Genomic DNA, 113,868 nt, shown 5'->3' on the forward strand with positions numbered 1-113,868 from the left:
CCGGTATAGATTCGGCCGTGGGTTAAAGCGAACATCGTAGCCCCCTGCAAAGATTAAAGACTTTTAACGCTTTCCGCTTCTAACTCGCGGAAATATTTGACGGTTTTGACTTTCAGCTCCATGGTGGCCGGTTCGTCGCACACCACTACCGCTTTGGCGTGCAACTGCAGACAGCTGATGGTCCACATGTGGTTGATATTGCCTTCCACTGCGGCTTCCAGCGCCTGCGCCTTGGCGTGGCCGGTGACCAGGATCATTACTTCTTCCGCGTCCAGCAGCGTGCCCACGCCGACGGTCAGCGCATATTTCGGCACCAGGCTGACGTCACCGCCGAAGAAGCGCGAGTTGGCGATGCGGGTGTCTTCGGTCAGCGTTTTGATGCGGGTGCGCGAAGCCAGGGACGAAGCCGGCTCGTTGAACGCGATATGGCCGTCGATGCCCACGCCGCCCATGAACAGGTTAATTTTGCCGTAAGACTTGATCTTCTCTTCGTACTGGCGGCACTCGGCGTCGACATCCGCGGCGTTGCCGTTCAGCAGGTTGATATTTTCGCGAGGGATATCAACGAGATCAAAGAAGTTGCGGTACATGAAGGTGTGATAGCTTTCCGGGTGTTCCTGCGGCAGGCCAACGTACTCGTCCATGTTGAAAGTCACAACATGCTTAAAGCTTACTTCACCTGCTTTGTGCATCGCAATCAGATGTTTGTAGGCTTCCAGCGGCGTGCCGCCGGTGGGCAGGCCGAGAACAAACGGGCGCTCTGCGGTTGGCTTGAATGCGTTGATGCGTTGAACGATATGACGCGCGGCCCATTTGCCGACTTGTGCGGTATCTTTCAGTGGGATAAGTCTCATCTAACACCTCTTGGGATAAGTAAACTAAAGCTATACTGTACGGGCCTGCGGGAGTCGTAAGCGTAACCCAGCTTTATGATTCTCGCGTGAATCGTCCGTCCGGTTGATTTTTTGAATGATAAAATAAGTTTTGTGTGATGGCCAGCAATCTGGGAGGTGAAGACTACTTTTTGGTGATATTTATCACAAAAAGGGAGGTTTTAATTTGCGATACAAAATAAATTTTTTACACTCGGCATGAGTGATACGTGCCAAGCGCTGTTTCTAAAAAGGTAGTGAGAGCTTCAAATAAACTACTAATAGGGTCCGTCCGCGGACAACATAGGGGGAAAAGGTGAACATTCTTAGTTATTTGCAAAAGGTGGGACGGGCGCTGATGGTGCCGGTCGCCACGCTGCCCGCCGCCGCCATCTTGATGGGCGTCGGGTACTGGATTGACCCTGTTGGTTGGGGCGGCGACAACGCGCTCGCCGCTTTCTTCATTAAATCCGGCTCCGCTATCATCGACAACATGTCGGTGCTGTTCGCTATCGGCGTGGCCTACGGCATGTCCAAAGACAAGGACGGCGCCGCCGCGTTGACCGGCTTCGTCGGCTTCCTGGTGCTGACCACCCTCTGTTCGCCGGCCGCCGTGTCGATGATTCAGAAGATCCCGCTCGATCAGGTGCCCGCCGCGTTCGGCAAGATCCAGAACCAGTTCGTCGGTATTCTGGTGGGCATCATCTCCGCCGAAGTGTACAACCGCTTCAGCGGCGTCGAGCTGCCCAAGGCGCTGTCGTTCTTCAGCGGCCGCCGTTTGGTGCCGATCCTCATTTCCTTCCTGATGATCCTGGTGGCTTTCATCCTGATGTACATTTGGCCGGTGATCTTCAACGGTCTGGTGAACTTCGGTGAACACATTCAGAAAATGGGCTCGGTCGGCGCGGGCATCTACGCCTTCTTCAACCGCCTGCTGATCCCGGTCGGCCTGCACCACGCGCTGAACTCGGTGTTCTGGTTCGACGTGGCCGGCATCAACGATATTCCTAACTTCCTTGGCGGCCAGCAGTCGATCGAAGCCGGTAAAGCGGTTGTCGGCATCACCGGCCGTTATCAGGCGGGCTTCTTCCCGATCATGATGTTCGGTCTGCCGGGGGCGGCGCTGGCCATTTACCACTGCGCGCGTCCTGAGAACAAAGCCAAAGTGGCGGGCATCATGCTGGCGGCCGCTTTCGCCGCCTTCTTTACCGGTATTACCGAACCGCTGGAATTCTCCTTCATGTTCGTGGCGCCGGTGCTGTACGTGATCCACGCCGTGCTGACCGGTATCTCGGTGTTCATCGCCGCCAGCATGCATTGGATCGCCGGTTTCGGCTTCAGCGCCGGCCTGGTGGATATGGTGCTGTCGTCTCGCAACCCGCTGGCGACCCACTGGTACATGCTGATCCCGCAAGGCCTGGTGTTCTTCGTCATCTACTACGTGGTGTTCCGCTTCACCATCAAAAAATTCAACCTGATGACCCCGGGCCGCGAGCTGGCGGTTGCCGGTGACGAAACCGACGGCTACGACGTCAACGTCGACAGCAACGCCGGTAAAGACGAGAACGAAACCACCACCCTGGCTCGTCGTTACGTCGGCGCGATCGGCGGTTCCGACAACCTGACCGGCATCGACGCCTGCATCACCCGCCTGCGTTTGAACGTGAAAGACTCCGCGCTGGTGAACGACGCATTGGCGAAACGCCTCGGCGCGTCGGGCGTTATCCGCCTGAACAAGCAGAGCGTGCAAGTGATCGTCGGCACCCGTGCCGAACTTATCGCCAGCGCAATGCGCAACGTGATTGCGGCCGGCCCTGTAGCGGCAGCGGTGGCCCCGGCGGCGGCGCCTGCCGCGGAAGCTAAACCGCAGGCGGTGCCGAACGCGCCGAAAGCCGCGTTTGAAACGCTGCTGGCGCCGGTGACCGGCGAAGTGGTGGCGCTCGAACAGGTGCCGGACGAAGCTTTCGCCAGCAAGGCGGTAGGCGACGGCCTGGCGATTCGCCCGACCGACAAGATCGTGGTGGCGCCGGCTGACGGCACCGTGGTGAAAATCTTCAATACCAACCACGCATTCTGCCTGGAAACCGACAAGGGCGCCGAGATCGTGGTGCATATGGGGATCGACACCGTCGCGCTGGAAGGCCAGGGCTTCAAACGCCTGGTGGAAGAGGGCGCGGAAGTGAAAGCCGGTCAACCGATTCTGGAACTGGATCTGGATTACCTGAATGCCAATGCGCGTTCGATGATAAGCCCGGTGGTAGTCAGCAACTCTGACGAGTACGCCGGCCTGGCGGCGCTGGCCAGCGGCTCTGTAGTCGCCGGTCAGACCAAGCTGTATGAGATCCAGAAATAAGGCTGTTTTTACCTGAGTAGTGCCTGGGGCCGAACACGCATCATGGCGGAGTTTGCCCCGACTTGGCGGGAAGAGAGCGATCTCTTCCCGCTTTTTTTATCCCGTTTCGCCCCACGGCGGTGCGCTGCGCGCCGATGGTGCAACGCGCCGCATTTTTCATGAAACAAACGGTTGTTTCCAGACGTGGCTTGTTGGATCATAGGCGGTTATGTGTAGCGCTTTGCATTGAGGAACAGTGAAATGAGTGAGGCTGAAGCCCGCCCAACCAATTTTATCCGTCAGATCGTCGATGAAGATCTGGCGTCGGGGAAACACACGTCGGTACATACCCGTTTCCCGCCGGAGCCTAACGGCTATCTGCATATCGGCCACGCCAAGTCCATCTGCCTGAACTTCGGCATCGCCAAGGACTATCAGGGCCAGTGCAACCTGCGTTTCGACGACACCAACCCGGTGAAAGAAGACATCGAGTTCGTCGAGTCTATCAAGCACGACGTGGAGTGGCTGGGCTTTGAGTGGAGCGGCAACGTTCGTTACTCCTCAGACTATTTCGATCAGCTGCACCAGTATGCGGTGGAGCTTATCAGCAAAGGGCTGGCCTACGTCGACGAACTGTCGCCGGAGCAGATCCGTGAATACCGCGGCACCCTGACTGCGCCGGGCAAAGACAGCCCGTACCGCGGTCGCAGCGTGGAAGAGAACCTGGCGCTGTTCGAGAAGATGCGCAACGGCGAATTCGCCGAAGGCGCTGCCTGCCTGCGCGCCAAGATCGATATGGCTTCGCCGTTTATCGTGATGCGCGATCCGGTGCTGTACCGCATCAAGTTCGCCGAACACCACCAGACCGGCAATAAATGGTGCATCTACCCGATGTACGATTTCACCCACTGCATTTCCGATGCGCTGGAAGGGATCACCCATTCGCTGTGCACCCTGGAATTCCAGGATAACCGCCGTTTGTATGATTGGGTGCTGGATAACATCACCATTCCTTGCCACCCGCGCCAGTACGAGTTTTCGCGTCTCAACCTCGAATACGCCATCATGTCGAAGCGCAAGCTGCATCAGCTGGTGGCCGAGAAGATCGTCGAAGGTTGGGATGATCCGCGCATGCCGACCGTCTCCGGTCTGCGCCGCCGCGGTTATACTGCCGCCTCGATCCGCGAGTTCTGCCTGCGCATCGGCGTAACCAAGCAAGACAACAACGTCGAAATGGTGGCGCTGGAATCCTGCATCCGCGACGATCTGAACGAGAACGCGCCGCGCGCCATGGCGGTGCTGGATCCGGTGAAAATCGTCATCGAGAACATGGGCGATGCGGTGGAAATGGTCAGCATGCCTAACCACCCGAACAAGCCGGAAATGGGCAACCGCGATGTGCCGTTCAGCCGTGAGATCTATATCGATCGCGCCGACTTCCGCGAAGAAGCCAACAAGCAGTACAAGCGTCTGGTGTTGGGTAAGGAAGTGCGTCTGCGCAACGCGTACGTGATCAAGGCCGAGCGCGTCGAGAAAGATGAAGCCGGCGAGATCACCACCATCTTCTGCAGCTACGATGCGGAAACGCTGAGCAAAGATCCTGCCGACGGCCGCAAGGTGAAGGGCGTGATCCACTGGGTGTCTGCGGCGCACGCGCTGCCGGCGGAAATTCGCCTGTACGATCGCCTGTTCAGCGTGCCTAACCCGGGCGCGGCGGAAGACTTCCTCTCCACCATTAACCCGGAATCGCTGGTGATCAAGCACGGTTTCGTTGAGCCGAGTCTGGCGGCCGCACAGCCGGAGAAAGCCTATCAGTTCGAGCGTGAAGGCTACTTCTGCGCCGACAGCCATTACTCTTCGGCTGAGCACCTGGTGTTTAACCGCACCGTCGGTCTGCGTGACACCTGGGCGAAAATCGAAGGCTAATCTTAATCGCCTCGAAAATTAATGTATCAGCGCGGCTCAGGCCGCGCTTTTTTTATGCCTGCTATTGAGTAAATTATCTATTCCCGCCACGTTTTTCCGGGCTGCGTTTAATTAACTGCGGTGCGTTAATCAATAAGTTTTCTTATATTGGTCTTAGTAGTCTTAATCTTTACTTATATATTCGTGATGCGAATTAATTTCATTTAGAGAGCGCTCTCAAATTTTATCTCCTGACTGACGGATTTAGTCAGGCTGAAACCATTAATCGTCTCTGGTTGACCTGGTATCCGTATTTATTCTGATTTAATTGAATTTTTTATTCGACACCTTCCATGAATGCCAGCGTAACAAATTATCACCGATATGTGCTCCTTGTCATACTTTGACAAATCTTCCGCATTTTTCATTTGATAATTCGCGTCGCGAAAAATAGTCTGTCTGTAGCAATTAGTGCTGTGGGAATAACATCTCGTCGGCAATATTTTTTACCCGTTCGGGTTTTTTATTGGCAGTCGTGCAGGGCAGTGGTGAACACAGGCGGCTGCAACTTTTAAGTTAAGTCAAAGAGGAATTTCAATATGGGTACGCACGGTGCTCAGCGTAAAACGCTGGCGCTCGCAGTCGCGGGCGCGCTGTTGGGAACAGGGTTTGCCATGGCGCCTGAGGCGAAAGCCGCAGGGTTTATCGAGGATTCCACGCTGACCGGCGGCATTTATTACTGGCAACGTGAGCGTGACCGTAAAGATCTCAATCCGGACAGCAAGGATTACAATCAATACACCACCAACCTGTCCCACTCTACCGCCAACCTGAGCCTGGATTTCGCGTCGGGCTACGCCTGGGACATGTTCGGTCTGGATGTCGGCACTTTTACCGCCATCGAACTGGCTGAATCCAGCGCCAGCGGTCACCCGAACGAAATCGCGTTCTCCTCGAAGAACCGTACCTACGACGAAGACTACTCCGGTGATAAAGGCGGTATCAGCCTGTACAAAGCCGCCGCCAAATTCAAATACGGCCCGGTCTGGGCGCGCGCCGGCTATATTCAGCCGAGCGGCCAAACCCTGCTGGCGCCGCACTGGAGCTTTATGCCGGGCACTTATCAGGGGGCTGAAGCCGGCGCCAAGTTCGACTACGGCGATGCCGGCGCGTTGAGCTTCTCCTACATGTGGGCCGACAAATACAAAGCGCCGTGGCATATCGAGATGGACGACTTCCGCCAGAACGATAAGAAAACCCGTGTCTCCTACCTGCACTCGCTGGGCGCCAAGTACGATTTCAAAAACGATCTGGTGCTGGAAGCCGCTTACGGCCAGGCCCAGGGGTACGTGAATCAGTACTTCACCAAGGCGTCTTACAAATTCGATCTGCTGGGCAACCCGCTGACCACCAGTTACCAGTTCTATGGCGCGGAAGACCGCATCAGCAACAAGAACGATCCGAACAGCATTTATGACGGCCTGGCCTGGCTGCAGGCGTTGACCTTCGGTTACACCACCGGCCAGTTCAACTGGCGTCTGGAAGGCACCATGGTCAAGGCGGAAGGCAATCAGGGCTTCTTCCTGCAACGTATGACCCCGACCTACGCCTCGTCAAACGGTCGCCTGGACGTGTGGTGGGATAACCGCTCCGACTTTAACGCCAACGGCGAAAAAGCGGTGTATGCCGGCGTGATGTATGACCTCAGCAACTGGAACCTGCCGGGCATGGCGGTCGGCGGCTCTTACGTTTACGCGTGGGACGCCAAGCCGAGCACCAACCCGATCTACGATCAGAGCCAGCGCCTGAAAGAGAGCGCCTGGAGTCTGGACGCGATGTACACCATCCAGGAAGGGCGAGCCAAGGGCACGCTGCTCAAGCTGCATTACACCCAGTATGACAACCACACCAACATTCCGAGCTGGGGCGGCGGTTACGGCAACATCTTCCAGGACGAGAAAGACGTCAAGTTCATGGTCATCGCGCCATTCACCATCTTCTGATGCGTTCCCCGGCCTTGCCGCCGGGGCAGTTAAGGGAATTCAACGATGAAAAAAATCATGCTGATGTTGGCGGCCGCTGCGGCCCTGAGCGCCTGTGCGCAACCCGCCGCGCCGCCGGAAGACGCCAGGTTGAAACAGGCTTACAGCGCCTGCATCAATACCGCGGAAGGCTCGCCGGAGCGTCTGCAGCCGTGCAAGGCGGTGCTGAATGTGCTGAAACAAGAGAAACAGCACCAGCAGTTCGCTGTGCAGGAAACGGTACGGGTGATGGATTATCAGAACTGCATTATGGCGGTTCACAGCGGCAACGGTCAGGCTTACGACGCCAAGTGCGGCAAGCTGTGGCAAGAAATTCGCGATAACAATAATTAAGAAGGACGAGAAGATGAACGCATTCAAACTGAGCGCACTGGCCGCCTTGACGGCAACGATGGGATTCCTGGGCGGCATGGGGAGCGCCATGGCCGATCAACAGCTGGTGGATCAGCTGAGCCAACTGAAGCTGAACGTGAAAATGCTGGATAACCGCGCCGGGGAAAACGGCGTGGATTGCGCGGCGCTGGGCGCCGACTGGGCCTCATGCAACCGGGTGTTGTTCACCCTGAGCAACGACGGGCAGGCGATCGACGGCAAAGACTGGATCATTTATTTCCACAGCCCGCGCCAGACTCTGCGGGTAGACAACGATCAGTTCAAGATCGCTCACCTCACCGGCGATCTGTACAAGCTGGAGCCGACCGCCAAATTCAGCAGTTTCCCGGCCGGTAAGGCGGTGGAAATCCCGGTGGTCGCCGAATACTGGCAGCTGTTCAGAAACGACTTCCTGCCCCGCTGGTATGCCACGTCCGGCGACGCCAAGCCGAAAATGCTGGCGAATACCGACACCGAAAATCTGGATCAGTTTGTGGCGCCGTTTACCGGCGATCAGTGGAAGCGCACCAAGGACGACAAAAATATTCTGATGACGCCGGCTTCGCGTTTTGTCAGCAACGCCGATCTGCAGACGCTGCCCGCCGGCGCGCTGCGCGGCCAGATCGTGCCGACGCCGATGCAGGTGAAAGTGCACGCGCAGGACGCCGATCTGCGCAAAGGGGTATCGCCGGATCTGAGCACGTTGGTCAAGCCGGCGGCGGATGTCGTCAACCAGCGCTTCGCGCTGCTGGGCGTGCCGGTTCAGGCCAACGGTTACCCGATCAAGACCGACATCCAGCCGGGCAAGTTTAAAGGCGCGATGGCGGTGCCGGGCGCTTATGAGCTGAAGATCGGCAAGAAAGAGGCGCGGGTGATCGGCTTCGATCAGGCCGGGGTGTTCTACGGGTTGCAGTCTATCCTGTCGTTAGTGCCGACCGACGGCAGCGGCAAGATCGCCACGCTCGACGCCAGCGATGCGCCGCGCTTCCAGTATCGCGGCATTTTCCTCGACGTGGCGCGCAACTTCCATAAGAAGGATGCGGTGCTGCGCCTGCTGGATCAGATGGCGGCTTACAAGCTCAACAAATTCCACTTCCACCTGAGCGATGACGAAGGTTGGCGAATCGAAATTCCCGGCTTGCCTGAGTTGACGGAAGTCGGCGGCCAGCGCTGCCACGATCTGAGCGAAACCACCTGCCTGCTGCCGCAGTACGGCCAGGGGCCGGATGTCTACGGCGGTTTCTTCACTCGTCAGGACTACATCGACATCATCAAATACGCCCAGGCGCGCCAGATTGAGGTGATCCCGGAGATCGACATGCCGGCGCACGCCCGCGCGGCGGTGGTCTCGATGGAAGCGCGCTACAAGAAACTGCATGCCGCCGGCAAAGAGCAGGAGGCCAACGAGTTCCGCCTGGTGGATCCGACCGATACCTCCAATACCACCTCCGTGCAGTTCTTTAACCGTCAGAGTTACCTGAACCCGTGCCTGGATTCCTCCCAGCGCTTTGTCGACAAGGTGATTGGCGAGATTGCCCAGATGCATAAAGAAGCCGGCCAGCCGATTAAGACCTGGCACTTTGGCGGCGACGAAGCGAAAAACATCCGCCTGGGCGCCGGCTACACCGACAAGGCGAAACCGGAACCGGGTAAAGGCATCATTGACCAGAGCAATGAAGACAAGCCGTGGGCCAAGTCTCAGGTGTGCCAGGTGATGATCAAAGAGGGCAAAGTGGCCGACATGGAGCACCTGCCGAGCTACTTCGGCCAAGAGGTCAGCAAGCTGGTGAAGGCGCACGGCATCGACAGAATGCAGGCCTGGCAAGACGGCCTGAAGGACGCCGAGAGTTCGAAGGCGTTCGCCACCTCGCGCGTGGGGGTCAACTTCTGGGACACCCTGTACTGGGGCGGTTTCGACAGCGTCAACGATTGGGCCAACAAAGGGTATGAAGTGGTGGTCTCCAACCCGGACTACGTCTATATGGACTTCCCCTACGAGGTGAACCCGGACGAGCGCGGTTACTACTGGGGCACCCGCTTCAGCGACGAGCGCAAGGTGTTCAGCTTCGCGCCGGACAACATGCCGCAGAACGCGGAAACCTCGGTTGACCGAGACGGCAACCACTTCAACGCCAAGAGCGACAAGCCGTGGCCGGGGGCATATGGACTTTCCGCTCAGCTGTGGAGCGAAACCCAGCGCACCGACCCGCAGATGGAATACATGATCTTCCCACGCGCGCTGTCGGTGGCGGAGCGCGCCTGGCATCGCGCCGGTTGGGAGCAGGACTATCGCGCCGGCCGCGAATACAAAGGCGGGGAAACCCACTTTGTCGATACCAAGACGCTGGAGAAAGATTGGCTGCGCTTCGCCAATATTCTGGGCCAGCGTGAACTGGCCAAGCTGGACAAAGGCGGCGTGGCTTATCGTCTGCCGGTGCCGGGCGCTCGCGTGGCGGGCGGCAAGCTGGAGGCGAATATCGCGCTGCCGGGGTTGGGCATCGAGTACTCCACCGACGGCGGTAAGCAGTGGCAGCGCTATGATGCCAAGGCTAAACCTGCGGTTTCCGGCGAAGTACAGGTGCGCTCGGTCAGCCCGGACGGCAAACGCTACAGCCGCGCCGAGAAGGTCTAAGAAGGGCGGTGCGGCCCGCAGTTTTGGCGGCGGGCCGCATCATAACGAAGGGGGAATGCGTTCGCCCGCGCGTGTCGGCGCAGGGCGGACGTTGTAGTGAGAGTAGTACGTGGAGTCGCAGTGCCGCTGCAATTGTGGTATTTCATGACATGATTTTCCCCGGCTGGTCCGGGGATTTTTTTGTCTGCTGCATGGCGGGCATAAAAAAACCGCCTCAAGGTGAGGCGGTTTTTCATAGCCGGTCAGGGCTTATTTCTTGTCGTGCAGCGTTTCGTCTTCGCGACAGTCACCGGTTTCACAGTGGCCGTACAGGTACAGACTGTGGTTGGTGAGCTTGATGCCGTGCTGCTTGGCGATGTCACGCTGGCGCACTTCGATGGATTCGTCGCTGAATTCGATCACTTTGCCGCAATCCAGGCAAATCAGGTGATCGTGGTGATGCTGTTGGGTCAGCTCGAACACGGACTTGCCGCCTTCGAAATTGTGACGTGTCACAATGCCCGCATCGTCAAACTGGTTCAGTACGCGATAAACCGTCGCCAGCCCGATCTCTTCGCCCATATCAATCAGTTTTTTGTACAAATCTTCCGCACTGACGTGATGGCATTCCGGATTTTGCAGTACTTCCAGGATTTTGAGTCGCGGAAGCGTGACTTTTAAGCCGGCCTTCTTCAATGCGATGTTGTTGTCGGTCATGCGAATTCAGTCCTGTTACTATGCTAATCAAGTTGAGGCGTACTCGCCTGTGGCATCGGTCGGCACAAAGAGTTAATGCGTCTCATTATAGAACCGGTTGTACTAAATGGAAACCGCCGGTTGTTAACAAAGATATAATTGCACTATTGCATGTTTTGCATGCAACGCCTTGATGGATGGGATAAACCGATATCTCAGTCTACCGTGACGGGGTGGGAAGTTACAAATCTGTAGCTTCTATCGCAGCAATCCCTGTTGCCGATGACGGCCCTGTCGGCACACTATGCACTTTACAGGGCCTTTGTTCAACCTTTCGCCAGTCCCGGCGTTTAGCCGACGATATCGGCCAGGCTCAGCTCTTCGACGATCTGTTTGACCCAGGCGTCGACACGCTCGTTGGTCAGCTCCGGCTGACGGTCTTCGTCGATCGCCAGACCGATGAAGTGGTTGTCGTCCGCCAGGCCTTTGGAGGCTTCGAAGTGGTAGCCTTTGGTCGGCCAGTGGCCCACGATGGCCGCGCCGCGCGGTTCGATGATGTCGCGGATGGTGCCCATCGCGTCACAGAAATATTCCGCGTAGTCTTCCTGGTCGCCGCAGCCGAACAGCGCCACCAGTTTGCCGTTGAAATCGACTTCTTCCAGCGTCGGGAAGAAATCGTCCCAGTCACACTGCGCTTCACCGTAGTACCAGGTCGGGATACCCAGCAGCAGGATATCGAACCCTTCCAGGTCTTCTTTGCTGCTTTTAGCGATGTCATGCACTTCAGAGACGTCGTCGCCAAACTGTTTCTGGAGAATTTTCTGGATCATTTTGGCAATGTTTTCGGTATTGCCAGTGTCGCTGCCAAAGAAAATGCCTACAGTAGCCATATCGCGTATAACCTTTAAATTCAAGTAATTGCATTACTCGATGCCAGCACTGCCGCCGCTGACGCCGATTAAAATGATGCCATGGCAAGAGCCGTTCGCCGCGGGGGGCGGGCGCCGACAGGCGCAGTCTCTTACCGGTAAATGCGTATCATGCCAGAAAGTGGCGCCGGGGTTTTATCGCATTTATGCGATGCCGGAGATGAAGAAAAGCGTGTCGATCCGGCGTTGTCCTTAACGCCGCGCCGCGCGTGCGGCCGAAGAGATCAATGTTCCGGCTGTTCTTCCGCCAGTTGCGCCAACAGCATCTGCTCGATGAGTTCGCTGCGGCTGATGTTGCGCTGTTCCGCCAGTTTGTTCAGGGCGTCCACCGCATCCGCGTTGATTTTCAGCTCTACGCGCCGCAATCCACGCACTTTATCGCGCCGTAACTGATTGCGCTTATTGATTCTAAGCTGTTCATCGCGGGAAAGCGGGTTGGTTTTCGGGCGCCCCGGACGGCGTTCATCTGCGAACAGATCCAGCGTCGTGCGATCCGTTTGTTCTTTTGCCATAGGTAGCGGTACTGCAAGGGAGTTTGCATCAAAAAGCGCTCGCACGCTTCCGGAGGCATCGGTTAACACACTTCGGGCCAATAAACCCTAACCCAAATTCACCCCCGACCCGGCGTTCGCGAACGCGCTGGCGCGGCGGCAAAATTATAGCGCGCCATATTACCCCAGCAGATGGAGCGGCGACAATGCCTAACTGCGGGCTAAACGCGCTAAGCCGTTATCTTTAGCGCGTTTTTTCGCCAGGTGAGCGTATTTTTCAGGCTTCGTCGAGGAAACGGTGGATGGCACGCAGCACCGCCTCCGGTTTTTCGGCATGCACCCAATGGCCGGTGCCGGCAACAACGTGCGCGCGGGCCTGCGGGAACTGGCGGGCGATGTCCGCACGGTAGCTGTCCTGCACGTACGGCGACAGGCCGCCGCGAATGAACAGGGTCGGGTGCGGCCAGGCCGGCACGTCCTGCCAGCCGGTGATGTCATCATAGCGCTCAATCAGCACCGGCAGGTTGAAGCGCCATTCGCCGTTATGGAAGGACTTCAGCAGGAACTGGATCACGCCTTCTTCCTGCAGGTAATCGCGCATCAGCTGGGCGGCGGCCTGGCGCTGGGTGATGCCGGCGGCGCTGACGGCCTTCAGGGCGGCGAAAATCTCGTCGTGACGTCGGGTCTGGTAATTCACCGGCGCGACGTCGATGACGATCAGCTTGGCGACGCGCTCGGGCGCGATGGCGGTCAGCGCCATCGCCGCTTTGCCGCCCATCGAATGGCCGATGACGATCGCTTTCTCAAGCCGCAGTTCGTCGAGCAGCTCCAGCAGATCCTGCGCCATCGCGGGGTAGTTCATCTCGTCGGCGCGCGGGGAGAGGCCGTGGTTGCGCAGATCGACCTTAATTACGCTGTGACGCTGATGCAGATCGCGCGCCAGCACGCCCAGGTTGTCCAGATTGCCGAACAGCCCGTGGATCAGCAGCACCGGCAGCGCGTCTGACTCGGCGGCCAGCAGTTGATAATGTAATTTCATGGCGAAGTTCATACTGAGAGAGATTCAGATTAGGGTATCATGATTGAATCGCACGATGAATCATGCGGAATTTTCGCGGCGCGGGCTTGGCAGTGCCGGCTATAGGTATTAGTCTGCATTTGCCGTCCGGAGGCACATTGTTGTGTTCGCCCCAGCGCTTTTAACCTTATAATCCCATGGCTTGAATGCAGGATCTGGCTTCAGGTTCTAAGTAGAAAAAACAGTATTGGATAAAGATGAAAACTATTGAAGTCGACGAAGAGCTTTACCGTTATATTGCCAGCCACACGCAACACATCGGTGAAAGCGCGTCCGATATTTTACGCCGCATGTTGAAATTCACCGCCGGTCAGCCGGTGCGCGCGTTGCCTGCCGCCAGTGCGTCGCCGTCCGTCGAAGCGGAAAAAGCGGCGCCGGTTCAGCGCCCGCGCGATCGCGTACGCGCCGTGCGTGAACTGCTGCTGTCGGATGAATACGCCGAGCAGAACAAAGCGGTCAACCGTTTCATGCTGGTGCTGTCCACGCTGTACACCCTCGATGCCGCCGGTTTTGCCGCCGCCACCGAGGCGTTGACCGGCCGTACCCGCACCTATTTCGCCGGCGATCAGCAGACCCTGCTGGCCAACGGCACGCATACCAAGCCGAAGCATGTGCCGGGCACCCCTTACTGGGTGATCACCAATACCAATACCGGCCGCAAACGCAGCATGATCGAACACATCATGCAGGCGATGCAGTTCCCGGCGGAACTGATCGAGAAAGTTTGCGGTACCGTCTAATTTAGCGAACAGCCCGTCATGATGGCCGTGCGCGACGTATTTGCCCGGTCACCGACAGGGATGAGGGAGATATGTCGATGGCGAATAATCCACGTGCCGGGCAGCCCGCCCGTCAAAGCGATCTGATCAACGTAGCCCAGCTGACGTCGCAGTACTATGTGCTGCAACCGGAAGCCGGCAATGCCGCACATGCGGTGAAGTTTGGCACCTCCGGCCACCGCGGCAGCGCGCAGCGCCACAGCTTCAACGAAGCGCACATCCTCGCCATCGCTCAGGCGATCGCCGAAGTTCGTCATCAGCAAGGCACTACCGGCCCGTGCTACGTGGGCAAAGACACCCATGCACTGTCCGAGCCGGCCTTCATTTCCGTGCTGGAAGTGCTGACCGCCAACGGCGTCGATGTGATCGTGCAGGAAAACAACGGCTTCACGCCAACGCCGGCGGTATCGCACGCCATTCTGTGCCACAACCGCCGCGGCGGCGCGCAGGCCGACGGCATCGTCATTACGCCGTCCCACAACCCGCCGGAAGACGGCGGCATCAAATACAATCCGCCGAACGGCGGCCCGGCTGACACCAACCTGACGTCGGTGATCGAAAAGCGCGCCAACGAACTGCTGGCGCAGCAGCTGAAAGGCGTGCAGCGTCAGTCGCTGGACAAGGCCTGGAACAGCGGCCACCTGCACGCCAAAGATTTGGTGCAGCCTTACGTCGAAGGGCTGGTGGAGGTGGTCGACATGCCGGCCATCCAACGCGCCGGCCTGAAGCTGGGCGTGGATCCGCTCGGCGGTTCCGGCATCGCCTATTGGCAGCGGGTGGCGGAACACTACAAGCTGGATCTGACGCTGGTGAACGATTCCATCGATCAGACGTTCCGCTTTATGCACCTGGATCACGACGGCATCATCCGCATGGACTGCTCGTCGGAGTCGGCGATGGCCGGCCTGCTGGCGCTGCGCGACAAATTCGATTTGGCGTTCGCCAACGATCCGGATTACGACCGCCACGGCATCGTCACGCCGAAGGGTCTGATGAACCCGAACCACTATCTGGCGGTAGCCATCAACTACCTGTTCCAGCATCGCCCGCAGTGGGGCGCCGATGTTGCGGTGGGTAAAACGCTGGTGTCCAGCGCGATGATCGATCGCGTGGTGGCCGATCTGGGCCGCAAGCTGGTGGAAGTGCCGGTCGGCTTCAAGTGGTTCGTGGACGGTCTGTTCGACGGCAGCCTGGGCTTTGGCGGCGAAGAGAGCGCCGGGGCTTCGTTCCTGCGCTTCAACGGCCAGCCGTGGTCGACCGACAAAGACGGCATCATCATGTGCCTGCTGGCGGCTGAAATCACCGCGGTAACCGGTGAGAACCCGCAGCATCACTATGACGATCTGGCCAAGCGCTTCGGCGCGCCAAGCTACAACCGCATCCAGGCGCCGGCAACCCATGCACAGAAAGCGGCGCTGTCCAAGCTGTCGCCGGAGATGGTCAAGGCCAGTACGCTGGGCGGGGACCCGATCACCGCACGTCTGACCGCAGCGCCGGGCAACGGCGCGTCGATCGGCGGCCTGAAAGTGATGACCGACAACGGTTGGTTCGCGGCTCGTCCTTCCGGCACCGAAGAGGCTTACAAGATCTACTGCGAGAGCTTCCTCGGGGCGGAGCACCGCGAGAAGATTGAGCACGAAGCGGTCGAGATCGTCAGCGAAGTGCTGGCTTCCGCCAAGTAATCACTTTTCTTGATTGATAAAAAGCGCTGTTTTTACAGCGCTTTTTTTATGGGCGCTATTTAGATATATCTTTTTCACGGCACGCACTTGCGCATTTAGATATATCGATCTAGATTAGCGCTATCGATGCTGTTTAGATATATCTAAACAACCTCGTATTGATGTTCCCAACTAAAGCGAGGTCTCACCTTATGTTTCATCGATTAGGTTTACACCGGCATCATCATCACCATGAATGCGAAGAGGGCCGTCGTCATCGCGGCGGGCGTCATCACTTCGGCGGCGAAGGCGAAGAGCACGGCCGGGGTGGGCGCGGCGGCCGGGGCGGGCGTCATCGTCTGTTCGAACACGGCGATCTGCGCCTGGTACTGCTGGCGCTGGTGGCGCGCAAGCCCAGCCACGGGTACGAATTGATCAAGGCGATCGAGGAAGCGTCATCCGGCCTGTACGTGCCGAGCCCGGGGGTGATTTACCCCACGCTGACGCTGCTGGAAGAGCAGGACTTCCTCGAACCGCTCACCACCGGCAACGGCCGCAAAAGCTACCGCATCACCGCGGCGGGCGAGGGCGAGCTGCAAAAGCATCAACAGGTGGTTGAGGTCATTCTGGCGCGTCTGGCGGGCGCCGGCCGCGAGCGTCATCGGCACGGCAACCTGGCGGAAGGCATCTACGACGCCATGAACCGTCTGCGCAGCCTGCTGCGCGGCAACGTGATGCGCGCCGATCTTACGCCGCAGCAGGTGGAGCGCATCAACGCCGCGTTGCTGACCGCCGTGGCGGCGATCGAAAGCGAAATGCAGATTCAACCTTCGCAACAGGAGAAGAACTGATGCCCGGCCACCGTTTTAACATTACCGTTGAAGCCCTGAGCGATCGCCAGGGCAATCCCGTCGAGAAAGCGCCGCTGAGTTTTGAGGTGAGCAACCACGACGATATTCTCGAGATCGTCGAGCGCATTCGGGCGCGTGACGATCTGAACTTCGGCCCCGAGCAGAGCGCGGCTTTTGCCGTGGGGTTGAAGCTGTTCTCCGAAGTGATGATCGAAAACCGCAAACACCCGGTGTTCGCTCCGCTGCGCGAGGCGTTTAAGGAGTTTATGGTCGGATTGAAGAAGGGCCCGGCGGCGTAAAGGCGCGGCAAACCGCGCCCTCCGGGGTTAAGGCATGAAGCGATAGCCGACGCCGGTTTCGGTCAGCAGGTGTTTGGGCCGGGCCGGATCGGCTTCGAGCTTCTGCCGCAAATGGCCCATGTAGATGCGCAGATAGTGGCTGTGCTCCACGTAGTTCGGCCCCCAGACGTGGCTCAACAGCTGGCGTTGGGTGATCACCTTGCCGGCGTTGGCCAGCAGCTCCGCCAACAGACGAAACTCGATCGGCGTCAGATGCAGATCTTCGTCGTTGCGTAGCACCCGGCGGTTGACCAGATCGACGGTGATTTCCGAAAAGCTCACCAGCGGGCTTTCCTGCTGGCTGGCGGAGTGGCGGCGCAGCGCGACCCGCACCCGCGCCAACAGTTCGCCGATGCCGAACGGTTTGCTGAGATAGTCGTCGGCGCCGGCGTCCAGCGCGGCGATTTTGTCCTCTTCGGCGTTGCGCGCCGACAGCACGATCACCGGAATGGCGCTCCACTGCCGCAGATCGCGGATGTAGCTCAGCCCGTCGCCATCCGGTAAGCCCAAATCCAGGATGATCAGATCCGGTTTGCGCGTACCGGCCTCAATCAGCCCGCGTTGCAGGGTTTCACTTTCAAACACCCGCAGGCCTTCGCTCTCCAGCGCGGTGCGCACGAAGCGGCGGATCTCTTTTTCATCTTCAACAATCAGAATGTTGGTTGGCGTTATGCTCACGTTTCCCCTGCGTTGATTACAGATCGAAGGCGTCGCCGTCGATCTCGGGCGGTTTTTCCAGCGGCAGCACGAAGCGGAAGCTGGCGCCGCCGTTGGCGCCGTTTTCCGCCCAGATGCGGCCGTCATGCACTTCAATAATGGCACGACAAATCGCTAACCCCAAGCCGACGCCAGGGATCGCCGACTCTTTATTGCCGCGTGAAAACTTGTCGAAAATCAGCTGCAGCTGATCGGCGGGGATGCCGGGGCCGTTATCCCAGACCTCGACTTCCAGCCACTCGGGCAGCGTGCGGGCGCGAATGCCGATGGTGGCCTCGGCGCCGGCGTATTTATTGGCGTTTTCCAACAGGTTGGTGAACACCCGTTCCAGCAGGCTGCCGTCGCAGTTGACCAGGATCTGTTCCGGCGGCAGATCGACCTCGATCGGATGCTGGCTGAGCAGCGGCTCCAGCATGTGCAGCGAAGCGCCGACGATCTCTTCCAGCGACTGCCACTCTTTACGCAGGCTGAAACCGCCGGACTGGATGCGCGCCATATCCAGCAGGTTGTTCACCAGCCGGGTGGTGCTCAGCACCTGCTGGCGGATCTGGCTGGCCTGGGTGGCGTGATTGGAACCTTCGGCCGCCAGGTCCAGCGTGAGAATTTCCGCCTGGCCGAACAACACGGTCAGCGGGGTGCGCAGATCGTGCGACAGCGCCGCCAGCAGCGAGTTGCGCAGCTGTTCGCGTTCGGCGTCCAGCTTGGCTTCTTCGGCGCTGCGCGCCAGGTGCAGCCGTTCCAGCGCGCTGGCGATCAGCACTGCGAAGGTTTGCAGCAGCCGCTGTTGTTCCGGCACCATCAGCTGGCGCAGGTTGTTGGGTTCGATCGCCAACAGGCCGAAGGTCTGTTTGGGGGTATTGAGCGGCAGCAGTTGGTAAGGCACGCCGGGCAGGGTGTCTGTGCCGGCGCCGGCCGGCAAGCCTTTATCGAAACTCCAGCGCGCGATGGCTTCGTCTACCGACAGCAGCCCGCCTTCCTCGCCGATCATTTGCTGCAGCCGGCCGTCTTCCTGCGGCAGCAGCAGCACGGTTTTCGCCTGGAAGCTGCTGGAGAGGAAATGACGGCTGGTGTTGGCGATGTCGGCCACGGTCAGCGCGCGGCTCAGCCCGCGTGACATTTCGTACAGATGGCGCGCCCGCTGCTCGCGATAGCGCGCCACCCGGGCCTGATAACGCACCCCGGCGGTCAGGTTGCCGATGATGATGCCGACGGCGAGCATCACGCCGAAGGTCAGCAGATACTGCATATCGCTGACGGCGAACGACCATTCGGGCTGAACGAAGAACAGATCGAAACTGGCGACGTTGATCACCGCCGCCAGCACCGATGGCCAGCGGCCGAAGAACAGCGCGACGATCGCCACGCCGAGCAGGTAGACCATCACCAGGTTGGCCTGATCGAAGCCCGGCAGCAGCCACTGCGAGAGCAGGGTGATCAGCGCGCACAGCGCCACCGCCACCGCGCAGCCGCGCAGCTGCATGCGCCATTTCTCATTGAAGCTGCGGCCGTCGTGCTCCTTGCCCGGCGGCGGCTGTGCGGCGTCGCTGTCCAGCGCGACGATCACCAGATCGAGATCCGGACCCAGCCGGCCGAGGCGATCGGCGAAACTGCCGCGCAGCTTCCAGCGCTGCTCGCTGCGGCGGCCGATGATGATTTTGCCGAGGTTATGCTCGCGGGCGTAGCGCAGCACTGCGCGCTCTTCGGACGGATCGGCCAGGGTGGCGGTTTCGGCGCCCAGCTCCTGCGCCAGCCGCAGCGCGCGCAGAATGGCGCGGCGCTGGTTTTCCGGCAGCCGGTGCAGCTTGGGGGTTTCCACGTAGACCGCATGCCAGTGGCAGCCGAGCCGCGCCGCCAGCCGGGCGGCGATGCGCACCAGCTTTTCGTTGCCGCTGTTGTGGCCGACGCACAGCAGAATGCTGTCGCGGGTGTGCCACACTTTCTCGCGCCCCTGGGTGTCGCGAAACTCGCGCATCTGGTCATCGACCCGATCGGCGGTGCGGCGCAGCGCCAACTCGCGCAGGGCGATCAGGTTGCCTTTACGGAAAAAATGCTCGATGGCGCGCTCGGCCTGACCGGGAATATACACTTTGCCTTCGTGCAGCCGTCGGCGCAGATCGTCCGGCGGCAGATCGACCAGCACCACTTCGCTGGCCTCGTCAAACACGTGGTCGGGCACCGTTTCGCGCACCCGCACGCCGGTCACGCCGCCCACCACGTCGTTCAGACTTTCCAAATGTTGTACGTTGACGGTAGTCAGCACGTCGATGCCGGCGTCCAGCAGCTCTTCCACATCCTGCCAGCGTTTGGGGTGGCGCGAACCGTGGGCGTTGCTGTGCGCCAGTTCGTCCATCAGGATCAGCGCCGGATGGCGCGCCAACGCGGCGTCGAGGTCGAATTCCTGCACCAGTCGCCCGCGATGCTGGATGCGCTTTTGCGGCAACAGCGCCAGGCCGTCGAGCAGGGCGGCGGTCTCGCTGCGGCCGTGGGTTTCCACCACGCCGACCAGCACATCCAGCCCCTGTGCGCGCAAACGCTGGGCCTCCTGCAGCATGGCGTAGGTTTTGCCTACGCCGGCGCAGGCGCCGAAGAATACCTTCAACCGGCCGCGCGGTTTTTCATTGGCCAGCGCCAGCAGGCTATCGGGATCGGGACGCTGCTGTTCTTCTTCGACCATGACAATTCCTTGTGTTACCAAGCAAAAAGGGGTTCGGCACGCCGAACCCTATCACTATGCTGAATACGGTGCGTTACTTCAACGCATCCAGCGCCAGGTTCAGCTTCAACACGTTGACCACCGATTCGCCCATGAAGTTGGGCGTGGCCCGATCGGTGTTGTCTTCGATCAGTTTGGCGACCTGTTCCGGCGGCAGATGACGTGCCGCCGCGACCCGCGCCAGCTGATACCGCGCCGCAGCGGTCGAGATCTGCGGATCCAGCCCGCTGCCGGAGGCGGTCAGCAGATCCACCGGGATCGGGCCGCTCATGGCCGGATTGGCCTGGCGCAGCTGCGCCGCGCGTTCGGCGATAACCTTATCCAGCGCCGGGTTGGTGGCCGCCAGGTTGCTGCCGGCGGAGGCCTGTGGATTATAGGCTGAATCGCCGGTCGCCGACGGGCGGCCCCAGAAATAGTCGGCGCGCGTGAAGTTCTGGCCAATCAGCGCGGAGCCGACCGCCTTGTCGCCCTGGTACAGCAGCGAACCGTTGGCCGCGCCCGAAAACAGCAGCTGCGCCAGCCCGGTGGTCAGCAGCGGATAGGCGATGCCGGTGAGCAGCGTCAGCAGGATCAACATCACCAGCGCAGGTCGTAAATATGTCATGTTCTTTTCCCTCAATGGTTAACCGGCGACGTGCAGCGCGACCAGGATCAGGTCGATCAGTTTGATGCCGACGAACGGCACCAGCAGACCGCCGACCCCGTACAGCCACAGGTTGCGGCGCAGCAGAGCCGCGGCGCTCATCGGTTTGTAGCTCACCCCTTTCAGCGCCAGCGGGATCAGAAACACGATCACCAGGGCGTTGAAGATCACCGCCGACATGATGGCGGAGGCGGGGGAGTGCAGGTGCATCACGTTCAGCGCGTTCAGCTGCGGATAGGTGGCCGCGAACGCCGCCGGAATGATGGCGAAGTACTTGGCCACGTCGTTGGCGATGCTGAAGGTGGTCAGCGAACCGCGCGTCATCAGCATCTGTTTGCCGATATGTACCACTTCGATCAGCTTGGTCGGGTTGGAATCCAGATCGACCATGTTGCCCGCCTCTTTGGCGGCCTGGGTGCCGGAGTTCATCGCCACCGCCACATCGGCCTGCGCCAGCGCCGGGGCGTCGTTGGTGCCGTCGCCGGTCATCGCCACCAGACGGCCTTCCGCCTGATACTGGCGGATCAGCGCCAGCTTGGCTTCCGGCGTGGCTTCCGACAGGAAGTCGTCCACCCCGGCTTCGGCGGCGATCGCCGCCGCGGTCAGCGGGTTATCGCCGGTGATCATCACCGTTTTGATGCCCATCTTGCGCAGCTCATTGAAGCGTTCTTTGATGCCGCCCTTGACGATATCCTTCAACGCCACCACGCCCAGCACCCGGGCGCCTTCCGCCACCACCAGCGGCGTGCCGCCGGTGCGCGCCACGCTTTCCACCAGATCGTCCACCGCCCGCGGGAAGTGCCCCTGATTGGTTTCGACGTGACGGCGAATGGCGTCCACCGCGCCTTTGCGGATCATGCGCTCCTGCACGTTGACGCCGCTCATGCGAGTCTGGGCGGAGAAGGGCACGAAGGTGGCGTTCAGCGCCTGCAGATCGCGCTCGCGCAGGTTAAAGCGCTGTTTGGCCAGCACCACGATGCTGCGGCCTTCCGGCGTTTCGTCCGCCAGCGAAGCCAGCTGCGCGGCGTCCGCCAGCTCTTGTTCTTTCACGCCCGGCGCCGGCAGGAACTCCGACGCCTGACGGTTGCCCAGCGTAATGGTGCCGGTTTTATCCAGCAGCAGCACGTCCACGTCGCCGGCGGCTTCCACCGCGCGGCCGCTGGTGGCGATCACGTTGGCGCCGAGCATGCGGCTCATCCCGGCCACGCCGATGGCGGACAGCAGACCGCCGATGGTGGTGGGGATCAGGCAAACCAGCAGCGCGACCAGCACGGTGATGGTGACCACGCTGCCGCTGCCGGCCGCCTCGACGCTGTATTGCGAGAACGGGAACAGGGTGGCGGTGGCCAACACGAACACGATGGTCAGCGCCACCAGCAGGATGGTCAGCGCGATTTCGTTCGGCGTTTTGCGGCGTTTAGCGCCTTCCACCATGGCGATCATGCGATCGAGGAAGGTTTCCCCCGGGTTGACGCTGCACTGCACCACCAGCCAGTCGGACAGCACGCGGGTGCCGCCGGTGACCGAGGAGAAGTCCCCGCCGGATTCGCGGATCACCGGGGCGGATTCCCCGGTGATGGCGCTTTCATCCACCGAGGCGCCGCCCTCCAGCACTTCGCCGTCGCACGGAATGGTGTCGCCGGCTTCCACCAGCACGATATCGCCTTTGCGCAGACTCTCGGCGGCCACTTTCTCCGTGGCGCCGTCGCGGCGCGGGCCGGCCAGTTTTTTCGCCCAGCTGGTTTTCTTGGTGCCTTTCAGGCTTTCCGCCTGGGCCTTGCTGCGGCCTTCGGCCAGCGCCTCTGCGAAGTTGGCGAACAGCACGGTGAACCACAACCACAGGGAGACGCTGCCGGTAAAGGCGGCGGCGCCGTCGGTTTGGCCGGCGAGGATCGCCAGCCAGATGGCGGTGGTCAGCAGGCTGCCGATATACACCACGAACATCACCGGGTTGCGCCATTGAACGCGAGGGTCCAGTTTTTTCACCGCATCGATCAGCGCGGTGCGCACCAGAGCCGGTTCAAACAGCGCGCGTTGTTTGCGAGTCATCTCTTATTCTCTCTCTGTGACGTCTGTTAGTTTGCCAACCAAAGTTGCAAATGCTCGGCCACCGGGCCCAGCGCCAGCGCCGGCACGAAGGTCAGCGCGCCCACCAGCAGCACAGTGCCGATCAGCAGGCCGATAAACAGCGGCCCATAGGTCGGCAGGGTGCCGTTGCCCGCCGGCTGGCGTGGCTTGGCGCTCAGCGAACCGGCGATCGCCAGCACCGGCAGGATCACCCCGAAGCGGCCGACGAACATGGCGAAGGCCAGCAGCAGGTTGTAGAACGGCGTATTGACGCTCAAGCCGGCGAAGGCGCTGCCGTTGTTGTTGGCGGCGGAGGACAGGGCATACAGCACTTCGCTGAAGCCGTGGGCGCCCGGATTGAGGATGCCGGCGCGGCCCGCGTCGGTGCCGATGGCCAGCGCGCTGCCCAGCAACACCAGCGTCGGCGTGACCAGGATCGCCAGCGCGGTCATCTTCATGTCGTAAACGTCGATCTTCTTGCCCAGATATTCCGGGGTGCGGCCGATCATCAGACCGGCGATAAATACGGTCAGCAGCACGAACAGCAGCATGCCGTACAGGCCGGAGCCGACGCCGCCGAACACCACTTCACCGATCTGCATCAGCCACATCGGCACCATGCCGCCCAGCGCGGTGAAGGAGTCGTGCATGGCGTTGACCGCCCCGCAGGACGCGGCGGTGGTCACCACCGAGAACAGGCTGGTGGCGAGAATGCCGAAGCGCGACTCTTTGCCTTCCATATTGATGTTGCTGTCGGCGCCCAGCGCGCTCAGGTGCGGGTTGCCCGCCAGCTCGGCGTACATCACCACCACCACCGCCACCACGAAGATCAGCGCCATCGCCCAGATCAGCGCGTGGCCCTGACGGTTTTCACCGGCCAGTTGTCCGAAAGAGAAGCACAGCGCGCAAGGGATCAGGAAGATGGCCAGCATCTGCACGAAGTTGGTCAGCACGGTCGGGTTTTCGAACGGGTGCGCCGAGTTGGCGCCGAAGAACCCCCCGCCGTTGGTGCCGAGCATCTTGATCGCTTCCTGCGAGGCGACCGGCCCCATCGGCAGCGTCTGCTGCGCGCCTTCGAGCGTGGTGACGTGCAGGTAAGGCAGGAAGTTTTGCAGCGTGCCCTGGCTGACGAAGAACAGGGCGATCAGCAGCGCGATCGGCAGCAGCACATACAGCGTGATGCGGAACAGATCGGCCCAGGCGTTGCCGACGGTCTTGCCGGCGCGGCGGGTAAAGGCGCGGATCAGCGCAAAGGCCACGGCGATGCCGGTGGAGGCGGAAACGAAGTTCTGCACCGCCAGCCCGGCCATCTGGCTGAAATAGCTGAGGGCGCTTTCACCGCTGTAGGCTTGCCAGTTGGTGTTGGTGACGAAGCTGACGGCGGTGTTGAGCGCCAGATCCCAGGAGAGGCCAGGGAAGCCTTGCGGGTTGAGCGGCAGCGAGCCCTGCGCCATCAGCAGGGCGAACAGCAGCGCCAGGCCGAGCAGGTTAAACGCCAGGATCGCCAGCGCGTACTGCCACCAATTCATCTCGGTGGGGCGGATGCCGCAGGCGCGCCAGACGCCGGCTTCCACTGCGCGCAGCGCAGGCAGCGGCTCACCTTCGATCAGGCGCGCCATAAAACCGCCCAGCGGCCGGGCCAGCAGCAGAAGCACCAGCAGAAAACTGGCGATCAGTAAAAAGGCTGAAGCCGCCATCAGAAATCCTCCGCGTTAAACAGGGCGTAGACCAGATAGGCCAACAGCAGCAGAACCAACAGCGCACCACCAATAACGCTGAAACTCACGGGACACCTCCAGAGGTGTTGTTTTTGATAGAGGCAGTGTAGGGAGCGGGGTAGAAAGAAGATGAAAAAATCGCGCGGGCGGGTGTAAAAAAAGTATAAAAATGGCTGAAATTTCAGCAAAAATTGAGCATTTCAACCAGCAGGTTGGCGGCGAGATTGCGCCTGATGAGTGAATAAGCAAGGGCAGAGGCGTGGCAGCAGGAACCGGATAATAACCACAACGTAACCAATGTTAAGTTAAAAATTAACTTGGTTGTAACAAAATTACGAATCGCCGCGGTGATTAGCGATTTTTTGTGCGATTTAGTGGTCGGATGAGTAGTAAACTTTCATCAAGTGCGCTAAAATTTTGTCCAGTTACCAAATTACCGATTGTTCATTTGATACGCCCACGCCGTTTTCCCTGACAAATCAACGGCAGGCGTTTTTAAGGAGGTTCGCATGTCTACGACCTATCACGCTTATTCACTGCATCGGATTCTCCTGCGCCGCAGCGCAGTGGTGATCGCGGGCATTTTGGCCCTGCCGGTGATGCTGTTCCGCAGCGATCGCGGGCGTTTTTACAGCTACCTGCACCGCGTCTGGTCAAAAACCAGCGATAAGCCGGTTTGGCTGCAGCAGGCGGAACTGGCGTCCTGCGACTTCTACTGAGTCACTGCCGACTCACGAACAACCCTCGCCCTGCGGCGGGGGTTTTTTTATGCCCCAAGCCCGCTGCCGTCCAGCGCAAGGTCGTATTTGGCAAGCCATTCTTCTACACTTTCCCCATCGACCAACACCACGAGAGAACGGTATGAGTGACAAGATCCCTATCGGCATCAGCGCCTGTTTACTGGGCGACGCGGTGCGTTTCGACGGTGGCCACAAGCGGCTGGCCTTCGCGGTGGAACAGTTGGCGCCCTATGTGCGCTTTGAGCCCGTTTGCCCGGAAATGGCGATCGGCCTGCCCACGCCGCGCCCGGCGCTGCGCCTGGTGAAACAGGCGCAGCCGTGGCCGGCGATGCGCTACAGCAACGACGCCGGCGTGGATCTGACCGAGGAGATGCGCAGTTTCTCCGCGCAGCGCGTGGCCGCGTTACAGCACCTGTGCGGTTACATCGTCTGCGCCAAGTCGCCGAGCTGCGGCCTGGAGCGGGTGCGGGTCTACAGCGAGAACGGCAAGGACTCGCGTAAAAACGGCGTCGGGCTGTTTACCGCCGAGCTGCTGCGCCAGATGCCGTGGCTGCCGGTGGAAGAGGATGGGCGTTTGCAGGATACGGCGCTGCGGGAAAACTTTATCGAGCGAGTGTACGCGCTGTATGAGTTGAACATGCTGTGGCGTCAGGGGCTGACCCGTGGCGGGCTGATCGCGTTTCACAGCCGCTACAAGCTGTCGCTGCTGGCGCATTCGCAGCCGGCGTACCGCGAACTGGGGCGTTTCGTCGCCGACATTCACCGCTGGGACTCGCTGGAAGACTTCGCTGTGGAGTACCGCAGCCGCCTGATGGCGCTGTTGGCGCACAAGGCGACGCGCCGCAACCATACCAACGTGCTGATGCACGTGCAGGGTTACTTCCGCCGCCAGCTCAGCGCGGCGCAGCGCCAGGAGCTGGCGCACCTGATCGACCGCTACCGGCAGGGCATGCAGCCGCTGCTGGCGCCGATCGCCTTGCTTAAGCATTACATGGCGGAATATCCCGACAGTTATTTGGCGGAACAACGCTATTTCGAACCTTATCCGGAGGCGCTGCGTTTGCGTTACGGCCATTGATTGACAAGGGAATTTTATGACCACGCATCTGGTCTGGTTGCGTAACGATCTGCGTATCACCGACAACAAAGCGCTGCACGCTGCCTGCAGCGATCCCAAAGCCCGGGTGCTGGCGGTGTTTATCGCCACCCCGCAGCAGTGGCGGGAACATGAGATGGCGCCGCGGCAGGCGGCGCTGATCCACGCCAGCCTGCGGGCGGTACAGCAGGCGCTGGCGCAAAAGGGCATTGCGCTGCATTGCCATGCCGGCACGGACTTTGCCGCGTCGATCGACTGGCTGGCGGAGTATTGCCGGCGAGAGCAGGTGGACGCGCTATTTTACAACCGCCAGTACGAACTGAATGAACGGCGACGCGATGCGCGGCTGGAGCAGCAGTTGAATGGACGGGTAACGTGCCACGGTTTTGATGACAGTCTGCTGTTGCCGCCGGGCAGCGTGCTAACCGGCGGCGGCGAGATGTACAAGGTTTATACGCCGTTTCGCAACGCCTTCATTCAGCGCCTGACTGAGTCCGACGTGAGCTGCCTGCCGGCGCCGAAGATCCGTGCCGATGGCGCGTTGCCTGCGCCTGAAGCGCCGGCGGCGTTCGATTATCCTGCGGCGGACATCGGGGATGATTATCCCGCCGGCGAGGAGGCCGCGCTGCAGCGGCTGCGCGCCTTTTGCCGTGAGCAGGTGCAGGATTACCTTCGGCAGCGCGATCTGCCCGCCATCGCCGGCACCAGCAGCCTGTCGCCCTATCTGGCGATCGGCGCGCTGTCGCCGCGCCAGTGTTTTAACCGCCTGCGCGCCGAATGCCCGCAGCTGCTGGAAGATCGCGAGAGCGGCGCTTTCGCCTGGCTGAACGAGCTGATTTGGCGCGAGTTCTACCGCCATCTGCTGGTGGCCTATCCCGAGCTGTGTCGCCATCGGCCGTTTATCGCCTGGACGGACAAGGTGAGCTGGTGCGATGACGCGGCGAAGCTGCAGGCCTGGCAGCGGGGCGAAACCGGCTATCCGATCGTTGATGCCGCCATGCGCCAACTGAATGCCACCGGCTGGATGCACAACCGGCTGCGCATGATCAGCGCCAGTTTTCTGGTGAAAGATCTGCTGATCGACTGGCGCGCCGGGGAGCGCTATTTCATGTCGCAATTGCTGGACGGGGATCTGGCGGCCAACAACGGCGGCTGGCAGTGGGCAGCCTCCACCGGCACCGACGCCGCGCCGTATTTCCGCATCTTCAACCCGACCACCCAGGGTGAACGTTTTGATCCACAAGGCACTTTCATCCGTAAATGGTTGCCGGAACTGGCGGATGTGCCCGACAATGACATCCATTACCCCCACCGCTGGGCGGAAAAGCAGCGCCGTACGCTGAACTACCCGCTGCCGATCGTCGATCACAAGCAAGCGCGTGTAGAGACGTTGGCGGCGTTCGAGGCGGCGAAACGGGGAGAGTCTTGAGGCAACTGCAAGGAGCGACGTAATGATGAAAAAGGTGCTGGCCCTGTGCCTGAGCGGCTATTCCGCGCTGGCGATCGCCGGCTTTGACGTGGTGGCGCTGGGCGTCGACGGCGGCGTCAGCGACGGCAACCTGACCTCTTATCTGATCCGCAGCGATAATCAGCCGCAGTATGTGGCGCTGGACGCCGGCTCGCTGCTGCCGGGCATCGCCAAAGGGCTGGAGAAGGGCAGTTTCCCGCAGGTGACCCCCGAGCTGGCCGCGCCTTACACGCCGCAGGGCTATGTGTTCCGGCAGTTGATCGGCGGCTATTTCATCAGCCACGGCCATCTGGACCACGTGGCGGGGCTGATCGTCGGCTCGCCCGAGGATAATAAAAAAACCGTTTACGCCCAGGCGGACACCGTGCTGACCCTGCGCAACCATTACTTCAACTGGAAGGCCTGGCCGAACTTTACCGACGCCGGCAACGGTTCGCGGCTGGGCACCTACCGGCTGCAAACGGTGCGGCCGCAGCAGCGCTTTACCCTCGGCCTGACCGGGTTGACCGGCGTGATGTACCCGCTCAGCCACGATCGCTACCCGTCGTCAATGCTGCTGATTTCCAACGGCAACGAGTTCTTCGCCTACTTCGGCGATACCGGGCCGGACAAGGTGGAGCAGTCGCGCGATCTCGATACCGTGTGGCGCGTGCTGGGGCCGCTTGTCGAGCAGAAAAAGCTCAAGGGCATGATTATCGAAACCTCTTACCCTAACGGGGTGGAGGACAAACATCTGTACGGCCATCTGACGCCGGCCTGGCTGCTGAAGGAGCTGAAGAACCTGACGCAGTACAGCGGCGGCGAAGGCTCGCTGAACGGTCTGCCGGTGGTGATCAGCCACATCAAACCGAGCCTGAAGCAGGGCGAAGACGCGCGCGCCGCCATTGCGCAGCAGCTGGCGCAGGGCAACGATCTGGGGGTGAAATTCATCCTGATGGCGCAGGGCGACCGGCAGACATTTTGACTATGAAGAGAGAAGAGAATGCGTAACCTCGATCTGGAACAACTGATCAACACGGAACTGAACGCCGCGGCGTTTCAGGACTATGCCCCCAATGGATTGCAGGTGGAAGGGCGCCCGCACGTGCAGCGCATCGTGACCGGCGTCACCGCCTGTCAGGCGCTGTTGGACGCCGCGGTGGCGCATCAGGCCGACGCGATCATCGTGCACCACGGCTATTTCTGGAAAAACGAGGCGCCGGCGGTGCGCGGCATGAAGCGCAACCGCCTGAAAACGCTGTTGACCCACGACATCAATCTGTACGGCTACCACTTGCCGCTGGACGCGCATCCGGTGCTGGGCAACAACGCGCAGCTGGCGCAGGCGCTGGGCATTCGGGTGATTGGCGACGTCGAGCCGCTGGTGCCGCACGGGGAATTCGAACAGCCGCTGACCGGCGAAGCGCTGCAACAGCGCATCGAAAGCCGACTGGGGCGCGCGGTGCTGCACTGCGGCGATAACGCGCCTGAGCATATTCGCCGAGTGGCCTGGTGCACCGGCGGCGGCCAGGGCTTTATCGACAGCGCGGCGCGCTTCGGCGTCGATGCTTTCATCAGCGGTGAAGTGTCTGAGCAGACCATTCACAGCGCGCGCGAAATGGGCGTGCATTTCTTTGCCGCCGGCCACCACGCGACCGAGCGCGGCGGCGTGAAAGCGCTGGGGGAATGGCTGGCTCAGCACCACGGTTTTGATGTGACCTTTATCGATATCCCGAATCCCGCCTGATTTTTTTCTACTTCGGATCCAGCCCGGCCTGCGCGCCGGCTGAATCCTTTTACCGCGCTATTTCCTTATTTTCCTTATGGTTGCGTTCTATTGACAGCCGGGGCTGCGTCACGCATAACTGGTATGTTTTTCAGCGCGATAATAATAAGGAGAATAAGGGTGCAACAAGCGCGTTATTACCTTTTAGGTGAAAGAGCGGTAGTGCTTGAACTGTCACCGCCGGTGACGTTGCCGAGCCAGCAGCGCATCTGGGCGCTGGCGGAAAAGCTGAATCACCATCCCGACGTGCGGGAAGTGGTGCCGGGAATGAACAACCTGACGCTGCTGTTGCATACGCCGCAGGCCGACGCCGAAGCGATGCTCGCGTTACTGCAGCAGGGGTGGGAAAGCAAAGAGCGCCTGACGCCGGAGTCGCGTCAGGTGGAGATCCCGGTTGTCTACGGCGGGGAACAGGGCCCTGATCTGGATGAGGTGGCGCGCCATACCGGCATGACGCCGCGACAGGTGGTGGAATGCCATGCGGCGGCGGCTTACGTGGTCTATTTTCTCGGCTTTCAGCCGGGCTTCTCCTATTTGGGCGGCATGCCGGAAAAACTGGCGACGCCGCGCCGCGCCGAACCGCGTCTGGCGGTGGCGGCCGGCTCCGTCGGTATCGGCGGCGGCCAGACCGGCATCTATCCGCTGGCGACGCCCGGCGGCTGGCAGCTGATCGGCCGCACGCCGCTGGCGCTGTTCAATCCGCATGAAATGCCGCCGACGCTGCTGCGCCCGGGCGATAACGTGCGCTTCGTGCCGCAGAAGGAGGGCGTATGCTGATTATTCTGCGTGCCGGCATCTATACCACGGTGCAGGATTTGGGCCGCGAGGGATTCCGCCGCCTGGGCATCAGCACCGGCGGGGCGCTGGATCAACCGGCGCTGAAGATCGCCAACCTGCTGGTGGGCAATGCGCCTGAGGCCGCCGGGCTGGAGATCACCCTTGGCCAGTTCAGCGCCGAGTTTACCCGCCCTGGCTGGATCGCCCTGACCGGCGCCGGCTGCGACGCGCAGCTGGACGGTAAGCCGCTGTGGACCGGCTGGCGCTACCCGGTGAAAAAGGGGCAGCGTCTGGTGCTGGGCACGCCGAAGCGCGGCATGCGCAGTTATCTCGCGATCGCCGGCGGTATCGCCGTGCCGGAAATGCTGGGCTCGCGCAGCACCGACATGAAAGCCGCTTTTGGCGGGTGCGAGGGGCGTAATCTGAAGGACGGCGATCGGTTGCCGCTGGGCAAATCCACCGCGCTGCCGCAAACCCGCTGTGGCGTGAAGCAGTTGCTGTTTACCAATCGCATCCGTGCGTTGCCGGGGCCGGAGTACGCCGAATTCAGCGAAGAGGCGCAAGATGCGTTTTGGCGCGCCGCCTGGCAGCTCAGCCCGCAGAGCAACCGCATGGGCTACCGTCTGCACGGCGGCACGCCGCTGGCACGCACCACCGACAGAGAGATGCTGTCGCACGGCCTGATGCCCGGCGTGGTGCAGGTGCCGCACAACGGCCAGCCGATCGTGCTGATGGCCGATGCGCAAACCACCGGCGGTTACCCGCGCATCGCCTGCGTGATCGAAGCCGATCTTTACCATTTGGCGCAGATCCGTCTCGGCGAACCGATCCATTTCGTTCTCTGTTCACTGGCCGAGGCGCAGCGCGCCAAGGCCGAGCAGGATCTTTTCCTTCGACAGATTGCCTGGGGGTTACATGCTCGTTGATTTGAACGCCGATCTCGGCGAAGGCTGCGCCAACGACCAGGCGCTGTTGCAATTGGTGAGTTCGGCCAACATCGCCTGCGGCTTCCACGCCGGCGATGCGCAGACCATGCGTCAGTCGGTGCGCTGGGCATTGCAGTACGGCGTGGCGATCGGCGCCCACCCGAGTTTTCCCGATCGGGAGAATTTCGGCCGCACTCGCATGCAGCTGCCGCCGGAAACGGTGTACGCGCAGGTGGTGTATCAGCTCGGGGCGCTGGCGGCCATCGCCCGCGCCGAGGGCGGGGTGATGGTGCACGTTAAGCCGCACGGCATGCTGTACAACCAGGCGGCGGTTGAGCCGGCGCTGGCGGAAGCCATCGCCCGGGCGGTGCAGGCGGTCGATCCGGCGCTGCGGCTGGTGGGGCTGGCCGGCAGCGAGCTGATCCGCGCCGGGCAACGGCTCGGTCTGACCACCCGGCAGGAGGTGTTCGCCGATCGCGGTTATCAGGCCGACGGCACGCTGGTGCCGCGCGGTTTGCCGGGGGCATTGATCGAGGATGACGAACAGGCGCTGGCGCAAACCCTGGAGATGGTGCGCCATCACCGGGTGCGCAGCGTCGATGGCGTTTGGACCGCCGTACAGGCGGAGACCGTCTGCCTGCACGGGGACGGCGAGCATGCGCTGGCGTATGCGCGCAAGCTGCGGGACAGTTTTGTTCAACAGGGCATCCGCGTCAGCGCAGAGCAGTAAAGCAAGACACAACATCACAAACAAAAAATTATTAGAAAATATCGAGGGAAGACTATGGAACAGGCCGTGAATCTCTGGCCACTGATCGGCATCGCCGCGATCGTGGTCGGGTTTGTATTGCGTTTCAATCCGGTGCTGGTGGTGATCGCCGCCGGCATCATCACCGGTCTGGCGGCGCTGATGCCGCTGGACGTCATTCTGGAAAAGCTCGGCGAGGGCTTTCTCAATACCCGAAACCTGCCGCTGATCCTGCTGCTGCCGCTGGCGGTGATCGGCCTGCTGGAACGTCACGGGCTGAAAGAGCGGGCGCAGGCGTGGATCGCCAAGATCAAAAGCGCCACCGCCGGCCGTTTGCTGATCGTGTACCTGTTCGTGCGCGAGATCACCGCGGCGATGGGGCTGACCAGCCTGGGCGGGCATCCGCAGATGGTGCGGCCGCTGCTGGCGCCGATGGCGGAAGGGGCGACGGAAAACCGCTACGGCGAGCTGCCGGAGCGTACCCGCCACCGCCTGCGCGCCATGTCGGCCGCTACCGACAACGTCGGGCTGTTCTTCGGCGAGGATATCTTCGTGGCCTTCGGTGCGATCATCTTCATGCATAACTTTATGCTGGAGTCCGGCGGCATTCAGACCGAGCCGCTGCATATCGCGCTGTGGGGCATTCCGACCGCCATTTTCGCTTTCCTGATCCACGCGTTCCGGCTGTATCGGATGGATAAACAGCTGAGCGCCGAGCTGGCGCAGCTGAATCAGGCGGCGCTGCAGGCGAAGGGGGAAGCGCGATGAACTTCCAGCAACAATACCTTTACTGGCTGGCCGGCGCGGTGCTGCTGATTGTGGCGGTGATGTCCTTGCGCGATCGCGCCAACCCGCGCCGCATCACCACCGGGCTGTTTTGGGGGCTGTACGGCCTGGTATTCCTGGTCGGCGACTGGACTTATCGCCTGCTGGGCGATGTACTGGGCGAGGGCAGTAACGAAAAACGCATGCTGCATATCATCGTTGGCGCGGTGGTGGTGGTGATGGCCCTGATTGCCGGCTTCGGCGGCGTGCGCCTCGGCAGCTATCACCAGCGGACGCCGCAGGAGCGCGAGGCGAGCGCCAAGCGCCTGGGCAACAAGCTGTTCATTCCCGCGCTGGCGATCCCGGTGGTGACGGTGGTCGGCGTGCTGCTGTTCAACAACGTGCCGGCGTTGCAAAACGCGGTATTCGGCAGCGGTAACCACGCGACGCTAATTACCCTGTTCTCGATGACCGTCGGCTGCCTGATCGGGTTGGCGATCGCGGTGACAATGACCCATGAGAAGGCGCTGCAGCCGATACAGGAAGCGCGGCGCCTGCTGGATTCGATCGGCTGGGCGTTCATTCTGCCGCAGATCCTCGCCACGCTGGGGCTGCTGTTTACCGTCGCCGGCGTCGGCACCGCGATCTCGCATTTGACCCAGGAATATCTGGCGGTCGATAACCGTTTTATCGCCGTGGCGGTCTACGCTATCGGTATGGCGGTGCTGACCATGGTGATGGGCAACGCCTTCGCCGCTTTCCCGATCGTTACCGCCGGCATCGGCATTCCGATCCTGGTGTTGCAGCACGGCGGCAACCCGGCGGTGATGGCGGCGATCGGCATGTTCTCCGGCTATTGCGGCACCCTGATGACGCCGATGGCGGCGAACTTCAACATTGTGCCGGCGGCGCTGCTGGAGTTGCCGGACAAGAATGCGGTGATCAAGGCGCAGGTGCCGACCGGCGTGCTGCTGCTGTTGGTTAACGTGTTCCTGCTGTATTTCCTGATGTTCCTGTAGGAGTAAGGATGCAAAAAGTATTGATTACCGGCTTCGAGCCGTTTGGCGGCGAGCGCCTCAATCCCTCCTGGGAAGTGGTGAAGCAGCTCAACGATATGGAACTGGTGGGCACGCGTATCGTGGCGCGCCAGTTGCCGTGCGTGTTCGGCGCCGCGCTGGAGGCGCTCAATGCGGCGATCGACGAGGTGCAGCCGGTGATGGTGCTGGCTATCGGCCAGGCCGGCGGCCGCACCGACATCACGATTGAACGGGTGGCGATCAACGTCGACGACGCGCGTATTCCCGACAATCAGGGGCAGCAGCCGGTGGATGAGCCGATCGTCGCCGGCGGTCCGGCGGCCTATTTCAGCACTTTGCCGATCAAAGCGATGGTGAGTTCGATGCGCGAGGCCGGCATTCCGGCCGCCGTTTCGCAGACTGCCGGCACCTACGTGTGCAACCATGTGATGTATGGGCTGCTGCACCGTTTGAGCGGCCAGCGCGAGGTGAAGGGCGGTTTTATCCATATCCCGTATCTGCCTGAGCAGGCGGCGGCGCACCCCGGCGCGCCGAGCATGGCGGCTTCGACGGTGCTGTTTGCGCTGGAGCTGGCCGTTTCCATCGCTTTGCAGGTGGAACACGATCTGAAAGTGGTGGGCGGCGCGACGCATTAATCAAGAGAATCCCCGGCGCATCGGGCTGCGCCGGGTCTACGCAAGGAGTGGTCTATGCCGGAAGGACCGGAGATCCGCCGGGCGGCGGACAAACTGGCGGCGGCGGTGATCGATCAGCCGCTGACCGCCGTCGATTTCGCTTTTCCCCAGTTGAAGCACTACCGCCAGCATTTGCTCGGCGAGCGCATCGTCGCCATCGAGCCGCGCGGCAAGGCGCTGTTGACCCACTTTTCCAATGGGCTGACGATGTACAGCCATAACCAGCTGTACGGCGTATGGAAAGTGGCGGCGGCAGGAGAGACGCCGGAGACCAAGCGCGATCTGCGGGTGCGGCTGGAAACCGCTCGCAGCGCAATATTGCTCTACAGCGCGTCCGACATCACCGTCGGGCCGCGCGAGGAGATAGAACAGCACCCGTTCCTGCAACGCATCGGCCCCGACGTGCTGGACATGTCGTTGACGGTGGATGAGGTGCAGGAGCGTTTGCTGACGCCGCGTTTTCGCCGCAGGCAGCTGGGCGGCATGCTGCTCGACCAGGCGTTTCTCGCCGGATTGGGCAATTATCTGCGCGCCGAAATTCTGTGGCAGGCCGAACTGGCGCCGCAGCACAAACCGCAGGATCTGGCGCCGGAAGCGCTTTGGCGTCTGGCGGAGGCGCTGCTGGCGGTGCCGCGTCTTTCCGCGGGCAGGCGGATGAGAACCGCCATCACGGCGCGCTGTTTCGCTTCAAGGTGTTTCATCGCAGCGGCGAGCCCTGTGAACGCTGCGGCGCGATGATTGTGCGCACCGACCTGTCGTCGCGGCCGTTTTATTGGTGCCCGGGCTGCCAGAAATAAGCAAAAAAAACGCCGCCCGAAGGGGCGGCGCTGTGCGGTTTCAGCCGGGGAAGCGGCTTACTTGGTTTTCAGCTGGGATTTGAAATCACGCTCGGCATAGCCGGTGTACAGCTGACGCGGACGGGCAATTTTGATGCCTTCGTCGTGCATTTCGTTCCAGTGCGCGATCCAGCCGATGGTGCGCGCGATGGCGAAGATCACGGTGAACATGGAAGAAGGAATGCCCATCGCCTTCAGGATGATGCCGGAGTAGAAGTCGACGTTCGGGTACAGTTTCTTCTCGATGAAGTACGGGTCGTTCAGCGCGATGTGCTCCAGCTCCATCGCCACCTGCAGCAGGTTGTCGTCCTTCTTGTTCAGCTCTTTCAGCACTTCGTGACAGGTCTCGCGCATCACGGTGGCGCGCGGATCGTAGTTCTTGTACACGCGGTGGCCGAAGCCCATCAGGCGGAAGGAGTCGTTCTTGTCCTTGGCGCGCTTGATGAATTCCGGAATGTGATCGACGGTCTTGATCTCTTCCAGCATTTTTAGCGCCGCTTCGTTGGCGCCGCCGTGCGCCGGCCCCCACAGGGAGGCGATGCCGGCCGCGATGCAGGCGAACGGGTTGGCGCCGGAAGAGCCGGCGGTGCGCACGGTCGAGGTAGAGGCGTTCTGCTCATGGTCGGCGTGCAGGATCAGGATGCGATCCATGGCGCGTTCCAATACCGGGTTCACCACGTACTCTTCGCACGGGGTGGCGAACATCATGTGCAGGAAGTTGCCGGCATAGGACAGATCGTTGCGCGGATAAACGAACGGCTGGCCCAGGGAGTATTTGTAGCACATCGCGGCCACGGTCGGCATTTTGGACAGCAGACGGAACGCGGTGATTTCACGGTGACGCTCGTTGTTGACGTCCAGCGCATCGTGGTAGAACGCCGCCAGCGCGCCGGTCACGCCGCACAGCACCGCCATCGGGTGCGAGTCGCGACGGAAGCCACGGAACAGATGGGTGATCTGGTCGTGGATCATGGTGTGACGGGTTACGGTCGTTTTGAAGGTCTCGAACTCTTCCGGCGTCGGGGTCTCGCCGTACAGCAGGATGTAGCACACTTCCAGGTAGGAAGATTCTTTCGCCAGCTGTTCGATAGGGAAGCCGCGGTGCAGCAGCACGCCTTTGTCGCCGTCGATGAAGGTAATCTTGGATTCGCAAGAAGCGGTGGAGGTAAAGCCGGGATCAAATGTGAAATAACCTTTGGAACCCAGAGCGCGGACATCGAGGACATCAGGGCCCAGTGTCGGTGTCAATACGCCCAGTTCGATCGGAGCTTCGCTGTCGTTAATGGTTAGCGTCGCTTTCTTATCAGTCATTTACTGTCTCCTTAGCGCCTTATTTTAAAAACCACTAACAACTGAAATACCTTAAATCTCTGCAGGTTGCCCGCAAAAAAATGGTGCGGACGCTAACTCTGTGAGCGACTGCGCAACTGTGCGCGGGTAGGGTACAGAGTGCTGACCAGGCGAACGAGACGGGTGACCAGTTGTTAACGATTCAGAGTAATTCGTTATAGTCTGTTAATCTTACCTATGAGCTGTTCGAAGAGATGTGAACCTATCCCAATAATCTGTTTTTATTTGCTTTATTTGCTTTTTGACGCCGGCAAAATCGAGCGGGAAACAACGGCTATTGGGATAGGTTCGTCAAATACACTGTTGCATAACTCGAACCCGGGGGGAAGTGTATCTGCTGACCCATAGCGCATCATAGGACCGTTTGTGCCCCTATATGTAATGGAAATGTTGATCTCTTGTCAAATCAGATAATTAATTTTGCACTAATTGTGAAATCCGTGATCTGAATCACTGTTCGGGGGAAATGTTATCAAAGCGGTTGTATGAGAATTGTAATCAGAATGTGATCCTCCTATACTGCCGCCAGGTCTCCGGATTACCCTGAAGTAGGAGCACCCAGCGTTATAAATGCGCGCCGTTTGAGCACAGAGGATGTTGATGTTTGAGCGCGTGACGTGTAAGGGTTTTAGGCTCTTAACGCTGTCTGATCCCCGCCCAGGCCCGGAGGAAGGAAAATAATAAGAGCTGTGTGGGCAAATACGTGAAAAAACAACGACCTGTCAACTTGGATCTGCAAACGATCCGGTTCCCCGTAACTGCGATAGCGTCTATCTTACACCGAGTCTCTGGCGTAATTACCTTCGTTGCCGTGGGTATCCTCCTCTGGCTGCTGGGCCTGTCACTCTCTTCCCAAGAGGGGTTCCTGCAGGCGGCCGCCATCATGAATAGCTTCATCGTCAAATTCATATTCTGGGGCATCCTCACGGCGCTGGCCTATCACATTTGCGGTGGCATCCGTCACTTGTTAATGGATTTTGGCTACATCGAAGAGAGTTTGGCCGCCGGTACCCGTTCCGCCCAGGTGGCGATCGGTCTGACCGTCGTGCTGTCAGTTCTGGCTGGAGTCCTCGTATGGTAAACAACGTTTCTGCATTAGGGCGCAACGGCGTGCACGATTGGCTGCTGCTGCGCGCTTCCGCTATCATCATCACCCTGTACGTCCTGTATATCCTGGGCTTCTTCGTCACGGCTCCGGAACTCACTTATGACATCTGGCGCGGTTTCTTCGCCACTTCCATTACGAAAGTGTTCACTCTGCTGACCTTGCTGTCGATTCTGGTGCACGCCTGGATCGGGCTGTGGCAGGTGCTGACGGACTACGTCAAGCCGCTGGCGGTTCGCCTGGTGTTGCAGCTGGCTGTCGTGGTCGCGTTGCTGGTCTATTTACTGTACGGAACAATCGTAGTGTGGGGTGCTTAAATGAAACTGCCAGTCAGAGAGTTTGATGCCGTCGTAATCGGCGCCGGCGGTGCGGGCATGCGTGCCGCGCTGCAAATTTCCCAAGCGGGCTCGACCTGTGCCCTGCTGTCCAAAGTTTTCCCGACCCGTTCCCATACCGTGTCTGCACAGGGCGGCATCACCGTCGCGCTCGGCAACAGCCACGAGGACAACTGGGAATGGCATATGTACGACACGGTGAAAGGTTCCGACTATATCGGTGACCAGGACGCCATCGAATATATGTGTAAAACCGGCCCGGAAGCGATTCTGGAACTGGAACACATGGGCCTGCCGTTCTCTCGTCTGGACGACGGCCGCATTTATCAGCGCCCGTTCGGCGGCCAGTCGCTGAACTTCGGCGGCGAGCAGGCGGCGCGTACCGCCGCCGCAGCCGACCGTACCGGCCACGCGCTGCTGCACACCCTGTACCAACAGAACCTGAAAAACCACACTACCATCTTCTCTGAGTGGTATGCGCTCGATCTGGTGAAAAACCAGGACGGCGCGGTGGTCGGCACCACGGCTATCTGCATCGAAACCGGTGAAGTGGTTTACTTCAAAGCCAAGGCCACCGTGCTGGCGACCGGCGGCGCAGGCCGTATTTACCAGTCCACCACCAACGCCCACATCAACACCGGCGACGGTGTCGGCATGGCGCTGCGCGCCGGCGTACCGGTGCAGGACATGGAAATGTGGCAGTTCCACCCGACCGGCATCGCCGGCGCGGGCGTGCTGGTGACCGAAGGCTGCCGCGGCGAAGGCGGTTACCTGCTGAACAAACACGGCGAGCGCTTCATGGAGCGTTATGCGCCGAACGCCAAAGATCTGGCGGGCCGCGACGTGGTTGCCCGTTCGATCATGATCGAAATCCGCGAAGGCCGCGGCTGCGACGGTCCTTGGGGCCCGCATGCCAAGCTGAAGCTGGATCACCTGGGTAAAGAGGTGCTGGAATCCCGTCTGCCGGGCATCCTGGAACTGTCCCGCACCTTCGCGCACGTCGATCCGGTGAAAGAGCCGATCCCGGTTATCCCAACCTGTCACTATATGATGGGCGGCATTCCGACCAAAGTGACCGGCCAGGCGCTGACCGTGAACGAGAAAGGCGAAGACGTGGTGATCCCGGGGCTGTTCGCCGTGGGCGAAATCGCCTGCGTATCGGTGCACGGCGCCAACCGCTTGGGCGGCAACTCGCTGCTCGACCTGGTGGTGTTCGGCCGTTCCGCCGGCATGCACCTGCAGGAATCGCTGGAAGAGCAGGGCGTGAGCCGTGACGCCAGCGACTCCGACGTGGAAGCCTCGCTGGACCGTCTGAACCGTTGGAACAACACCCGTTCCGGCGAAGACCCGGTCGAAATTCGCAAAGCGCTGCAGTCTTGCATGCAGCACAACTTCTCGGTATTCCGCGAAGGCGATGCGATGGCCAAGGGCCTGGAAGAACTGAAAGTGATCCGTGAACGTCTGAAGAACGCACGCCTGGACGATACCTCCAGCGAGTTCAACACCCAGCGCATCGAATGCCTGGAGTTGGATAACCTGATGGAGACCGCGTATTCCACCGCCGTGTCGGCCAACTTCCGTACCGAGAGCCGTGGCGCACACAGCCGCTTCGACTACCCGGAACGCGATGACGCCAACTGGCTGTGCCATTCGCTGTATCTGCCGCAATCGGAAAGCATGACGCGTCGTGAAGTGAACATGCAACCGAAGCTGCGCCCGGCATTCCCGCCGAAAGTGCGTTCTTACTAATTGCGGAGATCGACAGATGAAACTCGAATTTTCCATTTATCGCTACAATCCGGATGTCGACGACGCGCCGCACATGCAGGACTACACCCTGGAAGCGGAAGAAGGCCGTGACATGATGCTGCTGGATGCGTTGATCCAGCTGAAAGAAAAAGATCCGACCCTGTCGTTCCGTCGCTCATGCCGCGAAGGCGTGTGCGGTTCCGACGGCCTGAATATGAACGGTAAAAACGGCCTGGCGTGCATCACTCCGGTTTCGTCGCTGCGCAAAGGCAACGGCAAGATCGTGATCCGTCCGCTGCCGGGGCTGCCGGTGGTGCGCGATCTGGTGGTGGATATGGGGCAGTTCTACACCCAGTATGAAAAGATCAAGCCATACCTGCTGAACGACGGCAAGAATCCGCCGGCGCGTGAGCACCTGCAGTCGCCGGAACAGCGCGCCAAGCTGGACGGTCTGTACGAGTGCATCCTGTGCGCCTGCTGCTCGACTTCGTGCCCATCGTTCTGGTGGAACCCGGACAAGTTCATCGGGCCTGCCGGTCTGTTGGCGGCGTATCGCTTCCTGATCGACAGCCGTGACACGGAAACGCAAGAACGTTTAGATGATCTGGACGATGCTTTTAGTGTTTTCCGCTGCCATAGCATTATGAATTGTGTCAGTGTATGTCCTAAAGGCTTGAACCCGACGCGTGCGATCGGGCATATCAAGTCCATGCTGCTGCAACGCGGCGCATAAACGGAATGAGATGCTGCGCCGGGCTCTTTTCCGGCGCACATCCCATAGGGGAGGGAACCTCTAAAAACTGACCCGCGGCTGCGGCGCTATGCAGCCTGGTTCTTCCGCCGGTTTTTAGAGGTTCCTTGTAAGGGACCGCAAGGTCCATAACAGAACGTATCGGGCCGTCATGGCCGCAAGTACGTCGAGTGAACCGTTTTACGGCAAACCGTATTCATCACGGTAATTATGTTAACCACGGCGAAAACTAAAGCTTCAAAGCTTAAGGGATCATGATGCAGAACGGCGCAATGAAGGCCTGGCTGGATTCCTCCTATCTGGCGGGCGCGAACCAGTCTTACATAGAGCAGCTCTATGAAGATTTCTTAACCGATCCGGGTTCCGTTGAAGATAGCTGGCGTTCCATTTTTCAACAGCTACCAACCGCGGGTGTCAAACCCGATCAGCTCCACTCTCAAACGCGCGACTACTTCCGCCGCCTGGCGAAAGACTCCGCGCGCTACAACACCACCATCACCGATCCGGCAACCGACGCCAAACAGGTCAAGGTACTGCAGCTGATCAACGCCTTCCGCTTCCGCGGACATCAGCATGCCAACCTCGATCCGCTCGGCCTGTGGCAGCGTGAGCAAGTTCCTGACCTTGAGCCCGCTTACCACAACCTGACCGAAGCCGATTTCCAGGAAACCTTCAACGTGGGCTCTTTCGCCATCGGCAAAGAAACCATGAAGCTGGGCGATCTGTACGCCGCGCTGAAGCAGACCTATTGCGGGTCGATCGGCGCTGAATACATGCACATCACCAACACCGAAGAGAAACGCTGGATCCAGCAGCGCATCGAGTCGGTGGTGGGGCGCGCCAGCTTTACCGCCGACGAAAAACGCCGTTTCCTGAACGAGCTGACCGCTGCGGAAGGCCTGGAACGCTACCTGGGCGCCAAATTCCCGGGCGCCAAACGCTTCTCGCTGGAAGGCGGCGACGCGCTGGTGCCGATGCTGAAAGAGATGGTGCGCCACGCCGGCAAGAACGGCACGCGTGAAGTGGTGTTGGGCATGGCCCACCGCGGCCGTCTGAACGTGCTGATCAACGTGCTGGGCAAAAAGCCGGCCGACCTGTTCGACGAATTCGCCGGCAAGCATAAAGAACACCTCGGCACCGGCGACGTGAAATATCACCAGGGCTTCTCCTCCGACGTGGAAACCGAAGGCGGCATGGTTCACCTGGCGCTGGCGTTCAACCCGTCGCACCTGGAGATCGTCAGCCCGGTGGTCATGGGGTCGGTTCGCGCCCGTCGCGATCGTCTGGACGAAGCGCGCAGCAACATGGTGCTGCCGATCACCATCCATGGCGACGCCGCCATTACCGGCCAGGGCGTGGTTCAGGAAACCCTGAACATGTCTCAGGCTCGCGGCTACGAAGTGGGCGGCACCGTGCGCATCGTCATCAACAACCAGGTTGGCTTCACCACCTCCAACCCGCTGGATGCGCGCTCTACCGAATATTGCACCGACATCGCCAAAATGGTTCAGGCGCCGATCTTCCACGTTAACGCGGACGATCCGGAAGCCGTGGCCTTCGTCACTCGCCTGGCGTTGGATTTCCGTAACACCTTTAAGCGTGACGTGATGATCGATCTGGTCTGCTACCGTCGCCATGGGCACAACGAGGCCGATGAGCCGAGCGCCACCCAGCCGGTGATGTATCAGAAGATCAAGAAACACCCTACGCCGCGCAAAATCTACGCTGACATTCTGACCGAACAGAAAGTGGCCAGCCTGGAAGATGCCACGGAAATGGTCAACCTGTATCGTGATGCGCTCGACCGCGGCGATTGTGTGGTTGAAGAATGGCGTCCGATGAATCTGCACTCCTTCACCTGGTCGCCGTACCTGAACCACGAGTGGGACGAAGAGTACCCGAGCAAGGTTGAGATGAAGCGTCTGCAGGAACTGGGCCGCCGCATCAGCACCGTGCCGGAAGCGATCGAAATGCAGTCACGCGTGGCGAAAATCTACGCTGACCGCGCCGAGATGGCGGCGGGCAACAAGCCGTTCGACTGGGGCGCCGCCGAAACGCTGGCCTACGCCACCATGGCGGATGAAGGCATTCCAATCCGCATCTCCGGCGAAGACGCCGGCCGCGGCACCTTCTTCCACCGTCACGCGGTGGTGCACAACCAGAAAAACGGTTCGGTCTATGTTCCGCTGGCGAATATCCACAGCGGCCAGGGCGAATTCAAGGTCTGGGACTCCGTGCTGTCTGAAGAGGCGGTGCTGGCGTTCGAATACGGCTACGCCACGGCGGAACCGCGCACGCTGACCATCTGGGAAGCGCAGTTCGGCGACTTCGCCAACGGCGCGCAGGTTGTTATCGATCAGTTCATCAGCTCCGGCGAGCAAAAATGGGGCCGTATGTGCGGCCTGGTGATGCTGCTGCCGCACGGCTATGAAGGCCAGGGCCCAGAGCACTCCTCCGCGCGTCTGGAACGTTATCTGCAGCTGTGCGCTGAGCAGAACATGCAGGTGTGCGTCCCGTCCACGCCGGCGCAGGTTTACCACATGCTGCGTCGTCAGGCGCTGCGCGGTATGCGTCGTCCGCTGGTGGTGATGTCGCCGAAGTCGCTGCTGCGTCACCCGCTGGCGGTCTCTTCGCTGGACGAGCTGGCCAATGGCACCTTCCTGCCGGCGATCGGCGAGATCGACGATTTGGATCCGAAAGCGGTCAAGCGCGTCGTGCTGTGCTCCGGTAAGGTTTACTACGACCTGCTGGAACAGCGTCGCAAGAACGAGCAGAAAGACGTGGCCATCGTGCGCATCGAGCAGCTGTATCCGTTCCCGCATCAGGCCGTGCAGGCCGTGCTGGAGCAATACTCGCACGTGCATGACTTCGTCTGGTGTCAGGAAGAGCCGCTGAACCAGGGCGCCTGGTACTGCAGCCAACACAACTTCCGTGAAGTGGTGCCGTTCGGGGCTTCTTTACGTTACGCAGGACGTCCGGCCTCCGCCTCTCCGGCGGTGGGTTATATGTCCGTACACCAGAAGCAGCAGCAGGCTCTGGTGAATGATGCGCTGAATATTGACTAATGTTCGCTCGCTTGCCGGCCGAGGGGCCGGCAAGCAGATGATAAAAAACTTAAGGGAAAGCTAAATGAGTAGCGTAGATATTCTGGTTCCTGACCTTCCTGAATCGGTTGCCGATGCGACCGTAGCCACCTGGCACAAGAAACCGGGCGACAGCGTTCAGCGTGACGAAGTCCTGGTTGAAATCGAAACCGACAAAGTGGTGTTGGAAGTGCCGGCCAGTGAAGCGGGTATTCTCGATGCTATCGTGGAAGAAGAGGGCGCGACCGTACTGTCTCGCCAGCTGCTCGGCCGCATCCGTCCGGGCGACAGCTCCGGCAAGCCGACCGCTGAGAAGAGCCAGGAGAAAGAAGCCACGCCTGCACAGCGCGCGACCGCGAGCCTGGAAGAAGAAAGCAATGACGCGCTCAGCCCGGCGATTCGCCGCCTGATTGCTGAACACGATCTCGATGCTGGCGCCATCAAAGGCACCGGCGTGGGTGGCCGCATTACGCGTGAAGACGTGGAAGCGCACCTGGCCAAAGGCGGCGCCGCTGCCAAACCAGCCGCCGCTGAAGCCGCGCCGCAGCCTGCTCTGGCCGGCCGCAGCGAAAAACGCGTGCCGATGACCCGCCTGCGCAAACGCGTCGCCGAGCGTCTGCTGGAAGCGAAAAACAGCACCGCGATGTTGACCACCTTCAACGAAATCAACATGCAGCCGATCATGGACCTGCGCAAGCAGTACGGCGAAGCCTTCGAGAAACGCCACGGCGTGCGTCTGGGCTTCATGTCCTTCTACATCAAGGCGGTGGTTGAAGCGCTGAAGCGTTTCCCGGAAGTGAACGCGTCGATCGACGGTTCCGACGTGGTTTACCACAACTACTTCGACATCAGCATCGCGGTTTCTACTCCGCGCGGCCTGGTGACGCCGGTACTGCGCGATGTGGACGCCATGAGCATGGCTGACATCGAGAAGAAAATCAAAGAGCTGGCCGTTAAGGGCCGCGACGGCAAACTGACCGTGGAAGAGCTGACCGGCGGTAACTTCACCATTACCAACGGCGGCGTATTCGGCTCCCTGATGTCCACCCCGATCATCAACCCGCCGCAGAGCGCCATCCTGGGCATGCACGCCATCAAAGATCGCCCAATGGCGGTCAATGGTCAGGTGGTGATCCAGCCGATGATGTATCTGGCGCTGTCTTATGACCACCGCCTGATCGACGGTAAAGAATCCGTCGGTTATCTGGTGACGGTCAAAGAGATGCTGGAAGATCCGGCTCGTCTGCTGCTGGACGTCTAGTAACCCTTGCCGGGCGCGGCATGCCGCGCCCGCACTCTGTGCTATGTGGCCGGAAAACCATGCGGTTTACCGCGTAATAATGGTCCGGCTAAAAACCTTCAGAACTGAATGGATAGAACATCATGAATTTACACGAATATCAGGCAAAACAGCTGTTTGCTCGGTATGGCATGCCGGCACCAACCGGTTACGCCTGTACCACTCCGCGTGAAGCAGAAGAAGCCGCATCCAAAATCGGCTCCGGCCCGTGGGTGGTGAAATGTCAGGTTCATGCTGGCGGCCGCGGTAAAGCGGGCGGCGTTAAAGTCGTCAACAGCAAAGAAGATATCCGTGCCTTCGCGGAAGCCTGGTTGGGCAAACGTCTGGTGACTTACCAGACTGACGCGCTGGGCCAGCCGGTTAACCAGATCCTGGTAGAAGCGGCGACCGACATCGATAAAGAGCTGTACCTGGGCGCCGTTGTAGACCGCGCGACCCGTCGCATCGTATTCATGGCGTCTACCGAAGGCGGCGTGGAAATCGAGAAAGTGGCGGAAGAAACCCCGGAACTGATCCACAAAATGACCATCGATCCGCTGGCGGGTCCACAGCCTTATCAGGGCCGTGAGCTGGCCTTCAAACTGGGCCTGACCGGCAAGCAAGTCAGCCAGTTCGCCAAGATCTTCATGGGTCTGGCGACGCTGTTCCTGGAGCGCGACCTGGCGATGGTTGAGATCAACCCGCTGGTGATCACCAAGCAGGGCGATCTGGTGTGCCTGGACGGCAAACTGGGCGCCGACGGCAACGCCCTGTTCCGTCAGCCTGAACTGCGTGAAATGCGTGACCCTTCGCAGGAAGACGAGCGTGAATCCCGTGCGGCTCAGTGGGAGCTGAACTACGTTGCCCTCGACGGCAACATCGGCTGCATGGTGAACGGCGCCGGTCTGGCGATGGGCACCATGGACATCGTTAAACTGCACGGCGGCGAACCGGCCAACTTCCTGGACGTTGGCGGCGGCGCGACCAAAGAGCGCGTGACCGAAGCGTTCAAAATCATCCTGTCCGACGACAAGGTGAAAGCGGTTCTGGTTAACATCTTCGGTGGTATCGTACGTTGCGATCTGATCGCCGACGGCATCATCGGCGCAGTGGCTGAAGTGGGCGTTAACGTCCCGGTCGTGGTGCGCCTGGAAGGGAACAATGCCGAACTGGGCGCCAAGAAACTGGCGGACAGCGGCCTGAATATCATTGCTGCGACCAGCCTGACTGATGCGGCTCAGCAAGTTGTTGCAGCAGTGGAGGGTAAATAATGTCCATCTTAATCGATAAAAACACCAAAGTAATTTGCCAGGGCTTCACCGGTAGCCAGGGGACTTTCCACTCCGAACAAGCTATCGCTTACGGCACCAAAATGGTTGGCGGCGTCACCCCGGGCAAAGGCGGCACTCAGCACCTGGGTCTGCCGGTGTTTAACACCGTGCGCGAAGCGGTTGAAGCGACCGGCGCGACGGCCTCTGTCATCTACGTTCCAGCGCCGTTCTGCAAAGACTCCATTCTGGAAGCGATCGATGCCGGCATCAAATTGATCATCACCATCACCGAAGGCATCCCGACTCTGGACATGCTGACCGTGAAAGTGAAACTGGACGAAGCCGGCGTGCGCATGATCGGGCCAAACTGCCCAGGCGTGATCACCCCGGGCGAGTGCAAAATCGGCATCATGCCTGGCCACATCCACCTGCCGGGCAAAGTGGGCATCGTTTCACGCTCCGGTACCCTGACCTATGAAGCGGTGAAACAAACCACCGATGCCGGTCTGGGCCAGTCCACCTGCGTGGGCATCGGCGGCGACCCGATCCCGGGCTCCAACTTCATCGATATCCTGAAGATGTTCCAGCAGGATCCGCAGACCGAAGCGATCGTGATGATCGGTGAGATCGGCGGCAGCGCTGAAGAAGAAGCGGCAGCTTACATCAAAGAACACGTCACCAAACCGGTTGTCGGCTACATCGCCGGCGTAACCGCGCCGAAAGGCAAGCGTATGGGCCACGCGGGCGCCATCATCGCAGGCGGCAAGGGCACGGCGGACGAGAAGTTTGCTGCGCTGGAAGCGGCGGGCGTGAAAACCGTTCGCAGCCTGGCGGACATCGGCGACGCGGTAAAAGCGGTGCTGAAGCGCTAAGCATTGAGTACGAAATAACACTATCTCGACATGTTTGGCCACCCATTGGGTGGCCTTTTTTATGGGTGAAGATCAGAAATCGTTGAGCGCCTTGATCAGCGCGATCCGATCCTGCAGGCGGCGCTGCCGCACCGGATCCGCGGCGGTTTGCCACTGTTGCTCCAGCGAGGTGAGGGCGGTGCGGTAATCGTCGGCATTGTTGAACAGCGCGTCTTTGACGTTGATCGAGGCGACGTTGGTGTAGCGCCCGTCGTCGGTGGTCGGCACCTGGATAACGCCTTCATTGAGCAGCCGTTTGACGATCGCCCGCTGCGGTTCGTATCCTTCCATGCCAACCAGTTTCCAGCGCTGCGGCGGCACGCTCTGATACTGGCCGTGTTTCACTTCCGTCAGGTAGCGCAGAGTCAGGTTGCGAATGGTGCCTTCTTCTTCACCGTATTGCGCTTTGCTGTCGAACAGCACCGGGAAGGATTGCCCCTCCAGCGCGCCGCCCTTCTGCGTCAGGTGGCCCATACGGTAACTGTTCATGCCCAGGCGGATCGGCATGTCATCGGTGACCGGCGTGCCGTCTGCCAGGCGCAGACTGACGATGCGTGAACCGGCCGGTTGACGCAGATCGATAGTGTAAGTGACGCCGTCGAAGAAATCGTTGGTGGAATATTTGGACGAGCGCCGCGCCGGGTTAAAGCTGTAGGTGACGTCGCCCGGCTGCAGCTGATTGAAATAATCAGCAGACCACTCCATGTAGCGTTTAAGCGCTTTGCCGTTGAGCTGATAAACGGTGATCTCGCCGCCGGCGTATTGGTAGTTAAAGGCGATATCCTTGGCCTTGATGTCGCCGACATCCAGTTTGGCGCGATCGTTGTCGATCTGCAGGGCGATCACCTGCGCCAGCGGTGCATAGTGACGGGCGGCCTGCTGAAATAACTCACTGATGCCGGTATCCTGAACGTGTACCTGAGGAATGCCGCGGAACTCGTCGGCAGGCACCAGATCGCTGCCGCTCAGCTTCGCCACGACTCGGTTGGCGTTGGCGCGCAAAATGTCATGATACGGCTGGTAGAGAGCCTGCATGGCGCTGTCCGGCGCCAGCCCCTTGATGGAATAGGTGTAGCTGTTTTTGTCGATCAGCGTGAATTTGCCATCGCGGCGTTCAAATTGCAGGTCAATGCGTGACAGCGCGCGACCGTACTTATCCGGCTCCGTGATGATGACGCCGTTCACCACCGCTTTGTCGATTTTCACATGCATGTGGCCGGCGACGATCGCCGCCAGCTCCGGGTTGGCGTTGGCGATGTCCGCCACGCCGGTGCCGGGGCGCTGGTTCTCGTTGTCGATGCCCATATGCGCGACCAGCACGATCGCGTCGACCTGGCCGTCGATCTGCCTGATGACCTGTTTCACCGCCTGTACCGGATCGGTGAAGTTCAGCCCTTTGATGCGATCGGTGCCCTTGGCGAATTCCGCAGTCATCGGCGTGTCCATGCCGATGATGCCGATCTTCACGCCCTGGCGTTCGAGGATGGTATAGGCCGGCAGATAAGGTTTGCCGCTGTCCCAGACGATGTTGCCCGCCAGCGCCGCGCCTTTAAACTGTTTGAGCGGCGTGGCCAGCGCCGGCAGACCGAAGTCGAATTCGTGGTTGCCCATCACCCAAACGTCGTAGTCAAGCGCGTTGAGGCCCAGCATCATCGGGCTGACGGCCTCCTGTTTGAAGGTTTCGACGAAGTTGCCCTGGATGGTGTCGCCGGCGTCCACCAGAATCAGGTTGGGCTGTTCGGCGCGCACCTTTTTGACCTGGGTGGCTATCTGGCTCAGGCTGCCCGCCAGGTTTTCCGTGTCGCTGGCGTAGTCCCAGGGCACGAAAGTGCCGTGCAGATCGGAGGTGCCCAACAGGGTGATATTTACCGTTTCGGCGGCCATGGCGTTTCCCGAGAGTCCCAAGACAGAGGCAAAGATGATTTTTTTCATAAGTTATTGTCACTCAATGCAATTTTAACATAAGTGGTCATTTTGCTACAAAATCGCAACCTTTACGATCCCATTGCGAGAAATAGACTAATATTGGAGAGAGATTTGTTGTTTTGTGACTGCTATCACTGTCACGGCTTATTGGAAATAAAAGGTTAATTATGTCGCATAATAAGTGCGTAATAATACAATGGCGGCTCTTTTGAATTACATTTATTTAACACAAAAATATCATTAAAAAACAATTAAACCATTGCGCAACATGACCCTAAGAAAATTATGCGAAATGTGCTGATGAATATGGAAATAATATGCGGATAGGCTTAAATTGTCTCAGATCAAATTAGGCCGAAGTACCTCTTTCGGCTAAGATTTGACCTGTAACCAAAAGTCCAACCCACGTCACGTAAAAACCTATTTATTGTGTGGGATTGGGCGAGTATCATCCATGTTGTGATTATGGATGGTTGATCTTGTTGCATTTGTTACCCGTTGTCGGTTTTCAGTGGCGTGCTTGTCGACGGCCCGTGTGGGCTATTGGCCGAGTGTGCGGTTGAAAGCGGAGAAGCTGGATCAAATTTGTTGTGTTTAAGGGCATTCACTGCGGGGCGTTACTGGCGGCTTTGAAAGAAGCGTGCCGATAACCGCGTGTCGGAGTCTTCCTGCGAGGAGCAAGGAGTCAAGATGTTTGATATTGTCGAACTGTCGCGCTTACAGTTTGCTTTAACGGCGATGTACCATTTCTTATTTGTCCCATTAACGCTCGGTATGGCGTTCTTGCTGGCAATTATGGAAACGGTATATGTCCTGTCTGGCAAACAAATCTATAAAGACATGACCAAATTCTGGGGAAAGTTATTTGCGATTAACTTTGCTCTGGGTGTGGCCACCGGTTTGACCATGGAGTTCCAGTTCGGGACTAACTGGTCATATTTCTCTCATTACGTCGGCGATATCTTCGGGGCCCCTCTGGCTATCGAAGGTCTGATGGCGTTCTTCCTTGAATCGACGCTGGTCGGCCTGTTCTTCTTCGGCTGGGATCGTCTGAGCAAGGTGCAGCACATGGCGGTAACCTGGTTCGTGGCCCTCGGCTCCAACCTGTCCGCGCTGTGGATCCTGGTCGCCAACGGCTGGATGCAGAACCCGATCGCGTCGGATTTCAACTTCGAAACCATGCGCATGGAGATGGTCAGCTTCTCCGAGTTGGTGCTTAACCCGGTTGCGCAGGTGAAATTCGTTCACACCGTGGCTGCAGGCTACACCACCGGCGCCATGTTCGTGCTGGGCATCAGCGCTTACTACCTGCTAAAGGGCCGCGACATCGCTTTCGCCAAACGCTCCTTCGCCATCGCCGCCAGCTTCGGCATGGCAGCGGTGCTGTCGGTGATCGTGCTGGGTGACGAATCCGGTTACGAAATGGGCGACGTACAGAAAACCAAACTGGCCGCCATCGAAGCGGAGTGGGATACCCAGCCGGCGCCGGCGTCCTTCACCCTGTTCGGCATCCCCGATCAGGACAAGATGGAAAACTCCTTCTCTATTCAGATCCCGTATGCGCTTGGCCTGATCGCCACGCGTTCCACCGACACTCAGGTCACCGGCCTGAAAGATCTGCTGGCGCAACATGAAGTGCGCATCCGCAACGGCATGAAAGCCTACCAGCTGCTGGAAGAGCTGCGCGGCGGCAATACCGATCCTGCGGTGCGTGCGGAATTCAACAAAACCAAGCAAGACCTGGGCTACGGCATGCTGCTGAAGCGTTATACCCCGAACGTCAGCGACGCGACGGAAGCGCAGATCCAGCAGGCGACCAAGGACTCCATTCCACGCGTGGCGCCGCTGTACTTCGCCTTCCGCATCATGGTGGCCTGTGGCGTGCTGATGCTGCTGATTATCGGTCTGTCATTCCTGAGCGTGGTGCGCGGCCGCATCGGCCAGAAAAAATGGCTGTTGCGTGCGGCGCTGTATGGCTTGCCGCTGCCGTGGATCGCGGTGGAAGCCGGCTGGTTCGTGGCGGAATACGGCCGTCAACCGTGGGCGATTGGTGAGGTGCTGCCGACCGCAGTCGCCAACTCTTCGCTGACCGCGGGCGACATTCTGTTCTCGATGGGGCTGATTTGCGGCTTGTACACCCTGTTCCTGGTGGCTGAAATGTACCTGATGTTCAAGTTTGCGCGTCTGGGTCCAAGCAGCCTGAAAACCGGCCGCTACCACTTTGAACAACCGACTGCCGCCGTGCAGGAAGCGCGCTAAACAGGAGTCCACGTATGTTTGACTATGAAGTACTGCGATTTATCTGGTGGGTGCTGGTTGGCGTACTGCTGATCGGCTTCGCCGTCACCGACGGTTTCGACATGGGCGTCGGCATCCTGGTGCGCATCATCGGTAAAACCGATACCGAGCGCCGGGTGATGATCAACTCCATCGCCCCTCACTGGGACGGTAACCAGGTGTGGCTGATCACCGCCGGCGGCGCGCTGTTCGCCGCCTGGCCGATGGTCTACGCAGCGGCCTTCTCGGGCTTCTACGTCGCCATGATCCTGGTGCTGGCGGCGTTGTTCTTCCGCCCGGTCGGTTTTGACTACCGTTCCAAGCTGGAGAGCAGCCGCTGGCGCAACATGTGGGACTGGGGCATCTTCATCGGTTCCTTCGTGCCTGCGTTGGTGTTCGGCGTGGCGTTCGGCAACCTGCTGCAGGGCGTGCCGTTCCATGTGGACGAGTACCTGCGTCTGTTCTACACCGGCAACTTCTTCCAACTGCTGAATCCGTTCGGTCTGTTGGCAGGCGTGGTCAGTCTGACCATGCTGGTCACTCAGGGCGCGACCTACCTGCAGATGCGCACCACCGGCGAGATCCACCTGCGGTCACGCGCCGCAGCGCAGATCGCGACGCTGATCATGGCGGTATGCTTCCTGCTGGCGGGTGTGTGGCTGGTTAAAGGCATCGACGGCTACGTGATCACTTCGGCGCTGGACACCATGGCGGAATCCAACCCGCTGCGTAAAGAAGTGGCGCATCAGGCCGGCGCATGGCTGATCAACTTCAACAAGTATCCGCTGCTGTGGGCCTTGCCTGCACTGGGCGTAGTGCTGCCGTTGTTCACCATCCTGTTCTCGCGTCTGGAGAAAGGCGCGCTGGCGTTCGTCACCTCGTCGCTGACCATCGCCTGCGTCATCCTCACTGCCGGGGTCACCATGTTCCCGTTCGTGATGCCGTCCAGCACCGTGCCTAACGTCAGCCTGACCATGTGGGACGCGACGTCGAGCCTGTTGACGCTGAAAGTGATGACCGTCGTGGCGGCGATCTTCGTGCCTATCGTTTTGGCGTACACCAGCTGGTCGTACTACAAAATGTTCGGTCGTCTCGACAAGAACTACATCGAAAACAACAAGCATTCGCTGTACTAAGGATAAGGAGCTAAACCATGTGGTATTTTGCCTGGATTCTCGGAACGCTTCTTGCCTGCGCCTTCGGCATCATCACGGCGCTGGCGCTTGAGCAGAGCGAAGCGACCAAAGCTCAGCAAGACGGTAAGTAATGAGCTCGTCCGTGATTGACAAGCTGTACGCTGTCACCGACAAGGGCCCGGTTCGGGCCCTTTCCCTGGTGCTGGCGTTGATTTTGGCGGGGTGCGTGTTCTGGGATCCGACGCGTTTCGCCGCCAAAACCAGCTCGCTGGAGATTTGGGAAGGGCTGTTGCTGATTTGGGCCGTATGCGCCGGAGTGATCCACGGCTTCGGATTCCGCCCGCAGCGCAGCGTCTGGCGCGCTTTTTTCGCGCCGCTTCCCGCCATTGTGATCTTGTTCGCAGGATTACTTTACGTTTCTTTATAATCTCCCCGATGTCCCCACGTTATGGGCCCTCACGGCCCATAATTATTTTCATTCCCATCTTGTAACCCATTCCCAACCCGATCTGTCTTGCGTATAGTAGCAGCGTTAAATTGCATTGCTGGGAAGTAGAGTGAGTAATACGTTGTTTCGATGGCCGGTTCGCGTTTACTACGAGGATACCGATGCCAGTGGTGTGGTCTATCACGCCCGCTACGTCGCCTTTTTTGAAAGAGCGCGCACAGAGATGCTGCGTCAGCACAACTTTCATCAACAGCAGCTGCTCAGTGAACAAGTCGCTTTTGTCGTCCGGCGCATGACGGTGGATTATCTGGCTCCGGCTCGTCTCGACGAGCAACTGGAGGTCCAGAGTGAAATCACCTCTCTGCGCGGGGCTTCTCTCACGTTTGCTCAACGCATTGTCAATTCTGACGGGGCCCTACTGAGCCAGGCAGATGTCCTGATTGCCTGTATTGATCCACACCAAATGAAGCCAAGAGCGCTTCCTAAGTCTATTGTCGCGGAGTTTAAGCAGTGACTGACATGAACATCCTAGATTTATTCTTGAAGGCGAGCCTGCTGGTTAAGCTTATCATGTTGATTTTGATATGCTTCTCGGTAGCCTCTTGGGCGATCATCATTCAGCGCACCCGCATCCTCAATGCGGCGACGCGTGACGCCGAAGCCTTTGAAGACAAATTCTGGTCCGGTATCGAGCTTTCCCGTCTGTACCAGGAAAGTCAGGCGCGTCGCGATAGCCTGACCGGTTCCGAGCAGATCTTCCATTCCGGCTTCAAAGAGTTCGCCCGCCTGCACCGCGCCAACAACCATGCGCCGGAGTCGGTGATCGAAGGAGCGTCGCGCGCGATGCGCATTTCGATGAACCGCGAGCTGGAAACGCTGGAAACCCATATTCCGTTCCTCGGCACCGTCGGTTCGATCAGCCCGTATATCGGCCTGTTCGGCACCGTGTGGGGGATCATGCACGCCTTTATCGCGCTGGGCGCGGTGAAGCAAGCCACGCTGCAGATGGTGGCGCCGGGTATCGCCGAAGCGCTGATCGCCACCGCGATCGGTCTGTTCGCCGCTATCCCGGCGGTAATGGCCTACAACCGTCTCAACCAGCGCGTCAACAAGCTTGAGCAGAATTACGACAACTTTATGGAAGAGTTCACCGCTATTCTGCATCGTCAGGCCTTCTCCAGCGACAGCAAATAAGTAGGAGGTAGCATGGCGAGAGTACGTGGACGTAGTCGGCGCGAGCTGAAGTCCGAAATTAACATCGTTCCGCTGCTCGACGTGTTGCTGGTGCTGCTGCTGATCTTTATGGCAACCGCGCCAATCATCACGCAGAGCGTGGAGGTTGACCTGCCGGACGCCACCGATTCCAAGACGGTGTCCAGCGATGACAATCCGCCGGTGATCCTCGAGGTTTCCGGCGTAGGTCAATACACCCTGGTGGTGGATCACAACCGTATGGAGCTGCTGCCGCCTGAGCAAGTCGCGGCCGAAGCCAAGTCGCGTTTGGCGGCTAACCCGAAAACGGTCTTTTTGATCGGCGGTGCGAAGGAAGTCCCTTACGATGAGATTATCAAGGCATTGAATATTCTCCATCAGGCGGGCGTGGCTTCCGTGGGGCTGATGACCCAGCCGATCTGACCGTAAGGCCAACGGCAACCCGGTTCCTGCGCTGCGGCTCAGGAACCCCGTATAAGCAACACCAGTTTTTGGGAATCTATTTTGGTAAAGGCAACTGAGCAAAACGATAAGCTGAACCGCGCCGTTATTGTTTCGGTCGTTCTGCACTTCATACTGATTGCCCTGCTGATTTGGGGATCGCTGCAGGAAAAGGTCGACATGGGCGCCGGCGGCGGCGGCGATGGCACCGTGGTGGGCGCGGTGATGGTCGATCCCGGTGCCGTGGTGGAACAGTACAACCGCCAGCAGCAGCAGAGCAACGATGCGCAGCGTGCCGAGAAGCAGCGCCAGAAAAAAGCGGAGCAACAGGCCGAAGAGCTTCAGCAGAAGCAGGCGGAGCAACAGCAGCGCCTGAAAGAGCTGGAGAAAGAGCGTTTGGCGGCGCAGGAGAAAGCCGCGCAGGACGCCAAAGCGCAGGCTGAGCAACAGCAGAAGGCGGCGGAGCAGCAGAAACAGGCCGCCGAGCAGCAAAAAGCGGCGGAAGCCGCCGCAGCCAAGGCCAAAGAGCAACAGAAGGTCGCCGAAGCCGCCGCCGCCAAGGCGAAGGCCGAAGCGGACAAGGTCGCCAAGGCGCAGGCGGAAGCCCAGAAAAAAGCCGAAGCGGAAGCCAAGAAAGAAGCGGCAGCTGCCGCCGCCGCCAAGAAACAGGCGGAAGAGGCGAAGAAAGCCGCCGCCGCTGCGGCAGAAAAGAAAGCCGCAGAGGCCGCGGAGAAGAAAGCGGCCGCTGAAGCCGAGAAAAAAGCTGCAGCGGAAGCCGAGAAGAAGGCTGCCGCCGAGGCAGAGAAGAAAGCGGCGGCCGAGAAAGCCGCTGCCGCCAAAAAAGCCGCTGCGGACGCCAAGAAGAAGGCCGCCGCCGAGGCTGCGAAACAATCGGAGGAAGTTAGCGATCTGTTTGGCGGCCTGGCGGATGGCAAGAACGCGCCGAAAGGCGGCGGTGCCAAATCGAAGGGCGACGGTAAACCGGCCGGGCAGGGCAATGCCAAGACGGCTGGCGCCAGCGGGGCGGATATCAGCGGTTATATGGGGCAGATTCAAGGGGCGATTCAGAGCAAGTTCTATGACGCCAGTTCGTTCGCCGGCAAAACCTGCGACCTGCGTATCAAGCTGGCGCCGGACGGCCTGCTGATAAGCGTACAAGCAGCGGGGGGCGATCCTGCTCTGTGTCAAGCTGCGGTGTCTGCCGCCAAGTTGGCGCATATACCGAAGCCGCCGAGCGATGCCGTTTATCAGCACTTTAAGAATTCTATACTTGAATTCAAACCGCAATAACGGTTGATTGACTGAGTAAGATCACAGGGATGTACTAAGGTAACCAACAGGGATTATGTAGTTTTACGTAAGTTGGTTTGTTAAAATTCTGCTAATTTATCGCAGGCATCCCGCCTGGATAAGGGAGATGAGATGAAGCAGGCATTTCGAGTAGCGCTAGGTTTTTTAATTCTGTGGGCGTCCGTGTTGCACGCGGAAGTTCGCATTGAAATCACCCAAGGGGTCGACTCCGCTCGTCCGATTGGCGTGGTGCCGTTTAAATGGGCGGGCCCAGGCACGCCGCCGGAAGATATCGGCAAGATTGTCGGCGCGGATCTGCGCAACAGCGGCAAATTCAACCCGATCGACGTGGCGCGCATGCCGCAGCAACCGACCTCCGCGTCTGAAGTGACGCCGGCGGCCTGGACTGCATTGGGCATCGACGCCGTGGTTGTCGGCCAGGTTCAGCCTGGCGCCGACGGCAGCTACCTGATCTCCTACCAGTTGGTGGACACCTCGGGTTCGCCGGGCACCGTATTGGCGCAGAACCAGTATAAAGTGACCAAACAGTGGTTGCGTTATTCTGCCCATACCGCCAGCGACGAAGTGTTCGAGAAGCTGACCGGCATCAAGGGCGCGTTCCGCACCCGTATCGCCTACGTGGTGCAGACCAACGGCGGGAAATTCCCGTACGAGCTGCGCGTAGCGGATTACGACGGTTACAACCAGTTCACGGTGCACCGTTCGCCTGAGCCGCTGATGTCGCCGGCCTGGTCGCCGGACGGCAGCAAATTGGCTTATGTGACCTTCGAGAGCGGCCGCTCTGCGCTGGTGGTGCAGACCCTGGCTAACGGCGCTATCCGCCAGATCGCCTCGTTCCCGCGCCACAACGGTGCGCCGGCGTTCTCTCCGGACGGCAGCAAGCTGGCCTTCGCGCTGTCCAAGAGCGGCAGCCTGAACCTGTACGTGATGAACCTCGGCTCCGGCCAGATCACGCAGCTGACCGATGGACGCAACAACAACACCGAACCGACCTGGTTCCCGGATGGCCAGTCTCTGGCGTTTACCTCCGACCAGGGCGGGCGTCCGCAGATTTATAAAATCAGCGCCAGCGGCGGTGCCGCACAGCGTCTGACATGGGAAGGCTCTCAGAACCAGGATTCTGAAGTCAGCTCCGACGGTAAATTCCTGGTGATGGTGAGCACCAACAGTGGTGCACAACACATCGCCAAACAAGATCTTGGATCGGGCGCCGTTCAGGTTTTGACCGGCACCTTCCTGGATGAAACGCCTAGTATTGCGCCAAACGGCACCATGGTGATCTATAGCTCCACGCAAGGTATGGGCTCCGTGCTGCAGTTGGTGTCAACTGATGGGCGTTTCAAAGCGCGTCTTCCGGCAACTGATGGACAGGTCAAATTCCCTGCCTGGTCGCCGTATCTGTGATGCATGTGTAAATATGTATGGCAAACTATAAAAGGATCAAAGAAATGCAACTGAACAAAGTGCTGAAAGGGCTTCTGCTGGCACTGCCAGTTCTGGCTGTAGCAGCTTGTAGTTCTAACAAAAGCGCGAACAACGACCAATCTGGTATGGGCGCTGGCGCCGGCACTGGTATGGAAAACGGCAGCAGCAACCTGTCTTCCGAAGAACAAGCTCGTCTGCAGATGCAAGAACTGCAGAAGAACAACATCGTTTACTTCGGCCTGGACAAGTATGACGTAAGCTCCGAATTCGCTCAGATGCTGGACGCGCACGCTGCATTCCTGCGTAACAACCCGTCTTACAAAGTGACCGTTGAAGGCCACGCTGACGAACGCGGCACGCCGGAATACAACATCGCTCTGGGTGAGCGTCGTGCTAACGCCGTTAAAATGTACCTGCAGGGTAAAGGCGTTTCCGCTGACCAGATCTCTATCGTTTCTTACGGTAAAGAAAAACCAGCAGTACTGGGCCACGACGAAGCGGCTTATGCTAAAAACCGTCGTGCCGTTCTGGTTTACTAAGAGAATCGCATGAACAGTAACTTCAGACGTCACCTGTTGAGTCTGTCGTTACTGGTTGGCGTAGCGGCCCCTTGGGCCGCTACTGCCCAAGCGCCAATCAGTAATGTCGGCTCCGGCTCGGTCGAAGACCGCGTCACCTCGCTTGAGCGCATCAGCAATGCTCAAGGCCAGCTTTTAAACCAACTCCAGCAACAACTCTCTGACAATCAACGCGACATTGATTCTCTCCGTGGGCAAATCCAGGAAAGCCAGTATCAGTTGAATCAGGTCGTTGAACGCCAGAAGCAAATCTATCAACAGATGGATAGCCTCAGCCAGGGCGGCGCTCAGAGCGCCTCTGCGGCAGCGGGCGCTGCCGGCGGGGCAGCCGCAGGCGCATCTTCCGATGCGGGCAGCAGCGCGCCTGCAGCCGCTTCTGCAACGCCGAGCGGCGGTGATGAGAACAGCGACTACAACGCCGCTGTTTCTCTGGCGCTGGAAAAAAAACAGTATGACCAGGCGATTTCCGCCTTTCAGTCCTTCGTAAAACAGTACCCGAAGTCTACTTACCAGCCCAACGCCAACTATTGGCTGGGCCAGTTGTTCTACAACAAGGGTAAAAAAGACGATGCGGCCTATTATTTTGCGGTGGTGGTGAAGAATTACGCTAAATCACCGAAGGCGCCGGACGCCATGTACAAGGTGGGTATCATCATGCAGGAAAAAGGGCAGGCCGATAAAGCCAAGGCCGTGTTCCAGCAGGTGATTAAACAATACCCAACCAGTGCGGCGGCCAAGCAGGCGAAAAGTCGCGTAGGCGGTTAACGGTTAGAAAAATGAGCCCAGAAGTTAGTCGATTTGACCGATTTCTGGGCTCATTCGCGTGAAGAACAAGCAGTTGAACGCATCGGTAAAAAATTTAGGTTGCGCTGCCAAGATAAATTAGTAATATATGCCGCCGTTGCCAAGACATCTTGCAAGATGTTAAAGCGGCAGGGAAATTGGGTCGTTAGCTCAGTTGGTAGAGCAGTTGACTTTTAATCAATTGGTCGCAGGTTCGAATCCTGCACGACCCACCAATTTCTGAAGTAGCAGTAACCACAACAGTGGGTGATTAGCTCAGTTGGTAGAGCATCTCCTTTACACGGAGGGGGTCGGCGGTTCGAGCCCGTCATCACCCACCACTGTTATGGGTCGTTAGCTCAGTTGGTAGAGCAGTTGACTTTTAATCAATTGGTCGCAGGTTCGAATCCTGCACGACCCACCATTCTTTAAGAATGGCTGCGATAGAGAATCGTAAAGGATGAGAACCGTAAAGGTTCGAGTCTCGCGAAGCGAGACAACATCACTCCGGTGATGGCCCGCAAGGGCGAGGCCAAAGGCCGAGTTATCCTGCACGACCCACCATTCTTTAAGAATGGCAGCTTCAGAATCGGTTTGATGTGGCAAAGTAAAGGTCCGAGTCGAGTACCCGTCGAGTTGTCCTGAACATCCCCATCCTTGTTTTCCGCGAGTCGGTTCCAATAACCTATTCGCCATCAGCAGTAAACCACATCAGTGGGTCGTTAGCTCAGTTGGTAGAGCAGTTGACTTTTAATCAATTGGTCGCAGGTTCGAATCCTGCACGACCCACCACTCTTTAATAGAGCAAGGTGTTAAATCGTCAGGATGAGAACCGTAAAGGTTCGAGTCTCGCGAAGCGAGACAACATCACTCCGGTGGTGGCCCGAAGGGCGAGTTATCCTACACGACCCACCATTCTTTGAGTGGACAAGATGTGAAAAATAGCAGTACCACAGCAGTGGGTGATTAGCTCAGTTGGTAGAGCATCTCCTTTACACGGAGGGGGTCGGCGGTTCGAGCCCGTCATCACCCACCACACTGCGGGTCGTTAGCTCAGTTGGTAGAGCAGTTGACTTTTAATCAATTGGTCGCAGGTTCGAATCCTGCACGACCCACCAATTCAGAAAAAAGCGCCTTTTGGCGCTTTTTTCGTTTCTGTAACACCCAAACCTGACTTATCCTCTTGCCAACAGAGTTTACCGAGTTGTGCAGGATGAGAACCGTAGAGGTTCGAGCATCGCGCAGCGATACGACAACGCGCAGCGTTGCCCGCAGGGTGAGGCCACAGGCCGAATCAATCCTGCACGACCCACCCATTCAGAAAAAAGCGCCTTTTGGCGCTTTTTTCGCCTCTGCAGCACCCCAACCTGAATCCCTGCTTTCTCGTTTCAACTCTGCGCCAATCGGCATCCGGGTCTTCCCTGGGCGTTATGCGTCTTCGCCAGGCCATTATCCGCTGTGTTCTGCGCGGCTCATTCCAGTGTTTTTAATCTATTAAACACTAAGTGCGCAAATTTGAAAATATCAGCGGACTTTTCGCGCAATTTTAGGTATTTTGTTTAGTATATAAAACGAAGGGCGTTGCGGCAGGCGATATTCAAATGGCAGGCGCCCAGCCTAGCATGAGATTGCAGCGATGAGTGAAATGTTTGATGTCAACGCGGCGGTGTATCCTTTCCCGCCCAAACCGGTACCGCTGGACGTAGCGGAAAAAGCCTTTTATCGCGAAAAGATCAAAACCTTGCTCAAGCAGCGCAATGCGGTGATGGTCGCCCACTACTATACCGATCCGGAAATCCAGGCGCTGGCGGAAGAAACCGGTGGCTGCGTGGCGGATTCGCTGGAAATGGCGCGCTTCGGCAGCGCCCATCCGGCTTCCACGTTGTTGGTGGCCGGCGTGCGCTTCATGGGGGAGACCGCCAAGATCCTCAGCCCGGAAAAACAGGTGCTGATGCCGACCCTGTTTGCCGAATGTTCGCTTGACCTGGGTTGCCCGGAAGAGGAGTTCCATGCGTTTTGCGACCGCCATCCCGATCGCACCGTGGTGGTCTATGCGAACACCTCGGCGGCGGTCAAAGCGCGCGCCGACTGGGTGGTGACCTCCAGCATCGCCGTCGAACTGATCGAGCATCTGGATAGCCTGGGCGAGAAAATTATCTGGGCGCCGGATCGCCATCTCGGCAGCTACGTGCAGAAGCAGACCGGCGCCGACGTGCTGTGCTGGCAAGGCGCCTGCATTGTCCATGACGAGTTCAAGACCCAGGCACTGCGGCGCATGAAGGCGCTCTATCCGCAGGCGGCTATCCTGGTGCATCCCGAATCGCCTCAGGCGGTGGTCGAGCTGGCGGATGCGGTGGGGTCTACCAGCCAGTTGATTCAGGCGGCGAAAACATTGCCGCATCAACAGCTGATCGTTGCCACCGATCGCGGTATCTTTTACAAGATGCAGCAGGCCTGTCCGGACAAGGAGCTGTTCGAAGCGCCGACCGCCGGAGAAGGCGCGACCTGCCGCAGCTGCGCGCATTGCCCGTGGATGGCGATGAATGGCCTGAAGGCGATTGCCGAAGGTCTGGAGCAGGGGGGCGCACAGCATGAGATCCACGTGGACGCTGCGTTGCGTGAAAAGGCGCTGGTGCCGCTGAACCGCATGCTGGATTTCGCCGCTCAGCTTAAGATGCAGGTTAAAGGCAACGCTTAACCGTTTAAAAGGATGACCTCATGAGCTTCTTCAGTACCAGCAATATTCTGGTGCACATTCCGCTTGGCGCGGGCGGTTACGATCTGTCGTGGATCGAAGCCATCGGCACCCTGTTCGGATTGCTGTGCATCTGGTACGCCAGCAAGGAAAAAATCGTCAACTACCTGTTCGGTCTGATCAACGTCACGCTGTTCGCGGTGATTTTCTTCCAGATCCAGCTGTACGCCAGCCTGCTGCTGCAGCTGTTTTTCTTCGGCGCCAATATTTACGGTTGGTATGCCTGGAGCCGCCAGACGCAGGATAATCAGGCTGAGCTGCAGATCCGCTGGCTGCCGCTGCCGAAAGCGCTGGCTTGGGCGGTGGTGTGCGTCATCGGCATTGGCCTGATGACCTTTAACATCGACCGCGTGTTCGCCTGGCTGACGCAGATTGCGGTGGCGGTGATGCAAGGGCTGGGGCTGAACGTACAGATGCCGACGCTGCAGCCGGACGCCTTCCCGTTCTGGGATTCGGCGATGATGGTGCTGTCCATCGTGGCGATGATCCTGATGACGCGCAAGTACGTGGAAAACTGGCTGCTGTGGGTGGTGATCGATGTCATCAGCGTGGCGATCTTCGCTTACCAGGGCGTTTACGCGATGGCGCTGGAGTACGTCATTCTGACGTTGATCGCGCTGAACGGCTCCTGGCTGTGGATCAAGAGCGCCGGGCGCAACCATTCCAATCCGTTATCTTCCGCTCCGTAACAACGCAGAGGGCGCCGTGATGGCGCCCTCTTGGCTTAGTGGCGATGCCCCAGGTGCGAATGCGCTTCGGCATGTGAGTGTTCACTCGGCTCCGGCGCCCGATTGATACCGCAGTCCGGCGTCTCGCAGTGCCGGTACTCCATCTGAATGGTCACGTGGCCGATCTTGTAGTGTTCCAACAGATAAGCCTGGATGCGTTGCAACAGTCCATCGTGGTCATGTGGCGGGATGACCTGCGCATGCAGCGTCATCAGCTTCTGTTCGCCGATCTGCCAGACGTGTACGTGGTGGATATTGCGCACTTCCGGGATGTTCAGGCACAGGTCTTTTTGCAGCTTGGCGATGTCGACCTCCTGCGGCGTGCCTTCCAGCAATTCGTGGAAGCTCTCCTTCAGCAGCCGCCAGGCGCTGCGCAGCACCAGACAGGAGACCAGCACCGACAGGATCGGGTCAATCGGCGTCCAGCCGGTGGCGAGAATAACGATGGCCGCGACGATAGCGCCCACCGAGCCGAGCAGGTCGCCCAGCACATGCAGCGCGGCGGCGCGCACGTTGATATTTTTCTCTTCGCTGCCGCGATGCAGCAGCCAGAAGGCGAACAGGTTCGCCAGCAGCCCCGCTATGGCGATGATCAGCATCGGGGTACCCATCACCGGCTGCGGTTCGAAGAAACGCCGTATCGCCTCCCACAGGATGAATACCACGATCACCAGCAGCGCCGCGGCGTTGAGGAAGGCCGCCAGCGTGGTCAGGCGCAGGTAGCCGAAGGTGTGGCGCGCGTTGGGTTTGCGCTGGGAGAAGTGCACCGCCATCAGCGCCACCAGCAGCGCGGCGGCGTCGGTCAACATATGGCCGGCGTCGGCCAACAGCGCCAGCGAGCCGGACAACAGGCCGCCGACCACCTCGGCCACCATAAAGACGGCGGTGACTAAAAAAGCGGTCAGTAGGCGTTTACTATTACTGTCTTTCGGCAGGTGTACGTGTGGAGTGTCCGACATTATTCATCCTTATGCATAGCGAAAGAGGGGGCGGCGGCGAGCAGAGCGTCCAGCTCGGGTTCTATCTGCGCCACTAACGCCTTTAATTTAGTATAAGCGGCGGCGGCAAGCTCGCCCCGACGTGCGGTATCCACCAGCTGTTGGCACAGCCGCGCGGCTTCCGGCAGCTGCAGCATCAGCAGGCTGCCCTTGATGCGGTGTGCCGCCTGCTCCAGGCGAGGCCAGTCGTTCGCGGCGACGGCGTCCGCGAGCCGCTGCCGGTCTTGCCGTAGCGTATCGCCGAGCGTCTGCGCCAGCCGCTGCAGCATGGCGCGATCGCCGCCCGCCATTTCGGCCAGCGTTTGCCGTAGGTCAGTAAGGACTGACTTTTCTTCCTGAGCCTGCGGTTGCTGAGCCAATACCTGGCCGATCGCCGTCAGCGAAATCGGCTTGGTCAGGAAGTGATCGATCGCCACCAGCCCCGGCGGGATGCGGGTAAACTCCTGCACGTCCGCCGAACAGAGCACGATGCGGCAAGGCGGGCGCTGCAGCCGCTGTTCGTCGCGCCGGATCAGCCTGGCCAGCGTCAGGCCGTCCGGGCGCGGCATGTTATAGTCGATAAACAGCAGGTCAAACGGCTGCCGTCGCTGGGCCTTCAGCAGCGCATAGCCTTGTTCGAAGCGGGCGGGTTGCTGCCCGAAGTGGCGCAGTTGGCGTTCCAGCAGCAACAAATTGGTGGGATGATCGTCGATCAGCGCGGTACGCAAGGCGGAAGACGGCAGAGCAAAGGTGTGCTCCTCCTGCGCGCCAGCCGGCGCGTCGCCGCTCAGCTCGACCGGTATCACTACCTCGACGCGGGTGCCGACGCCCGGCTGCGAGTGCAGCTCTATGCGGCCGCCCATCTGTTCGACGATTTCTTTGCAGATAGACAGGCCCAAACCGGTGCCTTGCGCCGAGATGCGTTGCGCGCCGCGCGCGCGGTAAAACGGTTGAAACAGCTTGCCTACCTCATCGGCGGCGATGCCGCAGCCGCTGTCGTTCACCGTTAACTGCAACTCTCCCCGTCGTTCATCCTGCGTGCGCCAGCCGACCTCGACCTGAATGGTTCCGCGCGTCGTGAACTTTATCGCATTGTTTATCAGGTTGTTAGCCACCTGAAGTAAACGCTCACCATCAATGACCACCGCCTCCGGCAGCGCCGGATCTGCCGTCACCTTCAACGTCAACGGCCGTTCGCCGATAAGCGGCCGGTAAAGGGCGTCGATGCGCGCGACCCAGGGGCGCAGCGCCACCGGTTTTGGCGCCAACGTCAACGACCCGGTTTCCAGTCGGGCGTGATCCTGCAGGTCGTTGAGCAGGTTGAGCAGCGATGAGGCCGAACTGTAAATCACCGGCAGGCCTTCCGGCGCAGGTTGGCGTTTGAGTTCCAGTTCCAGCAGGCCAAGGATGGCGTGCATCGGCGTGCGCAGTTCATGGCTGACGGTGGCGAGGAATTTGCTCTTCATGCGGTTTTCCGCTTCGGCGCGGCGGCGCGCCTGCTCGAGCTCCTCGCGTTCGCGTTTTTCACGGCGCTGCAGCATGAAACGGCGCAGCGTCAGCGCCAACAGCAACACGGTGGCGGCGGCCAACAGCGCCAGCAGCCAGGTGGTCTGCGGCGGCATGCGGTTGTCGTTCACCGCGTCGATAAGGTTGCTGCGGTCGACGATCCACTCGTCGCGCAGCGATTGCAGGGTATCCGCCGGGATCTGCATCAGGTTCTTATCGAGGATCGCCAGCAGCAGCGGCTGATCGCGGCGTACGCCGAACGCTACCGGATAGGGGATGTTGTTGGCGGCGAAGGCCAGTTTGATGGCGCCGGAATAGCGCGACAGCGCCAAAAAGTTGGCGGAAATGACGTTATCCACCAGCGCATCCAACTGGCCGTTGGCCAGCGCGTCGTACATCGACTTGCTGTCGGCGAAGCTGACGGTCTGTTCCTGTTCCGGCACCAGCCCCTGCGCCAAATCGCCCTGCAGCACGCCGATGCGCTTGCCGGCCAGATCGCTCCAGGTCGAGACGCCGTTGGCATACTGGCCGACGTAAACGCCCCACAGCGAACGGTGGATCGGCATGCTGGCGCCATAGCGCGCCTTGACGCCGCGCGCCAGCGGCAGGGCGGCGCGGAAGCTGGCCTGGCCGGATTGCACCAGCTGATCGGCCTGCTCGGCGTTGCGCGCCCACAGCGGCGCGAAACGCAGCCCGGTGTTTTGCGCGATGATGTTGAGAATATCGATGGCGTAGCCGCGCGGCTGGCCGTCGGAACCGCGGTAGGCGAACGGGAAGTTGTTCTCGATGGCGGCGTAGTAAACCACGCGGTGGCTCGCCACCCAATTCTTCTCCATCGTCGTCAGATCGGCATTGCCGGTATCGAGGTAGCTGGGGATCTTTTTGCTCCAGCGGCTCTGCAGGGCATTCATCAGTTCCATCGGCGCGTCGGCGATGGCGGTGTCCAGCGTGTCTATCAGGCGCGGATCGGCGGCGGCGAACACGAAGGACAGGTTGCCCAGGTTCTCGTTGCTTTCAATTTGATAGAGCTGGCCGAGCTGCAGCTGGTCGATGATAAAGCTGGCGCTGGCCTCGTCGGCGATAAAGTAGTCGCTGCTGCCGTTGAGCAGCGAATAGACCGCCTGCAGGTTGTTGTCGTAGCGCTGGATCTGCGACGCCACCGCCTGCAGGGCGCCGCCGGACTGCATGTCGGTCAGCGCGCCGATCGCGACGCGGGCGTTGGCGGAATTGAGCATCACCGGCCTATCGTTGCTGCGATCGCGCAATACGCGCAGGTTGCTGATGTAGTAAGGCTGGGAGATCTCCAGCCCGTGCAGCGCTTCGCTCTGCGGGATGCCGTACAGCAGGTCGACCTTGCCGTCGTGCAGCGCCTGTTCCAGCTGGGTCAGATCGGCGAAGCCGTAAATGGCGAAGCGGATGCCGGTCACCTGCTGGATATAGCCGAGGTAGTCGGCGTTCAGCCCATACAGATCGTCGTCCACGATGATGTTGTACGGGCTGGTGTTCTCACTGATGATACCGACGCGCAGCGTGCGATCGCGCCAGGGATTTTTCTCGCCGACGATCAGCATATTCTCGGGGGTATTCAGGTTGCTGACCAGCTGATAGCGCACCGGCTCCGCCGCCTGCGCCAGGCCGCACCACAGGATCAGCAGCAGCAGGGCGCGGCGCATCATGGCGCCAGCTCTTTAAACACCGCCACCAGTTCCAGCAGGTTGCCGGCGCCGGTTTTGCGCTGGATGTTTTTTTTGTGCGTGCTGACAGTCTTGTTGCTGATGTGCAGCCGGTCGGCGATCTGCAGGTTGGACAGCCCCTGGCTCAGCAAGCCCAGCACCTCGAGCTCCTTAGGGGTGAGCAGCCCGCCGTCCGCCGTCGGCGCCTCTTCGGCCAGCGCGGCGGCGGGGAAGCTGATTTCACCGTCCAGCACCTGTTCGATCGCCTGCACCAACTCCGCCAGCGAGCTGCCTTTATTGACGAAACCGTCGGCGCCGGCGGCATGCGCCATGCGCGCATAGACATCGGCTTCCTGCGCGGTATAGATCAGGATCTTTTGTTGCGGATAGCGGCGGCGGATTTTTTTCAACAGCTGCAGCCCGTCGACCTGCGGCAGGCCGATATCCAGGATCACCAGGCCGAAAGCGGCCTCGGCCAGCAGGGCCAGCGCCTGTACGTCATCCTGCGCCGCCTGCAGGCGGTAGGGGCGGGATGATTTCATTAGCGCCGCTTCCAGTGCGACATGAACCACCGGGTGGTCATCAACTAATAGCAGAGAGGGCATGTTCAACTCGGGTCACTTTATATTCTGATCGCTAGCATAGCGAAAAAGGAGGCTCTGCGCTCGCCAGATGAAACAGCACAATCTGCTGTTAATTTGGCGGTTCCAGCGGCGGGGGGCAAAGGTGATTTACAGCGCCATTCTCACAGGCTAGATTGTTGGGATCTACACCGTTACGCACTGCGAAATACCCCACGATACCGAATGGAAAAGCTATGAATTACCAAAACGACGATTTACGCATTAATGATATTAAGGAACTCCTGCCGCCGGTGGCTTTGCTGGAGAAATTCCCGGCCACTGAACGCGCGGCAAAGACGGTGTCCCAGGCCCGCAGCGCAATTCACAATATCCTCCGCGGCAGCGACGATCGCCTGCTGGTGGTGATTGGCCCTTGCTCCATCCATGATACCCAAGCCGCCAAAGAGTACGCGGGGCGCCTGCTGGCGCTGCGTGAAGAACTGAGCGGCGAGCTGGAAGTGGTGATGCGCGTGTACTTCGAAAAACCGCGCACCACCGTGGGCTGGAAAGGCCTGATCAACGATCCGCAAATGGACAACAGCTTCAACATCAACGACGGCCTGCGCCTGGCGCGCAAGCTGCTGGTGGAGATCAACGACAGCGGGTTGCCGGCCGCCGGCGAATTCCTCGACATGATCACGCCGCAGTACCTGGCGGATTTGATGAGCTGGGGCGCCATCGGCGCGCGCACCACGGAATCGCAGGTGCACCGTGAACTGGCCTCTGGTCTCTCGTGCCCGGTCGGCTTCAAGAACGGCACCGACGGCACCATCAAGGTGGCGATCGACGCCATCAACGCCGCCGGCGCGCCGCACTGCTTCCTGTCGGTGACCAAATGGGGCCACTCGGCGATCGTTAACACCAGCGGCAACGGTGACTGCCACATTATCCTGCGCGGCGGCAAAGAGCCAAACTACAGCGCGGCGCATGTGAAGGACGTCAAAGCTGGTCTGAGCAAAGCGGGGCTGCCGGCGCAGGTGATGATCGACTTCAGCCATGCCAACAGCAGCAAACAGTTCAAAAAACAGATGGACGTGAGCGCCGATGTTTGCGGGCAAATTGGCGGCGGTGAAAAAGCGATTATCGGTGTAATGATCGAAAGCCACCTGGTGGAAGGCAACCAGAGCCTCGAAAGCGGCGAGCCGCTGGTTTACGGCAAGAGCGTCACCGACGGCTGCATCGGCTGGCAGGATACCGAAACCGTGCTGCGCGATCTGGCGGCGGCGGTGAAAGCGCGCCGCGGTTAATCGCGTAAAGAGGGGCTCGCCAGCGGGCCCTTTTTCTATTTACCTTAAAATTTTATATCTCCTGTCAATTTAAGGCCTACAGTCAATAGGCTTATTAAATCTTTAAGCGGCCGTATTCGCATTATTCCTATTTAATAAAAGAATAATTGTCACCGCTCTCGGCATTGTGCTTATATAAGACGCTTTTTTATTCCATAAACCCCGCAGGCCTAATAAGTGGGGAGTGGTATGACCTTATTCCTTTCAGGATGAAAGAATTATGACAAACAATACCTCGCAGCCGCTGGGGCTGCACCGGATTAAATTCCATGGGAAAGGTGGTGAGTACTTCGCTATTTGGTTAGTCAACGCGTTATTGACCGCTCTGACCCTGGGCATTTATTCCGCCTGGGCGACGGTGCGTCGTCGTCGCTATTTTTACGGCAACACGGAATTGGACGGCGATCGTTTCGATTATCATGCGCAGCCGCTGCAAATTCTGAAAGGACGGCTGTTGGTGATCGGCGGCATCATCGTATTTTATTTCCTGCTGGCGGTGACGCCATTGCTGGGGCTGTTGGCGCTGCTGGTATTGCTTGCCCTGTTGCCGTGGATCGTTATCCGCAGCTGGCGCTACAATGCGATTATGTCGAGCTATCGCGGCGTGCGCTTTAATTATGTCTGCCGCACCGGGCGCGCCTATTGGGCTTTGCTATTCTGCCCGTTATTGCTGATTATCGGACTGTATGTCGGTCTGATCGTCTTGCTCGGCATTGGCAGCGGTCTTGGCAGCATCAACGCCATCGCATTTATGCTGGTGCTGACGCTGATTTTGGCCGTGCCGGCATTTGCGGCGGTAAACGGCATTATTAGCGCACTGCAGCATGATTTGTACGTTAATAACCTGTTTTTCGGGAACACGCCGTTTATTGCCGAACTGAAGAAATCGGCCTTTATCAAATTTGCCTTGATCGGCCTGCTCATATTCCTGCCGTTCATGTTGGTCGCGCTGGTGTGCATCGGTTCGTTCTTCTTTACCCTCTATCAGATGGTGTTGATGGGCATGTTGACCAACGAAGCCATCGATGTGCTGGTGCTGGACAATATCAGCAGCCTTCTGCTGATGATGGTGGTGCTGCTGATCGGCGCCCTGGTGGCCAGCAGCTACCAAGTTGTCGCCCAACGCAACTACCTGTTTAACCAGGCAAGGCTGAACGGCGACATCAAGCTGCATTCCTCAATGAAAACGCTGCCGTACATGGGATTGTTGATCACCAATACCCTGATTACCCTGTTCTCGCTCGGTTTGGCGGCGCCGGTGGCGGAAGTGCGTCATGCCCGTTATCTGGCGGCGTGCACGGCGGTTGAAGGCGATCTGGCGCTGCTGGACATTACGGCGCATCAGGAAACCGCCAACAGCGCGGTGGCCGAAGAAGCGGTGCAGGCGCTGGATCTGGGCGGCAGCTTCTGAGGCGCCGATGATCCTTGAAGGCGCTTATCAGTTGCCGGGGCGGGCCGCACGTGAGGCGGCTCGTCTGCTGGTGAACGAAAGCGGCGAAGGCGTGACGTTGCAGCGGCAGGATGAACAGCGTTACATCCCGCTGACGGACATCACCGTTTCTGCCGCGCTGGGCAATATTCCGCTGACGCTTACCTTCAAGGGCGGCGGGCGTTTTGTGCCCGATGACGACGCGGCCTTTCGCCGCTGGTTCTATCAGCGCCGTTCGCCGGGTTGGGTGCATCGCCTGGAACGCCATAAACGCGGCGTCGCCCTGGCGCTGCTGATGACGCTGCTGGCGGTAGTGACTTACGTTTACGTGGTGCTGCCGTGGGCGAGCAGCGAGATCGCCATGCGCATCCCCACCTCGGTGGAACAGAAGCTGGGCGAACATACGCAGACGTTCTTGGAGCAGAGTGGCTTCGCGCCCTCGGCACTGCCGGCCGAACGGCAACGGGCGCTGCAGCAGCTGTTCCGGCAGGTGATGCCGGCCGACATGCGCCAAGAGCGCACGCCGCTCTCGCTGAAGTTGATGGCGGCGCCCGGCGCGCCGAACGCCTTTATGTTGCCGGACGGCACGCTGGTGCTCAGCGATAGCCTGGTCACCTTGTCGAAAAACGACGATGGCTTGGCGGCGGTGATGCTGCACGAAATGGGGCATCACGCTTATCGCCATCCGATGCGCATGTTGGTGCGCTCGTCACTGGTGGCATTGACGCTGATGTGGATGACGGGTGACGTCAGCGGCATCGGCGACACGTTGCTGCAGTCCGCATCCTTCGTAAATGAGATGCAGTTTTCTCGCGGGATGGAGCGTGAGGCGGATGCGTTTGCGATAGCGGAAATGCAGCGCCAGGGGCGTTCGCTGGCGGAAATGGCGGCGATCTACCGCGCGTTGGCGCAGGCGCCTGAACGAGAAAAGACCGATGACTGGGCGCTGCCTGCCTGGCTCAGCACTCATCCGGCGATGCAGGAACGGCTGGATGCGGTAAATGAGGCGATGGCGCAGCAGAAATAAAAAAGCCCCCGGTGAAAACCGGGGGCTTTTTCGTGAACCGGCGAAATTACTTCGCTTTACCCTGGTTCGCCACGGCCGCCGCTTTTGCAGCGATCTCATCGGCGTTACCCAGGTAGTAACGTTTGGTTGGCTTGAAGTTCTCGTCGAACTCATACACCAACGGCACGCCGGTTGGGATGTTCAGCTCGAGGATTTCGTCTTCGCTCAGGTTATCCAGGTATTTCACCAGCGCGCGCAGCGAGTTGCCGTGCGCCGCAACGATCACGCGCTCGCCGCTCTTGATGCGTGGCAGGATCTCTTCGTCCCAGTAAGGGATAACGCGATCGATGGTCAGCGCCAGGCTTTCGGTCAGCGGCAGCTCTTGCTCGGTCAGCGAGGCGTAACGCGGATCGTGGCCAGGATAACGTTCGTCTTCTTTGGTCAGCTCCGGCGGGGTCACCGCGAAGCCGCGACGCCATTGCTTCACCTGCTCGTCGCCGTATTTTTCAGCGGTTTCGGCTTTGTTCAGACCCTGCAGCGCGCCGTAGTGACGTTCGTTCAGCTTCCAGGATTTTTCGGTTGGCAACCAGGCCTGATCCAGCTCGTCGAGGATGTTCCACAGGGTGTGGATCGCGCGCTTCAGTACGGAGGTGTAAGCGAAGTCGAAAGTGAAACCTTCTTCTTTCAACAGCTTGCCTGCTGCTTTCGCTTCGGTGCGGCCCTTGTCGGACAGATCAACATCATACCAACCGGTGAAGCGGTTTTCTTGGTTCCACTGGCTTTCGCCGTGACGCACCAGAACCAGCTTAGTTACAGCCATAGCTTAACTCCTTAATAATCTGACATTTCAATGATAACGAAAATCATTATATTGCCGCGGGCCGGGGCTCGGCAATCGATAGTGTCTAACCATAGCCAATTTCTTGCCGCAAAGTAAGGGCTGGAGAAAGGAAAAAGCTGAATCGTTCAGGCTGGGGCGGAAGGGGGAGAAACGGCGCGTCGGAATCGCTTCGGACGCGCCGTGGCAGAGGGAAAATCAGGCCGATTTTTTCAGGCAGTTGCTCATGAAGGTTTTACGCGCGTCGCCCTTCAGATCCTTGGTCTTGGCGTCGGCGTTGCAGCTTTTCATCTTCTGCTGCTGCGGCGTCAGGGTTTTGCCCGTTGCAGCGGCGCCTTCGGATTTCAGACAGGTGCTCATAAAGGTGGAGCGGTCCGCGCCTTTCAGCGACTTGGTGGATGCCTGCTGGTTGCAATCGGTCATGCGTTTCTGTTGGGCCGCCTGCGCCGGCGAAGGCGTTTTCGTCGCCGTCGTCGCGTCGGCCGCCATCAGATTGGTGCTCAGCATTAAGCCCGCCAGCAATGGAAGTGCAGTAATCAGACGCATAGGTGTTCCTTCAGCTATTGATTGGCCGCCATCGGCCGAAAATTGTGACGTTGCACAAGGCGTTGTGCTTATCACGGTAGCCTGAGTGTAGTGCGCGCTTTGGAATAAGGGAAGGTGGGCGCCGGCGGGGGGATAGGGCTAAAAGGTAAGCATTTATAACAAATCGCCCCCGGCCGTACGGCGAGGGGCATGGCGGGTTAGATAGGATAAAACTGATAATGCGTGGCGCTGCGGTAGCGGCTCCCCGGCTGCAGCCAGCAATCCGGCTGCGGCCACTCGGGATGGTGCGGGCTGTCCGGCAAAAACTCGCTTTCCAGCGCCACGCCGGCATGGTTGGCATAGCTGCCGCCGTCGCGCGCCGGCGTGCCGGCCAGAAAATTGCCGCTGTAGAGTTGCAGCGCAGGTGCGTCGGTGAACACGCTCATTTGCACCTGCCCGTCGGCGGACCATAAATGGGCCGCCGGGCTTTCCAGCGCGCCGCAGATGCGGTGCAACAGAAAGGCGTGATCGTAGCCGTTGACCCGCTGTTGGTCGCGATCGCGCAGGAAATCCTGCAGCAGCGTTTTCGGTTGACGAAAATCCATGCCGCTGCCGTCCACCGGCGTCAGCTCGGCGCAGGGAATGCCCTCGGCGTCGACGGGCAGATAGCGATCGGCGAACAGCTGCAGCCGTTGGGCGCGGGCGTCGGTGCCGGGGCCGTCCAGATTGAAATAGGCGTGGTTGGTCAGGTTGACCGGGCAGGGGCGATCGACCTGCGCCAGATAGCTGATTTCCAGACGATTATCGGGGGTCAGGCGGTAGCAAACCTGCACGTCGAGATTGCCGGGGAAGCCCTGATCGCCATCCGCTGAATGCAGCGCATAGCAGACCTGGTGCGCATCCTGCTGTACCCGGCGCCAGCGGCGGGCATGAAAACCGTCGGGGCCGCCGTGCAACTGGTGCGCGCCCTGATTGGCGAGCAGCGCATGGGATTTACCGACGATGGGCAGGCTGGCATTGGCGATGCGGTTGGCGTAACGGCCAACGGTGGCGCCCAGATAGGCGCCCTGACGTTGATAGTCCGCGGCGCTGCGGCAGCCGAGCAGCAGCTCGCGTTTTTCGCCGGATGTGAGCGGTAATACCGCGGACAACCAGGTGGCGCCCCAGTCCATCAGGGTGACGGTCATGCCGCCGGCGTTTTGCAGCCGCGTCAGCTGGTAAGGCTGCCCATCGGGCGCCGCTTCCGTGCTCACCGTCAGCATGTGCCGGCCCCCTGCGAAGCCTGGCAGACGTAAAACGTTTCCCGCAATCCGCCGGTTTGCAGCGGATACTCGTGCGCCACGGCGGCGCGCACCGTTTCCACGAGGTCCTGTGGCATCAGCGCGACGATGCAGCCGCCAAAGCCGCCTCCGGTCATGCGCACGCCGCCGCGCGGGCCGAGGGTCGCTTTGACAATCTCGACCAACCGATCGATTGGCGGCACGGTGATTTCAAAGTCGTCACGCATCGAGGCGTGAGACTCCGCCATCAGCCGGCCCATGCGTTGCAGATCGCCGGCCGCCAGCGCATCGGCCGCCGCCAGCGTGCGGGCATTCTCGCTGATGACATGGCGCGCGCGTTTGGCCACCAACGGATCCAACTCATGTTGACGCGCTGCAAACTGTTCGGGGCTGACGTCGCGCAGCGCCTTGACGCCGAAGAAACGCGCCGCTTCTTCGCACTGTTTGCGGCGGGTGTTGTATTCGCTGTCCACCAGCCCGCGTTGCACATTGGAGTTGATGATCACCACCGCCACGCTGTCCGGCATCGGCACCGCGCGGGTCTCCAGCGAGCGGCAGTCGATCAGCAGAGCGCTGTCGCGCCGGCCGAGCGCGGAGATCAGCTGGTCCATGATACCGCAGTTGCAGCCGACGAATTGGTTCTCCGCCTCCTGGCCGTTCAGCGCCAGCGCGACGCCGTCCAGCGGCAGCTGATAGAGCGCCTGCAGCGCCTGGCCTACCGCCACTTCCAGCGCGGCGGAGGAGCTGAGCCCCGCCCCTTGCGGCACATTCCCGGCGATCACCAGATCCGCGCCGCCGAAGTCGGCGCTGCGGCGCTGAAGGTGCTTCACCACGCCGCGCACATAGTCGGACCAGCGCTGATCGGGGTGGCTGACGATCGGATCGTCGAGCGAGAATTGATCCTGCTGATTCTGATAATCGGCGGCGAGGACGCGGATCTGGCGGTCGTCGCGCTTGGCGCAGGCGATGACGGTTTGATAATCGATGGCGCAGGGCAGTACGAAGCCGTCGTTGTAATCGGTATGCTCGCCGATCAGGTTCACCCGCCCCGGCGCCTGGATGGTCAACGCCGGCGCGTAGCCGAAGTGTTCGGTAAACAGGGAATGGGTAAGCGGTTTCAGGCTCATGCTTGGGCTCCGGCTTCACGGTAATGAATATCGCTGACGGCGCGCAGACGCGCTGCGGCCTGTTCGGCGGTCAGGTCGCGCTGGGTTTCCGCCAGCATCTCGTAACCGACCATAAATTTGCGCACGCTGGCTGAACGCAGCAACGGCGGGTAGAAATGGGCGTGCAGCTGCCAGTGCCGATTGTCGGCACCGTTGAACGGCGCACCGTGCCATCCCATCGAATAGGGGAAGGAGCACTGGAACAGGTTGTCGTAGCGGCTGGTCAGCTTCTTCAGCGCCAGCGCCAGATCTTGGCTTTGTGCCGCGCTGAGATCGGTAATGCGCTGCACCGCCGCTTTCGGCAGCAGCAGCGTTTCAAACGGCCAGGCGGCCCAGTAGGGCACCACCGCCAACCAGTGCTCGGTGTTCACCACGATGCGTTCGCCGGCGGCCAGCTCGCGCTGCGCGTAGTCCAGCAGCAGCGGGGAGGCATGTTCCTGAAAATACTCGTGCTGCAGGCGATCTTCGCGCTCGGCCTCGTTCGGCAGAAAACTGTTGGCCCAGACCTGCCCGTGCGGGTGCGGATTGGAGCAGCCCATCGCCGCGCCTTTGTTTTCGAACAGCTGTACCCAGGGGTACTGCCTGCCCAGCTCATCGGTTTGCGCCTGCCAGGCGGCGACCACCTGCTCCAGCGCCGGCAGCGTCAATTCGGGCAGGGTCTTGCTGTGATCGGGAGAGAAGCAGATCACCCGGCTGACGCCGCGCGCGCTCTGGCTGCGCATCAAAGGATCCTGGCTGTCGGGCGCCGGCGGCGTATCGCTCATCAGCGCGGCGAAATCGTTGGTGAAGACGTAGGTGCCGCGATAATCCGGATTGCGATCGCCGGTGACGCGCGCGTTGCCCGGGCACAGGAAACAGTCGGGATCGTGCGCCGGCAGCGTTGCCGTGGGGACGGCCTCTTGTTGGCCCTGCCAGGGGCGCTTGGCGCGGTGCGGTGAGACCAGCACCCATTGGCCGCTCAGCGGGTTATAGCGGCGGTGTGGATGATCGATAGGGTTAAATGCCGTCATACGGTTCCTTTCTTGGCGTCGACGAGGTGTAATCGCTTTCAGCCGCCGTCTTGATACGCCCGTTGCTGAAAAGGGAGAGTACATTGCGCAAAAAGATAGCATGCCCGCGGCGATAAAAAGGTGATCCAACGCGAAAAATGGAATCGTTTACACTTGATTGAAAAGCGCCGGATGGGCGGAGATGAGCCGGTGGCTACGTGATTGAGGGGATTGCGGTGAGCTGCCGGTGATAGCGCTTTCACCTGGTCAACCGGCAGAGAGAGGCTCTCTGCCGGCGTCAGCCGTCAGGGGTGCTGATACAGCGGGTAGGTGAAGAACAGCAGATGGGTGAGGTTAAGCCCGAAATGGAACAGAATCGGCACCCACAGGCGGCCGCTCCACATCCATGCCAGGCCGTAGATCACGCCGGCCAGCGTCGCGAAGATCACCATCAGCATGCCGCCGGCCAAATGCGCGGCGCCGAACACCAGGGCGGCGACGATCAGCGCCGGCCAGGCCCCCAGCCATTGGCTGAGGCGCTGTTGCAGGTAGCCGCGAAACAGCGCTTCTTCGGCCATGCAGACGAAGAACAGGTTCGCCATCACGAACGGCAGGATCCAGGCGGGCGCATGCAGTTCGATTTTTAAACCGCCCAGCGCCACGGCCAGCAGCAACAGCGCCGGCACGGCCAGCAGCAGCGCAATCCAGCCCGCCTTGCCGCCGTTGCCGCCGCGTTCGGCGGAAAACAATGTGGGCAAGCAGGCGAACAGCAGGAACGGCACCATCGCCTTGTCGAAGTTGTAATACATGGTGAACGGCGCGCTGAGCGGGCCGGCCTTTTCGCCGTCGATCATCAGCTGGTTGTGGATGCCAGGCACCAGATGCAAGAACAGCGCCACGCAGCCGGCGATCACCAACCCTTCGAGCGCGATCGCCAGATTACGCTGCGCGCGAAAATAATGACGTAGACCCGCCAGCGCCACGATGGCCAACAGGCAACCCAGGCTGAGTGGCGTCAGCACCCCATGATAAAGCCCCATGCCCGCCGAGGCGGCCAGGATCACCCAGGCTATCAGCCGGTTAAACGGCAAGAAAAATAACGAAGCAGCCAGTACGCCCCACATAATATGTCCCTTTAAAATATGTACACGGCGCTCAGCGCCTTTGCGGCGTGCGATGATGGCGAAATTGAGCGCTAAAGCGGATAGTAGCACACCAGAATGACGCTAAAGGTCGGGGCAGTGATGCATTCGTGCATTATGCCGGCCGACACAACCGGCGGCGATGCGGGTTAACCTCTCATCCAGGCCTGCGAACGGGTGATTTCGGCCAGATTTTGCAGGGTATCCAGACTCTGCTGGTGGATCTCCTGCGTAGGGGCTGCGCACAGATCGTGCAATACGGTCACCTGAAAGCCGGCGTCGTGCGCCTGACGCGCGGTGCTTTCGATGGCGAGCGGCGTGCTGATGCCCGCCAGCAGCAAATGGTGGCACCGATGTTGCCGCAGCCAGGCTAACAAATTGTTACCGGAGAAGGCGCTAACCGCCGTTTTTTCAAACTGCAGATCGGTCTCTTCCCGGTGCAGTTCGGGCACCCAGCGGCATCCCGGGCCATTTAGCCGCAGCGCGCCGATCTGCTTGAGATGGTTGAACAGCGGCGAGTGAGGCGGGATGTCATGATAATCGTCGGCGAATCCCACCCGCACCCAAATTACCGGGATTTTTCGCACCCGCGCATAGGCCGCGGCGGCATTGACGTTGGCGAGCAGGTGGGTCGCCGCCACCTGTTCACGGCAGTGGTTGGCGCGGCCTTTGGGCCCGATAAGATCCTCGATCAGGTCGATGATAATCAACGCAGCGGACATGGCGTCTCCAGAAAATGGCCTTCTTTCTTTCTATGATAAAAGGCCAAATGTGATGTGCTGCGGTGAAGTGTTGCCGGATATGTTTACGCCGCGTTTCAGACGGAGGCTGCCTCCAGCCGCTGGTGTTGATAGCCGTAGCCGCCCTCGCCGTCGTGCACGAAGCTGAGGCGGTGGGTGATGCACTGCGGCGCATCTTCGGCATGGTGCGAAACGAACAGCAACTGCGTGGCGCCCTGGCCGATCAGCACGTCGATGAAGCGGCGCACCAGCTGGCGATTGAGCGGATCCAGCCCTTGCAGCGGTTCGTCGAGGATCAGCAGCGCCGGGTGTTTCACCAGCGCACGGGCGATCAGCGCCAGTCGCTGTTGGCCCCAGGAAAGGCTGTGGAACGGGGCGTCACCGCGCGCGCCGTTGAGCCCGAGCAGCGCCAGCCATTGCTCTGTCAGCTGCCGCTGGCGATCCGAGACCGCCTGATAAATGCCGATCGAATCGAAGAACCCCGACAGCACCACGTTGCGCACGCTGGTGTTGACGCGATAATCCAGATGCAGGCTGCTGCTGACGTAGCCGATATGGCGTTTGATTTCCCAGATGGTTTCCCCGCTGCCGCGGCGGCGGCCGAACAGCGTCAGATCGTTGCTGTAGCCCTGCGGGTGATCGCCGGTGATCAAACTGAGCAGGGTGGATTTGCCGGCGCCGTTCGGACCGACGATCTGCCAGTGTTCACCAGGGTTAACCTGCCAGTCGAGATGATTGAGGATCGGCCGATCGTTATAGCTGACCACGCCGTCACGCAGGACGATCAGCGGACGATCCGCCGGCAGGGCCACTTTATGCGCCGGATCCTCCGTTTCCGGCAGCGCCAGCCCGCTGAGATTTTCGCTGTGCGCCAGCTGCGCCACCAGCGCGTCCGCCATCACCTGGCTGCGCGGCCCGCGGTTGGTCAGGGTGCAGTCCGCCAGCACGCCCACCTGCCGGACAAAATCCGGTATTTCGTCGAAACGGTTGAGCACCAGCACCACGGTCTGCCCCTGGGCGGAAAGCTCGCTCAGCAGCGCGGCGAGCTGCGCGCGTGAGTGGACGTCCAGCCCGTCGAAAGGTTCATCGAGGATCAGCAGGTCGGGCTGCGGCATCAGCGCGCGGCACAGCAGGGTTTTGCGCGTTTCGCCGGTGGAGAGGTATTTGAAGCGGCGCGTCAGCAGGGCGGTAATGCCGAACTGCGCGGCCAGTCGCTCACAGCGCGCGGCGTCTTTCACCTCTTCCTGAATGATCTCCGCCGCGGTACGGCCGGTGTCGTCTTCGTCCGCGCTGAGCAGATCTGTATTGTTGCGTTGCCACTCGTCGCTGACCATCTTTTGCAACTGTTCGAAGGAGATGCGCACCGCATGCTGAAAGTCGCTGCGGCGTTCGCCGCGCAGCAGAACCAGTTCGTCGGCCAGCGCGCGCGCCAGGGCGGATTTGCCGCTGCCGTTGGCGCCGACGAAGGCCCAGCTGTCGCCGGCCTGGATCGCCAGTGCATCCAGCGTCAGGGTGCGGGTATCGCTTAAGCGGAATGAACCTTGCGAAATGTGCAACGACGACATCACCTGTTCCTTTTTTTGCAATTATTTGCCTTAGAAATAGGCGCATTGCAGGGGGATGTCAATCAACAAAAATGCAACGTTACGTTGCGCTTAACACAACGTGGCGACAATCACGTGGTCGGCGTTGAACAGGGCGTGTACGGCGGCGCCGACGCTCAGCTGCAGGCGCTGCAGCTCCGCTGTCGTCAGGGTGGCGCACAGGGTTTCGCCGCCCGCCAGCGTCACCAGCACCTCGCTGTGTTCGGCGCCCGGCTGAATGCCGGCCACCACGCCCGCCAGCGCGTTATCTGCGCCGGTATGCTCCTCCGTCTCGACGCTTAACCGCACCCATGGCGCCTTGATCAGCGCCAGCACCTCTTTACCCGGCGTCAGCTGCAGCCGGTCGGCGCTTTGTTGGGTGACGGCCGCCATCAGGCGAGTAGTGCCGTCGTTCAACAAAATCGCCAGGTGCTGCTGCACCTGCTGATGATCGCGTTCGATGACGGTGCCGAAGAACTGATTGCGCGCGCTGGTTTGCAGCGAGAAGCGCGAGATGGCCGCCAGCAGGCTGTCGAGCGGCAGATCGTCCTGCTGCAACACGTCGAAAGCTTTTTGCTGCACCTGGCCCAGCAGATCGTACAGCTGGATCAGCCGTTGGCCGTAGTGCGTCAAATGCGCGCCCCCGCCGCCTTTGCCGCCGGTGGCGCGTTCCACCACCGTTTGTTCCGCCAGTTGGTTCATCTCATTGATGGCGTCCCAGGCGCTTTTGTAGCTGATGCCCGCCAGTTTGGCGCCCTGGCTGATGGAGCCGGTGTGCTGCACCTGTTTCAGCAGCGCGATGCGGCGCGGATCGGCGAACAGCTTTTGCTGGAGTTTGAGAGTCAGAAGAATTTCGGCCTGCATAGCGCATCCTGTCGGCGGCAAAAATCGTATTGTCGCCGATTTGGCGGCAAAGCGCCAAACGCAGTGCGGTGGAGCGCGGGGCAATAAAGACTGGCATTGCTTTGTTGTTATAATATAACATAACAGAAAAACGATAAGGCTTTACGCCGGCTTACGGCCGGTTTTTATTTCACCACAGGGATGCTCCACATGAGTACGACACGCCGGCGTCTTGTCACGCCCAGAAAATCTTTATGCCTTGCCGCTTGGGTCGGCGGCGCACTGACGGCGCCGCTGGCTTTCGCTGCCGACTGCGATAAAGCCCGCAATGCCACGGGGTGCGAAGAACAGCTCACCGTGGAGGCGGCGGCCCCCGCCGGGCGCTACGATGCGTTGAGCGCCGTGAGCCGCAGCGCTTCGCAGCTCGGGCTGACCGCTCGGGAAACGCCGCGCAGCGTCGATATCATCAGCGCAAGAGCGATCCAACAGCGGGGCGACCGCTCGCTGGCCGCCGCCGTCGAGCATGCCACCGGTCTGTCCGGCGTCGCTTCGCCAACGTTGTCCAATAACTTTTCCGCGCGCGGTTTCCGGCCTATCGCCTGGTTGTATAACGGCGTGGAGATGCCCGGCAGCACGCTGCAGCTGGGCGATCCGGCGCATTACGACAGCATCGAGGTACTGCGCGGGCCGGGATCGGCCTTGAACGGCCTGAGCGCCGCGGGCGGCAGCGTCAACCTGATCTCGCGGCGGCCGACCTTCAGCCGCCAGCCGCTCGAGCTCGATTATGGCTTCGGCAGCTACCGCAGCCAGCGTCTGCATCTGGGGGCCGGCGGCGCGCTGGTGGACGATGCGGTGGCGTACCGGTTGGACGTCAGCGGCAACGACAGCGGCAGCAACGTGCAGTATGAACGCGATCGGCAGAAGCGGGTTTCCGGCTCGCTGCTGTTTAAGCTGACGGACGATGCGCTGTTGACGCTTAGCCTGGACCGCATGCTCAACCGCACCAACAACCCTTACTACGGCACGCCGCTGCTGGACGGGCGCATTGCCGGCGAGCTGCGCGACATCAATTACAACAACCTGACCGACAGCCGCATCCAGAGCAACGCCACCGCATTTCAGGCCAGCCTGGACTGGTTTATGACGCCCGAAGTGGAATGGCATAACCAATTCTATTACTACAGCGGCTTTCGCGAATGGCGCAACGTCGAGCGCTTCCGCGTCGCGGCGGCGGCCCGGCCCGGCGACGTCAACCGCGACTCCTTCGGCGCCCTGGCGCACGACGACGATCTGATCGGCAACCGCAGTTCGCTGGTATTCGACCGCGCCATCGCCGGTTTTGATAACCGGTTGCTGGTCGGCCTCGATCTGAGCAAGCGGCATTTTCAGTATTATTCCAACGGTTTCCCCGGCTCGGAAGACGTACCGCTTGGCGCGCCGCCCAGAGAGCCGTTCGCCCAGGGTACCGACCGCCAACGCGCGCCGGTGCGCCACGTTACCCAGAACCAGTACGCCGCCTTTCTCGAGGATCGCTTCAGCCTGACCGAGCGTTTAGCGTTGCTGGGCCAGCTGCGCTACAACCATATGAACATGGACTGGCGCTTCCAGGGGCCGCAGGAAGAGAGCCGCGCGCACACCTACGTTTTCAGCACCTGGAGCCTGGGCCCCAGCTATGCATTGACCGACAACCTCACGCTCTACGCCAACTACACCACCGGCCAGGAGCCGGGCAACGATCTGTTCTTCCTCAGCCCAACGCAGACCGATCTGCCGCTGACGCGAGCGCGCCAGTGGGAGGCCGGCGCCAAAGGGCAGTTCTGGGGGAACAAGGGCGAGGCGACGCTGGCGCTGTACGAACTGCGCAAGGACAACCTGTTTGTGCCCGACGCGCAGCGGCCGGATGCGTTGAACGCGGTAGGCAGGCAGACGTCGCGCGGCATTGAGCTTGGCGTGGTGCTGCGTCCCGACGAACGCTGGGAGCTGGCCGGCAACGCCGCTTACACGCATGCCCGCTACGACGACTATCGCGGCGGTAGCCCGCTGCGCAGCTACAACGGCAATCGCCCGGCCTATATCCCGGACTGGACCGCCAACCTCAGCGTGCATTATCAGGCGACGGAGCGCCTGGGGCTGGCTTCTTCGCTGCGCTACGTCGGCAGCAGCTACAACGACGACGCCAACCGGCGCAAGATGCGCGCGTACACCACGCTCGATCTGGCGGCAGACTATCAGCTGACGCCGATCGTCGATGTTGGTTTTCGCATTCGCAACGCCACCAACCAGCTGTACGCCTATCAGCGTACTTACCCGGACCAGGCGCTGATCGCGCTGCCGCGCAGCTATGAAACCTTCGTGTCGGTCAGGTTCTGACGGCGTGAAAGGCTGGCTTGCCCTGCTGTTGTGCGCCCTGGAATTGGGCGGCAGCGCGCCGCTGCGTGCCGATGCCGTCAGCCTGCAAAATTGCGGGGTAACGCGCGATTACCCGCAGCCGCCGCAGCGGGTGCTGGTTTACGCCAACCCGGCGCTGGAAAACCTGATGGCGCTGGGGCTGGCTGGCCGCGCGATCGGCGTGGTCGGGTATGACCGCACGCGCGATCCCGTGCCAACGGCGTCGGCCGAGACATTGCAGGCGCCCACCAGCCCGGCGCCGCCCACGGCGGAAGCGTTGCTGCTGATGCGGCCGGATTTTGTCTATTCGGCTAGCTATTACTGGCTGCACAGCCCGGAAACGCCCGATCGGGCGCGGCTGGCAGAATGGGGCATCGGCACTTATCTCTCTCCCGGCGCCTGCAGCGGCCAGCAAAGCGCGATCGCCGCCGCGCTGACGTTCGAAGACATTTTCACCGAGCTGCGGGAGCTGGCGCGCATTTTCAACGTCAGCAGCGCCGGTGAAGCGCTGGTCGCGCGGCTGCGCGGGCAGCTGAGGGCGTTTGAGGCGCAGCGCGCGCCGCTGCCGCATTTACGTCTGCTGTGGTGGTATGCCGGCGCGCAAACGCCCTACGTGGCGGGCTGCTGCGGCGCGCCAGGTTTGCTGAGCCGCAGCGTCGGTAGCGAGAACCTGTTCGGCGATCGGCCCGAGCTGTGGCCGACGGTGTCCTGGGAGGTTATCGCCGCCCGCGATCCGGATGCGATCGTGCTTGGCGATCTGCCGCGCGGCGGCCTCGGCGACAGCGCGGCCGACAAAATCGCCTTTCTGGAACATCACCCGCTGACCGCGACGCTGCGCGCCGTGCGTCAGCGGCGCTACGTGATCCTCCCCGGTTACGACATGGACCCTTCCGCCCGCACCGTGGCGGCGCTGGGCCGTTTGATTCGGGGCCTGGCGGCCTTGCCGCCGCAGGCGCCGACTTTTTCCAACAAGGAACCTTGATATGACTGCCGTTTCATTCTCTTCGCTGCTGGACTCCTGGGATCGCCAGCAGGCGGCCTACATCGCCGAACGGGAAGCGCGTTTTAACGCCCAGCTGGAGGTGCTGGCGCTGGCCGCCGGCCAGGATTTTCACGTGGTGGATCTGGCCTGCGGCCCGGGATCGCTGAGCCTGCGCATTTTGCAGCGCTTTCCGCAGGCCAGGGTGACCGCCATCGATCTCGATCCGCTGTTGCTGGCGGTGGCGCGCGGTGCGCTGGCGGAGTACGGCGATCGGATCCGCATTCTGCAGGCCGATCTGGCGGATCCGGCCTGTTTTGCCGCGCTGTCCGGCCCCGCGCCGCAGGCGGCGGTGTCCAGCACGGCGCTGCACTGGCTGATGCCCGAGCAGCAGCTGGCGCTGTACCGCAACGTTGCCGGGCTGCTGGCCGACGGCGGCGTGTTCCTGAACGCCGATCATCAGCGCTATGACCAGCGTCAGCCGCGGCTGAAAGCGTTGGCGGAGCGGCACGACGAGCAGACCCAACAGCGCGCCTGGGACAACGGCGTCGAGGATTGGGATCGCTGGTTTGCGGGCGCGCTGCAATCGCCGGCGCTGGCCGCTTATCAGGCCGAGCGTGAAGCGCTGTTCGCCGGCCGCCCGGTGCCGCCGCCGACGCCGGTGGATTTCCAGCTCGCGGCGCTTAGACAAGCCGGTTTCAGCGAGGCGGGGACGGTGTGGCAGCTGTTGGACGACTATGTGATCGCAGGCTGGAAATAGCATGATCCGGGGGTTACTGCCCGGCCGTAAGGCCGGTTGGCTGCTGTTGCTGGCGGCGGCGCTGCCGCTGGCCCTGCTGGGCGCCACCCTGTCGGGGCCTGCGCCGATCGCGTGGCACGACGCCTGGCGCATCGTGTTCGGCGTCAGCGGCAGTGCGGCGACCGACGCCGAGGTGTATCAGCGCATCATCTGGTCGCTGCGGATGCCGCGCGCGCTGTTGGCGGCGCTGGCCGGCGCCGGGCTGGCGTTGGCGGGCACCGTGCTGCAGTCGCTGACCCGCAACCCGCTGGCCGATCCCTGGGTGCTGGGCATCTCCTCCGGCGCCGGCGTGGGGGCGGTAACGGTATTGGTATTGGGGCTGGGGGGCGGCCTGCTGTCGGTGTCCGGCGGCGCGTTTATCGGCGCGCTGGGAGCATTTGCGTTGGTGATGCTGCTGGCCGGGCGTTCGCTGCAGGGGGAGTCCACGCTGTTTATTCTGGCCGGGGTGGCGGTGACGCAGCTGCTTTCTGCGTTAACTTCGCTGATCACCCTCTGGCAGGCGGACGCCAACGTCACGCGCGGCGTGATGTTCTGGCTGCTGGGATCGTTCAGCGACGCGCGCTGGCCGCAGGTCGGGCTGTGCGGGCTGGCGCTGGCGGCGGCGCTGCTGCTTTGTTGGCTGCGGGCGGGTGAGCTGGACGCGCTGGCGTTCGGCGGCGTGACCGCCGCTTCGTTGGGGGTGGCGGTGGCTCCGCTGAAGCTGCTGCTGTATGTGGTGACTACCGCGCTGACGGCGGCGATCGTCGCGTTCAGCGGCGCGGTGGGATTTATCGGGCTGACGGTGCCGCATGTCGCCCGGCGGCTGGTCGGCTCGCGGCATCGGCTGCTGTTGCCGGCCAGCGCGCTGTGCGGCGCGCTGTTCGCCGTGGCGGCGGACACGCTGGCCAGAACGCTGTTTGCCCCGCGCGAGCTGCCGGTCGGCGTGCTGACGGCGCTGTTGGGGGTGCCGGTATTCCTGCTGTTGTTGTATCGGAAGGTCAATGCATGACGATTGAAAAAGCGCGATCCGGCCTGCGCGCCGAAGCGGTGAGCTGGCGAGCGGGCGAACGCACGGTGCTGGAAAATCTGGATTTCTGCGCCTTGCCCGGTGAGGTCACCGGCGTGCTCGGCGTCAACGGCAGCGGTAAATCCACGTTGCTCAAGCTGCTGGCCGGGTTGCAGCCTGCCGCCGGGGGCCACGTTTGGCTGGAAGGGCGCGAAATTACTGCGTTTTCCGGGCGGGAGCGCGCCAGGCGCATCGCCTTTCTCGAGCAATCCGCCCCCGGCGCCTTCGCGCTGCCGGTGAAGGAGGCGGTGCTGCTGGGGCGCCTGGCCCATATCGGCCGCTGGCGCGGTTTCGGCCCCGAAGATCGCCGTCTCGCCGGGCAGGCGATGGAGCAAGTGGGCATCAGCCACCTGGCCGATCGCGATTGGCAGCGGCTGTCCGGCGGCGAACGGCAGCGGGTGCACCTGGCGCGCGCGTTGGCGCAGCAAACGCCGTGGCTGCTGCTGGATGAGCCCGCCAACCATCTGGATATCGCCCATCAGCAGCAGTTTATGGCCTTGCTGCGGCGGCTGAAGCTCAGCGTGGTGGTAACGCTGCACGATCTGAATCTGGCCGCCTGCTATTGCGATCGGGTGGCGCTGCTGCAGCGGGGCAGGGTCTGTGCGGCAGGTGCGCCGCGGCAGGCGCTGACGCCGGAGAACATTCGCGCGGTGTACGGGGTGGAGGCCCGGCTGGCGGCGCCCGCCGGCTATGCGCCGCCGCTGATCTATTACCCCGCACCGGCATGAGCCCGGTGGAAAGGGCACGTTTAGCCGATCACAATTTCGCCCCGCTGGCTAAAATAACTCCGGTTTTACCGATTTTTTTGGGTTAGAATAACCCGATATGCGGTGAAAGGCATTTGCCGCTCAATGGGCAGTTAAGCGAGGCTATCATGTTGGAATTATTGAAAAGTCTGTTATTCGCCGTGGTGATGGTGCCGGTGGTCATGGCGCTCATTCTCGGCTTGATCTACGGTTTTGGCGAAGTGTTCAACGTCTTCTCCAAAGTGGGCCGTTCGAAAGAAAACCGCACCCAGCACTGACCGTTCCCCATCCCGATACCCGTCGGCATCGCCCGGCGGGCATTCCTCAAGTTATCTCACGCTTTGCCGATAAACCGCATGACAAGCTTTCGCGCCACGTTATATTATTTTTTATATAACGAAGAGTGATAATGCACGTTAACTTGCGGAGAAAAACAATGAAACAGCAATGGACCAAATGGGTTGGCGGGATCGTGTTGGCATCGGGTCTGGTGGCCCAGGCCTCGGCGGCGGAAAAGATCACCGTGTTTGCCGCCGCGTCGCTGACCAACGCGCTGCAGGACATCGCCACCCAGTATCAAAAAGGCAAGGACGTGCAGGTGGTTTCCTCCTTCGCGTCGTCTTCTACGCTGGCGCGCCAAATTGAGCAGGGCGCCCCCGCCGATCTGTTTATCTCCGCCGATCAGCAGTGGATGGATTACGCCATCGATAAGCAGCAGATGGTGAAAGACACCCGCTACACGCTGCTGGGCAACGAACTGGTGCTGATCGCCGCCAAGAGCGATAAGCAAGACAAGATCGCCATCGACAAGCAGACCGACTGGGCCAAGCTGCTCAACGGCGGCCGCCTGGCGGTGGGCGATCCGGATCACGTGCCGGCCGGCATCTACGCTAAGGAGGCGCTGGAACACCTGGGCGCCTGGCGCGCGCTGGAGCCGAAACTGGCGCGCGCCAACAATGTGCGTAGCGCCATGGCGCTGGTGGAGCGCGGTGAAGCGCCGCTCGGCATCGTCTACGGCTCCGACGCGGTCGCCAGCGACAAGGTGAAAGTGGTGGGCGTGTTCCCGGAAGACAGCCACAAACCGGTTGAATATCCGATGGCGATTGTGAAAGATCGTCAAAATCCGACGGTCAGCGCTTTCTATACCTATTTGAAGAGCCCGGAAGCGGCCGCTATTTTCGAACATTATGGATTCACCCCGCGTAAATGATTCTGAGCGAGTACGAGTGGCAGGCGGTTGAGCTGAGCCTGAAAGTTTCCGGTTTGGCGGTAGTCTGCAGCCTGCCGTTCGGCATTCTGATGGCCTGGGTGCTGGTGCGCTGCCGTTTTCCCGGCAAGGCGCTGCTCGATGGCGTCATTCACCTGCCGCTGGTGCTGCCGCCGGTGGTGGTCGGTTATTTGCTGCTGATCGCCATGGGGCGGCGCGGCGTCATCGGCGAGCGGCTGTACGATTGGTTCGGCTTCAGCTTCAGCTTTAGCTGGCGCGGCGCCGCGCTGGCGTCGGCGGTGGTGGCGTTTCCGCTGATGGTGCGCGCCATTCGGCTGGCGCTGGAGGCGGTGGATACCCGGCTGGAACAGGCGGCGCGCACGCTGGGCGCCAATCCGTGGCGAGTATTTTTCACCATCACGCTGCCGCTGTCGCTGCCTGGCGTCATTGTCGGCGTGGTGCTGGCCTTCGCCCGTTCGCTGGGGGAGTTTGGCGCCACCATCACCTTCGTCTCCAACATTCCCGGGGAAACCCGCACCATTCCGCTGGCGATGTATACGCTGATTGAAACGCCGGGGGCGGAGGCCGCCGCCGCGCGTCTGTGCGTGATCGCCATCGTGCTGTCGCTGGCTTCGCTGATGGTGTCCGAATGGCTGGCCCGCTGGGGCCGCAAACGGATGGGGGTGTAAATGCTGGAGCTGGATTTCTCGCAGCAGCTGGGCGACCTCAATCTCAACGTCCGCGCCGATTTGCCGGCGCAGGGCATCACCGCGATTTTCGGCCTGTCCGGCGCGGGCAAAACTTCATTGATCAACGCCATCGGCGGCTTGACCCGTTTGCAGCAGGGGCGCATCGCGCTCAATGGCCGCACGCTGGTGGATACCGCCGCGGGCCTCTGCCTGCCGCCGGAAAAGCGCCGTATCGGCTACGTGTTTCAGGATGCGCGGCTGTTCCCGCATTATCGGGTGCGCGGTAACCTGCAGTACGGCATGGCGGCCGGCATGCGCGCGCAGTTCAATACCATTGTCGAGCTGCTGGGCATCGGGCCGCTGCTTAATCGGCTGCCGCTGACGCTCTCCGGCGGTGAAAAACAGCGGGTGGCGATCGGCCGCGCGCTGCTGACCGCGCCGGAACTGCTGCTGATGGACGAGCCGCTGGCCTCGCTCGATCTGCCGCGCAAACGCGAGCTGCTGCCGTATCTGGAGCGGTTGGCGCAGGACGTCAACATCCCTATCCTCTACGTCAGCCATAGCCTGGACGAGATCCTGCGCCTGGCCGAGCAGGTGATGGTGCTGGATCGCGGCGAGGTGCGCGCGTTCGGCGGGCTGGAAGCCGTCTGGGCCAGCAGCGCGCTGCGGCCGTGGCTGCAGCGTGAAGATCAGAGCAGCGTGCTGCGCGTCAGCGTGATTGAGCATCATCAACGCTATGCCATGACCGCGCTGGCGCTCGGCGATCAGCGGCTGTGGGTCAGCGGCATCGACGCCGAATTGGGCACCCAGCTGCGCATTCGCATCAATGCCGCCGACGTCTCGCTGGTGCTGCAGCCGCCGGTCAACAGCAGCATTCGCAACGTGTTGCCGGCCAAGGTAAGCGAGTGTCTGGACGTGGACGGGCAGGTGGAAGTAAAGCTGGCGGTCGGGGAGCACGTGCTGTGGGCGCGGATCACGCCGTGGGCGCGCGATGAACTGGCGATCCGCCCTGGGCAGTGGCTGTACGCGCAGGTGAAGAGCGTGTCGATCAGCCGCGAGAGCCGCTAAGACAGGCCCTCCCGGCGGGAGGGCGAAAAAACTAGAGTACGCGGGTGCGGATCACCTCGGCGATGCCCGGCTGCAGGTTATCGGCGATCACCAGATCGGCGCGTTCCTTGATCGCGTCATCGGCGTTGCCCATCGCCACGCCCAAACCGACCGCTTCCAGCATGCTGATATCGTTGTAATTATCGCCGAACGCCACCACCTGATCCATGCTCAGCCCCTGCGACTCCACCCATTGGCGCAGGCGCTTGCCTTTGCTGTTGCCGCCTTTGGCGATATCCACCTGATCGTGCCAGGACCATTCGCACGCCAACCCCAGCTCTTTCTCCACCGTGTCGGCAAACTCGCGCAGCGCCGGAATATCGGCGTGCGAGGTGGCGAATTTCCAGATCGCCTGCGCGTCGTCGGCCGCCTGCACCAGGCTGCTGACCTGCAGCAGCGTCGGGCGCTGCGCCGCAGGCAGGGTTTCGGCCCAGGCCAGCGAGCGAGTCACGTGGCCGCTCGGTTCCTGATACAGCATGGCGTCGTCAACGTACATCAGCCCGTGAATGTCGGTCTGTTTGAGCATCTGCAGCACCTGTTTGGCCTGCTCCTTCGCCAAGGGATCGGCGGCCAGCACCTTTTTCTGCTGAAAATCATACAGGTAAGTGCCGTTGCAGCAGATGGCCGGCGTGTCAATCTGCAGCGCCTGGTAGAACGGATGGATGGCGACGTGATGGCGGCCGGTGACCACCACCACCTGGACGCCGGCGGCGCGCGCCTGCGCCAGCGCTTCCAGCGACTGCGGTAAGATGCGTTTTTGATTGTCCAGCAGGGTGCCGTCAAGATCGAGGGCGATGACGCGGTAGCTCATAGGGTTCTCGTTATCGTTAGCCATAAAATTAATCCGATGGTACACCGGATAGCCAATGGAGAAAACCGCGTGAGCTTCCGGTGCTAAGCAGGGTTGCCATGCGGCGGATGTGCGGTAAGCTAGGGACAATCGAACGGCCTGAAACCGGTTCCTCTTTTACCCTTTGCAAGGAGAACACATGAAGCAAATCGTTTATGTCGCCAGCCCGGAGAGCCAGCAGATCCACGTCTGGCAGTTGGACGACGCGGGCGCGCTGACGCTGCTGCAAACCGTTGACGTGCCGGGCCAGGTGCAGCCGATGACCCTTCATCCGGACAAGACTCACCTGTACGTCGGCGTGCGTCCGGCGTTCGGCATCGTCAGCTACCGCATCGAGGCAGACGGCACGCTGCAGCAGGCCGGCATGGCGCCGCTGCCGGGCAGCCCGACCCATATCTCCACCGATTTGCAGGGGCGTTACCTGTTCTCCGCTTCCTACAGCGGCAACTGCGCCAGCATCAGCCCGATCGGCCACGACGGCGTGGTCACGGCGCCGATCCAACAGATCGACGGCCTGAGCGCGCCGCACTCCGCTAACATCGATCCGACCAACCAGCTGGTGCTGGTGCCGTGTCTGAAAGAAGACCGCATCCGTCTGTTCAACCTGAGCCTGGCGGGCCAGCTGACGCCGCACGCGCAGGACGGGGTGGATATCGCCGCCGGCGCCGGTCCGCGCCATATGGCGTTCCACCACAACGACAAGTTCGCTTACTGCGTCAACGAGCTGAACGGCACGGTGGACGTGCTGGCCATTTCGGAAAACGGCGGCAAATACACCGTGACGCAAACGCTGGATATCATGCCGGCCGACTTCGACGGCACCCGCTGGGCGGCGGACATTCATATCACGCCGAACGGCCGCTTCCTGTACACCAGCGATCGCACCGCCAGCATTCTGACCCTCTTCAGCGTCTCCGAAGACGGCGGAACGTTGAGCGTGGCCGGCTATTATCCGACCGAAGCGCAACCGCGCGGTTTCAATATCGATCACAGCGGCCGCTTCGTGATTTCGTCCGGCCAGAAGTCCGATCACATCGCGGTGCATGAAATTGATCAGGCCAGCGGTCAGCTGACTATGTTGGCGCGTTATCCGGTGGGCAAAGGCCCGATGTGGGTAAGCGTGCTGGCGAAGTAATTCGGCGGGCAGAGCAGAAAAGCGCGGTTCGGTTGAGCCGCGCTTTTTTATGGGCGGAGATCAATCAGTTGAACATCACCGTCAGCGTGGCGCTGCCGAGGCTGTGGAAATGCACGTTAAAGCCCACCAACGCGCCGCTGGAGCCTTCATCCACCTCAATGCTTTCCACGTCCAGCGCATGCACGGTGAACTGATAGCGGTGGCGTTCGCCATTCGGCGGCGCGGCGCCGCCGTAACCGGCCGAGCCGAAGTCGGTACGGGTTTGCAGCGCGGCGCTCGGCAACGGCGCTTTGCCGGAGCCTGCGCCCTGCGGCAGCTCGCGCACGTCGGCCGGAATATTGGCCACCACCCAGTGCCACCAGCCGGAGCCGGTCGGGGCATCGGGATCGTACAGGGTGACGACGAAGCTTTTGGTGCCGGCGGGCACGCCGTCCCAGGCCAGGTGCGGCGACAGGTTATCGCCGCGGTAGCCCATGCCGTTGAAGACCTGAGTCTGCGGCATTGTGCCGCCGTCCTGCAGATCGTTGCTGTACAAACGAAAAGTCATAATGACTCCCAGTTGTCGATAAACGCGGACCCTTAAGCTAGATCTTTTCGGTGGAACAATACAACCCCTTGCGCCAGCGGCGGACGGTTGATCTCGACGGTGACATGCACCAGTTCGGGATGCGCGGCCAACAGTTGGCGCACCCGATCGGCGGTGAGGGCGCGATCGGCGCTGCTCAGGGCGAGGACACAATGATATTTTCCTTTGCCGATGCGGCCTACATGCAAATCGGTCAGCGTGAGCGCGTGGCCGGAAGCGGCCAGGGCCTGGCGGATCTCTTGCGCCACCGGGGCGTCCATTTCGGCATCCAGCAAAATCTTTCCGCTATCGCGCATCAGGCTATAGGCCCAGGCGGCCACCATCACCGCGCCGACGATGCCCATCAGCGGATCGAGCCAGGCGGCGCCCCAAAGCTTGCCGCCGAACAGCGCGACGAGCGCCAGCACCGAGGTGGCGGCGTCGGCGAGCACGTGAACATAGGCGGAACGCAGGTTGAGGTCATGATGAGTGTCGTCGTGGTCATCCCCGTGATGATGATGGTGGCCGCCACCGCGCAACAGCCAGGCGCAGAGCAGGTTGACGGCCAGCCCGATCGCGCCGATGGCGATGGCTTCGTTGTAATGAATCGGGCTGGGATTCAGCAGCCGCTGCCCAGACTGAAACAGCATCAGCGCCGCCACCAGCACCAACAACACCGCGCTGGTGTAACCGGCCAGCACTTCGATCTTCCAGGTGCCGAGGCTAAAGCGGCGATCCTTGGCCAGCCGGCGTGCGGCGCCGTAAGCCAGCACCGACAGGCCCAGGGCCAGCGCGTGCGAACTCATGTGCCAGCCGTCGGCCAGCAATGCCATCGAGTTAAACAGCCAGCCGCCGGCGATCTCGATAGCCATCATACTGGCGGTGAGTATCACCGCCCATCTGGTGTTTCTTTCGGCCAATGGGTTACCATCGTCAAAAACGTGGCTGTGCTCGCGGTGCAAAACGGGCGCGTGAGACGTCATGGTGAAGTTCCTCAGCAAAAGATAGTGTGCTGAAATATACTATACCCCAGTATAGTAAATAACAATCAGGCGGAAATGATGAGCCATACCCACAGAGATCAAAAGAAGCTGTTGGCGCGGGTGCGCCGCATTAAAGGGCAGGCCGAAGCGCTGGAACGCGCGCTGGAGAGCGGCGGCGAATGTTCGGCTGTTCTGCAGCAGATCGCGGCGGTGCGCGGCGCGGTCAACGGTCTGATGGCGCAGGTGCTGGAAGGGCATGTGCGCGAACATCTGGCTGCCGCGGACGCTACGCCGCAGCAGCGCGAGCAGGACATCGAGCAATTGATGACCGTTTTACGTTCTTATATGAAGTAATCATGATTTCACTGAAAAAACGCACGCCGTGGTTCGGCTGGCTGCGCCGTTGGGCCAAAGGCATCAAGCGCGATATCTACGCGCTGTGGCTGGCCGCCCGTGATAAGCGCACCCCGTGGTACGCCAAGCTGATCGCGCTGCTGGTCGCCGGCTATGCGATCTCACCGATCGATCTGATCCCGGATTTTATTCCGGTGCTGGGCTATCTGGACGATGTGATCATCGTGCCGTTGGGCATCATGTTGGCGGTGCGGCTGATCCCCAAACCGCTGATGGCCGAGCTGCGCGAGAAGGCGCAAAAGCGCGTCGATAATCCCACCGGCCGCATGGCGGCGGCGATGATCATTTTACTGTGGCTGCTGTGTTTGGGATTGCTGGCCCGCTATCTGGACCAGCATTGGTAAGGCATTAACGCGCGGCGTCGGCCACGGCGGCGGTCAGGCGGCTGAGCTGTTCCGCTTCGATGATGTAAGGCGGCATCAGGTAAATCAGCTTGCCGAACGGCCGGATCCATACCCCGCGCTCGACGAACCCGCGCTGCAGCTCGGCGACATCCACCGGTTCGCGCATCTCCACCACCCCAATCGCGCCCAGCACCCGCACGTCGGCCACCTTCGGCAGCGCCGCCAACGGCAACAGTTCCCGCTTCAACTGGGTTTCGATGGCGCTCACCTGCGCCTGCCAGCGATTTTCCGCCAGCAGCGCCAGACTGGCGTCCGCCACGGCGCAGGCTAGCGGATTGCCCATAAAGGTCGGCCCGTGCATAAAGCAGCCGGCCGCGCCGTTGCTGATGGTCTCCGCCACATGGTGGGTAGTCAAGGTGGCGGAAAGGGTCATATAGCCGCCGGTCAGCGCCTTGCCCAGACAGAGAATGTCCGGCACCACCTGCGCGTGCTCGCAGGCGAACAGCTTGCCGGTGCGGCCGAAACCGGTGGCGATCTCGTCGGCGATCAGCAGCACCTGATGGCGATCGCACAGCTCGCGCACCCGCTTGAGATAGGTCGGATGGTAGATGCGCATGCCGCCGGCGCCTTGCACCACCGGTTCCAGAATCACCGCCGCCACTTCACCGGCGTGCTGCTCCAGCAGCGCGGCGAACGGCGCGATATCCTCTTCACGCCAGTCCTCGTCGAAGCGGCACTGCGGCGCGGTGGCGAACAGGTGCGGCGCCAGATACCCCTGATAGAGGCTGTGCATCGAGTTGTCCGGATCGCAGACCGACATCGCGCCGAAGGTATCGCCGTGATAGCCGTGGCGCAGCGTCAGGATGCGCTGCCGGCGCTCGCCGCGCGCCTGCCAGTACTGCAGCGCCATTTTCAGCGACACTTCTACCGCCACCGAACCAGAGTCCGCCAGGAACACGCACTGCAGTGCTTCCGGCGTCATTTCCACCAGCCGACGGCACAACGAGATGGCGGCCGGATGGGTAATGCCGCCGAACATCACGTGCGACATCTTCTCCAACTGCTGGCTGGCGGCCTGATTCAGGCGCGGATGGTTGTAACCGTGGATCGCCGCCCACCAGGAGGACATGCCGTCCACCAGACTCCGGCCGTCCGCCAGCTGCAGTTCGACGCCGCTGGCCGATTCGATCGGGTAACAGGGTAACGGGCGGCTCATGGAGGTGTAGGGGTGCCAGATATGGCGTTGGTCAAACGCCAGGTCGGAAGCGGTGACAGACATTGTTGTAAACCAAATTGGATTAAGATTGGTTGACAGTATATCCACAATATTTAAACTGGCGACACTTTTTCGTTTTGGAGACGCCATGATGGCCGACCGCATTCACTGGACAGTAGGGCAAGCCCAGGCCCTGTTTGATAAACCGCTGCTGGAACTGCTGTTCGAAGCGCAAACCGTACACCGCCAGCACTTCGACCCGCGTCAGGTGCAGGTCAGCACGCTGCTGTCGATCAAGACCGGCGCTTGCCCGGAAGACTGCAAATACTGCCCGCAGAGCTCACGCTACAAGACCGGCCTGGAGTCGGAGCGGCTGATGCAGGTCGAGCAGGTGCTGGAATCGGCACGCAAGGCCAAGGCGAACGGTTCGACCCGTTTTTGCATGGGCGCGGCGTGGAAGAACCCGCACGAGCGCGATATGCCTTATCTGCAGCAAATGGTGCAGGGCGTGAAAGCGATGGGCATGGAAACCTGCATGACGCTGGGCACATTGGATGGCACCCAGGCCGAGCGGCTGGCGGAGGCCGGGCTGGATTACTACAACCATAACCTCGACACCTCGCCGGAGTTCTACGGCAGCATCATCACCACCCGCAGCTACCAGGAGCGCCTGGATACGCTCGACAAGGTGCGCGACGCCGGCATCAAAGTGTGCTCCGGCGGCATCGTCGGGCTGGGTGAAACGGTGCGCGATCGCGCCGGGCTGCTGGTGCAGCTGGCCAACCTGCCAAAGCCGCCGGAGAGCGTGCCGATCAACATGTTGGTGAAGGTGAAAGGCACGCCGCTGGCGGATAACGATGACGTCGATCCGTTTGATTTCATCCGCACCATCGCGGTGGCGCGCATCATGATGCCATCTTCTTATGTCCGTCTCTCCGCAGGCCGCGAACAGATGAACGAACAGACGCAGGCGATGTGCTTCATGGCCGGCGCCAACTCGATCTTCTACGGTTGCAAGCTGCTGACCACGCCGAATCCGGAAGAAGACAAAGACCTGAAGCTGTTCCGCAAGCTGGGGCTCAACCCGCAGCAGACCGCAACCGAACACGGCGACAACCAGCAACAGCAGGTGCTGGCCAAGCAACTGCTGAACGCCGATACCGCCGAGTTTTACAACGCGGCGCCGTGATGAGCTGGCAGCAACGCATCGAGCAGGCGCTGGCTGAGCGGCGCCTGAACGCCGCCTACCGCCGGCGACAGACCACCGAGGGCGGCAACGGCCGCCAGATCCGGCTCGGCGATCGTCTCTATCTGAACTTCTCGGGCAACGACTACCTGGGCTTGAGCCAGGATGCGCGGGTGATCGCCGCCTGGCAGCAGGGCGCGCAGCGTTACGGCGTCGGCAGCGGCGGTTCGGGCCACGTGACCGGTTTTAGCGCAGCGCATCAGGCGCTGGAAGAGCAACTGGCGGCGTGGCTCGGCTATCCGCGCGCGCTGCTGTTCATCTCCGGCTACGCCGCCAACCAGGCGGTGCTGGCGGCGTTGATGCAAAAGGGCGATCGCATTTTGGCCGATCGTCTCAGCCACGCCTCGCTGCTGGAGGCGGCGGCGCAGTCGCCGGCCGAGCTGCGCCGGTTCCAGCACAATCAACCGCAGGCCTTGGCGGATCTGCTGGCCAAACCCTGCGACGGGCAGCGGCTGGCGGTCACCGAAGGGGTGTTCAGCATGGATGGCGACGGCGCGCCGTTGGCAGAGCTGCATCGCTTAACCCGTGCGGCGGGCGCCTGGCTGATGGTGGACGACGCCCACGGCATCGGCGTGCGCGGCGAACAAGGCCGCGGCAGCTGCTGGCAGCAGGGCGTGCGCCCTGAACTGCTGGTGGCGACCTTCGGCAAGGCGTTCGGCGTCAGCGGCGCGGCGGTGCTGTGCGATGAGGCGACCGCCGAGTATCTGCTGCAGTTCGCCCGCCATCTGATCTACAGCACCGCGATGCCGCCGGCACAGGCCTGCGCGCTGCAGGCGGCGCTGGTCTGCATTCGCGAGGGCGATGATCTGCGCGCCCGGCTGCAGGACAACATTCGGCGTTTCCGTCAGGGCGCGGCGCCGCTGGCGCTGACCCTGACGGATTCCGACACCGCCATCCAGCCGCTGCTGGTGGGGGATAATCAGCGCGCGCTCGATCTGGCGACCCGCCTGCGCGAGTGCGGCCTGTGGGTGAGCGCCATCCGCCCACCGACTGTGCCGCCGGGCGGCGCGCGGCTGCGCATTACCCTGACGGCGGCGCATCAGCCGCAGGACATCGATCGCCTGCTGGAGGTGCTGAATGACGTCAGCCAATGACACAGTGAACAAACAGGCGGTCGCCTCGGCCTTCAGCCGCGCGGCCGGCAGCTACGATGCCGCCGCCGCGCTGCAGCGTGACGTTGGCGAGCGCTTACTGGGGATGGGGAGTTCCCACCCGGGCGAACAGCTGCTGGACGCCGGCTGCGGCACCGGCTATTTCAGCCGTATGTGGCGTGAGCGCGGCAAACGGGTGACCGCGCTCGATTTGGCGCCGGGCATGCTGGACGTCGCCCGCCAACGGCAGGCGGCGCATCATTATCTGCTGGGCGATATCGAACAGGTGCCGCTGCCCGATGCGGCGATGGACATCTGTTTCAGCAGCCTGGTGGTGCAGTGGTGCAGCGATCTGCCCGCCGCGCTGGCAGAGCTGTATCGCGTGACCCGTCCCGGCGGCGTGATCCTGTTTTCCACGCTGGCGGCGGGCTCGCTGCAGGAATTGGGGGACGCCTGGCAACAGGTGGACGGCGAACGTCACGTGAACGCCTTTTTGCCGTTGACGCAGATCCGCACCGCCTGCGCCGCCTATCGACACGAGCTGGTGACGGAGTTGCGTATCCTGAACTACCCGGACGTGATGACGCTGATGCGTTCGCTCAAGGGCATCGGGGCGACGCATTTGCATCAGGGGCGTGAGGGCGGCCTGATGTCGCGTGGCCGCCTCGCCGCGCTGCAGGCGGCTTACCCGTGCCGGCAGGGGCAGTTCCCGCTCAGCTATCATCTGGCTTATGGAGTGATTTATCGTGAGTAAACGTTGGTTCGTGACCGGCACCGACACCGAAGTGGGGAAAACCGTCGCCAGCAGCGCCTTGCTGCAGGCCGCCAACCGGGCGGGCTACCGCAGCGCCGGCTATAAGCCGGTGGCCTCCGGCAGCGAGATGACCGCCGAGGGGCTGCGCAACGGCGACGCGCTGGCGCTGCAGGCCAACAGCGGTGTGGCGCTGGATTACGACGAAGTGAACCCTTACGTATTTGCCGAACCGACCTCGCCGCATATCGTCAGCGCCGATGAAGGCCGGCCGATCGACGCGGCGCGGCTGTCCGACGGCCTGCGCCGGCTGGAGCAGCGCGCCGACTGGGTGCTGGTCGAGGGGGCCGGCGGGTGGTTTACCCCGTTGTCGGCGGAGTACACCTTCGCCGACTGGGTGCGGCAAGAGCAACTGCCGGTGATCCTGGTGGTGGGCATCAAGCTGGGCTGCATCAACCACGCGGTGCTGACGGCCCAGGCGGTGCAACAGGCCGGGCTGACGCTGGCCGGTTGGATCGCCAACGACGTGGCGCCGCCGGGGCGGCGGCATCAGGAATACCTGGCTACGCTGCGCCGTATGCTGCCCGCGCCGCTGCTGGGCGAAATCCCGCACCTGCCGCAGGCCGAACGGGCGCCGCTGGGGCAGTATCTGGATATCAGCTTGCTGGCGCAGTGAGAGGTTCTGGCTGATGAATCACAACGCCGGGTCTTATGACCCGGCGTTGGCTTTTACATAGCGGTAATACAGGCGTTATCGAGATAAAGCACGCCATTTTTCGCCAGGGCAAACAGGTTGAACGTCAGGATGACATGGGTCGCCCAGACCGGGACTTTTCGTCGATTGGCGTTGAAACGATATTCGGTGTACTCGGCGTAAGCATCGGCTTTCAAGGCGGCGTCCCAGGCTGCCGGCGCGGCTTTGGCGACGAGCGAGACGCCGTTGTCCGCATGGTCCTGGATACAGGCATATTGCAGCGTCGCGAACAGATTGCCGGTACCGCCGTTGACCGTTTTCAGGGTAAAACAGGCGCCCAGCTGCTCATATTGCGCGGCGGGCACGATCACTCTCACTCCGGCGTTGGTATTGGCGTTGCCCAACTTGGTCACTTTCAGGGCATTGCTGCCGTTGACGCCCGCGCCGGCTTCGATACTGATAGTCACTGCGTCTGAGGTAAAGGGCTCGCTGATCGTGCCGCCTGTCACTTCCCAGCCAAACGGCTTAGCGGAAAAGGCGAACTCACCGTCTTTTAACTTGTTATTCACGGCGCCGACCAGCGTCTGGATCCCGGCGCCACCCCCACCGCCATCCAGTCGGCTATTGACGATGACAAAGTCGCCGGTACCGCTGAAATAGCGGCCGCTGGCGGTTCGTACGCCATAGAACTTCACGCTGTCGACGATAATCCCGCTACTGCCGGCCTCGGCGTAAAACAGCGACGCTTGCGCCAGTCGGCCGCCGGCGACGATGATTTCGCCGCCGTGAATCAACAGCGATGCATTTTGATTGGCGCTGCAACGGAAGGGAATTTCCGTGAGCGGACTATTACCGTTGTTGAATTCCATATGGCAGCCATGCAATTCAATGCTACCGGCCTCAACGTCGGCAATCGAGCCGGCATAGTCGATCGAAGTGCCGAACAGGCGGAAGGCGCCGTTGGGGTTAGCGTTGCGAACGGCCAGCCCCTGGGAATTGCCGAGGGTGCCACCGAAGAAGTTGATGCCTTCGCCGAAGTTTTGGGCGCCGCTGTTCGTTGAAGGCATATGCAGGCACTCAAAACAGCGAATGACTTCACAGGCGTAGTGGTGGGCGATATAGGCATTGGTACCGTAGTACAGGCCGTAGTAGAAGCCGGAAATATAGACGTTATTGACGGAAAAGTTGCCCAGCGGGCCTTCAGGCGAATCGAAACGGACGCCGTCGATATAGGTGTATTCGATCGTCGTTTCATCTTTGCTGTTGTTAATCCTGGCGCCGATGCCCTTTACGGTGAAATCTTTCATGATAGGCGCCGGGCGAATAGGAACGTTGTTATCCAGCGCGCCGTTGCTGGTATAGCAGCGCAGGAAATAGTTATGGTCGCTTTCCGTGCCGTTGGGGATCTCGGTAGTGACGTTGACGCCGTTGCCGTCGATATAGACGAATCCGACATTGATATCGGTTTTAGGCGCCGTCCAAAGGGCAAAAGGCGCGGCGAATCTGACAATCGCAGGGCGTTTTAACGTTTTGATGATAAAGTCTTGTGCGCCGACCAGTTCGTCGCGCGAACTGACGTAAATGCCTTCAATATTAAGACGTTCCTGCAGGCTCCAGTTTTTGTTGCGCAAATCCGCGTATTGAATAAATGCCGCGTTGTTGTCTGTCATGCTTACATCCCTCGATATTATGGTGTCGGTGTGACCCCTATCGAGTATGAAAAGATGGCCGGCCCATGCCTATTGGGCGCAGACCGGCCGTGACTGATACAACAGCAACCTAATCGCTAACCCGAGCACTCACTCCGCCAGCCCGGCGCCGATCAGCGCCTCATCCAGCTGCGCCAGCGCGCCGTGCGCCACGGTGCGCCCGCTATCGAGCAGACAAAAACGATCCGCCACCCGGCGCACGAACGGCAGCTGATGCTCTACCAGCAAAATGGTCATGCCCAACTCATAGTTGAGCCTGCGGATCACGTTGCCGATGTCGGCGGCGATCGAGGGCGGTACGCCCGTTGTCGGTTCGTCGAGGATCAGCAGCGCCGGCTCCTGCGCCAGCGCACGACCAATCGCCAACTGGCGCTGAGCGCCTTCGCACAGATCGCCGGCGCGGCGGGTGCGCATCTGGCGCAAATTGGGAAACAGGCTGTAGATCAGCGGCGGAATGCGGTAAGGGGCGCCGCGCACGGCCATCTGCGCCACTTGCAGATTCTCTTCCACGCTCAGCTGCGAGAAGAGTTGCCGCCCTTGCGGGACGTGGCTGATGCCGAGTGCGGCGCGGCGCTCCATCGGTTGCAGCAGCAGGTTTTGCGGCGGCTGATCCGCCGGCTGCCAGGTCATGCTGCCGCTCACCACCGGCAAATGCCCCATGATGCAGTTGACCAGCGTGGTCTTGCCCACGCCGTTGCGCCCGAGCAGCACGGTGCACTGGCCGCGCGGCAGCTCCAGGTTGATGTCCCACAGGGTATGATTTTGCCCGTAAAATTGATTGACCGATCTCAGACTCAGCATGTGGCATTCTCCTCATAGACATAGGCGCCCGTTCCACTCATTGGTGGGGTGCTGCAAAGGCCGCATTGGCGGTTGATTTCCCGAGTGTGGCAATGTCCGGAACAAAATGCCGTCCCTCCGATTCACCTGAGCAATGTCTGCGGTGGACGGAAAGACAGTCAATATGTCGTGAAAAACGACGTTTATGACGACTTGGTGTCGTTCTCGCGCTTTTACGAGGCATAGCCAGGCGGCGGTTGCACGCCGCATTCGGCAGCGCATTATGCTGTCGCGCCTCGTTCGCACGCGGGAAGATAAAGCAACTCCCAGGCCAGTTTTGCCACTGGCCGAAAAGAGGGAGTGTTATCGCTTTGTTAACCGCCTGTCAGGCCCGACGCGCTCTGCCGCGGCGGCCTGAAAATACGCCGGGAAGTTAACCCGGACGTTTTTTGCACTCTTGTGGTGCTCTCCGGCGTGGGCGTGGTGCAAGGCGTTGCGCCGCCGTCAAGCGCGATCGGCGTGAAAGGGGGCAATGCGATTTTGGCAATGGGGATTTTTAGTATTAATCGGCATAAACAAAGCGATATTTTTATGAAAAAATAACTAAAAAAGCCATTTTGGCGAGTGTAAAGGGCGAAAAGCTTTCTTTCTGTAACTCCCGCCACGGGCGGGGCGGTGAGAGTTATCCACTATTCCTGTGGATAACCTTGTGCATTAGATTTAGAAAAACGCTGTAAAGCGAGAGCCGACGCGGGTTCTGTTCGCTTTGTCCGCAATCTCGTCTTTTTATTAAAACTATTAATTATCAATAAATTAACTAAAATCAAGACGCCAGGGCATTGATCGGGTTTCTATGTGTGATTTTTCGCCGCGGTGCTATCAATAAGTTAATTTTCGGCAAGTTCTGGGGATAAATCTGTTATTGACAATAAAAATGTCACCCCGCTGTAACCTCACGGTGCAACGGCGTTGCCGCGCTGCCGCGCGCAGCGACGAATCCGCTTGAAGCTGGTTTTATATCCAGTATCATGGGCACTGGCGCAAATCGCCGACACTTTCCATAATTAGGGGCCACGTCCGGCGCAGAGCCGGCTGGCCGCCTGAGCGCGCGCATCTCCACAGGGTAGCCGAGCAATGAGTAAACTTTTCAAACTGCATTCTGATTTCAAACCGGCCGGCGATCAGCCGGAAGCCATCCGCAAACTGGAAGAGGGGTTGGAAGACGGCCTGGCGCACCAGACGCTGCTGGGGGTAACCGGCTCGGGCAAAACGTTCACCATCGCCAACGTGATAGCCGATCTGAATCGGCCGACCATGGTGCTGGCGCCGAACAAGACGTTGGCGGCGCAGCTGTACGGCGAGATGAAAGAGTTTTTCCCGGAGAATGCGGTGGAGTACTTCGTCTCTTACTACGACTACTACCAGCCGGAAGCCTACGTGCCCAGCTCCGACACCTTCATTGAAAAAGACGCTTCGGTGAATGAGCACATCGAGCAGATGCGCCTTTCCGCCACCAAGGCGCTGCTGGAGCGGCGCGACGTGGTGGTGGTGGCGTCGGTGTCGGCGATCTACGGCCTGGGCGATCCGGATCTTTACCTGAAGATGATGCTGCATCTGACCAAGGGCATGATCATCGATCAGCGCTCCATTTTGCGCCGGCTGGCGGAGCTGCAGTATTCCCGCAACGATCAGGCTTTCCAGCGCGCCACCTTCCGCGTGCGCGGTGAGGTGATCGACATCTTCCCGGCGGAATCGGACGAGCTGGCGCTGCGCGTCGAGCTGTTCGACGACGAAGTGGAGCGGCTGTCGCTGTTCGATCCGCTGACCGGGCAGATTGAGCAGGTGGTGCCGCGTTTTACCATCTACCCGAAGTCGCACTACGTGACGCCGCGCGAGCGGATCATTCAGGCGATGGAAGAGATCAAGGTCGATCTGGCGGACCGCCGCAAGGTGCTGTTGGCCAACAACAAGCTGCTGGAAGAGCAGCGCCTGACGCAGCGCACCCAGTTCGATCTGGAGATGATGAACGAGCTGGGTTACTGCTCGGGCATCGAAAACTACTCGCGCTACCTTTCCGGGCGCGCCGAGGGCGAGCCGCCGCCGACGCTGTTCGATTACCTGCCGGCGGACGGCCTGCTGGTGGTCGACGAATCCCACGTCACCATTCCGCAAATCGGCGCGATGTTCAAGGGCGACCGCGCGCGCAAGGAAACGCTGGTGGAGTACGGTTTCCGCCTGCCGTCGGCGCTGGACAACCGCCCGCTGCGCTTCGAGGAGTTCGAGGCGCTGGCGCCGCAGACCATCTATGTTTCCGCCACGCCGGGCAAATATGAGCTGGAGAAATCCGGCGGCGATCTGATCGACCAGGTGGTGCGCCCGACAGGGCTGCTGGATCCGATCGTGGAAGTGCGGCCAGTCGCTACTCAGGTGGACGATCTGCTCTCCGAGATCCGCAAGCGCGCGGCGATCAACGAGCGCGTGCTGGTGACCACCCTGACCAAACGCATGGCGGAAGACCTGACCGAATACCTGGAAGAGCATGGCGAGCGCGTGCGCTACCTGCACTCGGATATCGACACCGTGGAACGCGTCGAAATCATTCGTGACCTGCGTCTGGGCGAGTTTGACGTGCTGGTGGGCATCAACCTGCTGCGTGAGGGGCTCGACATGCCTGAGGTGTCGCTGGTGGCGATTCTGGACGCCGACAAGGAAGGCTTCCTGCGTTCCGAACGTTCGCTGATCCAGACCATCGGCCGCGCGGCGCGTAACCTGAACGGCAAGGCGATCCTGTATGGCGATCGCATCACCGATTCGATGGCCAAAGCGATCGGTGAAACCGAGCGGCGGCGCGCCAAGCAGCAGGCTTACAACGAAGCCAACGGCATCGTGCCGCAGGGGCTGAACAAGAAGATCGGCGACATTCTGCAGATTGGCCAGCCGGTCAACCGCGCCAAGGGTAAAGGCAGGGGCAAGGCGGCGGACAGCGGCGCTCAGCTGCAGAACCTCACGCCGAAAGCGCTGGATCAGAAAATCCGCGATCTGGAAGCGCAGATGTATACCCATGCGCAAAATCTGGAGTTCGAGCAGGCGGCTGCGCTGCGCGACGAGATCCACCAGCTGCGCGAGCAGTTCATCGCGATTTCCTGACCGTTGGACGGCGCCCGCGCTGTGGGCGTCAAAATTCCTTGTCGGCCGCGTCAAAGCTGTTATGGTGTGCGGCCCGATTTGACCACGAAGAGTACCGAACATGAGCCAACACCAGTCTAAAGACCCGCTGCACGGCGTGACGCTGGAGCAACTGCTGAATAAACTGGTGGATCACTACGGTTGGTCCGAGCTGGGTGCGCGCATTCGCATCAACTGCTTCCGCAGCGATCCGAGCATCAAGTCCAGTCTGAAATTTTTGCGTCGCACGCCCTGGGCGCGTAAAGAGGTGGAAGATCTGTATATCGATATGGTCAGCCATCCCGCCCCAGCCAGCGATAATCCCTGGCTGCGCGGGCGAGACGGTTAAATTCGGTTAGCGGCGGTCGGCCAGCTCTACCAGCGCTTGATCCAGCGCCTGGCGCAGCAGCTGGCGATCGTGGCGATAAGGGATGTCGCTCGCTTCCAGCGGTTGCTGAATCACCACCCGATCCTGCACTTCACTGGCGTCCACCGCCGGGCCGACGATCAGCGCATCGATCATCCGGCGGCCGATCTTCTCTTCCATCAGCGTCAGCTTGTCCTTTAACGACAGCGCCGCGGCGGCCACGCTCAGCTCGCGGCCGAGGTTGCCGATATAGATCATGCTGGCGCTGCTGCGGCGCAGCGCCTGGGTGAGATCGTCGAGCAGCAGCAGCGGCATCAGGCTGGTGAGAAAACTGCCCGGCCCAATCAGGATCACGTCGGCCTGCGCGATGGCGTCCAGCGCTTCGCGCGTGGCGTTGACCGGGGGAGACAGCATCAGCTCCTGCGGCATATGAGTCAGTTGGTCAACATTCACTTCACCGTAAACATGGTTGCCTTCGTGATCGTGCGCCATCAAATCCACCGGCTGTTCCGACATCGGGATCAACGCCGCGTCCACCTTCAACAGGCTGCGCACCAGGTTGATCGCTTCCAGCGGGCGCACGCTCAGGTGATCCAGCGCTTTCAACATCAGGTTGCCGAGGTTATGGCCGGCCAGTTCGCCGTTGCCGCTGAAGCGGTATTCGAACATCGCCGAGGCGACGCTCGGCTCGGTGATCAGCTGGTTGAGACAGTTGCGGGTATCGCCCCAGGCAATGCCGCCTTCCGAACGGCGGATGCGGCCGGTGGAACCGCCGTTGTCGGTGGTGGTAACGATGCCGGTCAGGCGGGAGCCTAAGGACGACAGGGCCGACATTACACGGCCCAGGCCGTGTCCGCCGCCCAACGCCACCACGCGGTCGAGATCGGCCAGGGTACGATTACGCATAAATTTCCTTACAAAGGGGCTGAACTGCCCGCATAAGGTAGCGGATCCGGCGTAAAAACGCGATATACCCGTTATCCTTGACGTTGCCTCTGGGGGGAGCGGGCTTGCCGTCGGGAGGCGACGTCCATTATTTAGGGGATAAAGAGTGCCATTTGCGTGATTCTGGTCAATTCGCCCTCGTAAGCGATGTTTATCATGGTTTACCCGATTACGCGGCGTCTAAAAACGCTGTATAGACAGTTATATAGCGAATTAACGCGTTGGCTATCGTTGCCGATTAGCGCTAGAATTCTGCTGAAAACCACGGTTTCATTCCGGCTACTCAAGGTAGCGGGAAGAGAAATCAAACTCCTAGCCCCTGCGCCTACGTTGTTCATCCGGAACGATATGGCGCCTGGGCCGTGGCGAAGTCAGCCACCAGGGTGCAGAGGGGAAACGCTCGCATCTCCCGACTTTGGAAAGGTGTTATGGTACCGCAACTCATTGATGCTTATGAGCGCAAGTTCTATTACCTGCGCTTGTCGATCACCGACGTGTGCAACTTTCGTTGCACCTACTGTCTGCCCGACGGCTACAAGCCGAGCGGCAGCCCGAAAAGCTTCCTGTCGCTGGATGAAATCCGCCGCGTCAGCCGCGCGTTCGCCGAACTGGGCACCGAAAAGGTGCGCCTGACCGGCGGCGAGCCTTCGCTGCGCCGCGACTTTACCGAGATCATCGCCGCCGTGCGGGAAAATCCGGCCATCCGCACGTTGGCGGTCACCACCAACGGCTACCGTCTGGCGCGCGACGTCGCCGCCTGGCGTGACGCCGGTCTGACGGCGATCAATGTCAGCATCGACAGTCTGGATCCCCGCCAGTTTCACGCCATTACCGGTCAGGACAAGTTCCGCCAGGTGATGGACGGCATCGACGCCGCCTTCAGCGCCGGTTTCAGCAAGGTCAAGGTCAACGCCGTGCTGATGCGCGACGTCAATCACCAGCAACTCGGCGCGTTTCTCGCCTGGATCAAGGATCGGCCGATCCAGCTGCGCTTTATCGAACTGATGGAAACCGGCGAGGGCGGCGAGCTGTTTCGCAAACACCACGTTTCCGGCGAAGTGATTCGCCTGCAGCTGGAGCAGCAGGGTTGGCAGCGCCAGGCGCGTGGCCGCAGCGACGGCCCGGCGCAGGTGTTCAGCCACCCGGACTACCAGGGTGAGGTGGGTCTTATCATGCCGTATGAAAAAGACTTCTGCGCCAGCTGCAACCGGCTGCGCGTTTCTTCCATCGGCAATCTGCATCTGTGTCTGTTCGGCGAGCAGGGGGTGCCCCTGCGCGATCTGCTGGCGGACGACGGCCAGCTCGACGCGCTGAAGGCGCGCATCCAGAGCGGGCTGCTGAGCAAGAAGCAGACCCATTTCCTGCATCAGGGCAACAGCGGGATCACCCAGAACCTGTCGTTTATCGGCGGCTGACAGCCAATAGGAGCTTATTGAACCATGAGCCATGCGAGCAGCGAGTTTATTCCGGCGCATATCGCCATCCTGACCGTGTCCGACAGCCGCGGCGCGGCGGAAGACACCTCCGGCCAATATCTGCAGGAAGCGGCGCAGGAAGCCGGCCATCAGGTGGTGGATCGCGCCATCGTCAAAGATGACATTTACCAGATCCGCGCACGGGTTTCCGCGTGGATCGCCGATGACAACGTGCAGGCGGTGCTGATCACCGGCGGCACCGGTTTTACCGCGCGCGACAACACGCCGGAAGCGCTGTTGCCGCTGTTCGACAGAGAGGTGGAAGGGTTCGGCGAACTGTTCCGCATGGTGTCGTACGAAGAGATCGGTACCGCGACGATCCAGTCGCGCGCGCTGGCCGGCCTGGCCAACCGCACGGTGATTTTCGCCATGCCGGGCTCCACCCGCGCCTGCCGCACCGCCTGGGAGCGGATTATCGAAGAGCAGTTGGACGCGCGCCATCGCCCGTGCAACTTCCAGCCCCATTTGAAGAAGCCCTGAGTCATGACACAGCTAACCCACATTAACGCCGCCGGCGAAGCCCATATGGTCGACGTTTCCGCCAAGGCCGAAACGGTGCGCGAGGCGCGCGCCGAAGCCTTCGTCGACATGCTGCCCGCCACGCTGGCGATGATCGTCGACGGCAGCCATCACAAGGGCGACGTGTTCGCCACGGCGCGCATCGCCGGCATTCAGGCGGCCAAACGCACCTGGGAACTGATCCCGCTGTGCCACCCGCTGATGTTGAGCAAGGTCGAAGTGCAGCTGGAGGCGCAAACGGAGCACAGCCGGGTGCGCATTGAAACCTGCTGCCGGCTGACCGGCAAAACCGGCGTCGAGATGGAAGCGCTGACCGCCGCCTCGGTGGCGGCATTGACCATCTATGACATGTGCAAAGCGGTACAGAAAGACATGGTGATCGGCCCGGTGCGCCTGCTGGCGAAAAGCGGCGGCAAATCCGGCGATTTTAAGGTGAACGCATGATCGATATTCTTTTCTTCGCGCAGGTGCGCGAACTGGTGGGCACCGGCGCGCTGTCGATGCCGGCGGATTACCCGACCGTCGAGGCGCTGCGCCAGGCGCTGTGCGCGCGCGGCGATCGCTGGGCGCTGGCGCTGGAGTCCGGCAAACTGCTGGCGGCGGTCAATCAGTCGCTGGTGGCGGCGGATCACCCGCTGCGCGCCGGCGATGAAGTGGCCTTCTTCCCGCCGGTTACCGGGGGGTAAGCATGGAAAACACCCGCATTCGCGTGGGCGAAGCGCCGTTCAACGTCGGCGACGAGTATCAGTGGCTGGCGCAGTGCGACGCCGACGGCGCGGTGGTGACCTTCACCGGCAAGGTGCGCAACCATAACCTCGGGGACGACGTCAGCGCGCTGACGCTGGAACACTACCCCGGCATGACCGAGAAGGCGCTGGCGGAGATCGTGGCCGAGGCGCGCAGCCGTTGGCCGCTGCAGCGCGTGACGGTGATCCACCGCGTCGGCGCGCTGTATCCCGGCGACGAGATCGTGTTCGTCGGCGTGACCGGCGCGCACCGCGGCATGGCGTTCGCCGCCAGCGAGTTCATCATGGACTACCTGAAGACCCGCGCACCGTTCTGGAAGCGCGAAGCGACCGGCCAGGGCGATCGTTGGGTGGACGCTCGCGACAGCGATCGTCAGGCCGCGCAGCGCTGGCACGACGCGGCTAAATAACGCCTCAACAGCGGAAACAAATCAAGACCTTTGCCGCTTTCGCGCGGCCTATTCTGTGGTACGCTTATAGCAGGCGAAGCCCCGTTTACGGGGCTTCGGAATCTTGTTTACAACGCAAAAGGTAACCGTCATGGACCGATATCCACGCTCTAATGGTTCAATCGTCGAACGTGCCAACAGCGGCATTCAGGCCTACATGGCGCAGGTTTACGGCTGGATGACCTGCGGTCTGCTGCTGACGGCGTTCGTTTCCTGGTATGCGGCCAATACGCCCGCGATCCTCAACTTCATCTTCTCCAGTCAGATCACCTTCTTCGGTCTGATCATCGCCCAGTTGGCGCTGGTGTTCGTGATTTCCGGCATGGTCAACCGCCTGAGCGGCGCGGTGGCCACCTCGCTGTTCATGCTGTACTCGGCGCTGACCGGGCTGACGCTGTCGAGCATCTTCATCGCGTACACCTACAGCTCGATCGCCAGCACTTTCGTCGTCACCGCCGGCATGTTCGGCGCGATGAGCCTGTACGGCTACACCACCAAGCGCGATCTGAGCGGCTTCGGCAGCATGTTGTTCATGGCGCTGATCGGCATCGTGCTGGCTTCGCTGGTGAACATCTGGCTGAAAAGCACCGCGCTGATGTGGGCGATTACCTACATCGGGGTGGTGGTGTTCGTCGGCCTGACCGCGTACGACACGCAGAAACTCAAGGCGATGGGCGAGCAGCTGAACGCCGATGATAAAGACGGCTTCCGCAAGTACGCCATCGTCGGCGCGCTGACGCTGTATCTCGACTTCATCAACCTGTTCCTGATGTTGCTGCGCATTTTCGGCAACCGCCGCTAAATCCGTCGTCTCTCATGCCTTAGGGTATCTGCGATCAAAAAGCTCTGCATGTGACATGCAGAGCTTTTTTTATGCGATTTTGCGGCGGAACAGCGCATAGGCGGCGCTGCCGGTGGTGGCGGTGATCACCAGCAGCGGCCACAGGCTGCGCCAGATGATGCTGAAACTGGCGTCCTTCAGGTAGATCTGCTTGGTGATGTCGGTGAAGTGGCGTATCGGGTTCACCCAGGTCAGATCCTGCAGCCACACCGGCATATTCTCCACCGGCGAGACGTAACCCGAGAGCAGGATCGCCGGCATCATGAACACGAACACGCCGATGAACGCCTGCTGCTGAGTGGCGCACAGCGACGAGATCAGCAGGCCGAAACCGACCAGCGACAGCCCGTAGATCAGCATGGTGGCGTAGAACAGCAGCAGCGATCCGGCGAACGGGATCTGGTACAGGAAGATGCCGATCAACAGCACGATGCTGGCCTGGAAGCTGGCGACGATCAGCGCCGGCACCGCCTTGCCGATAAAGATTTGCCAGGTGGTGAGCGGCGAGACCAGCAGCTGTTCCAGCGTGCCCTGTTCGCGTTCGCGCGCCACCGACAGCGAGGTGACGATCAGCACGCCGATGGTGGTGATCATGGCGATCAGCGACGGTACCACAAACCATTTGTAGTCCAGATTCGGGTTATACCAGTTGCGCACCACCAGTTCGCTGTTGTTGGGTTTCGCGCGGTTGCCGAGCAGCTCGTTCTGATATTCCTGCACGATCTGCTGCACGTAGTTGGCGGCGATCTGCGCGCTGTTGGAGTTGCGCCCGTCGAGCAGCAGCTGCAGCGGCGCGGTGTGGCCGGCGGCGATATCGCGCGAGAACTGCGCCGGGAAGCGGATCAGCAGCAGCGCCCGCTGGTTGTCGATGGTGGTCTTTATCTCCTGCGGATTGCGCAGCAGCAGCACATGGGAGAAGGCTTTGGCCTTGGCGAAGCGTTGGGTCAGCTCCACCGAGGCTTGGCCGCTGTCCTCGCTGTAGACCGCGATGGTGGCGTTGGTGACTTCCAGCGTCGCGGCGAACGGGAACAGCAGCACCTGCAGGATCACCGGCATGATCAGGATGGCGCGGGTTTGCGGATCGCGCAGCAGCGCCTGCATTTCCTTGATGATAAGCGTCAACAGACGGTGAAACATCGCTCTTTCTCCTTAATCCAGCCGGCGCTGGGTTTTCCAGGCCGTCAGGCCGATGAACACCACGGCGGAAGCGATCAGGAACAGCAGATTGATCGCCAGCACGGTGCCGACGTTGCCCGCCAGGAACAGCGTTTGCAGCGTGCTGACGAAGTAACGCGCCGGAATGATGTAGGTCACCGCGCGCACGATGGCCGGCATGCTGTCGATCTGGAAAATGAAGCCGGACAGCATGATCGACGGCAGAAAGGCGGCGTTCAGCGCCACCATCGCCGCGTTGAACTGGTTGCGGGTGAGGGTGGAGATCAGCAGGCCCATGCCGAGGGTGCTGGCGAGGAACAGGCTGCTGATCAGCAGCAGGATCGGCAGCGAACCGCGATAGGGCACGCCGAGCACCCACACCGCCACCGCCATGCACAGCGCCATGGCGATCATGCCGAGGAAGTAATATGGGATCAGCTTGGAGAGCAGCAGCTCGCTGCGCGTCACCTGGGTGGACAGCAGGGCCTCCATGGTGCCGCGTTCCCATTCGCGGGCGATCACCAGCGAGGTGAGAATGGCGCCGATCACCGTCATGATGATGGTGATGGCGCCGGGAATGATGTAGTGCCGGCTGATGGCCGCCGGGTTGAACCAGTAGCGCATCTGCACGTCAATCAGCGGCTGGTCGCTGCTCCCCCGATCGGCGGCGCGTTGCTGCTGCCATACTTGCCATACGCCCTGGGCATAGCCCTGCACGAAGTTGGCGGTGTTCGGCTCGCTGCCGTCGGTGATCACCTGGATAGGGGCGCTGTCGTGCGGGCGCGCCATGCGCTGGTCGAAATCCACCGGGATCACCACCAGGCCGCGGATCGTGCCGGCCTGCATCTGCTGGATCAACTGGTGGCGGTTGTCGCTGATGGTCGGTTCGATATAGGGCGAACCGGCGAAGGCGTGGGCCAAATCGCGCGCGTCTTCGCTCTGTTGTTCCATCAGAATGCCCAGATGCAGCTTGCTGGAGTCCAGGTTGATGCCGTAGCCGAAGATAAACAGCAGCATCAGCGGGATGACGAAGGCGATCAGGCCGCTGCTGGGATCGCGCAGTATCTGCCGCGTCTCCTTCAGGCACAGCGCGCGCAGCCGGCGCCAGGAGAAGCCGCCGTCGTCGAATGGGGGTCGGTTATCGCTCACCGCGTTTCCTCCTCGTCGTAGCCCTGCACCAGTTCGATAAACGCCTGTTCCATCGAGGGGTTGGGGTTGTCGTCGCGCGCTACCTGTTGTTTGAGATCGTCCGGCGTGCCGGCGGCGATGATCTTGCCGCGATACACCAGGCCGATGCGGTCGCAGTATTCCGCCTCGTCCATAAAGTGGGTGGTCACCATCACCGTGACGCCCTTGTCGACCATGCCGTTGATGTGCAGCCAGAACTCGCGCCGCGTCAGCGGATCGACACCGGAGGTCGGTTCGTCGAGGAACAGAATATCCGGTTCGTGCATCAGCGCGCAGGCCAGCGCCAGGCGTTGCTTGAAGCCGAGCGGCAGGGCATCCGGCGTCTGATCGAGGATCGGCGCGAAGTTGAAGGCGCGGGACATCTCGTTGATTTTGTCGCGCTGCGCCTTGCCGCTCAGGCCGTAGACGCCGGAGAAGAACTTCAGATTTTGCGCCACCGTCAGGTTGCCGTACAGCGAGAATTTTTGCGCCATGTAGCCGAGGCGTTGGCGCGCCTTGCCGGAACTGGTCTTCAGATCCATCCCCAGCACCAGCGCCTTGCCGCCGGACGGCACCAGCAGGCCGCACATCATTTTGAAGGTGGTGGACTTGCCGGCACCGTTCGGGCCGAGCAGGCCGAAGATTTCGCCGCGCCGCACCTGAAAATCGACGTGATCGGTGGCGGCGAAATCGCCGAATTTCTTGGTCAGCTGCACCGCTTCGATCACCGTTTCACCGCTTTCTCCGTCAACGGTCGGCATGATCTCCGCCAGCGCCGAGCGATGGTTGGGGCCGCCGCCGAGCAGATCGATAAACGCATCCTCGAAGCGCGGATCCGCTTCGTCCAGTTCGGCGTCCGGCAGATCCAGCGTCTGCAGCAGCTGCCGATGATCTTCGCCTTCTTTCAGGATCAGGCGCAGGTACTTGCCCTGGATCACGCCGTCGGTGACCGCCGGCAGGCAGATCGCCCGCTGCAGCAACGATCGATGGCTGCCGGGCGGCGCGGCGATCAATACCGTGCGTCCGGCCATGCGCTGGGTCAGATCCTGCGGCGCGCCGCTGAACAGCAGCTCGCCCTCGTTGAGCAGCAGCACTTCGCGACACTGCTCGGCCTCGTCGAGATAAGAGGTGCTCCACAGGATCAACATGCCGTCATTGGCCAGCTCGTGCACCATGCGCCACAGCTCGCGGCGCGAGATCGGATCGACGCCGACGCCCGGTTCGTCCAGCAGCAGCACCTGGGGTTCGCCCACCAGCGTGCAGGCCAGTCCCAGTTTTTGCTTCATGCCGCCGGACAGCTTGCCCGCCAGACGCCCGGTGAAGCGGGTCAGATCGGTGAATTTCAGCAGCCGTTCGAAGGTCTGGCGGCGAAGATCGCCGGTGACGCCGCGCAGATCGGCGTACAGCGTCAGGTTCTCTATCACCGTCAGATCCTCATACAGCCCGAATTTCTGCGGCATGTAGCCGAGGATCGCATGCAGTTGGCGATCCTGGCCGATCGGATCCAGCCCGGCGACCCGCAGTTTGCCGCTGCTTGGCTTCAGCAGCCCGGCCAGCATGCGCAGCAGGGTGGTTTTGCCGGCGCCGTCCGGGCCGACCAGCCCGATGACCGCGCCGCTGCGCAGGGTGGTGGTCAGGCTGGCGACCGCCGGTTTCTCAAGCGACGGGAAGCGCTTTTCCAGCCCTTCCAACTCGATGGTGTGCGCCTGTTCCATAGCCGGCCTCAGGGTTTGGCGAAGCGCAGGGTGACCGGCATGCCCTGACGCAGCGCATCGTCGGCGTCGGTGACGATCACCCGCAGGCGGTACACCAGATCGGTGCGCAGATCCGGCGTTTCAACGCTTTTCGGCGTGAATTCCGCGGTCGGCGAGACGAAACCGATCTTGCCGTGGTAAGGCTTGCCGGGGCGGCCGTCGGTGTAGATCTCCAGCTCGGTGCCGGGCACAGCCTGGTTCAGGCTGGTTTCGTTGACGTAGGCGCGCACCCACACCGGCCGGGTCAACGACAGGGTGAACACCGTGCCGCCGGCGCCGAGCATGGTGCCCGGCTCTACCGCACGGGTCAGCACCGTGCCGGCGGAAGGGGAGAGCAGCGTGGCGTCTTGCAGGTTCAATTGCGCCTGCGCCAACGCCGCTTCGCTTTGCGCCACCTCGGCCTTGGCCTGTTCAATTTCTTGCGGGCGGTTGCCGCTGCG

The 113,868-nt window shown here is 60.8% G+C and carries 106 protein-coding genes, 6 tRNA genes, 3 other RNA genes, 1 pseudogene and 1 riboswitch (2 of these 117 cut by a window edge); of the genes and pseudogenes, 79 read left to right on the forward strand and 37 right to left on the reverse strand.

The features are described 5' to 3' along the window. Both nagA and nagB read right to left on the reverse strand, forming a co-directional pair. Positions 1–35 carry the start of an N-acetylglucosamine-6-phosphate deacetylase gene (gene nagA / locus ACJ8J1_RS11850; protein WP_033642173.1) on the reverse strand. 1,105 nt of this gene lie to the left of the window's left edge, so 35 of the gene's 1,140 nt are visible here — the first part of the coding sequence; its start codon is at positions 33–35; the stop codon falls past the left edge of the window. 18 nt (positions 36–53) lie between these two features. Continuing rightward, positions 54–854: a glucosamine-6-phosphate deaminase gene (nagB, locus tag ACJ8J1_RS11855; RefSeq protein ID WP_442520344.1), complete on the reverse strand. Its 801-nt coding sequence runs from the start codon at positions 852–854 to the stop codon at positions 54–56. 334 nt (positions 855–1,188) lie between these two features. Here nagB and nagE point away from each other — a divergent pair, with 334 nt between their 5' ends. From nagE to ACJ8J1_RS11880, 5 genes are all read left to right on the forward strand, one after another. Beyond that, complete coding sequence (gene nagE / locus ACJ8J1_RS11860) at positions 1,189–3,225, forward strand: N-acetylglucosamine-specific PTS transporter subunit IIBC (RefSeq protein ID WP_033642174.1); 2,037 nt, start codon at positions 1,189–1,191, stop codon at positions 3,223–3,225. A gap of 240 nt (positions 3,226–3,465) precedes the next feature. Continuing rightward, positions 3,466–5,130 (forward strand): glutamine--tRNA ligase, encoded by a 1,665-nt coding sequence (gene glnS / locus ACJ8J1_RS11865; RefSeq protein WP_033642175.1) that lies wholly within the window; start codon positions 3,466–3,468, stop codon positions 5,128–5,130. Positions 5,131–5,708: 578 nt separating this feature from the next. Then, positions 5,709–7,112, forward strand: coding sequence for a chitoporin ChiP (gene chiP, locus ACJ8J1_RS11870; RefSeq protein ID WP_033642176.1), 1,404 nt, complete (start codon positions 5,709–5,711; stop codon positions 7,110–7,112). A 45-nt stretch (positions 7,113–7,157) separates the two neighbouring features. Then, complete coding sequence (chiQ, locus tag ACJ8J1_RS11875; RefSeq protein ID WP_033642177.1) at positions 7,158–7,484, forward strand: ChiQ/YbfN family lipoprotein; 327 nt, start codon at positions 7,158–7,160, stop codon at positions 7,482–7,484. Between the two features lie 13 nt (positions 7,485–7,497). Next, entirely contained in the window at positions 7,498–10,155 is a 2,658-nt protein-coding gene (locus tag ACJ8J1_RS11880; protein ID WP_033642178.1) for a beta-N-acetylhexosaminidase, read from the forward strand. 249 nt (positions 10,156–10,404) lie between these two features. Here the strand turns inward: ACJ8J1_RS11880 and fur are convergent, their stop codons facing one another. From fur to ybfF, 4 genes are all read right to left on the reverse strand, one after another. Next, positions 10,405–10,851, reverse strand: coding sequence for a ferric iron uptake transcriptional regulator (gene fur, locus ACJ8J1_RS11885; protein ID WP_019454058.1), 447 nt, complete (start codon positions 10,849–10,851; stop codon positions 10,405–10,407). 329 nt (positions 10,852–11,180) lie between these two features. Further along, entirely contained in the window at positions 11,181–11,720 is a 540-nt protein-coding gene (fldA, locus tag ACJ8J1_RS11890; RefSeq protein WP_004939938.1) for a flavodoxin FldA, read from the reverse strand. 263 nt (positions 11,721–11,983) lie between these two features. Beyond that, positions 11,984–12,271, reverse strand: a complete 288-nt coding sequence (ybfE, locus tag ACJ8J1_RS11895; RefSeq protein ID WP_004939936.1) for a LexA regulated protein — start codon at positions 12,269–12,271, stop codon at positions 11,984–11,986. 256 nt (positions 12,272–12,527) lie between these two features. Continuing rightward, positions 12,528–13,301, reverse strand: coding sequence for an esterase (ybfF, locus tag ACJ8J1_RS11900; RefSeq protein WP_080273370.1), 774 nt, complete (start codon positions 13,299–13,301; stop codon positions 12,528–12,530). Positions 13,302–13,525: 224 nt separating this feature from the next. Here ybfF and seqA point away from each other — a divergent pair, with 224 nt between their 5' ends. From seqA to ACJ8J1_RS11920, 4 genes are all read left to right on the forward strand, one after another. Further along, positions 13,526–14,068 carry a replication initiation negative regulator SeqA gene (seqA, locus tag ACJ8J1_RS11905; protein WP_033651164.1) on the forward strand — a complete coding sequence of 181 codons (543 nt, stop codon included), beginning with the start codon at positions 13,526–13,528 and terminating at the stop codon, positions 14,066–14,068. A gap of 77 nt (positions 14,069–14,145) precedes the next feature. Then, positions 14,146–15,789 carry a phosphoglucomutase (alpha-D-glucose-1,6-bisphosphate-dependent) gene (gene pgm, locus ACJ8J1_RS11910; RefSeq protein ID WP_033638690.1) on the forward strand — a complete coding sequence of 548 codons (1,644 nt, stop codon included), beginning with the start codon at positions 14,146–14,148 and terminating at the stop codon, positions 15,787–15,789. 191 nt (positions 15,790–15,980) lie between these two features. Beyond that, the gene (locus ACJ8J1_RS11915) at positions 15,981–16,619 is read left to right on the forward strand and encodes a PadR family transcriptional regulator (RefSeq protein ID WP_033642180.1); all 639 of its coding nucleotides are present in this window, start codon (positions 15,981–15,983) and stop codon (positions 16,617–16,619) included. Continuing rightward, positions 16,619–16,918: a DUF3861 domain-containing protein gene (locus tag ACJ8J1_RS11920; protein WP_033642181.1), complete on the forward strand. Its 300-nt coding sequence runs from the start codon at positions 16,619–16,621 to the stop codon at positions 16,916–16,918. The genes ACJ8J1_RS11915 and ACJ8J1_RS11920 overlap by 1 nt, the downstream gene beginning before the upstream one ends. A gap of 27 nt (positions 16,919–16,945) precedes the next feature. Here ACJ8J1_RS11920 and kdpE read toward each other — a convergent pair whose 3' ends face one another. The 6 genes from kdpE to ACJ8J1_RS11950 form a co-directional block, all read right to left on the reverse strand. Next, positions 16,946–17,635, reverse strand: coding sequence for a two-component system response regulator KdpE (gene kdpE, locus ACJ8J1_RS11925; RefSeq protein WP_019454051.1), 690 nt, complete (start codon positions 17,633–17,635; stop codon positions 16,946–16,948). 16 nt (positions 17,636–17,651) lie between these two features. Beyond that, positions 17,652–20,348, reverse strand: a complete 2,697-nt coding sequence (gene kdpD, locus ACJ8J1_RS11930) for a two-component system sensor histidine kinase KdpD (RefSeq protein WP_033642182.1) — start codon at positions 20,346–20,348, stop codon at positions 17,652–17,654. A 73-nt stretch (positions 20,349–20,421) separates the two neighbouring features. Continuing rightward, positions 20,422–20,991 (reverse strand): potassium-transporting ATPase subunit KdpC, encoded by a 570-nt coding sequence (gene kdpC / locus ACJ8J1_RS11935; RefSeq protein ID WP_033642183.1) that lies wholly within the window; start codon positions 20,989–20,991, stop codon positions 20,422–20,424. An 18-nt stretch (positions 20,992–21,009) separates the two neighbouring features. Then, on the reverse strand, positions 21,010–23,079 hold the full coding sequence (gene kdpB / locus ACJ8J1_RS11940; protein ID WP_033642184.1) for a potassium-transporting ATPase subunit KdpB: 2,070 nt from the start codon (positions 23,077–23,079) through the stop codon (positions 21,010–21,012). 26 nt (positions 23,080–23,105) lie between these two features. After that, the gene (gene kdpA / locus ACJ8J1_RS11945) at positions 23,106–24,794 is read right to left on the reverse strand and encodes a potassium-transporting ATPase subunit KdpA (protein ID WP_033642186.1); all 1,689 of its coding nucleotides are present in this window, start codon (positions 24,792–24,794) and stop codon (positions 23,106–23,108) included. Beyond that, positions 24,794–24,883, reverse strand: coding sequence for a K(+)-transporting ATPase subunit F (locus ACJ8J1_RS11950; protein WP_016928742.1), 90 nt, complete (start codon positions 24,881–24,883; stop codon positions 24,794–24,796). The genes kdpA and ACJ8J1_RS11950 overlap by 1 nt, the downstream gene beginning before the upstream one ends. A gap of 441 nt (positions 24,884–25,324) precedes the next feature. Here ACJ8J1_RS11950 and ACJ8J1_RS11955 point away from each other — a divergent pair, with 441 nt between their 5' ends. The 12 genes and pseudogenes from ACJ8J1_RS11955 to nei all read left to right on the forward strand — a co-directional run bounded on the left by ACJ8J1_RS11955 (position 25,325) and on the right by nei (position 35,608). After that, entirely contained in the window at positions 25,325–25,534 is a 210-nt protein-coding gene (locus ACJ8J1_RS11955; RefSeq protein WP_004939916.1) for a YbfA family protein, read from the forward strand. Between the two features lie 142 nt (positions 25,535–25,676). Next, positions 25,677–26,633, forward strand: coding sequence for a YbgA family protein (locus ACJ8J1_RS11960; protein ID WP_033642187.1), 957 nt, complete (start codon positions 25,677–25,679; stop codon positions 26,631–26,633). Between the two features lie 16 nt (positions 26,634–26,649). Continuing rightward, complete coding sequence (gene phrB, locus ACJ8J1_RS11965; RefSeq protein WP_033642188.1) at positions 26,650–28,080, forward strand: deoxyribodipyrimidine photo-lyase; 1,431 nt, start codon at positions 26,650–26,652, stop codon at positions 28,078–28,080. Between the two features lie 22 nt (positions 28,081–28,102). Further along, positions 28,103–29,083 carry an MBL fold metallo-hydrolase gene (locus ACJ8J1_RS11970; protein WP_033642189.1) on the forward strand — a complete coding sequence of 327 codons (981 nt, stop codon included), beginning with the start codon at positions 28,103–28,105 and terminating at the stop codon, positions 29,081–29,083. An 18-nt stretch (positions 29,084–29,101) separates the two neighbouring features. Then, the gene (locus ACJ8J1_RS11975; protein WP_016928738.1) at positions 29,102–29,845 is read left to right on the forward strand and encodes a type 2 GTP cyclohydrolase I; all 744 of its coding nucleotides are present in this window, start codon (positions 29,102–29,104) and stop codon (positions 29,843–29,845) included. A 159-nt stretch (positions 29,846–30,004) separates the two neighbouring features. Beyond that, a complete protein-coding gene (gene pxpB, locus ACJ8J1_RS11980) occupies positions 30,005–30,661 on the forward strand; it encodes a 5-oxoprolinase subunit PxpB (RefSeq protein WP_071991635.1) in 657 nt (218 codons plus the stop codon). Further along, positions 30,655–31,587 (forward strand): 5-oxoprolinase subunit PxpC, encoded by a 933-nt coding sequence (gene pxpC, locus ACJ8J1_RS11985; RefSeq protein ID WP_033642191.1) that lies wholly within the window; start codon positions 30,655–30,657, stop codon positions 31,585–31,587. The genes pxpB and pxpC overlap by 7 nt, the downstream gene beginning before the upstream one ends. Then, positions 31,577–32,317, forward strand: coding sequence for a 5-oxoprolinase subunit PxpA (gene pxpA, locus ACJ8J1_RS11990; RefSeq protein ID WP_033642192.1), 741 nt, complete (start codon positions 31,577–31,579; stop codon positions 32,315–32,317). Before pxpC ends, pxpA begins: the two co-directional genes overlap by 11 nt. A 54-nt stretch (positions 32,318–32,371) precedes the next feature. After that, the gene (locus ACJ8J1_RS11995; protein ID WP_016928734.1) at positions 32,372–33,103 is read left to right on the forward strand and encodes a DUF969 domain-containing protein; all 732 of its coding nucleotides are present in this window, start codon (positions 32,372–32,374) and stop codon (positions 33,101–33,103) included. Then, positions 33,100–34,119, forward strand: a complete 1,020-nt coding sequence (locus ACJ8J1_RS12000) for a DUF979 domain-containing protein (protein ID WP_033642193.1) — start codon at positions 33,100–33,102, stop codon at positions 34,117–34,119. The genes ACJ8J1_RS11995 and ACJ8J1_RS12000 overlap by 4 nt, the downstream gene beginning before the upstream one ends. 8 nt (positions 34,120–34,127) lie before the next feature. Next, positions 34,128–34,772, forward strand: coding sequence for a pyroglutamyl-peptidase I (gene pcp, locus ACJ8J1_RS12005; protein ID WP_016928732.1), 645 nt, complete (start codon positions 34,128–34,130; stop codon positions 34,770–34,772). Positions 34,773–34,826: 54 nt separating this feature from the next. Continuing rightward, positions 34,827–35,608, forward strand: a pseudogene (nei, locus tag ACJ8J1_RS12010) (endonuclease VIII). Between the two features lie 57 nt (positions 35,609–35,665). Here the strand turns inward: nei and ACJ8J1_RS12015 are convergent. Beyond that, entirely contained in the window at positions 35,666–36,958 is a 1,293-nt protein-coding gene (locus ACJ8J1_RS12015; protein WP_033642196.1) for a citrate synthase, read from the reverse strand. A 730-nt stretch (positions 36,959–37,688) separates the two neighbouring features. Here ACJ8J1_RS12015 and sdhC point away from each other — a divergent pair. The 8 genes from sdhC to sucD all read left to right on the forward strand — a co-directional run bounded on the left by sdhC (position 37,689) and on the right by sucD (position 47,442). Beyond that, the gene (gene sdhC, locus ACJ8J1_RS12020) at positions 37,689–38,078 is read left to right on the forward strand and encodes a succinate dehydrogenase cytochrome b556 subunit (protein WP_004939893.1); all 390 of its coding nucleotides are present in this window, start codon (positions 37,689–37,691) and stop codon (positions 38,076–38,078) included. Then, positions 38,072–38,419 carry a succinate dehydrogenase membrane anchor subunit gene (gene sdhD, locus ACJ8J1_RS12025; RefSeq protein WP_004939891.1) on the forward strand — a complete coding sequence of 116 codons (348 nt, stop codon included), beginning with the start codon at positions 38,072–38,074 and terminating at the stop codon, positions 38,417–38,419. The genes sdhC and sdhD overlap by 7 nt, the downstream gene beginning before the upstream one ends. Beyond that, the gene (sdhA, locus tag ACJ8J1_RS12030) at positions 38,420–40,186 is read left to right on the forward strand and encodes a succinate dehydrogenase flavoprotein subunit (protein WP_015376974.1); all 1,767 of its coding nucleotides are present in this window, start codon (positions 38,420–38,422) and stop codon (positions 40,184–40,186) included. Positions 40,187–40,202: 16 nt separating this feature from the next. Continuing rightward, the gene (locus ACJ8J1_RS12035; protein WP_015376975.1) at positions 40,203–40,919 is read left to right on the forward strand and encodes a succinate dehydrogenase iron-sulfur subunit; all 717 of its coding nucleotides are present in this window, start codon (positions 40,203–40,205) and stop codon (positions 40,917–40,919) included. 275 nt (positions 40,920–41,194) lie between these two features. Continuing rightward, positions 41,195–44,002, forward strand: a complete 2,808-nt coding sequence (gene sucA / locus ACJ8J1_RS12040; RefSeq protein ID WP_033644215.1) for a 2-oxoglutarate dehydrogenase E1 component — start codon at positions 41,195–41,197, stop codon at positions 44,000–44,002. A 64-nt stretch (positions 44,003–44,066) separates the two neighbouring features. Then, a complete protein-coding gene (odhB, locus tag ACJ8J1_RS12045) occupies positions 44,067–45,281 on the forward strand; it encodes a 2-oxoglutarate dehydrogenase complex dihydrolipoyllysine-residue succinyltransferase (protein WP_033642197.1) in 1,215 nt (404 codons plus the stop codon). Between the two features lie 122 nt (positions 45,282–45,403). Next, on the forward strand, positions 45,404–46,570 hold the full coding sequence (gene sucC, locus ACJ8J1_RS12050; RefSeq protein ID WP_015376978.1) for an ADP-forming succinate--CoA ligase subunit beta: 1,167 nt from the start codon (positions 45,404–45,406) through the stop codon (positions 46,568–46,570). Then, positions 46,570–47,442: a succinate--CoA ligase subunit alpha gene (sucD, locus tag ACJ8J1_RS12055; RefSeq protein WP_004939878.1), complete on the forward strand. Its 873-nt coding sequence runs from the start codon at positions 46,570–46,572 to the stop codon at positions 47,440–47,442. The genes sucC and sucD overlap by 1 nt, the downstream gene beginning before the upstream one ends. A gap of 72 nt (positions 47,443–47,514) precedes the next feature. Here the strand turns inward: sucD and ACJ8J1_RS12060 are convergent, their stop codons facing one another. Continuing rightward, positions 47,515–49,413, reverse strand: coding sequence for a bifunctional metallophosphatase/5'-nucleotidase (locus ACJ8J1_RS12060; RefSeq protein ID WP_033642198.1), 1,899 nt, complete (start codon positions 49,411–49,413; stop codon positions 47,515–47,517). Positions 49,414–50,097: 684 nt separating this feature from the next. Between ACJ8J1_RS12060 and cydA the strand changes: the two genes are divergently transcribed. The 22 genes from cydA (at position 50,098) to pnuC (ending at position 62,462) form a co-directional block, all read left to right on the forward strand. Beyond that, a complete protein-coding gene (cydA, locus tag ACJ8J1_RS12065) occupies positions 50,098–51,666 on the forward strand; it encodes a cytochrome ubiquinol oxidase subunit I (RefSeq protein WP_004939873.1) in 1,569 nt (522 codons plus the stop codon). A gap of 14 nt (positions 51,667–51,680) precedes the next feature. Beyond that, positions 51,681–52,820 (forward strand): cytochrome d ubiquinol oxidase subunit II, encoded by a 1,140-nt coding sequence (gene cydB / locus ACJ8J1_RS12070; protein WP_015376980.1) that lies wholly within the window; start codon positions 51,681–51,683, stop codon positions 52,818–52,820. Between the two features lie 17 nt (positions 52,821–52,837). Beyond that, positions 52,838–52,951, forward strand: a complete 114-nt coding sequence (gene cydX / locus ACJ8J1_RS12075) for a cytochrome bd-I oxidase subunit CydX (RefSeq protein WP_004939868.1) — start codon at positions 52,838–52,840, stop codon at positions 52,949–52,951. Continuing rightward, complete coding sequence (gene ybgE, locus ACJ8J1_RS12080; RefSeq protein WP_033642199.1) at positions 52,951–53,247, forward strand: cyd operon protein YbgE; 297 nt, start codon at positions 52,951–52,953, stop codon at positions 53,245–53,247. Before cydX ends, ybgE begins: the two co-directional genes overlap by 1 nt. A 130-nt stretch (positions 53,248–53,377) precedes the next feature. Further along, the gene (ybgC, locus tag ACJ8J1_RS12085) at positions 53,378–53,782 is read left to right on the forward strand and encodes a tol-pal system-associated acyl-CoA thioesterase (protein WP_004939863.1); all 405 of its coding nucleotides are present in this window, start codon (positions 53,378–53,380) and stop codon (positions 53,780–53,782) included. Further along, positions 53,779–54,462 (forward strand): Tol-Pal system protein TolQ, encoded by a 684-nt coding sequence (tolQ, locus tag ACJ8J1_RS12090; protein ID WP_004939862.1) that lies wholly within the window; start codon positions 53,779–53,781, stop codon positions 54,460–54,462. Before ybgC ends, tolQ begins: the two co-directional genes overlap by 4 nt. A gap of 12 nt (positions 54,463–54,474) precedes the next feature. Beyond that, complete coding sequence (gene tolR / locus ACJ8J1_RS12095) at positions 54,475–54,903, forward strand: colicin uptake protein TolR (protein ID WP_004939859.1); 429 nt, start codon at positions 54,475–54,477, stop codon at positions 54,901–54,903. A gap of 81 nt (positions 54,904–54,984) precedes the next feature. Then, positions 54,985–56,211, forward strand: coding sequence for a cell envelope integrity protein TolA (gene tolA / locus ACJ8J1_RS12100; protein WP_033641066.1), 1,227 nt, complete (start codon positions 54,985–54,987; stop codon positions 56,209–56,211). Positions 56,212–56,343: 132 nt separating this feature from the next. Further along, complete coding sequence (gene tolB, locus ACJ8J1_RS12105) at positions 56,344–57,636, forward strand: Tol-Pal system beta propeller repeat protein TolB (protein WP_004939856.1); 1,293 nt, start codon at positions 56,344–56,346, stop codon at positions 57,634–57,636. 44 nt (positions 57,637–57,680) lie between these two features. Then, the gene (gene pal / locus ACJ8J1_RS12110) at positions 57,681–58,196 is read left to right on the forward strand and encodes a peptidoglycan-associated lipoprotein Pal (RefSeq protein WP_004939853.1); all 516 of its coding nucleotides are present in this window, start codon (positions 57,681–57,683) and stop codon (positions 58,194–58,196) included. Positions 58,197–58,205: 9 nt separating this feature from the next. After that, on the forward strand, positions 58,206–59,000 hold the full coding sequence (cpoB, locus tag ACJ8J1_RS12115; protein ID WP_004939852.1) for a cell division protein CpoB: 795 nt from the start codon (positions 58,206–58,208) through the stop codon (positions 58,998–59,000). Positions 59,001–59,178: 178 nt separating this feature from the next. Further along, positions 59,179–59,254, forward strand: a tRNA-Lys gene (locus tag ACJ8J1_RS12120). Between the two features lie 29 nt (positions 59,255–59,283). Beyond that, positions 59,284–59,359 (forward strand) — tRNA-Val (locus ACJ8J1_RS12125). A gap of 7 nt (positions 59,360–59,366) precedes the next feature. Next, positions 59,367–59,442 (forward strand) — tRNA-Lys (locus ACJ8J1_RS12130). A 15-nt stretch (positions 59,443–59,457) separates the two neighbouring features. Then, positions 59,458–59,582, forward strand: a non-coding RNA gene (locus ACJ8J1_RS12135) — RtT sRNA. Between the two features lie 152 nt (positions 59,583–59,734). After that, positions 59,735–59,810: transfer RNA gene (locus tag ACJ8J1_RS12140), tRNA-Lys, on the forward strand. Positions 59,811–59,823: 13 nt separating this feature from the next. After that, a non-coding RNA gene (locus ACJ8J1_RS12145) (RtT sRNA) lies at positions 59,824–59,933 on the forward strand. A 45-nt stretch (positions 59,934–59,978) separates the two neighbouring features. Beyond that, a tRNA-Val gene (locus tag ACJ8J1_RS12150) sits at positions 59,979–60,054 on the forward strand. 6 nt (positions 60,055–60,060) lie between these two features. Then, positions 60,061–60,136 (forward strand) — tRNA-Lys (locus ACJ8J1_RS12155). Between the two features lie 74 nt (positions 60,137–60,210). Then, positions 60,211–60,333, forward strand: a non-coding RNA gene (locus tag ACJ8J1_RS12160) — RtT sRNA. Positions 60,334–60,654: 321 nt separating this feature from the next. Then, on the forward strand, positions 60,655–61,716 hold the full coding sequence (gene nadA / locus ACJ8J1_RS12165) for a quinolinate synthase NadA (RefSeq protein ID WP_033642201.1): 1,062 nt from the start codon (positions 60,655–60,657) through the stop codon (positions 61,714–61,716). Positions 61,717–61,736: 20 nt separating this feature from the next. Next, positions 61,737–62,462 (forward strand): nicotinamide riboside transporter PnuC, encoded by a 726-nt coding sequence (pnuC, locus tag ACJ8J1_RS12170; protein WP_033642203.1) that lies wholly within the window; start codon positions 61,737–61,739, stop codon positions 62,460–62,462. 35 nt (positions 62,463–62,497) lie between these two features. On the opposite strand, the gene zitB is transcribed toward pnuC, so the two are convergent. Genes zitB through ACJ8J1_RS12185 form a run of 3 tightly spaced genes read right to left on the reverse strand, consistent with a single transcriptional unit; the run spans position 62,498 to position 67,262 of the window. Next, complete coding sequence (zitB, locus tag ACJ8J1_RS12175; RefSeq protein WP_033642204.1) at positions 62,498–63,460, reverse strand: CDF family zinc transporter ZitB; 963 nt, start codon at positions 63,458–63,460, stop codon at positions 62,498–62,500. After that, positions 63,460–66,660 carry an ATP-binding protein gene (locus tag ACJ8J1_RS12180; protein ID WP_442520345.1) on the reverse strand — a complete coding sequence of 1,067 codons (3,201 nt, stop codon included), beginning with the start codon at positions 66,658–66,660 and terminating at the stop codon, positions 63,460–63,462. Before ACJ8J1_RS12180 ends, zitB begins: the two co-directional genes overlap by 1 nt. Beyond that, entirely contained in the window at positions 66,657–67,262 is a 606-nt protein-coding gene (locus ACJ8J1_RS12185; protein WP_033642206.1) for a response regulator, read from the reverse strand. The genes ACJ8J1_RS12180 and ACJ8J1_RS12185 overlap by 4 nt, the downstream gene beginning before the upstream one ends. A gap of 212 nt (positions 67,263–67,474) precedes the next feature. Here ACJ8J1_RS12185 and aroG point away from each other — a divergent pair, with 212 nt between their 5' ends. From aroG to ACJ8J1_RS12200, 3 genes are all read left to right on the forward strand, one after another. Beyond that, complete coding sequence (aroG, locus tag ACJ8J1_RS12190; RefSeq protein WP_025301893.1) at positions 67,475–68,527, forward strand: 3-deoxy-7-phosphoheptulonate synthase AroG; 1,053 nt, start codon at positions 67,475–67,477, stop codon at positions 68,525–68,527. A gap of 259 nt (positions 68,528–68,786) precedes the next feature. After that, positions 68,787–69,977 (forward strand): YjgN family protein, encoded by a 1,191-nt coding sequence (locus ACJ8J1_RS12195; RefSeq protein ID WP_033642207.1) that lies wholly within the window; start codon positions 68,787–68,789, stop codon positions 69,975–69,977. A 7-nt stretch (positions 69,978–69,984) separates the two neighbouring features. Further along, a complete protein-coding gene (locus ACJ8J1_RS12200; protein WP_046686585.1) occupies positions 69,985–71,022 on the forward strand; it encodes a M48 family metallopeptidase in 1,038 nt (345 codons plus the stop codon). A 46-nt stretch (positions 71,023–71,068) separates the two neighbouring features. On the opposite strand, the gene gpmA is transcribed toward ACJ8J1_RS12200, so the two are convergent. The 9 genes from gpmA to modE form a co-directional block, all read right to left on the reverse strand. Beyond that, positions 71,069–71,821: a 2,3-diphosphoglycerate-dependent phosphoglycerate mutase gene (gene gpmA / locus ACJ8J1_RS12205; protein ID WP_004939834.1), complete on the reverse strand. Its 753-nt coding sequence runs from the start codon at positions 71,819–71,821 to the stop codon at positions 71,069–71,071. 216 nt (positions 71,822–72,037) lie between these two features. After that, complete coding sequence (locus ACJ8J1_RS12210; protein ID WP_033642211.1) at positions 72,038–72,385, reverse strand: PsiF family protein; 348 nt, start codon at positions 72,383–72,385, stop codon at positions 72,038–72,040. 197 nt (positions 72,386–72,582) lie between these two features. After that, entirely contained in the window at positions 72,583–73,626 is a 1,044-nt protein-coding gene (gene galM / locus ACJ8J1_RS12215; RefSeq protein WP_033642212.1) for a galactose-1-epimerase, read from the reverse strand. Further along, positions 73,620–74,771, reverse strand: coding sequence for a galactokinase (gene galK / locus ACJ8J1_RS12220; RefSeq protein WP_033642213.1), 1,152 nt, complete (start codon positions 74,769–74,771; stop codon positions 73,620–73,622). The genes galM and galK overlap by 7 nt, the downstream gene beginning before the upstream one ends. Continuing rightward, positions 74,768–75,820: a galactose-1-phosphate uridylyltransferase gene (gene galT, locus ACJ8J1_RS12225; RefSeq protein WP_033642214.1), complete on the reverse strand. Its 1,053-nt coding sequence runs from the start codon at positions 75,818–75,820 to the stop codon at positions 74,768–74,770. The genes galK and galT overlap by 4 nt, the downstream gene beginning before the upstream one ends. 284 nt (positions 75,821–76,104) lie before the next feature. After that, positions 76,105–76,923 (reverse strand): CPBP family intramembrane glutamic endopeptidase, encoded by an 819-nt coding sequence (locus tag ACJ8J1_RS12230; RefSeq protein WP_033642215.1) that lies wholly within the window; start codon positions 76,921–76,923, stop codon positions 76,105–76,107. A gap of 167 nt (positions 76,924–77,090) precedes the next feature. Beyond that, on the reverse strand, positions 77,091–77,663 hold the full coding sequence (locus ACJ8J1_RS12235; protein WP_033642216.1) for a cysteine hydrolase family protein: 573 nt from the start codon (positions 77,661–77,663) through the stop codon (positions 77,091–77,093). A gap of 95 nt (positions 77,664–77,758) precedes the next feature. Beyond that, entirely contained in the window at positions 77,759–79,246 is a 1,488-nt protein-coding gene (modF, locus tag ACJ8J1_RS12240) for a molybdate ABC transporter ATP-binding protein ModF (RefSeq protein ID WP_033644216.1), read from the reverse strand. A 90-nt stretch (positions 79,247–79,336) separates the two neighbouring features. Beyond that, positions 79,337–80,128: a molybdenum-dependent transcriptional regulator gene (gene modE, locus ACJ8J1_RS12245; RefSeq protein ID WP_033642217.1), complete on the reverse strand. Its 792-nt coding sequence runs from the start codon at positions 80,126–80,128 to the stop codon at positions 79,337–79,339. A 189-nt stretch (positions 80,129–80,317) separates the two neighbouring features. On the opposite strand from modE, the gene ACJ8J1_RS12250 reads away from it, so the two are divergent. The 9 genes from ACJ8J1_RS12250 (at position 80,318) to modC (ending at position 89,028) form a co-directional block, all read left to right on the forward strand. Then, positions 80,318–82,477 carry a TonB-dependent siderophore receptor gene (locus tag ACJ8J1_RS12250; RefSeq protein ID WP_033642218.1) on the forward strand — a complete coding sequence of 720 codons (2,160 nt, stop codon included), beginning with the start codon at positions 80,318–80,320 and terminating at the stop codon, positions 82,475–82,477. A gap of 4 nt (positions 82,478–82,481) precedes the next feature. Further along, positions 82,482–83,477 carry an ABC transporter substrate-binding protein gene (locus ACJ8J1_RS12255; protein ID WP_033642219.1) on the forward strand — a complete coding sequence of 332 codons (996 nt, stop codon included), beginning with the start codon at positions 82,482–82,484 and terminating at the stop codon, positions 83,475–83,477. Between the two features lies 1 nt (position 83,478). Then, a complete protein-coding gene (locus ACJ8J1_RS12260) occupies positions 83,479–84,234 on the forward strand; it encodes a class I SAM-dependent methyltransferase (RefSeq protein ID WP_033642220.1) in 756 nt (251 codons plus the stop codon). A 1-nt stretch (position 84,235) separates the two neighbouring features. Next, positions 84,236–85,261 (forward strand): FecCD family ABC transporter permease, encoded by a 1,026-nt coding sequence (locus tag ACJ8J1_RS12265; RefSeq protein ID WP_033642221.1) that lies wholly within the window; start codon positions 84,236–84,238, stop codon positions 85,259–85,261. Further along, entirely contained in the window at positions 85,258–86,046 is a 789-nt protein-coding gene (locus ACJ8J1_RS12270) for an ABC transporter ATP-binding protein (RefSeq protein ID WP_033642222.1), read from the forward strand. Before ACJ8J1_RS12265 ends, ACJ8J1_RS12270 begins: the two co-directional genes overlap by 4 nt. Before the next feature lie 146 nt (positions 86,047–86,192). Next, on the forward strand, positions 86,193–86,342 hold the full coding sequence (locus tag ACJ8J1_RS12275; protein WP_004939813.1) for an AcrZ family multidrug efflux pump-associated protein: 150 nt from the start codon (positions 86,193–86,195) through the stop codon (positions 86,340–86,342). Between the two features lie 158 nt (positions 86,343–86,500). Then, positions 86,501–87,274 carry a molybdate ABC transporter substrate-binding protein gene (modA, locus tag ACJ8J1_RS12280; protein ID WP_033642223.1) on the forward strand — a complete coding sequence of 258 codons (774 nt, stop codon included), beginning with the start codon at positions 86,501–86,503 and terminating at the stop codon, positions 87,272–87,274. Further along, positions 87,271–87,960, forward strand: coding sequence for a molybdate ABC transporter permease subunit (modB, locus tag ACJ8J1_RS12285; RefSeq protein ID WP_033642225.1), 690 nt, complete (start codon positions 87,271–87,273; stop codon positions 87,958–87,960). The genes modA and modB overlap by 4 nt, the downstream gene beginning before the upstream one ends. Further along, on the forward strand, positions 87,961–89,028 hold the full coding sequence (modC, locus tag ACJ8J1_RS12290) for a molybdenum ABC transporter ATP-binding protein ModC (RefSeq protein WP_016928697.1): 1,068 nt from the start codon (positions 87,961–87,963) through the stop codon (positions 89,026–89,028). It begins immediately after the preceding gene. 31 nt (positions 89,029–89,059) lie between these two features. On the opposite strand, the gene ACJ8J1_RS12295 is transcribed toward modC, so the two are convergent. Then, positions 89,060–89,878 (reverse strand): pyridoxal phosphatase, encoded by an 819-nt coding sequence (locus ACJ8J1_RS12295; protein WP_033642226.1) that lies wholly within the window; start codon positions 89,876–89,878, stop codon positions 89,060–89,062. Between the two features lie 178 nt (positions 89,879–90,056). On the opposite strand from ACJ8J1_RS12295, the gene pgl reads away from it, so the two are divergent. Further along, positions 90,057–91,052 carry a 6-phosphogluconolactonase gene (gene pgl, locus ACJ8J1_RS12300; protein WP_033642227.1) on the forward strand — a complete coding sequence of 332 codons (996 nt, stop codon included), beginning with the start codon at positions 90,057–90,059 and terminating at the stop codon, positions 91,050–91,052. A gap of 64 nt (positions 91,053–91,116) precedes the next feature. Here pgl and ACJ8J1_RS12305 read toward each other — a convergent pair whose 3' ends face one another. Both ACJ8J1_RS12305 and dmeF read right to left on the reverse strand, forming a co-directional pair. Continuing rightward, positions 91,117–91,599 (reverse strand): kinase inhibitor, encoded by a 483-nt coding sequence (locus ACJ8J1_RS12305; protein ID WP_033642228.1) that lies wholly within the window; start codon positions 91,597–91,599, stop codon positions 91,117–91,119. Between the two features lie 32 nt (positions 91,600–91,631). Continuing rightward, positions 91,632–92,600 (reverse strand): CDF family Co(II)/Ni(II) efflux transporter DmeF, encoded by a 969-nt coding sequence (dmeF, locus tag ACJ8J1_RS12310; RefSeq protein WP_071991636.1) that lies wholly within the window; start codon positions 92,598–92,600, stop codon positions 91,632–91,634. A 78-nt stretch (positions 92,601–92,678) separates the two neighbouring features. Between dmeF and ACJ8J1_RS12315 the strand changes: the two genes are divergently transcribed. Next, complete coding sequence (locus ACJ8J1_RS12315) at positions 92,679–92,954, forward strand: metal/formaldehyde-sensitive transcriptional repressor (protein WP_025301915.1); 276 nt, start codon at positions 92,679–92,681, stop codon at positions 92,952–92,954. 2 nt (positions 92,955–92,956) lie between these two features. Continuing rightward, entirely contained in the window at positions 92,957–93,358 is a 402-nt protein-coding gene (locus ACJ8J1_RS12320) for a YkvA family protein (RefSeq protein ID WP_025301916.1), read from the forward strand. A gap of 4 nt (positions 93,359–93,362) precedes the next feature. Here ACJ8J1_RS12320 and bioA read toward each other — a convergent pair whose 3' ends face one another. Next, the gene (bioA, locus tag ACJ8J1_RS12325; RefSeq protein WP_033642230.1) at positions 93,363–94,637 is read right to left on the reverse strand and encodes an adenosylmethionine--8-amino-7-oxononanoate transaminase; all 1,275 of its coding nucleotides are present in this window, start codon (positions 94,635–94,637) and stop codon (positions 93,363–93,365) included. Positions 94,638–94,725: 88 nt separating this feature from the next. Here bioA and bioB point away from each other — a divergent pair, with 88 nt between their 5' ends. The 4 genes from bioB to bioD are packed head-to-tail and all read left to right on the forward strand — an operon-like array spanning position 94,726 to position 98,338. Beyond that, positions 94,726–95,763, forward strand: a complete 1,038-nt coding sequence (bioB, locus tag ACJ8J1_RS12330; protein WP_033644217.1) for a biotin synthase BioB — start codon at positions 94,726–94,728, stop codon at positions 95,761–95,763. Next, positions 95,763–96,914, forward strand: a complete 1,152-nt coding sequence (gene bioF / locus ACJ8J1_RS12335; RefSeq protein WP_033642231.1) for an 8-amino-7-oxononanoate synthase — start codon at positions 95,763–95,765, stop codon at positions 96,912–96,914. Before bioB ends, bioF begins: the two co-directional genes overlap by 1 nt. After that, complete coding sequence (gene bioC, locus ACJ8J1_RS12340) at positions 96,898–97,665, forward strand: malonyl-ACP O-methyltransferase BioC (RefSeq protein WP_033642232.1); 768 nt, start codon at positions 96,898–96,900, stop codon at positions 97,663–97,665. The genes bioF and bioC overlap by 17 nt, the downstream gene beginning before the upstream one ends. After that, a complete protein-coding gene (bioD, locus tag ACJ8J1_RS12345; protein WP_033642233.1) occupies positions 97,658–98,338 on the forward strand; it encodes a dethiobiotin synthase in 681 nt (226 codons plus the stop codon). Before bioC ends, bioD begins: the two co-directional genes overlap by 8 nt. A 53-nt stretch (positions 98,339–98,391) precedes the next feature. Here bioD and ACJ8J1_RS12350 read toward each other — a convergent pair whose 3' ends face one another. Then, positions 98,392–100,026, reverse strand: coding sequence for a hypothetical protein (locus ACJ8J1_RS12350; protein WP_033642234.1), 1,635 nt, complete (start codon positions 100,024–100,026; stop codon positions 98,392–98,394). Between the two features lie 129 nt (positions 100,027–100,155). Next, positions 100,156–100,866 (reverse strand): ATP-binding cassette domain-containing protein, encoded by a 711-nt coding sequence (locus tag ACJ8J1_RS12355; protein ID WP_033642235.1) that lies wholly within the window; start codon positions 100,864–100,866, stop codon positions 100,156–100,158. Between the two features lie 453 nt (positions 100,867–101,319). On the opposite strand from ACJ8J1_RS12355, the gene ACJ8J1_RS12360 reads away from it, so the two are divergent. The 3 genes from ACJ8J1_RS12360 (at position 101,320) to ACJ8J1_RS12370 (ending at position 104,359) form a co-directional block, all read left to right on the forward strand. After that, on the forward strand, positions 101,320–101,448 hold the full coding sequence (locus ACJ8J1_RS12360) for a hypothetical protein (RefSeq protein ID WP_255326645.1): 129 nt from the start codon (positions 101,320–101,322) through the stop codon (positions 101,446–101,448). Positions 101,449–101,979: 531 nt separating this feature from the next. Next, positions 101,980–103,992: an excinuclease ABC subunit UvrB gene (gene uvrB / locus ACJ8J1_RS12365; protein WP_033642236.1), complete on the forward strand. Its 2,013-nt coding sequence runs from the start codon at positions 101,980–101,982 to the stop codon at positions 103,990–103,992. Positions 103,993–104,092: 100 nt separating this feature from the next. Next, a complete protein-coding gene (locus tag ACJ8J1_RS12370) occupies positions 104,093–104,359 on the forward strand; it encodes a VF530 family DNA-binding protein (protein ID WP_004939783.1) in 267 nt (88 codons plus the stop codon). A gap of 6 nt (positions 104,360–104,365) precedes the next feature. Here the strand turns inward: ACJ8J1_RS12370 and yvcK are convergent, their stop codons facing one another. Next, positions 104,366–105,283 carry a uridine diphosphate-N-acetylglucosamine-binding protein YvcK gene (gene yvcK / locus ACJ8J1_RS12375; RefSeq protein WP_033642237.1) on the reverse strand — a complete coding sequence of 306 codons (918 nt, stop codon included), beginning with the start codon at positions 105,281–105,283 and terminating at the stop codon, positions 104,366–104,368. A gap of 336 nt (positions 105,284–105,619) precedes the next feature. Next, a riboswitch (molybdenum cofactor riboswitch) is annotated at positions 105,620–105,764 on the forward strand. On the opposite strand from yvcK, the gene moaA reads away from it, so the two are divergent. The 6 genes from moaA (at position 105,751) to ACJ8J1_RS12405 (ending at position 109,313) form a co-directional block, all read left to right on the forward strand. After that, the gene (gene moaA / locus ACJ8J1_RS12380; RefSeq protein WP_016928681.1) at positions 105,751–106,737 is read left to right on the forward strand and encodes a GTP 3',8-cyclase MoaA; all 987 of its coding nucleotides are present in this window, start codon (positions 105,751–105,753) and stop codon (positions 106,735–106,737) included. Its footprint overlaps the riboswitch before it by 14 nt. Positions 106,738–106,761: 24 nt before the next feature. Beyond that, on the forward strand, positions 106,762–107,277 hold the full coding sequence (gene moaB / locus ACJ8J1_RS12385) for a molybdenum cofactor biosynthesis protein B (RefSeq protein WP_033642238.1): 516 nt from the start codon (positions 106,762–106,764) through the stop codon (positions 107,275–107,277). Positions 107,278–107,280: 3 nt separating this feature from the next. Further along, positions 107,281–107,760 carry a cyclic pyranopterin monophosphate synthase MoaC gene (gene moaC, locus ACJ8J1_RS12390; protein ID WP_025301929.1) on the forward strand — a complete coding sequence of 160 codons (480 nt, stop codon included), beginning with the start codon at positions 107,281–107,283 and terminating at the stop codon, positions 107,758–107,760. Beyond that, positions 107,757–108,002 carry a molybdopterin synthase sulfur carrier subunit gene (moaD, locus tag ACJ8J1_RS12395; RefSeq protein WP_004939768.1) on the forward strand — a complete coding sequence of 82 codons (246 nt, stop codon included), beginning with the start codon at positions 107,757–107,759 and terminating at the stop codon, positions 108,000–108,002. Before moaC ends, moaD begins: the two co-directional genes overlap by 4 nt. Positions 108,003–108,004: 2 nt before the next feature. Beyond that, positions 108,005–108,472 (forward strand): molybdopterin synthase catalytic subunit MoaE, encoded by a 468-nt coding sequence (gene moaE / locus ACJ8J1_RS12400; protein WP_033642239.1) that lies wholly within the window; start codon positions 108,005–108,007, stop codon positions 108,470–108,472. Between the two features lie 130 nt (positions 108,473–108,602). Beyond that, on the forward strand, positions 108,603–109,313 hold the full coding sequence (locus ACJ8J1_RS12405; RefSeq protein ID WP_004939761.1) for a Bax inhibitor-1/YccA family protein: 711 nt from the start codon (positions 108,603–108,605) through the stop codon (positions 109,311–109,313). Between the two features lie 69 nt (positions 109,314–109,382). On the opposite strand, the gene ACJ8J1_RS12410 is transcribed toward ACJ8J1_RS12405, so the two are convergent. The 4 genes in view from ACJ8J1_RS12410 to hlyD are tightly spaced (at most 12 nt apart) and all read right to left on the reverse strand, a layout consistent with a single transcriptional unit that may run on beyond the window. Beyond that, entirely contained in the window at positions 109,383–110,489 is a 1,107-nt protein-coding gene (locus tag ACJ8J1_RS12410; protein WP_033642241.1) for an ABC transporter permease, read from the reverse strand. 12 nt (positions 110,490–110,501) lie between these two features. Further along, positions 110,502–111,656 carry an ABC transporter permease gene (locus tag ACJ8J1_RS12415; protein ID WP_033642242.1) on the reverse strand — a complete coding sequence of 385 codons (1,155 nt, stop codon included), beginning with the start codon at positions 111,654–111,656 and terminating at the stop codon, positions 110,502–110,504. Next, positions 111,653–113,389, reverse strand: a complete 1,737-nt coding sequence (locus ACJ8J1_RS12420) for an ATP-binding cassette domain-containing protein (RefSeq protein ID WP_033642243.1) — start codon at positions 113,387–113,389, stop codon at positions 111,653–111,655. Before ACJ8J1_RS12420 ends, ACJ8J1_RS12415 begins: the two co-directional genes overlap by 4 nt. Before the next feature lie 8 nt (positions 113,390–113,397). Beyond that, positions 113,398–113,868, reverse strand: partial view of a secretion protein HlyD gene (hlyD, locus tag ACJ8J1_RS12425; protein ID WP_033642244.1) — the 3' end only. 516 nt of this gene lie beyond the right edge of the window; 471 of the gene's 987 nt are visible here — the last part of the coding sequence; the start codon falls outside the window, past its right edge; it ends in the stop codon at positions 113,398–113,400.

Origin of the sequence: Serratia sp. CY37869, assembly GCF_052168895.1 — a bacterium.
Lineage (GTDB): Bacteria > Pseudomonadota > Gammaproteobacteria > Enterobacterales > Enterobacteriaceae > Serratia > Serratia ureilytica.

Coding starts and splice junctions, on each gene's coding strand:
- nagB (WP_442520344.1), bottom strand. CDS start 854: ATGAGACTTATCCCACTGAAAGATACCGCACAAGTCGGCAAATGGGCC.
- glnS (WP_033642175.1), top strand. CDS start 3,466: ATGAGTGAGGCTGAAGCCCGCCCAACCAATTTTATCCGTCAGATCGTC.
- chiP (WP_033642176.1), top strand. CDS start 5,709: ATGGGTACGCACGGTGCTCAGCGTAAAACGCTGGCGCTCGCAGTCGCG.
- chiQ (WP_033642177.1), top strand. CDS start 7,158: ATGAAAAAAATCATGCTGATGTTGGCGGCCGCTGCGGCCCTGAGCGCC.
- ACJ8J1_RS11880 (WP_033642178.1), top strand. CDS start 7,498: ATGAACGCATTCAAACTGAGCGCACTGGCCGCCTTGACGGCAACGATG.
- fur (WP_019454058.1), bottom strand. CDS start 10,851: ATGACCGACAACAACATCGCATTGAAGAAGGCCGGCTTAAAAGTCACG.
- fldA (WP_004939938.1), bottom strand. CDS start 11,720: ATGGCTACTGTAGGCATTTTCTTTGGCAGCGACACTGGCAATACCGAA.
- ybfE (WP_004939936.1), bottom strand. CDS start 12,271: ATGGCAAAAGAACAAACGGATCGCACGACGCTGGATCTGTTCGCAGAT.
- ybfF (WP_080273370.1), bottom strand. CDS start 13,301: ATGAACTTCGCCATGAAATTACATTATCAACTGCTGGCCGCCGAGTCA.
- seqA (WP_033651164.1), top strand. CDS start 13,526: ATGAAAACTATTGAAGTCGACGAAGAGCTTTACCGTTATATTGCCAGC.
- pgm (WP_033638690.1), top strand. CDS start 14,146: ATGGCGAATAATCCACGTGCCGGGCAGCCCGCCCGTCAAAGCGATCTG.
- ACJ8J1_RS11915 (WP_033642180.1), top strand. CDS start 15,981: ATGTTTCATCGATTAGGTTTACACCGGCATCATCATCACCATGAATGC.
- ACJ8J1_RS11920 (WP_033642181.1), top strand. CDS start 16,619: ATGCCCGGCCACCGTTTTAACATTACCGTTGAAGCCCTGAGCGATCGC.
- kdpD (WP_033642182.1), bottom strand. CDS start 20,348: ATGGTCGAAGAAGAACAGCAGCGTCCCGATCCCGATAGCCTGCTGGCG.
- kdpC (WP_033642183.1), bottom strand. CDS start 20,991: ATGACATATTTACGACCTGCGCTGGTGATGTTGATCCTGCTGACGCTG.
- kdpB (WP_033642184.1), bottom strand. CDS start 23,079: ATGACTCGCAAACAACGCGCGCTGTTTGAACCGGCTCTGGTGCGCACC.
- kdpA (WP_033642186.1), bottom strand. CDS start 24,794: ATGGCGGCTTCAGCCTTTTTACTGATCGCCAGTTTTCTGCTGGTGCTT.
- ACJ8J1_RS11955 (WP_004939916.1), top strand. CDS start 25,325: ATGTCTACGACCTATCACGCTTATTCACTGCATCGGATTCTCCTGCGC.
- ACJ8J1_RS11960 (WP_033642187.1), top strand. CDS start 25,677: ATGAGTGACAAGATCCCTATCGGCATCAGCGCCTGTTTACTGGGCGAC.
- phrB (WP_033642188.1), top strand. CDS start 26,650: ATGACCACGCATCTGGTCTGGTTGCGTAACGATCTGCGTATCACCGAC.
- ACJ8J1_RS11970 (WP_033642189.1), top strand. CDS start 28,103: ATGATGAAAAAGGTGCTGGCCCTGTGCCTGAGCGGCTATTCCGCGCTG.
- ACJ8J1_RS11975 (WP_016928738.1), top strand. CDS start 29,102: ATGCGTAACCTCGATCTGGAACAACTGATCAACACGGAACTGAACGCC.
- pxpC (WP_033642191.1), top strand. CDS start 30,655: ATGCTGATTATTCTGCGTGCCGGCATCTATACCACGGTGCAGGATTTG.
- pxpA (WP_033642192.1), top strand. CDS start 31,577: ATGCTCGTTGATTTGAACGCCGATCTCGGCGAAGGCTGCGCCAACGAC.
- ACJ8J1_RS11995 (WP_016928734.1), top strand. CDS start 32,372: ATGGAACAGGCCGTGAATCTCTGGCCACTGATCGGCATCGCCGCGATC.
- ACJ8J1_RS12000 (WP_033642193.1), top strand. CDS start 33,100: ATGAACTTCCAGCAACAATACCTTTACTGGCTGGCCGGCGCGGTGCTG.
- pcp (WP_016928732.1), top strand. CDS start 34,128: ATGCAAAAAGTATTGATTACCGGCTTCGAGCCGTTTGGCGGCGAGCGC.
- ACJ8J1_RS12015 (WP_033642196.1), bottom strand. CDS start 36,958: ATGACTGATAAGAAAGCGACGCTAACCATTAACGACAGCGAAGCTCCG.
- sdhD (WP_004939891.1), top strand. CDS start 38,072: ATGGTAAACAACGTTTCTGCATTAGGGCGCAACGGCGTGCACGATTGG.
- sdhA (WP_015376974.1), top strand. CDS start 38,420: ATGAAACTGCCAGTCAGAGAGTTTGATGCCGTCGTAATCGGCGCCGGC.
- ACJ8J1_RS12035 (WP_015376975.1), top strand. CDS start 40,203: ATGAAACTCGAATTTTCCATTTATCGCTACAATCCGGATGTCGACGAC.
- sucA (WP_033644215.1), top strand. CDS start 41,195: ATGCAGAACGGCGCAATGAAGGCCTGGCTGGATTCCTCCTATCTGGCG.
- odhB (WP_033642197.1), top strand. CDS start 44,067: ATGAGTAGCGTAGATATTCTGGTTCCTGACCTTCCTGAATCGGTTGCC.
- sucC (WP_015376978.1), top strand. CDS start 45,404: ATGAATTTACACGAATATCAGGCAAAACAGCTGTTTGCTCGGTATGGC.
- sucD (WP_004939878.1), top strand. CDS start 46,570: ATGTCCATCTTAATCGATAAAAACACCAAAGTAATTTGCCAGGGCTTC.
- ACJ8J1_RS12060 (WP_033642198.1), bottom strand. CDS start 49,413: ATGAAAAAAATCATCTTTGCCTCTGTCTTGGGACTCTCGGGAAACGCC.
- cydA (WP_004939873.1), top strand. CDS start 50,098: ATGTTTGATATTGTCGAACTGTCGCGCTTACAGTTTGCTTTAACGGCG.
- cydB (WP_015376980.1), top strand. CDS start 51,681: ATGTTTGACTATGAAGTACTGCGATTTATCTGGTGGGTGCTGGTTGGC.
- cydX (WP_004939868.1), top strand. CDS start 52,838: ATGTGGTATTTTGCCTGGATTCTCGGAACGCTTCTTGCCTGCGCCTTC.
- ybgE (WP_033642199.1), top strand. CDS start 52,951: ATGAGCTCGTCCGTGATTGACAAGCTGTACGCTGTCACCGACAAGGGC.
- tolR (WP_004939859.1), top strand. CDS start 54,475: ATGGCGAGAGTACGTGGACGTAGTCGGCGCGAGCTGAAGTCCGAAATT.
- tolB (WP_004939856.1), top strand. CDS start 56,344: ATGAAGCAGGCATTTCGAGTAGCGCTAGGTTTTTTAATTCTGTGGGCG.
- pal (WP_004939853.1), top strand. CDS start 57,681: ATGCAACTGAACAAAGTGCTGAAAGGGCTTCTGCTGGCACTGCCAGTT.
- cpoB (WP_004939852.1), top strand. CDS start 58,206: ATGAACAGTAACTTCAGACGTCACCTGTTGAGTCTGTCGTTACTGGTT.
- nadA (WP_033642201.1), top strand. CDS start 60,655: ATGAGTGAAATGTTTGATGTCAACGCGGCGGTGTATCCTTTCCCGCCC.
- pnuC (WP_033642203.1), top strand. CDS start 61,737: ATGAGCTTCTTCAGTACCAGCAATATTCTGGTGCACATTCCGCTTGGC.
- zitB (WP_033642204.1), bottom strand. CDS start 63,460: ATGTCGGACACTCCACACGTACACCTGCCGAAAGACAGTAATAGTAAA.
- ACJ8J1_RS12180 (WP_442520345.1), bottom strand. CDS start 66,660: ATGATGCGCCGCGCCCTGCTGCTGCTGATCCTGTGGTGCGGCCTGGCG.
- ACJ8J1_RS12185 (WP_033642206.1), bottom strand. CDS start 67,262: ATGCCCTCTCTGCTATTAGTTGATGACCACCCGGTGGTTCATGTCGCA.
- aroG (WP_025301893.1), top strand. CDS start 67,475: ATGAATTACCAAAACGACGATTTACGCATTAATGATATTAAGGAACTC.
- ACJ8J1_RS12195 (WP_033642207.1), top strand. CDS start 68,787: ATGACAAACAATACCTCGCAGCCGCTGGGGCTGCACCGGATTAAATTC.
- ACJ8J1_RS12200 (WP_046686585.1), top strand. CDS start 69,985: ATGATCCTTGAAGGCGCTTATCAGTTGCCGGGGCGGGCCGCACGTGAG.
- gpmA (WP_004939834.1), bottom strand. CDS start 71,821: ATGGCTGTAACTAAGCTGGTTCTGGTGCGTCACGGCGAAAGCCAGTGG.
- ACJ8J1_RS12210 (WP_033642211.1), bottom strand. CDS start 72,385: ATGCGTCTGATTACTGCACTTCCATTGCTGGCGGGCTTAATGCTGAGC.
- galM (WP_033642212.1), bottom strand. CDS start 73,626: ATGCTGACGGTGAGCACGGAAGCGGCGCCCGATGGGCAGCCTTACCAG.
- galK (WP_033642213.1), bottom strand. CDS start 74,771: ATGAGCCTGAAACCGCTTACCCATTCCCTGTTTACCGAACACTTCGGC.
- galT (WP_033642214.1), bottom strand. CDS start 75,820: ATGACGGCATTTAACCCTATCGATCATCCACACCGCCGCTATAACCCG.
- ACJ8J1_RS12230 (WP_033642215.1), bottom strand. CDS start 76,923: ATGTGGGGCGTACTGGCTGCTTCGTTATTTTTCTTGCCGTTTAACCGG.
- ACJ8J1_RS12235 (WP_033642216.1), bottom strand. CDS start 77,663: ATGTCCGCTGCGTTGATTATCATCGACCTGATCGAGGATCTTATCGGG.
- modF (WP_033644216.1), bottom strand. CDS start 79,246: ATGTCGTCGTTGCACATTTCGCAAGGTTCATTCCGCTTAAGCGATACC.
- modE (WP_033642217.1), bottom strand. CDS start 80,128: ATGCAGGCCGAAATTCTTCTGACTCTCAAACTCCAGCAAAAGCTGTTC.
- ACJ8J1_RS12250 (WP_033642218.1), top strand. CDS start 80,318: ATGAGTACGACACGCCGGCGTCTTGTCACGCCCAGAAAATCTTTATGC.
- ACJ8J1_RS12260 (WP_033642220.1), top strand. CDS start 83,479: ATGACTGCCGTTTCATTCTCTTCGCTGCTGGACTCCTGGGATCGCCAG.
- ACJ8J1_RS12265 (WP_033642221.1), top strand. CDS start 84,236: ATGATCCGGGGGTTACTGCCCGGCCGTAAGGCCGGTTGGCTGCTGTTG.
- ACJ8J1_RS12270 (WP_033642222.1), top strand. CDS start 85,258: ATGACGATTGAAAAAGCGCGATCCGGCCTGCGCGCCGAAGCGGTGAGC.
- ACJ8J1_RS12275 (WP_004939813.1), top strand. CDS start 86,193: ATGTTGGAATTATTGAAAAGTCTGTTATTCGCCGTGGTGATGGTGCCG.
- modA (WP_033642223.1), top strand. CDS start 86,501: ATGAAACAGCAATGGACCAAATGGGTTGGCGGGATCGTGTTGGCATCG.
- modB (WP_033642225.1), top strand. CDS start 87,271: ATGATTCTGAGCGAGTACGAGTGGCAGGCGGTTGAGCTGAGCCTGAAA.
- modC (WP_016928697.1), top strand. CDS start 87,961: ATGCTGGAGCTGGATTTCTCGCAGCAGCTGGGCGACCTCAATCTCAAC.
- ACJ8J1_RS12295 (WP_033642226.1), bottom strand. CDS start 89,878: ATGAGCTACCGCGTCATCGCCCTCGATCTTGACGGCACCCTGCTGGAC.
- pgl (WP_033642227.1), top strand. CDS start 90,057: ATGAAGCAAATCGTTTATGTCGCCAGCCCGGAGAGCCAGCAGATCCAC.
- ACJ8J1_RS12305 (WP_033642228.1), bottom strand. CDS start 91,599: ATGACTTTTCGTTTGTACAGCAACGATCTGCAGGACGGCGGCACAATG.
- dmeF (WP_071991636.1), bottom strand. CDS start 92,600: ATGACGTCTCACGCGCCCGTTTTGCACCGCGAGCACAGCCACGTTTTT.
- ACJ8J1_RS12315 (WP_025301915.1), top strand. CDS start 92,679: ATGAGCCATACCCACAGAGATCAAAAGAAGCTGTTGGCGCGGGTGCGC.
- ACJ8J1_RS12320 (WP_025301916.1), top strand. CDS start 92,957: ATGATTTCACTGAAAAAACGCACGCCGTGGTTCGGCTGGCTGCGCCGT.
- bioA (WP_033642230.1), bottom strand. CDS start 94,637: ATGTCTGTCACCGCTTCCGACCTGGCGTTTGACCAACGCCATATCTGG.
- bioB (WP_033644217.1), top strand. CDS start 94,726: ATGGCCGACCGCATTCACTGGACAGTAGGGCAAGCCCAGGCCCTGTTT.
- bioF (WP_033642231.1), top strand. CDS start 95,763: ATGAGCTGGCAGCAACGCATCGAGCAGGCGCTGGCTGAGCGGCGCCTG.
- bioC (WP_033642232.1), top strand. CDS start 96,898: ATGACGTCAGCCAATGACACAGTGAACAAACAGGCGGTCGCCTCGGCC.
- ACJ8J1_RS12350 (WP_033642234.1), bottom strand. CDS start 100,026: ATGACAGACAACAACGCGGCATTTATTCAATACGCGGATTTGCGCAAC.
- ACJ8J1_RS12355 (WP_033642235.1), bottom strand. CDS start 100,866: ATGCTGAGTCTGAGATCGGTCAATCAATTTTACGGGCAAAATCATACC.
- uvrB (WP_033642236.1), top strand. CDS start 101,980: ATGAGTAAACTTTTCAAACTGCATTCTGATTTCAAACCGGCCGGCGAT.
- ACJ8J1_RS12370 (WP_004939783.1), top strand. CDS start 104,093: ATGAGCCAACACCAGTCTAAAGACCCGCTGCACGGCGTGACGCTGGAG.
- yvcK (WP_033642237.1), bottom strand. CDS start 105,283: ATGCGTAATCGTACCCTGGCCGATCTCGACCGCGTGGTGGCGTTGGGC.
- moaA (WP_016928681.1), top strand. CDS start 105,751: ATGGTACCGCAACTCATTGATGCTTATGAGCGCAAGTTCTATTACCTG.
- moaB (WP_033642238.1), top strand. CDS start 106,762: ATGAGCCATGCGAGCAGCGAGTTTATTCCGGCGCATATCGCCATCCTG.
- moaC (WP_025301929.1), top strand. CDS start 107,281: ATGACACAGCTAACCCACATTAACGCCGCCGGCGAAGCCCATATGGTC.
- moaD (WP_004939768.1), top strand. CDS start 107,757: ATGATCGATATTCTTTTCTTCGCGCAGGTGCGCGAACTGGTGGGCACC.
- moaE (WP_033642239.1), top strand. CDS start 108,005: ATGGAAAACACCCGCATTCGCGTGGGCGAAGCGCCGTTCAACGTCGGC.
- ACJ8J1_RS12405 (WP_004939761.1), top strand. CDS start 108,603: ATGGACCGATATCCACGCTCTAATGGTTCAATCGTCGAACGTGCCAAC.
- ACJ8J1_RS12410 (WP_033642241.1), bottom strand. CDS start 110,489: ATGTTTCACCGTCTGTTGACGCTTATCATCAAGGAAATGCAGGCGCTG.
- ACJ8J1_RS12420 (WP_033642243.1), bottom strand. CDS start 113,389: ATGGAACAGGCGCACACCATCGAGTTGGAAGGGCTGGAAAAGCGCTTC.